The organism is Muriicola sp. SD30, assembly GCF_041205185.1.
Taxonomy (GTDB): Bacteria; Bacteroidota; Bacteroidia; order Flavobacteriales; family Flavobacteriaceae; genus Muriicola.
Window position 1 is genome coordinate 1,025,481 of record NZ_JBGEWB010000001.1, and the last position, 115,343, is coordinate 1,140,823.

99 protein-coding genes and 3 tRNA genes (1 of these 102 only partly in view) are annotated in these 115,343 nt (G+C 40.7%); 35 read left to right on the forward strand and 67 right to left on the reverse strand.

Features of this window, described 5'->3' with window-relative positions; translation table 11 throughout:
* The 6 genes from AB8P51_RS04555 to AB8P51_RS04580 form a co-directional block, all read left to right on the forward strand.
* Positions 1-64: the 3' portion of a 4Fe-4S dicluster domain-containing protein gene (locus tag AB8P51_RS04555; RefSeq protein ID WP_369747570.1), read on the forward strand. The gene continues 1,265 nt to the left of window position 1, outside the view; the window shows 64 of its 1,329 coding nt (coding positions 1,266-1,329); its start codon lies beyond the left edge, outside the window; the stop codon is at positions 62-64.
* A gap of 24 nt (positions 65-88) precedes the next feature.
* A complete protein-coding gene (locus AB8P51_RS04560) occupies positions 89-868 on the forward strand; it encodes a (Fe-S)-binding protein (RefSeq protein ID WP_369747571.1) in 780 nt (259 codons plus the stop codon).
* A gap of 64 nt (positions 869-932) precedes the next feature.
* On the forward strand, positions 933-1,415 hold the full coding sequence (locus AB8P51_RS04565) for an ABC transporter ATPase (RefSeq protein WP_369747572.1): 483 nt from the start codon (positions 933-935) through the stop codon (positions 1,413-1,415).
* A gap of 86 nt (positions 1,416-1,501) precedes the next feature.
* Positions 1,502-4,417, forward strand: a complete 2,916-nt coding sequence (locus AB8P51_RS04570; RefSeq protein WP_369747573.1) for a glycoside hydrolase family 3 N-terminal domain-containing protein — start codon at positions 1,502-1,504, stop codon at positions 4,415-4,417.
* Between the two features lie 28 nt (positions 4,418-4,445).
* The gene (gene bshA / locus AB8P51_RS04575) at positions 4,446-5,591 is read left to right on the forward strand and encodes an N-acetyl-alpha-D-glucosaminyl L-malate synthase BshA (RefSeq protein WP_369747574.1); all 1,146 of its coding nucleotides are present in this window, start codon (positions 4,446-4,448) and stop codon (positions 5,589-5,591) included.
* A gap of 219 nt (positions 5,592-5,810) precedes the next feature.
* Entirely contained in the window at positions 5,811-6,989 is a 1,179-nt protein-coding gene (locus AB8P51_RS04580) for an OmpA family protein (protein WP_369747575.1), read from the forward strand.
* Positions 6,990-7,015: 26 nt separating this feature from the next.
* On the opposite strand, the gene AB8P51_RS04585 is transcribed toward AB8P51_RS04580, so the two are convergent.
* The 20 genes from AB8P51_RS04585 to AB8P51_RS04680 form a co-directional block, all read right to left on the reverse strand.
* Entirely contained in the window at positions 7,016-8,272 is a 1,257-nt protein-coding gene (locus AB8P51_RS04585; protein ID WP_369747576.1) for a sulfate adenylyltransferase subunit 1, read from the reverse strand.
* Positions 8,273-8,284: 12 nt separating this feature from the next.
* Complete coding sequence (gene cysD, locus AB8P51_RS04590; protein ID WP_369747577.1) at positions 8,285-9,190, reverse strand: sulfate adenylyltransferase subunit CysD; 906 nt, start codon at positions 9,188-9,190, stop codon at positions 8,285-8,287.
* Positions 9,183-9,785: an adenylyl-sulfate kinase gene (cysC, locus tag AB8P51_RS04595; RefSeq protein ID WP_369747578.1), complete on the reverse strand. Its 603-nt coding sequence runs from the start codon at positions 9,783-9,785 to the stop codon at positions 9,183-9,185. Before cysC ends, cysD begins: the two co-directional genes overlap by 8 nt.
* Positions 9,782-10,198, reverse strand: coding sequence for a DUF2061 domain-containing protein (locus AB8P51_RS04600; RefSeq protein WP_369747579.1), 417 nt, complete (start codon positions 10,196-10,198; stop codon positions 9,782-9,784). Before AB8P51_RS04600 ends, cysC begins: the two co-directional genes overlap by 4 nt.
* Entirely contained in the window at positions 10,198-11,001 is an 804-nt protein-coding gene (gene cysQ / locus AB8P51_RS04605; RefSeq protein WP_369747580.1) for a 3'(2'),5'-bisphosphate nucleotidase CysQ, read from the reverse strand. Before cysQ ends, AB8P51_RS04600 begins: the two co-directional genes overlap by 1 nt.
* A 74-nt stretch (positions 11,002-11,075) precedes the next feature.
* Entirely contained in the window at positions 11,076-11,729 is a 654-nt protein-coding gene (locus tag AB8P51_RS04610; protein ID WP_369747581.1) for an acetyltransferase, read from the reverse strand.
* A 108-nt stretch (positions 11,730-11,837) separates the two neighbouring features.
* On the reverse strand, positions 11,838-12,053 hold the full coding sequence (locus AB8P51_RS04615; protein WP_369747582.1) for an acyl carrier protein: 216 nt from the start codon (positions 12,051-12,053) through the stop codon (positions 11,838-11,840).
* A 3-nt stretch (positions 12,054-12,056) separates the two neighbouring features.
* The gene (locus AB8P51_RS04620) at positions 12,057-13,013 is read right to left on the reverse strand and encodes a 3-oxoacyl-ACP synthase III family protein (protein WP_369747583.1); all 957 of its coding nucleotides are present in this window, start codon (positions 13,011-13,013) and stop codon (positions 12,057-12,059) included.
* 110 nt (positions 13,014-13,123) lie between these two features.
* Entirely contained in the window at positions 13,124-13,357 is a 234-nt protein-coding gene (locus AB8P51_RS04625) for an acyl carrier protein (protein ID WP_369747584.1), read from the reverse strand.
* Positions 13,358-13,399: 42 nt separating this feature from the next.
* Positions 13,400-14,920, reverse strand: coding sequence for an amino acid adenylation domain-containing protein (locus AB8P51_RS04630; RefSeq protein WP_369747585.1), 1,521 nt, complete (start codon positions 14,918-14,920; stop codon positions 13,400-13,402).
* Positions 14,921-15,014: 94 nt separating this feature from the next.
* The gene (locus AB8P51_RS04635; RefSeq protein ID WP_369747586.1) at positions 15,015-15,500 is read right to left on the reverse strand and encodes a hypothetical protein; all 486 of its coding nucleotides are present in this window, start codon (positions 15,498-15,500) and stop codon (positions 15,015-15,017) included.
* A 60-nt stretch (positions 15,501-15,560) separates the two neighbouring features.
* Entirely contained in the window at positions 15,561-16,046 is a 486-nt protein-coding gene (locus AB8P51_RS04640) for a hypothetical protein (protein ID WP_369747587.1), read from the reverse strand.
* A gap of 587 nt (positions 16,047-16,633) precedes the next feature.
* On the reverse strand, positions 16,634-17,242 hold the full coding sequence (locus tag AB8P51_RS04645; RefSeq protein WP_369747700.1) for a sugar transferase: 609 nt from the start codon (positions 17,240-17,242) through the stop codon (positions 16,634-16,636).
* Between the two features lie 134 nt (positions 17,243-17,376).
* Positions 17,377-18,576: a glycosyltransferase family 4 protein gene (locus AB8P51_RS04650; protein ID WP_369747588.1), complete on the reverse strand. Its 1,200-nt coding sequence runs from the start codon at positions 18,574-18,576 to the stop codon at positions 17,377-17,379.
* A gap of 108 nt (positions 18,577-18,684) precedes the next feature.
* Positions 18,685-19,719 carry a GNAT family N-acetyltransferase gene (locus AB8P51_RS04655; RefSeq protein WP_369747589.1) on the reverse strand — a complete coding sequence of 345 codons (1,035 nt, stop codon included), beginning with the start codon at positions 19,717-19,719 and terminating at the stop codon, positions 18,685-18,687.
* Positions 19,720-19,764: 45 nt separating this feature from the next.
* The gene (gene wecC / locus AB8P51_RS04660; RefSeq protein WP_369747590.1) at positions 19,765-20,976 is read right to left on the reverse strand and encodes a UDP-N-acetyl-D-mannosamine dehydrogenase; all 1,212 of its coding nucleotides are present in this window, start codon (positions 20,974-20,976) and stop codon (positions 19,765-19,767) included.
* Between the two features lie 3 nt (positions 20,977-20,979).
* The gene (wecB, locus tag AB8P51_RS04665) at positions 20,980-22,095 is read right to left on the reverse strand and encodes a non-hydrolyzing UDP-N-acetylglucosamine 2-epimerase (protein ID WP_369747591.1); all 1,116 of its coding nucleotides are present in this window, start codon (positions 22,093-22,095) and stop codon (positions 20,980-20,982) included.
* 62 nt (positions 22,096-22,157) lie between these two features.
* On the reverse strand, positions 22,158-23,405 hold the full coding sequence (locus tag AB8P51_RS04670; protein WP_369747592.1) for a glycosyltransferase family 4 protein: 1,248 nt from the start codon (positions 23,403-23,405) through the stop codon (positions 22,158-22,160).
* Positions 23,402-25,186 (reverse strand): alginate lyase family protein, encoded by a 1,785-nt coding sequence (locus AB8P51_RS04675; RefSeq protein ID WP_369747593.1) that lies wholly within the window; start codon positions 25,184-25,186, stop codon positions 23,402-23,404. The genes AB8P51_RS04670 and AB8P51_RS04675 overlap by 4 nt, the downstream gene beginning before the upstream one ends.
* 446 nt (positions 25,187-25,632) lie before the next feature.
* Positions 25,633-26,814: a glycosyltransferase family 1 protein gene (locus tag AB8P51_RS04680; protein ID WP_369747594.1), complete on the reverse strand. Its 1,182-nt coding sequence runs from the start codon at positions 26,812-26,814 to the stop codon at positions 25,633-25,635.
* A gap of 388 nt (positions 26,815-27,202) precedes the next feature.
* Here AB8P51_RS04680 and AB8P51_RS04685 point away from each other — a divergent pair, with 388 nt between their 5' ends.
* The 4 genes from AB8P51_RS04685 (at position 27,203) to AB8P51_RS04700 (ending at position 33,407) form a co-directional block, all read left to right on the forward strand.
* Positions 27,203-28,390 (forward strand): O-antigen ligase family protein, encoded by a 1,188-nt coding sequence (locus tag AB8P51_RS04685; protein WP_369747595.1) that lies wholly within the window; start codon positions 27,203-27,205, stop codon positions 28,388-28,390.
* Positions 28,387-29,517, forward strand: a complete 1,131-nt coding sequence (locus AB8P51_RS04690; RefSeq protein ID WP_369747596.1) for a glycosyltransferase family 4 protein — start codon at positions 28,387-28,389, stop codon at positions 29,515-29,517. The genes AB8P51_RS04685 and AB8P51_RS04690 overlap by 4 nt, the downstream gene beginning before the upstream one ends.
* A gap of 37 nt (positions 29,518-29,554) precedes the next feature.
* Positions 29,555-31,015, forward strand: coding sequence for a lipopolysaccharide biosynthesis protein (locus tag AB8P51_RS04695; protein WP_369747597.1), 1,461 nt, complete (start codon positions 29,555-29,557; stop codon positions 31,013-31,015).
* Between the two features lie 940 nt (positions 31,016-31,955).
* Complete coding sequence (locus AB8P51_RS04700; protein ID WP_369747598.1) at positions 31,956-33,407, forward strand: heparin lyase I family protein; 1,452 nt, start codon at positions 31,956-31,958, stop codon at positions 33,405-33,407.
* Positions 33,408-33,489: 82 nt separating this feature from the next.
* Here AB8P51_RS04700 and AB8P51_RS04705 read toward each other — a convergent pair whose 3' ends face one another.
* The 6 genes from AB8P51_RS04705 to AB8P51_RS04730 form a co-directional block, all read right to left on the reverse strand.
* On the reverse strand, positions 33,490-34,764 hold the full coding sequence (locus AB8P51_RS04705) for a nucleotide sugar dehydrogenase (protein ID WP_369747599.1): 1,275 nt from the start codon (positions 34,762-34,764) through the stop codon (positions 33,490-33,492).
* Between the two features lie 10 nt (positions 34,765-34,774).
* Positions 34,775-36,109 carry a UDP-glucose/GDP-mannose dehydrogenase family protein gene (locus AB8P51_RS04710; protein ID WP_369747600.1) on the reverse strand — a complete coding sequence of 445 codons (1,335 nt, stop codon included), beginning with the start codon at positions 36,107-36,109 and terminating at the stop codon, positions 34,775-34,777.
* Between the two features lie 7 nt (positions 36,110-36,116).
* Positions 36,117-37,115 (reverse strand): SDR family oxidoreductase, encoded by a 999-nt coding sequence (locus AB8P51_RS04715; RefSeq protein ID WP_369747601.1) that lies wholly within the window; start codon positions 37,113-37,115, stop codon positions 36,117-36,119.
* A 285-nt stretch (positions 37,116-37,400) separates the two neighbouring features.
* Positions 37,401-38,303 (reverse strand): hypothetical protein, encoded by a 903-nt coding sequence (locus AB8P51_RS04720; protein WP_369747602.1) that lies wholly within the window; start codon positions 38,301-38,303, stop codon positions 37,401-37,403.
* 3 nt (positions 38,304-38,306) lie between these two features.
* Positions 38,307-39,755, reverse strand: coding sequence for an MBOAT family protein (locus tag AB8P51_RS04725; RefSeq protein WP_369747603.1), 1,449 nt, complete (start codon positions 39,753-39,755; stop codon positions 38,307-38,309).
* Between the two features lie 340 nt (positions 39,756-40,095).
* Positions 40,096-41,121 (reverse strand): NAD-dependent epimerase, encoded by a 1,026-nt coding sequence (locus AB8P51_RS04730; RefSeq protein WP_369747604.1) that lies wholly within the window; start codon positions 41,119-41,121, stop codon positions 40,096-40,098.
* A gap of 770 nt (positions 41,122-41,891) precedes the next feature.
* Between AB8P51_RS04730 and AB8P51_RS04735 the strand changes: the two genes are divergently transcribed.
* From AB8P51_RS04735 to AB8P51_RS04750, 4 genes are read left to right on the forward strand one after another with little or no spacing between them, the layout of a single operon-like run.
* On the forward strand, positions 41,892-42,977 hold the full coding sequence (locus tag AB8P51_RS04735) for an aminotransferase class I/II-fold pyridoxal phosphate-dependent enzyme (protein WP_369747701.1): 1,086 nt from the start codon (positions 41,892-41,894) through the stop codon (positions 42,975-42,977).
* On the forward strand, positions 42,977-44,929 hold the full coding sequence (locus AB8P51_RS04740; RefSeq protein ID WP_369747605.1) for a polysaccharide biosynthesis protein: 1,953 nt from the start codon (positions 42,977-42,979) through the stop codon (positions 44,927-44,929). The genes AB8P51_RS04735 and AB8P51_RS04740 overlap by 1 nt, the downstream gene beginning before the upstream one ends.
* A gap of 26 nt (positions 44,930-44,955) precedes the next feature.
* On the forward strand, positions 44,956-45,732 hold the full coding sequence (locus AB8P51_RS04745) for a polysaccharide biosynthesis/export family protein (RefSeq protein ID WP_369747606.1): 777 nt from the start codon (positions 44,956-44,958) through the stop codon (positions 45,730-45,732).
* Positions 45,733-45,754: 22 nt separating this feature from the next.
* Positions 45,755-48,154 carry a GumC family protein gene (locus AB8P51_RS04750; protein ID WP_369747607.1) on the forward strand — a complete coding sequence of 800 codons (2,400 nt, stop codon included), beginning with the start codon at positions 45,755-45,757 and terminating at the stop codon, positions 48,152-48,154.
* Between the two features lie 13 nt (positions 48,155-48,167).
* Here AB8P51_RS04750 and AB8P51_RS04755 read toward each other — a convergent pair whose 3' ends face one another.
* The 3 genes from AB8P51_RS04755 to mnmE form a co-directional block, all read right to left on the reverse strand.
* Positions 48,168-48,908 (reverse strand): tyrosine-protein phosphatase, encoded by a 741-nt coding sequence (locus AB8P51_RS04755; protein ID WP_369747608.1) that lies wholly within the window; start codon positions 48,906-48,908, stop codon positions 48,168-48,170.
* Between the two features lie 120 nt (positions 48,909-49,028).
* The gene (ppdK, locus tag AB8P51_RS04760; RefSeq protein ID WP_369747609.1) at positions 49,029-51,758 is read right to left on the reverse strand and encodes a pyruvate, phosphate dikinase; all 2,730 of its coding nucleotides are present in this window, start codon (positions 51,756-51,758) and stop codon (positions 49,029-49,031) included.
* Positions 51,759-51,903: 145 nt separating this feature from the next.
* Positions 51,904-53,301, reverse strand: a complete 1,398-nt coding sequence (gene mnmE / locus AB8P51_RS04765) for a tRNA uridine-5-carboxymethylaminomethyl(34) synthesis GTPase MnmE (RefSeq protein WP_369747610.1) — start codon at positions 53,299-53,301, stop codon at positions 51,904-51,906.
* A gap of 110 nt (positions 53,302-53,411) precedes the next feature.
* On the opposite strand from mnmE, the gene AB8P51_RS04770 reads away from it, so the two are divergent.
* A complete protein-coding gene (locus tag AB8P51_RS04770; protein ID WP_369747611.1) occupies positions 53,412-53,774 on the forward strand; it encodes a DUF4870 domain-containing protein in 363 nt (120 codons plus the stop codon).
* A gap of 74 nt (positions 53,775-53,848) precedes the next feature.
* Here the strand turns inward: AB8P51_RS04770 and AB8P51_RS04775 are convergent, their stop codons facing one another.
* The 9 genes from AB8P51_RS04775 to AB8P51_RS04815 form a co-directional block, all read right to left on the reverse strand.
* Positions 53,849-55,603 carry a hypothetical protein gene (locus AB8P51_RS04775; protein ID WP_369747612.1) on the reverse strand — a complete coding sequence of 585 codons (1,755 nt, stop codon included), beginning with the start codon at positions 55,601-55,603 and terminating at the stop codon, positions 53,849-53,851.
* Positions 55,604-55,858: 255 nt separating this feature from the next.
* Positions 55,859-56,860 carry a GNAT family N-acetyltransferase gene (locus AB8P51_RS04780; protein ID WP_369747613.1) on the reverse strand — a complete coding sequence of 334 codons (1,002 nt, stop codon included), beginning with the start codon at positions 56,858-56,860 and terminating at the stop codon, positions 55,859-55,861.
* A 72-nt stretch (positions 56,861-56,932) separates the two neighbouring features.
* Complete coding sequence (locus AB8P51_RS04785; RefSeq protein WP_369747614.1) at positions 56,933-57,859, reverse strand: GNAT family N-acetyltransferase; 927 nt, start codon at positions 57,857-57,859, stop codon at positions 56,933-56,935.
* A gap of 109 nt (positions 57,860-57,968) precedes the next feature.
* Entirely contained in the window at positions 57,969-59,042 is a 1,074-nt protein-coding gene (locus AB8P51_RS04790) for a hypothetical protein (RefSeq protein ID WP_369747615.1), read from the reverse strand.
* Between the two features lie 250 nt (positions 59,043-59,292).
* On the reverse strand, positions 59,293-60,411 hold the full coding sequence (gene dnaN, locus AB8P51_RS04795) for a DNA polymerase III subunit beta (RefSeq protein WP_369747616.1): 1,119 nt from the start codon (positions 60,409-60,411) through the stop codon (positions 59,293-59,295).
* A 167-nt stretch (positions 60,412-60,578) separates the two neighbouring features.
* Complete coding sequence (gene gldG, locus AB8P51_RS04800) at positions 60,579-62,243, reverse strand: gliding motility-associated ABC transporter substrate-binding protein GldG (RefSeq protein WP_369747617.1); 1,665 nt, start codon at positions 62,241-62,243, stop codon at positions 60,579-60,581.
* A gap of 4 nt (positions 62,244-62,247) precedes the next feature.
* The gene (gene gldF / locus AB8P51_RS04805; protein WP_369747618.1) at positions 62,248-62,976 is read right to left on the reverse strand and encodes a gliding motility-associated ABC transporter permease subunit GldF; all 729 of its coding nucleotides are present in this window, start codon (positions 62,974-62,976) and stop codon (positions 62,248-62,250) included.
* A 5-nt stretch (positions 62,977-62,981) separates the two neighbouring features.
* Entirely contained in the window at positions 62,982-63,278 is a 297-nt protein-coding gene (locus AB8P51_RS04810) for a putative quinol monooxygenase (protein ID WP_369747619.1), read from the reverse strand.
* Entirely contained in the window at positions 63,279-64,109 is an 831-nt protein-coding gene (locus AB8P51_RS04815; protein ID WP_369747620.1) for an S-adenosyl-l-methionine hydroxide adenosyltransferase family protein, read from the reverse strand. It abuts the gene before it with no gap.
* 126 nt (positions 64,110-64,235) lie between these two features.
* Between AB8P51_RS04815 and AB8P51_RS04820 the strand changes: the two genes are divergently transcribed.
* Positions 64,236-65,189: a PhoH family protein gene (locus tag AB8P51_RS04820; protein WP_369747621.1), complete on the forward strand. Its 954-nt coding sequence runs from the start codon at positions 64,236-64,238 to the stop codon at positions 65,187-65,189.
* A gap of 8 nt (positions 65,190-65,197) precedes the next feature.
* On the forward strand, positions 65,198-66,157 hold the full coding sequence (locus tag AB8P51_RS04825; protein ID WP_369747622.1) for a phosphoribosylaminoimidazolesuccinocarboxamide synthase: 960 nt from the start codon (positions 65,198-65,200) through the stop codon (positions 66,155-66,157).
* Positions 66,158-66,256: 99 nt separating this feature from the next.
* Here AB8P51_RS04825 and AB8P51_RS04830 read toward each other — a convergent pair.
* Positions 66,257-66,330: transfer RNA gene (locus AB8P51_RS04830), tRNA-Met, on the reverse strand.
* Positions 66,331-66,466: 136 nt separating this feature from the next.
* Between AB8P51_RS04830 and AB8P51_RS04835 the strand changes: the two genes are divergently transcribed.
* Entirely contained in the window at positions 66,467-66,850 is a 384-nt protein-coding gene (locus tag AB8P51_RS04835; RefSeq protein ID WP_369747623.1) for an START-like domain-containing protein, read from the forward strand.
* Between the two features lie 53 nt (positions 66,851-66,903).
* Positions 66,904-67,749: an aminotransferase class IV gene (locus AB8P51_RS04840; RefSeq protein WP_369747624.1), complete on the forward strand. Its 846-nt coding sequence runs from the start codon at positions 66,904-66,906 to the stop codon at positions 67,747-67,749.
* On the opposite strand, the gene AB8P51_RS04845 is transcribed toward AB8P51_RS04840, so the two are convergent.
* The 5 genes from AB8P51_RS04845 to AB8P51_RS04865 form a co-directional block, all read right to left on the reverse strand.
* A complete protein-coding gene (locus AB8P51_RS04845) occupies positions 67,742-68,302 on the reverse strand; it encodes a YqgE/AlgH family protein (protein WP_369747625.1) in 561 nt (186 codons plus the stop codon). The genes AB8P51_RS04840 and AB8P51_RS04845 overlap by 8 nt on opposite strands.
* Positions 68,303-68,417: 115 nt before the next feature.
* A complete protein-coding gene (locus tag AB8P51_RS04850; RefSeq protein WP_369747626.1) occupies positions 68,418-68,690 on the reverse strand; it encodes an HU family DNA-binding protein in 273 nt (90 codons plus the stop codon).
* Between the two features lie 175 nt (positions 68,691-68,865).
* The gene (gene fmt / locus AB8P51_RS04855) at positions 68,866-69,813 is read right to left on the reverse strand and encodes a methionyl-tRNA formyltransferase (protein WP_369747627.1); all 948 of its coding nucleotides are present in this window, start codon (positions 69,811-69,813) and stop codon (positions 68,866-68,868) included.
* On the reverse strand, positions 69,810-71,711 hold the full coding sequence (locus tag AB8P51_RS04860) for an ATP-dependent DNA helicase RecQ (RefSeq protein WP_369747628.1): 1,902 nt from the start codon (positions 71,709-71,711) through the stop codon (positions 69,810-69,812). Before AB8P51_RS04860 ends, fmt begins: the two co-directional genes overlap by 4 nt.
* On the reverse strand, positions 71,708-72,271 hold the full coding sequence (locus tag AB8P51_RS04865; protein WP_369747629.1) for an AAA family ATPase: 564 nt from the start codon (positions 72,269-72,271) through the stop codon (positions 71,708-71,710). The genes AB8P51_RS04860 and AB8P51_RS04865 overlap by 4 nt, the downstream gene beginning before the upstream one ends.
* A gap of 88 nt (positions 72,272-72,359) precedes the next feature.
* On the opposite strand from AB8P51_RS04865, the gene AB8P51_RS04870 reads away from it, so the two are divergent.
* The 4 genes from AB8P51_RS04870 to AB8P51_RS04885 all read left to right on the forward strand — a co-directional run bounded on the left by AB8P51_RS04870 (position 72,360) and on the right by AB8P51_RS04885 (position 75,030).
* Positions 72,360-72,647 carry a DUF493 family protein gene (locus AB8P51_RS04870; RefSeq protein WP_369747630.1) on the forward strand — a complete coding sequence of 96 codons (288 nt, stop codon included), beginning with the start codon at positions 72,360-72,362 and terminating at the stop codon, positions 72,645-72,647.
* Positions 72,648-72,731: 84 nt separating this feature from the next.
* Positions 72,732-73,385: a DUF4290 domain-containing protein gene (locus tag AB8P51_RS04875; RefSeq protein WP_369747631.1), complete on the forward strand. Its 654-nt coding sequence runs from the start codon at positions 72,732-72,734 to the stop codon at positions 73,383-73,385.
* 14 nt (positions 73,386-73,399) lie between these two features.
* The gene (gene murA / locus AB8P51_RS04880; RefSeq protein ID WP_369747632.1) at positions 73,400-74,707 is read left to right on the forward strand and encodes a UDP-N-acetylglucosamine 1-carboxyvinyltransferase; all 1,308 of its coding nucleotides are present in this window, start codon (positions 73,400-73,402) and stop codon (positions 74,705-74,707) included.
* On the forward strand, positions 74,707-75,030 hold the full coding sequence (locus tag AB8P51_RS04885; RefSeq protein ID WP_369747633.1) for a GNAT family N-acetyltransferase: 324 nt from the start codon (positions 74,707-74,709) through the stop codon (positions 75,028-75,030). Before murA ends, AB8P51_RS04885 begins: the two co-directional genes overlap by 1 nt.
* Here the strand turns inward: AB8P51_RS04885 and AB8P51_RS04890 are convergent.
* From AB8P51_RS04890 to AB8P51_RS04935, 10 genes are all read right to left on the reverse strand, one after another.
* The gene (locus tag AB8P51_RS04890; protein WP_369747634.1) at positions 75,027-75,434 is read right to left on the reverse strand and encodes a hypothetical protein; all 408 of its coding nucleotides are present in this window, start codon (positions 75,432-75,434) and stop codon (positions 75,027-75,029) included. The two genes, AB8P51_RS04885 and AB8P51_RS04890, sit on opposite strands and share 4 nt — an antisense overlap.
* A gap of 5 nt (positions 75,435-75,439) precedes the next feature.
* A complete protein-coding gene (locus AB8P51_RS04895; protein WP_369747635.1) occupies positions 75,440-76,441 on the reverse strand; it encodes a pirin family protein in 1,002 nt (333 codons plus the stop codon).
* Between the two features lie 85 nt (positions 76,442-76,526).
* Positions 76,527-76,970, reverse strand: coding sequence for a VOC family protein (locus AB8P51_RS04900; RefSeq protein WP_369747636.1), 444 nt, complete (start codon positions 76,968-76,970; stop codon positions 76,527-76,529).
* Positions 76,971-76,989: 19 nt separating this feature from the next.
* The gene (locus tag AB8P51_RS04905) at positions 76,990-77,913 is read right to left on the reverse strand and encodes a TolB family protein (RefSeq protein ID WP_369747637.1); all 924 of its coding nucleotides are present in this window, start codon (positions 77,911-77,913) and stop codon (positions 76,990-76,992) included.
* Positions 77,914-77,954: 41 nt separating this feature from the next.
* Positions 77,955-78,395, reverse strand: coding sequence for a (4Fe-4S)-binding protein (locus AB8P51_RS04910; RefSeq protein WP_369747638.1), 441 nt, complete (start codon positions 78,393-78,395; stop codon positions 77,955-77,957).
* 3 nt (positions 78,396-78,398) lie between these two features.
* Positions 78,399-78,572, reverse strand: coding sequence for a Lacal_2735 family protein (locus tag AB8P51_RS04915; RefSeq protein WP_369747639.1), 174 nt, complete (start codon positions 78,570-78,572; stop codon positions 78,399-78,401).
* 11 nt (positions 78,573-78,583) lie between these two features.
* Positions 78,584-80,011, reverse strand: a complete 1,428-nt coding sequence (locus tag AB8P51_RS04920; protein ID WP_369747640.1) for an amidohydrolase — start codon at positions 80,009-80,011, stop codon at positions 78,584-78,586.
* Positions 80,012-80,154: 143 nt separating this feature from the next.
* The gene (locus tag AB8P51_RS04925; protein ID WP_369747641.1) at positions 80,155-81,459 is read right to left on the reverse strand and encodes a deoxyribodipyrimidine photo-lyase; all 1,305 of its coding nucleotides are present in this window, start codon (positions 81,457-81,459) and stop codon (positions 80,155-80,157) included.
* Positions 81,460-82,155: an SDR family NAD(P)-dependent oxidoreductase gene (locus tag AB8P51_RS04930; protein ID WP_369747642.1), complete on the reverse strand. Its 696-nt coding sequence runs from the start codon at positions 82,153-82,155 to the stop codon at positions 81,460-81,462.
* 2 nt (positions 82,156-82,157) lie between these two features.
* Entirely contained in the window at positions 82,158-82,649 is a 492-nt protein-coding gene (locus AB8P51_RS04935; RefSeq protein WP_369747643.1) for a cell division inhibitor, read from the reverse strand.
* 204 nt (positions 82,650-82,853) lie between these two features.
* Between AB8P51_RS04935 and AB8P51_RS04940 the strand changes: the two genes are divergently transcribed.
* On the forward strand, positions 82,854-83,696 hold the full coding sequence (locus tag AB8P51_RS04940; protein WP_369747644.1) for a DUF2911 domain-containing protein: 843 nt from the start codon (positions 82,854-82,856) through the stop codon (positions 83,694-83,696).
* 50 nt (positions 83,697-83,746) lie between these two features.
* On the opposite strand, the gene AB8P51_RS04945 is transcribed toward AB8P51_RS04940, so the two are convergent.
* The 7 genes from AB8P51_RS04945 to AB8P51_RS04975 all read right to left on the reverse strand — a co-directional run bounded on the left by AB8P51_RS04945 (position 83,747) and on the right by AB8P51_RS04975 (position 91,578).
* A complete protein-coding gene (locus tag AB8P51_RS04945) occupies positions 83,747-85,453 on the reverse strand; it encodes a sodium:solute symporter (protein ID WP_369747645.1) in 1,707 nt (568 codons plus the stop codon).
* A gap of 104 nt (positions 85,454-85,557) precedes the next feature.
* Positions 85,558-88,095, reverse strand: a complete 2,538-nt coding sequence (locus AB8P51_RS04950) for a PIG-L family deacetylase (protein WP_369747646.1) — start codon at positions 88,093-88,095, stop codon at positions 85,558-85,560.
* 78 nt (positions 88,096-88,173) lie between these two features.
* The gene (locus AB8P51_RS04955) at positions 88,174-88,719 is read right to left on the reverse strand and encodes a mechanosensitive ion channel domain-containing protein (protein WP_369747647.1); all 546 of its coding nucleotides are present in this window, start codon (positions 88,717-88,719) and stop codon (positions 88,174-88,176) included.
* 5 nt (positions 88,720-88,724) lie between these two features.
* Positions 88,725-89,675 carry a septum formation inhibitor Maf gene (locus AB8P51_RS04960; RefSeq protein WP_369747648.1) on the reverse strand — a complete coding sequence of 317 codons (951 nt, stop codon included), beginning with the start codon at positions 89,673-89,675 and terminating at the stop codon, positions 88,725-88,727.
* A gap of 35 nt (positions 89,676-89,710) precedes the next feature.
* Positions 89,711-90,310, reverse strand: a complete 600-nt coding sequence (locus AB8P51_RS04965; protein WP_369747649.1) for a Maf family nucleotide pyrophosphatase — start codon at positions 90,308-90,310, stop codon at positions 89,711-89,713.
* Entirely contained in the window at positions 90,303-90,830 is a 528-nt protein-coding gene (locus AB8P51_RS04970; protein ID WP_369747650.1) for a KdsC family phosphatase, read from the reverse strand. Before AB8P51_RS04970 ends, AB8P51_RS04965 begins: the two co-directional genes overlap by 8 nt.
* Complete coding sequence (locus AB8P51_RS04975) at positions 90,814-91,578, reverse strand: Rossmann-like and DUF2520 domain-containing protein (protein WP_369747651.1); 765 nt, start codon at positions 91,576-91,578, stop codon at positions 90,814-90,816. Before AB8P51_RS04975 ends, AB8P51_RS04970 begins: the two co-directional genes overlap by 17 nt.
* A gap of 141 nt (positions 91,579-91,719) precedes the next feature.
* On the opposite strand from AB8P51_RS04975, the gene ccsA reads away from it, so the two are divergent.
* From ccsA to bshB1, 5 genes are all read left to right on the forward strand, one after another.
* A complete protein-coding gene (gene ccsA / locus AB8P51_RS04980; RefSeq protein ID WP_369747652.1) occupies positions 91,720-94,899 on the forward strand; it encodes a cytochrome c biogenesis protein CcsA in 3,180 nt (1,059 codons plus the stop codon).
* Positions 94,900-95,002: 103 nt separating this feature from the next.
* Complete coding sequence (locus AB8P51_RS04985) at positions 95,003-95,557, forward strand: hypothetical protein (RefSeq protein WP_369747653.1); 555 nt, start codon at positions 95,003-95,005, stop codon at positions 95,555-95,557.
* Between the two features lie 238 nt (positions 95,558-95,795).
* Positions 95,796-97,205: an MATE family efflux transporter gene (locus tag AB8P51_RS04990; protein ID WP_369747654.1), complete on the forward strand. Its 1,410-nt coding sequence runs from the start codon at positions 95,796-95,798 to the stop codon at positions 97,203-97,205.
* Positions 97,206-97,242: 37 nt separating this feature from the next.
* Positions 97,243-98,421, forward strand: a complete 1,179-nt coding sequence (locus AB8P51_RS04995) for a PLP-dependent aspartate aminotransferase family protein (protein WP_369747655.1) — start codon at positions 97,243-97,245, stop codon at positions 98,419-98,421.
* A 21-nt stretch (positions 98,422-98,442) separates the two neighbouring features.
* The gene (gene bshB1, locus AB8P51_RS05000) at positions 98,443-99,165 is read left to right on the forward strand and encodes a bacillithiol biosynthesis deacetylase BshB1 (protein WP_369747656.1); all 723 of its coding nucleotides are present in this window, start codon (positions 98,443-98,445) and stop codon (positions 99,163-99,165) included.
* On the opposite strand, the gene AB8P51_RS05005 is transcribed toward bshB1, so the two are convergent.
* Positions 99,162-101,222, reverse strand: coding sequence for an ATP-binding protein (locus AB8P51_RS05005; RefSeq protein ID WP_369747657.1), 2,061 nt, complete (start codon positions 101,220-101,222; stop codon positions 99,162-99,164). The two genes, bshB1 and AB8P51_RS05005, sit on opposite strands and share 4 nt — an antisense overlap.
* Before the next feature lie 276 nt (positions 101,223-101,498).
* Between AB8P51_RS05005 and AB8P51_RS05010 the strand changes: the two genes are divergently transcribed.
* Positions 101,499-101,574: transfer RNA gene (locus AB8P51_RS05010), tRNA-His, on the forward strand.
* An 87-nt stretch (positions 101,575-101,661) separates the two neighbouring features.
* Here the strand turns inward: AB8P51_RS05010 and AB8P51_RS05015 are convergent.
* Entirely contained in the window at positions 101,662-103,221 is a 1,560-nt protein-coding gene (locus AB8P51_RS05015) for a M28 family peptidase (protein ID WP_369747658.1), read from the reverse strand.
* A gap of 204 nt (positions 103,222-103,425) precedes the next feature.
* On the opposite strand from AB8P51_RS05015, the gene AB8P51_RS05020 reads away from it, so the two are divergent.
* From AB8P51_RS05020 to AB8P51_RS05030, 3 genes are read left to right on the forward strand one after another with little or no spacing between them, the layout of a single operon-like run.
* On the forward strand, positions 103,426-104,322 hold the full coding sequence (locus AB8P51_RS05020) for a dihydrodipicolinate synthase family protein (RefSeq protein WP_369747659.1): 897 nt from the start codon (positions 103,426-103,428) through the stop codon (positions 104,320-104,322).
* 28 nt (positions 104,323-104,350) lie between these two features.
* Entirely contained in the window at positions 104,351-105,934 is a 1,584-nt protein-coding gene (locus AB8P51_RS05025; protein ID WP_369747660.1) for an aldehyde dehydrogenase (NADP(+)), read from the forward strand.
* 6 nt (positions 105,935-105,940) lie between these two features.
* Complete coding sequence (locus tag AB8P51_RS05030) at positions 105,941-106,948, forward strand: 4-hydroxyproline epimerase (RefSeq protein WP_369747661.1); 1,008 nt, start codon at positions 105,941-105,943, stop codon at positions 106,946-106,948.
* A 10-nt stretch (positions 106,949-106,958) separates the two neighbouring features.
* On the opposite strand, the gene AB8P51_RS05035 is transcribed toward AB8P51_RS05030, so the two are convergent.
* Positions 106,959-109,160 (reverse strand): molybdopterin cofactor-binding domain-containing protein, encoded by a 2,202-nt coding sequence (locus AB8P51_RS05035; protein WP_369747662.1) that lies wholly within the window; start codon positions 109,158-109,160, stop codon positions 106,959-106,961.
* 18 nt (positions 109,161-109,178) lie between these two features.
* Positions 109,179-109,643 (reverse strand): (2Fe-2S)-binding protein, encoded by a 465-nt coding sequence (locus AB8P51_RS05040; RefSeq protein ID WP_369747663.1) that lies wholly within the window; start codon positions 109,641-109,643, stop codon positions 109,179-109,181.
* Positions 109,644-109,868: 225 nt separating this feature from the next.
* On the opposite strand from AB8P51_RS05040, the gene AB8P51_RS05045 reads away from it, so the two are divergent.
* A tRNA-Ser gene (locus AB8P51_RS05045) sits at positions 109,869-109,953 on the forward strand.
* Between the two features lie 906 nt (positions 109,954-110,859).
* Here the strand turns inward: AB8P51_RS05045 and AB8P51_RS05050 are convergent.
* Both AB8P51_RS05050 and AB8P51_RS05055 read right to left on the reverse strand, forming a co-directional pair.
* Positions 110,860-112,215 (reverse strand): BspA family leucine-rich repeat surface protein, encoded by a 1,356-nt coding sequence (locus AB8P51_RS05050; protein ID WP_369747664.1) that lies wholly within the window; start codon positions 112,213-112,215, stop codon positions 110,860-110,862.
* Positions 112,216-112,220: 5 nt separating this feature from the next.
* A complete protein-coding gene (locus tag AB8P51_RS05055; RefSeq protein ID WP_369747665.1) occupies positions 112,221-113,048 on the reverse strand; it encodes a BspA family leucine-rich repeat surface protein in 828 nt (275 codons plus the stop codon).
* A gap of 362 nt (positions 113,049-113,410) precedes the next feature.
* On the opposite strand from AB8P51_RS05055, the gene AB8P51_RS05060 reads away from it, so the two are divergent.
* Complete coding sequence (locus AB8P51_RS05060) at positions 113,411-114,694, forward strand: cell envelope biogenesis protein OmpA (protein ID WP_369747666.1); 1,284 nt, start codon at positions 113,411-113,413, stop codon at positions 114,692-114,694.
* The last annotated feature ends 649 nt before the right edge of the window (positions 114,695-115,343 follow it).

The window sequence follows — 115,343 nt, forward strand, 5'->3', positions numbered from 1 at the left end:
TAATGGAGCTCCCTGGCCTTTTAATCAGATGGACCGACTTAACTGGGCCAATGAGTCCAAATAGAAGTAAACGAATAAGCAGAATACTATGAATGTACCCACTATGGCATCGCTGTTTGCAGAAGGAAAACAACCAGAGGTTTTATTCTGGGTGGGTTGTGCAGGTAGTTTTGATGACAGAGCCAAAAAGATCACCAAGGCCTTTGTAAAACTTCTTAATAAGGCGGGCGTATCCTTTGCAGTTCTTGGAACTGAGGAAAGTTGTTCCGGGGATCCTGCTAAAAGGGCCGGAAATGAATTTTTGTTCCAGATGCAGGCAGTTACCAATATAGAGATCATGAATGGCTATGGGGTTAAAAAGGTCGTCACTGCCTGCCCGCACTGTTTTAACACCCTGAAAAATGAATACCCCGGATTAGGGGGGACATATGATGTAGTTCATCACACCCAGTTTTTAAAGCAACTGGTTGAAGAAGGCAGGATTGGACTGAAGGGTGGAACATATAAGGGCAAGCGAATAACGTATCATGACCCGTGCTATTTGGGCAGGGCCAATGATGTTTATGAAGCTCCAAGGGAGCTGATTCGAAAATTGGATGCCGAACTGGTGGAAATGAAAAGCTGCCGTCAGCGCGGACTATGTTGTGGAGCCGGTGGGGCTCAGATGTTTAAAGAGGCAGAGAAGGGGGATAAGGAAGTAAATATCGAACGTACAGAACAGGCCCTGGAAACCCAGCCCGAAATCATCGCTGCGGCTTGTCCTTTTTGTAACACCATGATGACCGATGGGGTAAAGAATAAAGAGAAAGAGGCGTCAATTGCAGTAATGGATATCGCAGAATTAATGTCGAATGCCGAAGATCTTTGATCGTTCTGATTTTTGGAACGATTTTAGAGAAGGATTATGAAAGAATTAAAACAGTAAGTGAGTCATGTTAGTACCGTTTAACGAACTACCCGAAACATCCAGGATATGGATATACCAGGGAAACAGGAATTTCTCTGAAGAGGAATTAGGGGAAATCAACAATCTTCTTCCCCAGTTTCTGACCCAGTGGACTGCCCATGGAGCTTCTCTCCGTGCCGGGTACGAGATTAAGTACAAGCGGTTCATTATCATAGGGCTGGATCAATCCCTGTCATCTGCCTCAGGTTGTTCGATAGATGCTTCTGTACACTTTATCCAAGGACTGGAAAAAAGATTCGGCCTTGAGCTCCTCGATCGAATGAATGTCTCTTTTAAACAGGGAGATTTCATCACTTATAAATCAATGTCCGACTTTAAGAAAATGGCGAAAGCCCGCTCCATTACCAAGGATACGATTGTCTTCAATAACCTGGTAGCCAACAAACAGGAATATTTAGAGCACTGGGAAGTACCTGCCTCTGATAGTTGGCACAGCAGGTTTATCTAATCTATTCACCACAATTTCAGAGTGTTATCTCACTGTTTTACAATAATCCCTGTCGATTTTAGTTAGAATCAATGATCAGATTGCATATGCGGATAAAAAATTACTTTCTCTTGCTCTTTCTACTTTCAGCCTTTTTTGGCCAGTCTCAACAAAACCCGTTGCAGGCAAGAGATAGCGTTGCCCAAATAAAATGGGTAAACGACACCTATGAAGGAATGACACTGGAGGAGAAAATAGGTCAGCTCTTTATGGTTCTTGTGGCATCAGATCAGGACAAGGCGTCTACTGATAAGATAAAAACACTGATTGAAGAAGATCACCTGGGTGGGATCATCTTTTCAACTGGCGGACCAATGAGGCAGGCTAAACTTACCAATGAGTACCAGGCCCTGTCTAAAGTGCCTCTATTGATAGGAATGGATGCAGAATGGGGATTGGCAATGCGACTCGATTCAACCTTTGCGTACCCATGGAATATGACACTTGGGGCAATAAAAGATTCTAATGTTATAGAGGAAGTAGGATTCAGGATCGGGAGTCATGCTAAACGCCTCGGGGTTCATTTCAATTTTGCCCCTGATGTAGATATAAACATCAACCCCAGAAACCCGATTATCGGGAATCGCTCATTTGGGGAAGACCGTGAGAATGTAGCCCGGAAAGGAGCTGCTTTTGTTCGTGGGATGAGCAGAGCTGGGGTGCTGTCGAGCGGGAAACATTTCCCCGGTCATGGTGATACTGCTGTGGATTCACATAAGGATCTGCCTGTAATTCCTTTCGAAAGGGAGCGACTCGATAGTATTGAGATGTATCCCTATAAAGAATTAATCAAAGCAGGGGTTTCTGGAGTGATGGTAGCCCACCTCAATGTACCTGCTTTAGAGCCTGATGAAAAACGCCCTTCTTCCCTTTCCTCGAGTATAATCTCAGGCACTCTTAAGAATGAACTGGGATTCAAAGGACTTGTGCTTACCGATGCCCTGAATATGAAAGGTGTGACCGATTTTGCCGGGGATACCAATGCTGAATTACAGGCTTTTCTTGCGGGAAATGATATTCTGCTCATGCCCAAGGATATAAAGGCAGCCAGGGTTGCCATTACAGAGGCTTATAAGCAAGGAATAATTAAGGAAACAAGGTTGTCTGCCTCGGTAAAGAAGATTCTGATGGCCAAGTATAAGGTGGGTTTAAACACCTATCAGGAAATAGACACCAATAATTTATACAAGGATCTCAATACTATTGAAGACTATTTGTTGTACGAAAAAGCAATTGAAAATGCGATAACACTGGTAAAGAACGAGGTGTCATTGCTCCCTGTAAAAAATCTGGAAAATAAAAAGATTGCTTATGTAGCCATGGGAGATGATTCTGGTGAACAATTCCATAAGGCATTGCAGCAGTACACGGAGGTCACAAAAGTAGTGGGGAAGGATATAGGTACGCTCAAAAAAAATCTTGAGGGTTACAATGTAGTGATCGTCGGTTTTCACAAAAGCAATGACAGTCCCTGGAAGCCTTATAAATTCTCGGAAAAGGAGCTTTACTGGCTGGCTGAATTGGGGAGATCGAGGAGTTTCAATCTTGTCCTTTCAGTTTTTACCAAGCCTTATGCCCTTTTAGATCTGGTTAATTACAATGATATAGACGCTCTTGTTCTCGGGTACCAAAACAGCGAGATCGCCCAGGAGAAGACTGCTGAGGTAATTTTCGGGGCCATTCCTGCTAAAGGTGTTTTGCCGGTCTCTCTGAGTTCAGAATATTCTGCCGGACATGGTATTTTAAGCAAATCTCTTGGTCGTTTGGGGTATAGTATTCCGGAGCGAGTGGGTATTAATGGAACTTTGTTATCTGAAGTAGACACTTTGGTGAAAAATGGGATCGATTCTCTGATGTATCCCGGGGCCCAGGTGCTTGTTGCGCGGAAAGGAAAGGTGATATACAATAGGAATTTTGGTAAGCCCACTTATGATTCCGTCGATTCGATAACCTCAGATCATTTATACGACTTGGCGTCTCTTACCAAGATACTGGCTACTCTGCCGGTTGTCATGGCAATGGAAGAGGAGGGGAAGATCTCATTAAACGATACTTTTGGTGAGCTGATTCAAGCCTATGATACAACAGACCTGAAAAATGTTACGGTGTTAAAAGCACTGAGTCATTATGGTCGCCTGCCATCCTGGATTGCATTCTACCTGTCAACGCTTGACAAGAACAGGAAACCATCCAGCGAATTTTATCGATCGCGTCCGGGCCCCGGATACTCTATAGAAGTGACCAAAAATCTTTATCTCAGCGATGCCTATCAGGATTCTATTTACAATCGTATAGGCCGTCAGTCGCTTAAATCGAATCGATACCGCTATAGTGATGTAGCCTACTATGTGATGAAGAAATATATAGAAGATACCTACAAGCAGTCCCTCGACAAACTGGCAAATGAAAAGTACTATGCACCACTGGGGACCAACAATACCGGCTACAGGCCTCTGGATTACTTTGATAAGGATCGAATTGTACCTTCGGAAATTGATAATTATTATCGCTATCAGACGGTACAGGGCTTTGTCCATGATATGGGTGCAGCTATGCAGGGCGGAGTAGGGGGTCACGCAGGTCTGTTCAGTAATGCCAACGATGTTGCCAAGATTATGCAGATGTACCTGCAGGGGGGATATTACGGGGGAGATCGTTTTTTAGATTCGAGGACCATTGAAAAATTCAACAAGTGTTACTTCTGCCAGGAAAATGTGCGCAGGGGTGTTGGGTTTGACAAGCCTCAGCTTGAGGAGTATGGGCCTACCTGTGGCTGTGTATCAAGGAAGAGTTTTGGACATAGTGGCTTTACCGGCACTTATACCTGGGCTGATCCGGAAGAAGAGATCATCTATGTCTTTTTATCAAACAGGACCTTCCCTACCTCCTCTAACAACCTGCTCATCAAATCAGAACTCCGTACCCGGATTCAGCAGGCGATTTATGATTCTATTATAAAATAGAAAAGGAATTTAAATGTAATTTTACGATATGAAGATCGCCATTGTTTGCTATCCTACCTTTGGTGGGAGTGGAGTAGTTGCTACAGAATTGGGTATAGCCCTTGCCAACAGAGGTCATGAGATCCACTTTGTGACCTACCGCCAGCCTGTACGACTTGAATTACTGGGGAATAACATTCATTTCCACGAAGTACACGTACCGGAATATCCTTTATTTCATTATCAGCCCTATGAACTGGCACTATCCAGCAAGCTGGTGGATACCATCAAATTACATGGCATAGAATTACTACATGTACACTACGCTATCCCACATGCCTATGCAGGATATATGGCAAAGAAAATACTGGAAGAGGAAGGCATTTATATTCCCATGATCACCACGTTGCACGGGACAGATATTACCCTGGTGGGAAATCATCCCTTCTACAAACCTGCGGTGACCTTCAGCATTAATAAATCTGAAGTGGTGACCAGTGTATCTGCCGATTTGAGGCAGAAGACGCTCGACTTCTTTGAAATAGACAAGGAGATTGAGGTGATTCCCAATTTTATAGATAAACGTAAATACAATGCTGAATTTACGGACTGCCAACGTTCCCTGATGGCCAATGAGGATGAGAAGATCATTACCCATATCAGTAATTTCAGAAAGGTTAAGCATATCCCCGATGTGATTAAGATATTTTACGGTATACAAAAGGAAATGCCGGCGAAACTGATCATGGTAGGGGAAGGCCCTGAAAAGGAAAAAGCAGAGTTGCTATGCGACGAACTGGGCATAAACAACAAGGTAGTGTTCCTGGGCCAGAGTTCAGAGATAGATAGGATTCTGTGTTTCTCTGATTTGTTCCTGCTACCCTCTAAGTCGGAGAGCTTTGGACTGGCGGCATTAGAGGCAATGATCAATAAGGTCCCTGTGATCTCCAGCAATACCGGTGGTATTCCGGAAGTCAATATTCATGGGGTTACCGGCTTCTTAAGTGATGTGGGCGATGTGGATGATATGACACAAAATGCATTGTATATCTTAAAAGATTCAAATACATTAGAAACCTTTAAGCGAAATGCTTACAAGGAAGCTTTAAAGTTCGATCTTCAGCATGTGCTCCCCCTTTATGAGAATCTTTATGAGAACGCTTATAAGGAGTATTATAAGAGTGTGATGGGGTAAACCAACTACTCAGATTAATTCATTAACCATTAAATAGACACCTCCTTATCTTGGAACCAGGTAGTTTATCGAGTGGTCTTCTATTATTGTAAATATTACCCTCTTCCGGACATCACCAGGATACCAATCGTCGAAATTTTAGGTAGCTAAGGGAAGAATATAGCCTTCCTGGGGCCTGGATTGTAATTTTGTGATACAAAGATCCCAAATCTTCAACCTATGAAATTGCTCAGGGCTATTACTTTTCTTGTCTTAATTGGTTGTTTCCAACTTTATTCCCAGGACAGTATTGTATTAACTCCAAAGGACAGTGTTATTGAAAGTTCGTGGATGATGGGAATAGGCTGGAACTTCATAGACGATTCCGGAGATGCATTCAATGATTTTACCACAATTAGGGACCAGTGGAACGGGGTCGCTTTTCCATCACGTCTCAATATTGGCCGTTATTGGCAAAGTGGTCTGGGCCTGGAATTGATCGGGACTTATAACAACTATAAGGAAGGGAATACTATCGACGGGGTAACGATCACGGAGGATATCCCTTACTGGGGTATAGATACCCGACTCAGTTATGACCTCAATAAGTTGGTTGGGGAAACTGGATTCTTTGATCCCTATGTTGGTGTCGGACTGGGATATTCTGATGCGAACAACCTGGGACGAGGTACTTACAATGCGATTATAGGCTTTAGAACGTGGTTTACAGATCGCTGGGGGCTCGACTTTAGTTCGAGCGGGAAATGGTCGTTTGGAAATGAAGCATCAAATCATATCCAGCATGCCGTGGGTGTGGTTTATCAGTTTAACATAAAGAAGGGACTATCAGAAAAAGGGGAAGAAAAGCTTGCTTTGTTGCAGGAAATGGAAAAAGAGCAGCAAAGGCTTCAGGATTCCCTTCTGGCAGCCAGAAAGGCCGAGGAGGAGACCAGGCTTCTGGCAGAACGGATGGAAAAAGAGAAGGAAGAAGCCCGACTGGCAGCATTGGAAAAAGCGAAGAAAGATCGTTTAAACAACGTGCAGCAAGTCCTGGACAGCCTGGGAGCGGTGTATTTTGCGTTTGATTCGTCTTATTTAAATGAATACTCAAGGAAGACACTGGATGGGGTAGCGAGCCTTATGGCCCAGTATCCGGAATACACCTTTGAAATCCATGCTTTTACCGACTCCCGTGGTCCTGACAACTACAATCAATGGTTATCTGAGCGCAGGGCACAACGAACTACAGACTATCTGGTAAAACAGGGAATCTCAGAAAGCAGATTGACGGCCATTGGCCATGGGGAATCCCTTTTGACCAACAGCTGTTCTGACGGGGTGAAATGTACACGGGAAGAACACCAGCAGAACAGGCTGTCTGAAGTCACTGTAATCAGGGTATTCTCAACACAAGACTAAAAATAAAGAGTAGGATATCGTTTCAACTAAATCACCATCCCGGCAGCAACGGTCTCATTGGTCTGATCATCAATTAGAATTAGGCTCCCCGTAAATCGGTTGTCTTTATAAGGGTCGACGAGCAAGGGTTTGGTAGTCCTGAGTTTAACCTTGCTGATATCATTCATTTTAAGCTCCTTGACTTCCTTGATCCGCTCCATGGTGTTGATATCATATTTATACATCACCTCCCTGATCATCGCTTTTTGTTCATTTGAGGTATGCATCAGGGTATATTTGGCCCTAGGTTGGGAGGGACGATTATTTAACCAGCACAACATTACCTCTACATCCTGAGAAGAATCAGGTGTATTATTTGAACGAACGATCATATCACCTCTGCCCACATCAATATCGTCTTCTAATTCAATAGCAATAGACATAGGGGCAAAAGCCTCCTCCAATTCTCCATTCGGACCTGTGATTGACTTAACTCTTGACGAAAATCCGGAAGGAAGAACCGTCACTTTGTCTCCTTTTCGGTAAAATCCACTGGAGATTCTACCCGCATAGCCCCTGTAATCAATAAATCCCTCCCGCTGAGGCCTGAGCACGGTCTGAACCGGGAAGCGGGCATCTACCTTGTTCATATCACTACTGATATGCATGGTCTCCAAGGTGTGGAGTAGTGGTGCATCCTGGTACCAGGGCATATTCTCTGATCGATTCACCACATTGTCTCCCAAAAGAGCACTTATAGGGATAAACCTTATATCTCTGATCAATAGTTTTGCAGCAAATTCTACAAATTGGTCTACAATCTTATTAAAAACATCTTCTGAAAAGTCGACCAGATCCATCTTGTTGATACAGACAATAACATGAGGAATATGCAATAGGGACGCAATAAAGGCATGCCTTTTAGTTTGTTCTATCACGCCGTGTCTCGCGTCTACCAGAATGATGGTTGCATTGGCCGTTGAGGCACCTGTAACCATATTTCGGGTGTATTGTACATGGCCGGGGGTGTCAGCTATGATGAATTTTCGTTTCGGGGTGGTGAAGTAACGGTAGGCTACATCAATAGTGATCCCTTGCTCCCTTTCATCCCTTAATCCGTCCGTAAAAAGGGCCAGGTCTACTCCGTCGTGTCCTTTTTTGCGACTCGTATTCTCTATGGCTTCCAGCTGGTCTTCGAAGATCGACTTGGAGTCGTATAACAATCGGCCTATAAGGGTGCTTTTCCCGTCATCCACGCTACCGGCAGTAGAAAATCGCAGTAATTCGTTTCGCTCTATTTCCATCAATTCCTGATATTAAAAGTACCCAAGTTTTTTTCTGTCTTCCATCGCATTTTCGGACCGTTTGTCATCCGTTCGGTTTCCACGTTCTGTTTGTCTCATAGCAGACACTTCCTGTACAATTTTCTCCAGCGTATCTGCCTCTGATTCTATGCCACCGGTGATAGTGATATCGCCCAGGGTTCTGAACCTTATTTTTTTGGTAACGACTTCTTCCTGTTCGTCCAGGACTAAGAATTCTGAATTTGGGATCCAGGAGTTGTTTCTCCAGACTACTTCCCTTTCATGCGCGAGATAGAGGGAAGGGATTTCTATTTTTTCACGTAAAATATAATTCCATACATCCATTTCCGTCCAATTACTTATTGGAAAGACCCTGAAATGCTCGCCTTCAAAATGTTTTCCGTTAAAAAGGTTCCATAATTCAGGGCGTTGGTTTTTGGGATCCCATTGTCCAAAGTCGTCCCTATGGGAAAAAAAGCGCTCTTTTGCTCTGGCTTTCTCCTCATCTCGTCTTCCACCCCCAATGGCACAGTCTACTTTATTAGATTCAATAGCATCGAGTAAGGTGGTAATTTGAAGCGCATTGCGAGTGGCACTTCTACCTTTTTCCTCTGACACCCTTCCCTGATCGATGGATTCCTGTACAGATCCGACTATAAGTTGTACCCCAAGATCATTAATAAGCTGATCCCTAAAATTGATGGTCTCAGGAAAATTATGGCCGGTATCCACGTGCATTAAGGAGAACGGAATTTTACTGGGATAAAATGCCTTTTTGGCTAAATGTGTGCAAAGTATGGAGTCTTTTCCACCCGAAAAAAGGATCACCGGATTTTGAAATTGGGCCCATACTTCTCTTAGTATGAATATAGCCTCGGATTCTAATTCGTCCAGGTAGCTTAAATAATACTTACTCATTGCTTCTGGGTTTTAGTTTTGGTTGGATCTTTTTATAGATCATTTCTACAGCTTCGGCCACTGAGTTATTTTCTGTCACCATAACATCTGCATTGGTAGGACTTTCATAGGGGGCTGAAATTCCCGTCATATTCTTTATCTCACCTTTACGGGCTTTTTTGTAAAGACCTTTCACATCGCGTGCTTCGCACTCCTCCAAAGAGGTATTTACGAAGACCTCTATAAAGGTATCAACTCCGACGATATTTCTGATTCGGTTTCTGTCTTTTTCATAAGGTGCCACAAAAGCAGCTAAAACTACCAGTCCGGCATCGACAAAGAGTTTTCCAATTTCCGCTATGCGCCTGATGTTTTCAGATCGGTCTTCCGGACTAAAACTCAGATCCTGATTGATGCCACTTCTAATATTATCCCCATCCAGGGAATAGGTATGGATATTTTGGGTATGCAATTTTTGTTCCAGGGCATTGGCGATGGTAGATTTACCAGATCCAGATAAGCCGGTAAATAGGATCATAAAGGAACCATGGCCATTTTTTTTTCTGCGATCTGCCATGGTAATTTTATAGTTGTGTTTCGTGATATTTTTTTTCATTCCTTTTTAACTCCCCTCTTTTCTAATCCAAAATTAATACGATACCAGCTTCGTTCATGAAAATAGTATAAAATCATTTTAGTGACCACTTCTGCTACCCCTATTTTTAGCCCGGTTAAAGGATTACCCGATATAAACCAGGAAAGTAGAAAGGTATCCAGGGTTCCAATAATTCTCCAGGTGATGGTTTTAAACAGATGTCTTTTTTTACTGTTCTTGACCCCTGTATTAAACCAGATCCGTTCGTGGAAATAGTACAGAATCATTTTTGTGATCACTTCAGCCCCACCAATTTTAAGTCCGGTTAAAGGATTCCCCGTAATGATCCAGGCAAGTACTATGGTGTCTAGCGTACCAACGATGCGCCAGGTGATGGTTTTGGCCAGGTGCCTTTTATAGGAGGAGGTGGCCATCAGGGAGCGACCAGAAAATATGGGTTGAGAAGGTTTTCCTTATTATAACACAATTCGCTCTGGGTGTCCTGTGCAGTAACTTTTAATCCCACTGCAGTACAGATAGCATGGCCCGCTGCTGTATCCCATTCCATAGTAGGTGCATAACGCGGATAAACATCAGCCTTCCCTTCGGCGACCAGGCAGAATTTTAAAGAACTTCCTTTAGAGACCACTTCCACTTCCCTTCCTTTCTTTTTTAAGCCTTCCACATAGTCCAGGGTATCCTGGTTCATATGGGATCGACTTCCGACCACTCTAACTATTGAACCTGTATTTAATGCAGGTTTAATACGATCTTTTTCAGAAAAGAGCTGATCTGGTAGGGAGTGATCTTCAGCGATAAGTGTTTTGAAGGCTGCTTTTTGATTCACATCTGCATAGTATAATTCCCGTGTTGCAGGGACATAAATGACCCCCAGTATGGGTTTCCCTTTACGGATCAGGGCAATGTTTACGGTAAATTCCCCATTCCGTTTTATAAACTCTTTGGTTCCGTCTAGCGGGTCTACCATCCAGCAGGTTGCCCAGGATTTTCGGGTGGTGTAATCCATCTGTTTGTTTTCCTCGCTGATGATGGGGTAGGGGGTGTCCTTAAGGAATTCGTTGATGACGGCGTTGGAGGCGAGATCGGCTTCGGTAAGTGGGGATTTATCCTTCTTAATCTTAGTGTTAAAATCTGGAAGGTCGTAAACGTTTAGTATAGATAAACCGGCCTTTAATGAAGAAATAATGGGAATAATTAATGGATCATTCAGATTCATTTTGAAGTTTATTCGGTTGATGGAGCACGTTACCTTGATGTATTAAAAAGCGCAGTACTTATTTAATTAAAGGATTACATTTTAGGGATAGCCATTACCTTTTCCTTAAAACGATAGAAAACTGTAGTGTCATCTTTAATGTTTTTATCCACCAACATTCCTGCTTGTACAACATTATTATTGCCAATTTCTATACCTGGAATCACCGTAGACCTCAATCCAAAATAATTATTGTTCCCCACTTTCACTGATCCGGCAAGTCCTGCTATGGATAAAAAATTATTGTCACCTACAATACAATCGTGGCTAATGAAACAGTAAGAGGTCAGAAAATTATAATTACCAATAGTGGCGTATTTTTCAAGAATACAAAAAGGAAAAACAATATTACCAATACCTATATCTAAATTCTCTGGCATCACCACACTATGGTGAATAAAACTCCCAACGATAATATTCTTCTGTTTGATTATATCGATTAATTTTTTTCTGGAATCCATGCTTCCGACGGCGATCAACAACTCTTCCCCATCAGTTTGGGAGTAGGTATGAATATTTCCTAAATGAGGTGCCTGGAAGTTATATTTTTTCCAATTTTCCTTGGAATCGTCCAAATATCCTTTAATGTTGATTTGGTCTTCCGGTCCCACTTTGGAGTTGTGATCTTCAATATAAAAGGTCACTTCTGCACCGGCTCCTCCGGCTCCAAGTATAATTACATTTCTCATAAATTGGTTTTTAATAAATTATAAGCGGCTTTGAGCTAATTTACAACAAAGCAACCTCAGAAGTGATTTAATTATTTTAAGCAGGAATTTAGAAGGACCTCTGCTCCTCTATTTTTTTCCTTGAATAAGACTTTTTAGCCCCTCAATAGTTTTAGAGTCATTGATTTCCTGTGCTGACAGAGGTACATTATATTCCGAGTCACTAAGTGCAATAATTGATAAAACAGCTAATGAGTCCCAGGCATCGAAAGATTCAAGTTCATCAGTTAGTTCAACAGAATCCACTTCTAGTATTTCTGCCATAGAGGATTGAAAATTGTCCATAGTCTAATTTTTAAATTCGATTGTATTACAAAAGTCTAAATTGCCCATCTTTATAAGTAGAGATGCCCAGCTCAAACCTGCTCCAAACCCTGCTAAACAAAGTAAAAAGGAATCTGTCAACAATTTTTCACCAAGATTATGAGTAATATTCGTTGGAATGGTAACACCACTGGCATTACCAAAATTTTCGACTACATTATTTGGCATTTTGTCATAGGGGATTCCTATTTTATCTGCTAGTTTTTTTAACATAAACTTATTCGGTTGGTGAAACATATAATAGTCTATATCATCTTTTTCTTTTTTTGCTTTGACCAAAAGGTTTTCAACCATGGGAGGGACCTCTTTTTGAACAAAATTAAATACATCGTCACCTTTCATAACTAAATGGTCTAAGGCCCTGGAGTTTCCACTATCGTCTGTTTCTAATTTTGCAGTTTTTGCGGTTGAAGGCATTCTAAAGCCACCGGCAGGAATGATAAGGGCATCGGCGCCCTTTCCGTCAACATGCACAGATCCATAGATTACACTATCCGAAGAATCGTTTTCGACGATCGTTATTGACGCAGCATCACCTGTCAGCGGTCTACTCCCGCGATCTTTGAGAGATACCTTATAACTCATGGTTTCAGCATTCAGTACTACTACTTTATTTACCTCCTCCTGATCCAACAACATAAAAGCCTGATTAAGGCCTATAGGATAACCTGAACAAGCCTGACTAATATCCATGCATACCATGTCCTGCTTTAAATCCAGTTTACCTTGAATAATGTGGCTTGTGGAAGGAACAAAATGATCAGGTGACTGCGTGACTAAGATAATGGCATCTATTTCATCTTTTTTTAAATAATTATTGTCAAAAAGGTAATTCAACCCAAAAACACATAGGTCAGAGGCTGTGGTCCCTTCTTTGACAACCCTGCGTTTGCCATAACCCATGATTAATTTTAGTTTCATGGATTGCCCTCTCGAGAAATCATAATTGTCGATCTCATCGTCAAAATTGACTTCATTTTCCGGTAAAACCGTAAGGATACCGGTAATTTTCTTATTGTGAAACTTTAGGTTCATTTTGTGACACCATTTTTGATTAGTAAATGATATATGCTATCGACATCGGAAAAATTTTCAGGTAAAATCTCCGTTCCGTCAATTGAAATTCCAAATTCTTCATCCAAAGAAGCAACTAAACTCACTATATCAAATGAATCTAACATCCCTTCTCCAATAAAGTCAGTAGAATTTTCAAAGTCAAATTCAGGTCTGATCTCCGAGAGTATTTCTAATATTTTATCCTTCAACTTAAATCTTTTTTTTAACAAGATACTTCCAAACGAAGAATATCAGGTATTATTTATTTTTTTATTGAGTAAAGCTCTATCAATCTTACCAGTTGTTGATTTAGGTAAGATATCCATTTTAATATATTTTGATGGAATCATATGTTTCGATAACACTTTTGAGAGCTTTAGTCTGAAATCTTTAACCGGTATTTCTTTTTCAGATTCATAGATCAGAACAATTTCATTTTTTGCTTTGTCAAAGAATACCCCAGCATTGATCGTATCAAATACACTCAAAATATGATGTTCTATCTCCCCCAAATCTATTCTGTAACCGGATAATTTTATTTGAAAGTCCTTCCTTCCTATATAGATGTACTCACCTTTTTCATTTAAGTAAACGATATCCCCGGTTCTGTATATTCTTTCAGGAACAGCCTTGTTTAAAGGATTTTGTACAAAAACCGCATTAGTTTTTTCTAAGTTGTTCCAATAACCAAGGGCAAGGGAAGATCCTCGAACGCATAATTCACCTTTTTCTCCAACTTGACAAAGTTCATCTTTTTCATTTAAAACCAATATATCGGTGTTCCTGCAAGGCTTCCCAATGGGCAAAGACTCATCTTCATCTACGGTATCGCTAACAATATGGTAGACACATGTGCCTGTAATTTCAGTAGGACCATACATGTTTCCATAAATAACATTTTTATTTAAATTCTTTATCCAATAATTTAAATGTTTAGGTGGCATCACTTCCCCACCGTAAAGAACTTTTTTTACCGTAGGAATTTTTATAGAAGTAAACAGCTTGAGATTTGCTACATTGACGTATACCGATGGCACCCAGAAAATAAAATTTATCTGGTTCTCATTGATATATTCCAGCAAAGTAGCAGGAAAAATAAATTTCTGTTCAGGAATCAAATACAGGGTGGCACCTTTGAAAATCATCAGATATATATCCAGGGTGGACATATCAAATATAAAAGGGGTCTGATTTCCGACTTTTTCATTCTCAGTAATGTCAAAGGTGTCAACCACCCAATTGATGTAATCAATAATTGACAAATGAGATATGACCACACCTTTGGGCACACCTGTTGATCCTGAGGTGTGCAAAATATATGCAGGATCGGTATCAATGCATTTGATATAATTGAATTTTTCGTCTACATCCTCCCCCTTCTCCAATTCATCGAGGTTGATTATTGGAAAATCTAAATTAAGTTCTTTTAACTGGGTGATGTACTTATCATTTGTGATTATGCATGCTGGATGTAATGCCCTTAAAATTGTTTCAATTCTAGGAAGTGGGTTCTTTGTGTCTAGCGGTGTATAACAATTTCCACTGTAAAGGGTCCCAATAAAGGAAGCTAGGGTTTCATTCGCTTTAGGCAGGTAAATTGCAACCGGTTTGTTGATAGCATTGGTCTCTTTCGTTATGTGGGTTGCAATACGTTTAGCTTTTTGCCTTAATTGATCAAATGTAATTTGAGAAGTATTGTCAACGATTGCTATTTTATCGGGGAATAAGTCAACCGTATTTTCGAAATACTCAATTAAATTAATCTTTATCATATCAGAAAACTATTTTCAAATAAAGCTTTAGTAAGAACCTATAGCCATCAATTTCTTAGAAAAAGTTTTATAAAACTTTTGAGCATACTAAGCTCTACAACTTTCCTAAAAACTTATCCGGGATAGGAAGTTCCGGGGTTTCCCTAGCCCAAAATAAGTTCAGAATCCACCATCTATCTTCATCAAAGAGCAATTGAAAACTATTAATACCTCTGGCGTGTGCTTTATTCTCAGCCATTTCCTCTTTACTATTGAAAGATTGATAGGTGCTAAATACCTGTGCAATATTTCCAAAGGCGTGAACTTCTTTGTGGGCTTCATTTTCGTAAAATGCAGACTTTCTTCCTGAATCCAACCATTTTCCAGTGGTATTAATATAATCGTCAACGGTTAGAAACTGTGGTCTCAATACTCCATCTGTAAGGGACTTCTCATATCGAATTAACCTCCCATCAGGGTGAAATAAAAATTTATAAAGCTCCCAATCCCTAGGCTCCCCCTGTTCTCCTCCCAGGATGATATAATTTGTGTCGATTATACTATCTATCGACTCTACACTTTTTAAATATCTGTCTTCCATTATTGATTTTAAATTTAGCTACCTGTGATATACTAATTAATATTTTTTATGCCTGAGCCATTAAACCAGACCTAGGAACTCATTCGGAATTGGAAACTCTTCTGTTTCACGATACCAAAACAAATTGATAATCCACCATCTGTCTTGATAGTATGCCATTTGTATGCTGTGGACATTTCTGACGTAGGGATTATCATTTTCCATATCCTCTTTGCTTCCAAAAGACTCACATGTGCTCCAAACATGAGCTATAGGACCAAATACTTTTTTTATTTTATGAATTTCCCTTTCGTAGAAGCCTGTTTTTTTAATCTTCTCCATATACTTTCCTATTGAAGATGTGAAATCATAGGGAGACATATATTGAGGTCGGAATTCGCCATCTGTGAAATCCTCTTCATACCGAATCATTTTGCTGTTCGGATGATATAAAAAGCGATATAATTCCCAATTCCTCGGTTCGCCTGATTCACCTGCTAGACACTCATATAAGGTGTCTATGGTACCATCAATAGTTTTTACTTTTTCCAAATATTCTCTTTCCATAATTGAATCATTTATTTATAGTGGTAGTTATTATTAAGTGATACTATTTGAAAACGTTTAACTAAGTATATCAGCGCTTACATTGACTATCCTAGAGTATGCCTGACAAAAAAACAAATTCATTTTGACTTTCGTTGATTTTTAAGATAAAAACCATGAAATATCGACCATTACTTATTATTTCTGAACCAGACCATTTTTCAAAAGGTGTAATATTTAAATTTTAATTAGAAAATACATTTTTTATAACTAATTCATCTTTAACCTATTTACTTAGAATGTCAATTGAAATGTAAGGTCAATTTAGTTCGAGCAAGTAATGATAAGAATGAACCGACGGTATTTTATTGTACAATAATCGTTGAAAAATCACGGAAGGTCTTGTGGATTAGTATTCAAATCTTTCATCATTTTTGAAGTGTTTTTAAGAATCAATCTCGAAGGAATTCCAAGATTTAAAAACCATCAATGCGATGTGAAGTCTTTTTGAAAAACAGATTAAACATCAAATATTTTATCAGCTTCTGATATGCTCATCTTGATAAAATAATAAAATTTGGCCGGCTAATAATTATAATTCTTATGTGTTATTCCAGATTTCCCTGCCATTGTTTATACGGATCTGCTCCGACCATATCAATGTCATCTGATTTAAATACTTTGAATACAGTTTTTATTAGGATTTTAATATCAGTGGTAAAGCTAATATGATTAACATACCATACATCATAAACAAACTTTTCTTCCATTGAAAGAACGTTCCGCCCATTAACTTGTGCCCAACCAGTAATGCCCGGCTTAACTAAATGACGCTTTGCTTGTTCCTTATTATATAACGGAAGATAGTCAATTAATAATGGTCTCGGCCCAACGATGGACATGTCGCCTATCAGAACATTGACCAATTGTAGTAGTTCGTCAAGGGAATATTTTCGAACAAATTGCCCGACTTTGGTGACACGTTGTGCAGCTGGTAGAAGTTCGCCCTTTTCATCTTTCTTGTCATTCATCGTTTTAAATTTGATGATGGTAAATATTTTCTCATTTTTCCCGGGTCTTTTTTGAAAGAAAAATGGCTTGCCATTGTTGGCAAACATTAGCAGTAGGATTAATGTACCTAAAATTGGTGATAGGAGTATTAGGGCTATTAAAGAGGACAAAAAGTCTCCTCCCCTTTTTATATAAGATTCGTACATTGAAGTGGACGCCATAACTTTTATTCTTTATTTAAAAAGTTTAAAATTCATATTTGTGGCAATTATACAGTTTTCGTTTATAGGATTAAACTATCCTCGTTTAATTGTCAAAATATATAGTTCAGTTTAATTTTTCATTTTGATATACTTTCTATTGTATTAACAATCTCTTCGCATAGAATAGATTTATCAAATTTAGTTTCGGCTAGTTTCCTTGAATTTTTACCCATCTGAATACATTTTTCCGGATTCTCCTTAAGGAAAAGAATCTGTTGTACTAAATCTTCTGATTTTTCGGGATTCGCAAACAACCCACAATTATTATTAGTAACCAGACCTTTAATCCATCCGGGAGTATTTGTAATAACCGGTTTACCCGCAGAAAATGAATCAAAAAGTTTGTTGGGTGAATGAGTTTCGAAAACAGGAATATTGGAATAGGTAACTAAGGAAACATCACAAATATTTACAATTTCGGAAAGTTCTTTCATTGGAAGGCCTTCTAAAAAACAAACATTTTTTAAACCCATGCTCTTACATTTTTCTTCCAGAGAAGTCCTTAAAGCTCCACGGCCTATCAAAATAAATTCAATATTTTGATCATTTTTTAAAAGCTCAATGGCATTGATGATGTAATTCAAACCGTTAGCTATACCCATAGCACCAAAATATATTACCTTAAAAGAATCTTTCTTTAGTCCGTACTTATCTCCGATATTAAAATCAGGCGGGCGATTACCAAAATTGTCTATTTTGGACATATTTGGGATCATTGATATTTTACTTGACGGTATGTTCCGTTTCATAACACCTTCCACTATGCCCGGTGATAGAGCAATGATGTGCAAAGCATTCTTATAGATGGTTTTCTCAAACCAAATCGCGATTTTTTTAACCAACTTATTATTCAGGGCTCCCATTTGAATGGGCACTTCGGGCCAAAGGTTCCGAACCTCAAAGAAGTAAGGAATCTTTTTAAATTTTTTTAGGAGTAATGCAGGAAAACCTATTGTGAGAGGAACTGAAGAGGCAAAAACCAGGTCTACATTTTTTTCTTGAAATGCCACTCTAGCGGATCTGAACATAAAAATGATAAAGGCTAATAACCTTCTAAAGACACTCATTTTTTGATCATATGGTACTTTTATGTATATGACATCTATGCCATCAACATGTACACGCTCAATGCCTTTTTGAATTTCTCCCAAGGGATCTGAACATAACATGGTTACTTTATGACCCTTAGCGATCAAACTTTGACTAATCCAATAGGAGCGAGTAGCGCCATATTGTTTTGGGGTTTTGAAATACTGGTGGATGTAGAGAATCTTCATAATTTGGTTTATGGTTGGTTGATATACTTCAAGCCTAAATTTAATCAGAATAACTCACAAAAGTCAAATGCATAGCCAGTTCCTTGTTTTCAAAAAGAATTAGCTGGTTCAAAACCTCTTAAATCTGTAGCCGGGAAAAAATGATGAATCATACTTTGAGTTAGCAATAACATTTCTTTGAGACACCAGCTCATCGTATTTTTTTTGATTGATTATATATTTCCAAACCTTGAATGGTAGAGTATGATTAGAAAATCCTGATTTAAAATAAAATAACGAATCTTCTTTAGCACCAACTCCACCTCCGAGATTAAAGAATTTATATTTCTCCTGCGTTCCTTTAATCCTCATATCATCAATTAGTAATTTAAGAGGATTAGAATTTAAAAATGAATTATTGGTACCGGAAAGATGATATTGTATAATACCTTCTTTTTTCAAAAACATAGCTCCTCCGGCAACTTCATCCGTTTTTCTGCTTATGGCAAGTAAAATTTCAGTTTCGAATTGAGAACTCTTTATCAATTCATTAAAATATGTTTTTGAAAAAAAGTATTCCTTTTTTGCATTTACTCGATTCATTGTCTGGTAATACGCTTCAATAAAAGAATCTATTTCGCTAGGAGTCGAAGCTTTTTTAACCAGGTAAATGTTTCGAAATTTATTGACATAGGTTCGTAGTCTTCTGTGATAGCCCTTGATTTGTTCATCGATTGATTCTTTGATATCTATAAACAATATATTGCCGATTGTCTCTATGGCACCTAATTGATGCAGAAAAATATCCTGAGATGGAATAAATGGGTTTAATCTTAGAAAAACTGTTAAAAGATTTAGTTCAATAAAACATGCCCTTAACTCTTTCTGAAATAATTTCAGGTCAAAATATTCAAAGGCTTCACTGGCAATAGGTCCGCCATAACCGTAGACTGAAGTTGCGTCTTTGTATTTTGAGAATTCTATATCTCTGATAAGTAATGGTAGAAGAATTGAATTACCTTTTTCAGTATAGTGAATTAATATAGGTTCCTCCCCTTCAACTAAGGTAGCATGATGATAGTCATAGGTATGATAGGAATCTGAATATTGGCAACTATTTACAAGTTCGTTCCAAGTATCTTTTTCTCGAATAACTTCTATCATATAACGAACTAACCTAGTCTTTAACAATTAAAGTAAAACCCATAATTATTTTAACGCACCACAAAAATCTAATACAACTTTATTTTTCAGGTTTGAGAGTTCTTTAAACTCGTTATGAGCAACTAGTAAGGCGATAATATCAGCCTCTTTAATGGCTTCTTTAAGACCAGTGATCTTAAATATGTTGTGATCTTCAATATTAGGTTCTACAATATAGTATTCTTCATTGTTGGAAGCTTGCAGTACTCGCTGTACAATATATTTGGCGGGAGACTCTCTAAGATCATCAATATTCGGTTTAAATGCCAATCCTAGTAATGCAATTCTCGGTTTTCTCCCATTACGTAATTCAAATTCTAGCTTTGATGAAATAATTTTTTCAGCACACCAGAAGGATTTATAATTATTTACCTCTCTTGCTTTTCCGATTATCCTGGATTCCATTGGATAATCCGCCACGATGAAATAAGGATCGACTGCGATACAGTGACCTCCAACTCCACAACCGGGCTGTAATATGTTAACCCTTGGATGTTTGTTCGCTAAGCTGATTAGTTCCCAAACATTAATATTTGCTTTATCACAGATCAGAGATAGTTCATTTGCAAAAGCGATCTGCACATCTCGAGATGAGTTCTCAACTAATTTGCACATTTCTGCTGTCCGAGCATTTGTTTCATGTAATTCACCAGTTACATATTCTCTATAAAACTCTACAGCTTTTTTTGTACTTCTATCATCGATTCCTCCAATAACACGATCATTATTAACGAGTTCATACATCACGTTACCCGGTAATACGCGTTCCGGGCAATAGGCTATGAATAACTCCCCTTCTAAGTCGGGTCTTTTTTCGTATATAAGGGCCATCATTTTTTCGGTGGTACCCACTGGCGAAGTAGATTCAATTATGTAGGTATCGCCTTTCTTCAATAAAGGCATAAGATTTTTTGTGGCTGACTCTACAAATGATATGTCGGGTTCATTCTTATCTTTGAATGGAGTTGGTACTACAATAAGATATGTGTTTGCCGATACAGCTGTCGTACTTGCATTTAAAAAACCATTTTTAACAGCTTTTGAAACTACATCTCCTAAATCTGGCTCTACTATATGAATTTTCCCCTCGTTGATTGTCTTTACAACATCCGGATTAATATCCACTCCGTGGACGTAGGTCCCTTTTTGGGCAACTAAGGCCGCTGTTGGCAAACCTATATACCCTAGTCCAACTATAACTACTTCTGGATTTTTCATCAATTAAAGTTCTTTAATGTATTCTATAATTCTTTTGCACGCCTGCCCATCACCATAGGGATTGTGTAACATGCTCATGTTTGAATATTTCTCCTTATTCTTTAGTAAGTCGTTGGCTTCACCAATTATCTTGTCCTTATCAGTTCCCACAAGTATTACTGTGCCAGCGTCAACGGCCTCTGGCCTTTCTGTTGTATCTCTCATTACTAGGACTGGTTTTCCTAAGCTAGGAGCTTCTTCCTGAACACCTCCACTGTCTGTAATAATTAGATATGATTTATCCATTAACCAAACAAAGGCCGGGTAACTCAAGGGATCAATTAAAGAGATGTTTGCGATACCGCCTAATATTTCCTTAACCGGTTTTTGTACTTTGGGATTTAAGTGAACGGGATATATAATCTGTACATCCTTATTATTTGAGGCAATATTTTTAAGCGCTTCACAAATGCGGATAAAGCCTTCTCCGTGATTTTCACGTCTATGGCCGGTAACTAATATTATTCTGTCACTTTGTATTATTTGTTTCAGGTTTAAAATTTCCGGATCCTCAAGTTTATTTACTTTTTCTATGCTTGATAAAAGTGCATCAATTACCGTATTGCCGGTGATACAAATGTTTTCTTTTTTAATATTTTCCTTTACGAGATTATTGAAAGACTTCTGGGTAGGGGCGAAATGATAATCGGCCAAATGACCTGTCAGGGTCCTGTTAATTTCTTCAGGAAATGGTGCCTGTTTATTGTAGGTCCGTAAACCTGCTTCGATGTGACATATTTTTGCGCCGGAGTAAAAAGCAGCAATACTAGCTCCCATTGTTGTGGTAGTATCTCCATGCACAAACACATAATCGGGATTGAAGTCTTCCAAAACAGGTTGTAAGGAAGTAATTATATTCGCCGTAAGACCATAAAGATTTTGTCCGGGACGCATTAAATTCAAATCGTACTGAGGGGTAATATCAAAAAACTCCAGAACCTGATCTAACATCTCTCTATGCTGAGCAGTCACACAAACTTTTGTTGTGAAGTCGTTCTCATTGTACAATGCCTTAACCAGAGGAGCCATTTTAATTGCTTCAGGTCGGGTACCAAAAATGACTAATAGTTTCTTTTTCATGACAGGTTTGTTAGGTTATTTTAAATTAGGAATTTGTCTGTTAAGGTTTTTTAAACACTGTATTATTTACGAGCTACTTTTTTAATTTCATTCAAATACTTAAGTGCCAATTTATGTCTGTCAAAATGTTCTTTTGCATGATTATACCCATTTAAACCTTGTTCAATGATATTGTGGTCTCCCCTGAGGTAACCCCGGATTTTTTCTGCTATATCATCAGCATTTTCGGGTTCTGCAAAAACACCACATTGAGCATCCTCGATCAGTTTTCTGGAAACACCATCAATTGCCAAAAGAATAGGCTTTTTACAGGACATATAGTCAAATGTTTTGTTTGAATAAATGGTCTTAAAGGTATCAACCCTCTTTAATACGGAAGTTCCAAGATCGGACGCTAATACATATTGGAAAGCTTTGTTTTTCGGTACAGAGTCTACGAAGCGTACATTTTGTAAATTCCTTGATTTTACCTCCTTAATCAATGAATCTTTGGTCATTCCACCGCCTATTAATTGAATTAAAACATTAGTATCTTGTAATTTTTCGGCTGTATCTATTAGCTGTATAAGATGATTTGCTATACCATGTGCCCCAATATATGTTATGACAAATTTATCATCAATTCCTTCTTCTTTTCTAAATTTTTTAGCGTCAAAATTTTCCGCTACTTCTTCTGCCAGAGAAAAATCAGCTGCGTTTGGTATATAAATAATCTTTTCGGCAGGTATATTCTTATTATTTATAAGTTTTTCCCTGAACGCAGGCGTCAAAACATTGACCAATTTTGCTTTTTTGTAAATCGACTTTTCAAACCAGTATGAAAATTTGATCAGCCATGGATTGCTAATCACACCAGTATCTATAGCAGACTCGGGCCAAAGATCCCTTACTTCAAATATTAAGGGTAATCGCTTAAATACGGCTAAAACATATGCAGAAATGCCTACAAATAAAGGCGGGGAGGATACCAGGAGTACATCGTACTTCCCCTTAACTTTGAATAAACCTGCCCAAATACTTGAAAAAACAAATGTAAAATAGGCCCATAACCTTCCTGCGAAATTTACGTGATAAGCAGAAGAAACATGGCAGCGAAAAACATCGATATTTTTATAGTAATCCTTCTCATGAAAGACATATTTTCCTTTTCCTTCATAATCTGGATCATTTCTATTTGCAAAGATGGAATAACCTGCTATTACAGTTACTTCATGACCTTCATCCGACCATGTTTTTGCCATTTCATTAAAACGTGCTCCACCCGCCTGATTTTTGCCTAAAAAATACTGATGGATTAAAAGAATTTTCATACTTGCTTTATTTTTAATGTAGTTTTAAATCCAGTTTTTGAAAAATAAGTATATCTAATGGAGGGTTCAATTTCTCCATAATAATTAGAACACCATTTTTCCTCTACTTTAGGATTTAAAATATTGCCTGATCCATCTATACAGCTGATATTGATTTGATCAATTGTTTTTGGATTAAAATGCCAATATAGTTGAGATACATAATCATCTGCATTTTTTATTGTATCAGTGACCACCCATTTATTTATCTTCTTTGCCTTTACCACTTTTCTGTTGTGAATAATTTTATTCCCAAGTTCAGGAAAACCTGTGAATTGGCCATCGAATTCGAAACTGTTTCCTTTTTCAGTTAATGTTGCTTTCGCTTTTTTATTCCAATAATTCCAAATGAACCTGCTTCCCTTCAACATTTGATTTTTGTTATCAACTGAAACTGTATTGTGTCCAAAAGAATAGCCAAAAAATCCATCGTACTTTTTTTCTGTATTATTATATAAATAAGATCCGAGGTCCCATATATAATTGTTGCCATCTACCCATATATCTAAATGTAAATTATCTGCATGTCCAGGTCTGTCCTTGTATTTGGCACACTTTACTAAAGTTTTTGAAGAACCATCATTTATAACATAATGACCACCAAATGGATATGACGCTAACACGTCTGGTTCAAAAGGTACTATTTTGCAATTATTAATGCCGTACCACAACTGACTTTCACTATGTTCCGAAACTTCATTATTTAAAACAGCACTTAAATCGTTAATTTGGGAAGTATAAACTCGATAGTCGTCATCTGTAAGTTTAAAGAAAAGTGCCCCATCATTTGCTCCATAATTTGGTAATTTTCCACTTGTTTGATCTTGACATGTTCTTAGATAGTTTAACGATTTTCCGGCTCTATCATATACGGTTGAATTAAATGGGTCTTTATGGAGTTCTGCCAGTTTAATGCCCCAGGTAAGCAATTGGATTGCAACGCGATGGTAATTCATAGAGAATTGGAGGAATGTTCCATCTTCATATATCTGGTAAGCGATCTCTTCCTGAAACCACTTTTTACCTTTTTCTGACCATTTTTTGGTATTAGGCAAAAACGGAAATAGTAGCCCTCCTAAAAAGAGCATCAGTGTTTCGGTAAGCGCGTGATTATTTCTTACCGCAATCCTGGAGAAGTTAATATTATTATATACATGATGTAACTGCCAATAGATGGCATTCATTATAGATTTAAACCTATCTTCCGTTAATTCATTGGAATTCCTGTAATAGTATAAGGCAAAGGTCCAATTAAGAATCCTTATGCTTATTTCTTGACTGCATTTATAATTTGGCCCCAGATTTATTGGGTTATGATCTAAAAAGGAGTCGATCTCCCCAAACACCATCTTGGAACAATCCTCGTCAAAATGATAGTCATACCTAATAATGTCGTATAGGAATGAAAAACGAGCTTTCTCCCAGACATATTTAATATCGCCGGCTTCCTTTGAAAGGTCCACTATTTTAGACCAGTGTTTTAAGGAATATTTATATCCTGTCACTGGATTTGTGATCCAATCGAAGTCTTTACCTATGTGGTATTTGGATTTACTAAAAAACGTATAAGTATGATTCCTTATTTCCTCAATGGATTGCTCAATTTCAGAACTTGGATTTTTTGGAATTCTTAGGGACTCTTTTGATTTAAAGAAAAATTCAGGTGCCCTTAAGCGCCATTCCTCCAAAGTAATAGCTGATTCTACAAATTCCGGTTTAGCTGGAAATTTGTAATTAAGCATCCCCAATTTTCTGCGAATCTCGTAGGATAATCGAAATAGGGTATAGCGCATACCCATATTTCTAATGGTATTAAATATGTTAAGAATGTTCAAAGTCTTGGAAATACCTAACGAGGTTTATTATTTGGTCTATCAATTTAACCACAAACTTAATTCGGATATAATTAATAACTCAAGAAATCAGATGATAGTTTAAAGAATATAGATGAACTAATGCATTTAATCTTCAAAACTATTATTTAAATTATGAATGGATAAAGGCATAGTGTTGTAAGAATAATATTTATAATTTATAAAACGATTAAAGATTTGTTGCTAGAAAACAATGATAATGCACTCCGGAAAATTTGAAAGTTAAATAGAATGTTGAAGAAATGAGATGTTTTTTAAAATTGACCAGAGTCCTATGTAACGCAATGGTCTATAGCCATTAAAAAGAAAAAAATCTACTCATTATTAAGGAGAATAGTATTTATTAACTTAGCCTGGTATTCGGCATTATATTTTTCCCTTATGATTTTATTGCAATTACTTCTCATTATTTCTTCTGGCGTGTCCTTATTTTCAATAATCCATTGCTTCGTCTTTAAAGCCAGATCAGAAATGGAATTTCTTTTAAAAAGCATACCGTTGATGCCGGGCTCAATAGCTTCATATTCAGGCATTTGATAATTGAAATCATCATGAGATAGTACAGGAGTGCCATTGCCTAAGGCAGACATTGCCGTCAATCCCACTTCACCTGGGGACACACAAAGGCTACTGATAGTAAACAATAGTTCAAGTTCTTCATTCTTAAAACAAGCCCCATAAAAATGGCAATAATTCGTAAGGTTAAGGTTTTGAGCTAAGCTTTCCAAGTCTTTACGGGCCTCGCCATCTCCTACGAAGAGAACATTAACTTTGAAGTCTTCTTGGGCTAAAATATGAACCGCTTCGAGGATTTGATTTAATTTTTTGACATATGTAAGCCGGCCTACGAATATCAAAATGGGTAAATTCGGATACTTAAATAGCTGCTTTTTGGTGTGGTTCCGTATTTCATTACTGATCTCATTTTTTTTAATCAGATCATCAATGCTTCCAGTTGAGTTGTAAATGACATGTAGCTTTTTTTCTGGAAAGCCATTGCTTGCCATTACTTCCTTAGCTTTATGACCATACAATAGGACCCCGTCGCTTAATCCATAAAAAACCTTTCTAAGCCTCCATTTCCAATCCTTTTTTGTGGTTATCACGCCATGGGTCCACATATATACTTTTTTACCCGTAATCTTAAGATAAAGGGTCGCGAACCATGTAGAGAGGTAGTAAGCATTCGCCAGGAAAATAACATCATCAAACTTCTCTTTACGTAAATGCCTCAATAATCCCGATTGCCAAAGAATGGCTTCCTTGTAGAGCCAATTATTTTTTACAAATTTCCAACGAAGACCTCCATCCTCTAAATTTTTGTTGGCTATACCAGGGTCTATTTTTTTAATATCGTTTCCCGAATTGGGGTCTGAAATCAGAGTGTATCGAATAGTAGTAGATTTCGAAAGTTCCCGTAAGACCGGCAATCTATAATGGGCAAAATAGGGATATATTATCGCTACATTTTTTACAGGTTTATCCAAATGATTCATGATTAGGCGTTACTTCTTGTAATATTAAAGACCAATCCTATTTCAATAGATAAAAGGTCTGTTGTAGAAACTCCTAGACCAAAAAGGAGCTCTGTATTATAAGGCTTATGAATTGCATTCTCCCAGAATGGATAGAAAACTATTTGCTCTTGATTTAAATTGTCAAATTTCATTAGAGGTTTCTAAGAGCTTATTATCCAAAAAGTAATCATAACTTTTTTTCTTGAGTACTAAGATCAAAAATATATTGCTTATTTGAATAAGTAGCATAGAAGGGATTTAAAGATTCAATTATTCGTTAAAAACTGGTTTTTCATCTATTAAGTCACTTTGCTACTTAATTTTTAATTTAATTTGCTCTCCGAAGCAAGATGCCCTGAGATAAATTATGCTAAAGCCATTAAATATAATAAATGATTACTGTTTATATTTACTGGTATTTTCCGTAACTTTTGAGAAATGGGATCCTTTTCAATTAGTAGGGACAATTTCGGTTACTTTTATTACAACGATCCTATATTTGGCAAGCTGGGTTCCGTTGATTGGCAGGAATTTTCGCTTTGCACCTTTTAAGAGATTCGTAATTCCTCTCTTATTATTAATTGTAGTTGGATTTATTTGTTCTGCTCTAAACTCTGAATACGTTACCGAACTCAAATATGCTTACAACTATAGAACACTTCTTTTAATAGTGTTAATGACATTTATTGCAGCTCATCTATATTGTAAGCCAAAAACTTCACCTATAGTTTTAAACACCTATGTAGCTAGTATGCTATTGGTTTTTTTATTGGTTTCACTTGGCAACGGTGTCACCTTTGAGAATGGCAGATTATTGTTGTTTGGAGAGAATCCTAATATTATGGGAGCAAAGGCTTCTTTAGCTTTCTTAATTGCTATTTCAAAGTTAATAAATAAGTTTTCAATTAAAAGATTCATAATAATAATTGCAATTTGTATCCCCTTTATTAGCTTAGTCGCCACGTCTGCTTCGCGTGGAGCTTTTGTATCTATGTTTTTGGGACTAACCGTACTTCTCTATTTTCGAGAGATATCGGCTTTCAAAAAATGGGCACTAATTGTTTTTGCAGCACTTGCCTCAGGTATGCTGATAACTTATTTATTAGAAACAAATCCACTTATGGCAGAACGCTTTTTAGCAACAGTTGAAAAGGGTGAGACAGGAAGAAATGTATTATGGGATGCGGCATTTAACATAATTCAGGATAATATTATCATTGGTTCTGGGTTTGAAGGGGTCAGGCCCAGAATGTTTGCTTATTCAGGGATCAATTTGAATCCTCATAACATCTTTCTCTATATATTCATAGCTTGTGGCCTTCCTGGGATAATATTGTTTCTGATTTTTTTATACCGGTTGACCAAACTATTATTAGCTCACTTTAAGCAGGTAGGAGATTCCTTAAATCTTGTAATTTTCGTAATTGTCATCTTTAATATGTCTAAGCAAGGAGGAAGTATAGGAAAAATTTTATTCTGGTTCTTTTTTGCAGTTTTAATAGGATCAACGGCTCAAATAATGTCCAGTGATAAACAAGAAAAACTAGCTCAATGAAAATATTAGTAGTATCCGGTAATTATCCATCCTTAAAAACGCCATCAAGGGGTGTGTTTGTTTACAATTTGATTCAGCAATTTGCTAAGTTGGGTCATACCGTGAACATAATATCTCCTCAGGGTCTTATATCTAATATTTATTTTAATAAGAATAAGGAATACGGGGAAGAACTAGGAACAGTTTACAGGCCAAAATTTTTAAATGCATCCCAGAAATTTATTTTTGGATTTAACACCTACAGAATAGGCGAACTAGGTCAAATTAAAGCGGTAAGGAGAATCGTAAAGAAACATAAGATTGAATTTGATGTAGTGTATGCCCATTTTTTGGCCAGTGCTTTTATTGCGGTCGAGGCCTTATCAGAATATAATAAACCCATATATGCGGCCATTGGAGAGTATAATAATTTAGAGGTAAGAAAGGCTTTTTATTCAAGCGCCTACTTCAGCTCTATTTTGGGAAAAATAAATGGTTTTATAGCCGTTTCTCCTCAAATAAGAGATAGGCTTATTAAATATGGGGTTAAAGAAAATAAGATAATAATCAAGCCAAATGCTGTAAACTTGGATATCTTTTATCCTAGGGACAAACTAAAAATGAGAAGTAAATATGGCCTCCCAAAAGATAAAATATTAGCAATATTTGTTGGCAGGTTCATTGAAAATAAAGGTCCTAAAATGCTGTTAAATGCCACCCAAAATTTGGAAGGATTAGGTCTTATCTTTGTAGGTGGTGGTCCACAAATCCTTGAAGGAAATAATGTCGTATTTAAAGATAGTGTCATATCTGAAAAAGTTCCAGAATTACTATCCGCAGCAGATTTATTTGTTTTGCCAACTTGGCATGAGGGCTCTTGTAATGCAATCGTTGAGGCAATGGCATGTGGATTGCCAATAGTTTCATCAGACATTCCTGAGATACACTTTCAATGCGATCCTTCTTTTTCTATTTTGGTAAATCCCTTGGATATAAAAGCAATAGAAAGTGCTATAAAATCGGTCGTCAATAATGAGGGCAGAAGAGGGGAAATGTCCAAGAACGCCTTGGAATACTCAAAGAATTTTGAAATCAGTGAAAGAGCAATTGGTATACTGAATTTCATTCAAGGTAAGTTAGAAGAATAAAGTAAACCGACAGACCTTGCAAAATTAATATGACTGTATGATGAGCCTTGGCGATAAAATTAAGCATGCAGGTAAGTGGCAGTCAGTTTCAGTCCTTTCCCTAAATGTTTTAAAGATCCTTTACTTTTCCATCATGACCAGGCTTTTACTTAAAGAAGACTATGGTCTTATGGCTATTATTTATGCAATAATAGGCATTGGGAATATTTTTGTACTGGGTGGTATGGGTTCTGCATTGATACAACGAAAGGAAATAAATAATAAACATGCAAATGGTGCCTTGCAAACCAGCCTTTTTATAGGTATCCTCCTATACACTGTTTTATATATTACGGCTCCGCTTATTGCTTCGGCATATAATGACCTTAGGTTAGATAATCTCATTAAAGTATCTTCCTTAAACCTCATATTACTTGCGCTGAGCCATATTTCAATCAATTTGCTTTTTAAATATTACTCCTTTAAAAATGTTGCGATAGTCAATATTATCTCAAATATAATTGGTTATGGTACCGGAGTTTATTTAGCTATGGATGGTAATGGAGTATGGTCTCTTGTTTTTGCAACTCTTATTACCTCCTTATTAAGCTCAATAGCTTTGTTTTATATGGCTCCAATGAAAATAAGCTTGAAGATTCATTATAAAGAAGCCCGTCAGTTGTTTAGTTTTGGTTTTGGTATAGTGTTGTTGACGATTGCTAGTTTTTTATCGAGAAATGGGCTGAATTTGATATTTGGAAAATTCTTTACACAAGATATGCTTGGTGTCTATGAAAGAGCCTCTAGAGTAAAGGAAATACCCAGTGAATTTCTTGCACAGATTATGAACCAAGTTATGTTTCCTGTGATGTCCGAAATCCAGGATGAGAATGAAAGATTGATTAAAATATACAAATTTGGGTTAGGGTTTAGTAACTCGATTATGATTCCCGCAACGGTTTTTTTAGTTTTTTTTTCAGCGGAAATTGTACAAATTCTAATGGGGGCAAATTGGCCAGAAGCTGTTTTACCTCTACAAATTATGTTTCTCATTCTAACCTTCAGTAATGCCGGAAAAACGACCGATGAAGTCATTAAGGCCAAAGGTCTTGTTTATAAAAATGTAACTCGCAAATACATTTTTACGGTTATCATCTTAGTACTTTCTGGTGCTTTGGGTTATTTCTACGGAATCAATGGTGCAGCCATTGGAATTGTTGTAAGCCATTTTATAAACTATTTAATGATGATGGTTTTGGTAAAAAACGTTTTTAAGGGAACTATTGGCGAATATTTTTATCAGCCCCTGGTGGCAGGATTAAGACTGGGACTGTATCTAGGTATATTGATTTTTGCATATAAATATTTGTTTAATTTATTGGGTAAAACTGATGTCACCATGTTTATTGTATTTACGATAGGTTTGTTGATATTATGTGCTGGTTTCTTGAAGTTTAATCCTTCTGTATTTGGGCAATATTTAGGTTTGGCAATTAGAAATACATTGAACAAAGGGTAATATTCCTATTTTAAGAATAAAAAGATTGTAAATATTTTGAATTTTATTTAAGAAGGAACAAACACGAATAAGTAGATGGGTTAGATGCTCAAAAATCAGAGTTCATAATAGATCGTTTCACATCTTCCTGATTGAGTAGTCACGCCACAGAAGTCGAAAGAACTTCGTTTATACACAATAACTATGTTTACTCCTTTACGTATAACGCACTTAGGTTTTTTTATAAATAGTGTTATAAAACCTATAGTAAAACTTCTGAAAATAAAGAATGTAGATTATTTCCTGCAATTCTTGCTTCATAACAGTTGGTCAAAATCTACAATTCATCAGAATGCCTATAATCTGTAGTTTGGATTTCCTAATGGTAATTAGTCTATAGGAAAGACCTAAGAACTATCTTACTTCAATAATGTATGATAGTTTCAAATTAACAATTACTCAGATTTATAACCTACTCTCTCGAGACTTTTTGCTAAAATCATATTATTCCGTCTGGGACACTCCGGGTGCAACTTTCGTTTGCCCCAAATTTCCAATAGTTTTTGTAATATGGAATACCTATAAAAATTTCAAACTCTATAAATTATCATTGACCAGGAATGATATCTCCTTTTCTGCCCATCAGATTTGATTAGCCCCTCCTAAAATCTTAACTGTTTGTTAAAAAACAGTGTAGTTCATCGAATACTTGAAACGGTGAAATCCAAATACTACACTTGCAACGTTAAATAATCAGTGTCAAAAAGGTATTACATCGAAAAAAGGATAAGTTTTGACGATGATTGTTGAAATTTAAATAATTTTAGCGAACCCAAATTTGATTATAATAGGAACTTAATTTATTTATCACATGAAATTTTATCCCCAAAGTCCCCGAGTATTGTTGAGCTTAATTTGCAGTGTACTATTCTTTACTTCTTGTAGTAAGGATTCAGATCTATTGCTCGATACCGTTCTCATAGATCAAGAAATAGAATCAATAGACGATCCTGGTAGTGATGGTTCTGACGGAAGTACAGGACAGGACGGAAGTGCAACAACATTTCCAACTGCTAGAAGTGGTGATGTTTTATTTCTAAATGAAACATTTCAAAACGGGGATAATTGGACTTTAAGAAATGGATCCACTGCAACAGGCGGTATTTTAACCGTCATAGCTGGTAATTCTGAACCAGGTGGAGGAGGTTCTATTACTAATACTGAGGACAACTGGTCTGCCGAGCTTTACAACCTTTTGTCAAACCGTGTTTTTGAGGCAAGACGTTTCAGGTTAACCTTTGATGCAAGACAAACAGTCGGTACAGGACAACTCCAAATAGGTCTAAGATATAATGAAATGGCAACGCCCAACATCACGGGAAGCTTTGAAACATATACTTATGAATTCGACGGCTCACTTGAAAACAATAAAGGCAATGATTTGGTTTTTGGAGGCCGCACGGCAGGTGACACTTGGGAGATACAAAACCTGGTATTAGAAGATATAGGCAATACAAGCGTTAACGCAGAATCGGGATTACCGGGGCCTGTATACTTGTTTACTGACTTTGAAAATGGCACATACCCCTATCAGCAATGGGGGCCCAATGGCTCTCCCGAACCCGAACAAAATCAGTGGGAAATAGACAATGGAACCCCAAGGACAACAGATCATCCCGATTCTCCACTAAAGGCTGGGCGTAATGGTACTGGAAGAGCTTTATGGTTAGGCAATTATAACAGTCCAAATGGTACTGAATATAATAGGAATCAGGTAGGTAAAGACGTCGCTCATCCTTTCGGGGAGTGGTGGTGCGGTTTTTCCTTTTACATACAAAACCCAACTGGTAACAGTAGGCTTTTTTATCAGGCCCGACTTTTGGCCCCCGGTGGGAGTTCAACGGTTAATGCCCTTTCACTTCGTGAAGCGTCAAACGGCACTCAACTGTATTGGAGTCTAGCTGACGATGTAACTAGGGTTGACCAAACCTCAGAGAGTTTAGGAACTTGGAACGGAGCCGGGACAGGGACTTCCTCTGTTTCCTTCGATTATAACCCTCGACAATGGTATGATGTAGTAATACACTTTAAAGGGGCGTTTGGTGCTGATTATACTGGTCCAGACACTCAAGAACTTGGCAGAAATCATTTTGGTTATGACCCAAGGAGTGATGGTTTTATAGAAATATGGGTAAATGGTCAAAAAATTGTAGACCAAACAGGCACAACACTTTACAGGTATGAACGCAGAGGTGGTGAAATAAGGTTAGGAATAACGCCTGTGTTTGGGCCTTATTGGAGTGATGCTTTAATGCCTATTCCAGAAGGAACAAATTATGACATCTTCTTTGATAACATTAAAATGTGGAACGGCCCAGATGGAACTTATCAAGACGTTGACCCGAGTAATTAAGTAAATAATATTTCAGTATAAATAAAATAAAAATCCTGACAAATTTGTCAGGATTTTTATTGTTTTATTATTCTAAAGATTATTAAAGTCTGGCATCTACACGCTCTTTCAAAGCTCCTTTAACATCGTAAAGAATTCCCTTTTCTTTTAGCAGCTCCCTTAACCTCAATTGTAAATATTCTTTATGAGCCACTGCAAGGACTACGGCATCAAAAGGACCCTCAGGTAAATCCCGGGTGGTTGTTAAACCATATTCTTCTTTAACTTCTTTTGGGGAGGCCCAGGGATCATAAATGGTCATATCTGTTCCGTAACTTATTAAGTCTTTAATTAAGTCTACAGCTTTGGTATTTCTAACATCCGGACAGTTTTCCTTAAAGGTTATCCCCAGCACAAGAATCTTAGACCCTTTTACTTTAATGTCCTTTTGCACCATAAGTTTTATTACCTCAGAGGCCACATATTTCCCCATTCCGTCATTCATCCTTCTACCAGTTAAGATGATTTCAGGATGATAGCCATATTGCTGCGCCTTTTGTGCAAGATAATAAGGATCCACTCCAATGCAGTGTCCCCCCACCAGGCCGGGTTTAAAGGGCAGGAAATTCCATTTGGTACCAGCCGCTTCCAGCACTGCGTGGGTGTCTATTCCCATGAGATTAAAGATCTTGGCCAGCTCATTGACAAAGGCAATGTTGATGTCGCGCTGAGAATTTTCAATCACCTTGGCTGCCTCTGCCACCTTTATTGAAGGAGCCATATGAGTGCCTGCGGTAATTACAGAGGCATATAGAGCGTCCACCTTTTTGGCTACTTCAGGCGTGGAGCCCGAGGTCACCTTCAGAATCTTTTCCACAGTATGTTCTTTATCTCCGGGATTAATGCGTTCGGGGGAATACCCGGTGAAAAAATCTTTATTGAATTTAAGCCCGCTATGCTGTTCGAGTACTGGCACACATTCCTCCTCGGTCACCCCTGGGTACACGGTAGATTCATAGATCACGATATCTCCCTTTTTTAACACCTTACCTACGGTCTCACTTGATTTGTACAAGGGTGTCAGAATAGGCCTGTTGGTTTTATCTACCGGCGTGGGTACGGTAATCACATAGTAGTTGCAGTCCCTGAGATCCTCCGGCTGATCTGAGCAATAAAGTCCGATTTCCATCTTGGGGGATTGTTTTAAGACTTTGGCCAGGGTCTCGTTCTCTACTTCCAGAGTGGCATCCACCCCTGATTGCAATTCCTCCACCCTGGATTTGTTGATGTCAAACCCTATTACTGGATATTTGGTGGCAAAAAGTCTGGCCAGAGGCAGTCCTACATACCCTAAACCTATTACTGCTATTTTAGTCATCTAAGTCTTTTTAGTCGGTTTTTTTACCGATCTGATAATATGTAAATCCAATCCTCTTTAAGGATTCGGAATTGTATTGATTTCTTCCGTCAAAGATTAGGGGCTGTTTCAACCGCGCTTTCAGTTCCATAAAGTCAGGAGCTCTGAATTCCTTCCATTCCGTAAGCAGTATCATCGCATCGGCTTTATGCAGCGTATCGTACTTGGAGGAATGGTAGGTGATGCCCGGTACATCCTTAAGGTAGAAATGTTCAGCTTCTTCCATGGCTTTGGGGTCATAGGCCTGAATTTTTGCACCCCTTTTCACCAATTCTTTGATGATATAAATCGATGGTGCCTCCCGCATGTCATCCGTCTGAGGTTTAAAAGCCAACCCCCAGATAGCGAACTTTTTACCCTTTAGATCTTCCCCGAAGTGCTTGATAACTTTCTGAGAGATCACAAGTTTTTGCCGATCATTCACTGCCTCTACAGAGCCAATCAGCTCGGCTTCATATCCGTGCTCCGCAGCGGTACGGTGCAAGGCCCTGACGTCTTTGGGGAAACAGGACCCACCATAGCCGCTACCCGGATAGATGAAGCTATACCCTATCCTGCTGTCTGAACCGATCCCTATGCGCACCTTATTGACATCAGCTCCCACCAGTTCGCATATATTGGCCACTTCGTTCATAAAGGAGATCTTCGTGGCCAGCATGGCATTGGCCACGTATTTGGTCATCTCCGCTGAGCGAACATCCATGGTGATAAGCCTGTCCATGCTGCTCCTGAAAAAAGGGGCGTACAAAGACCTCATTACAGCTGTTGATTCCTCGTGGTCCGATCCCACAACTACCCGGTCCGGTTTCATAAAATCATTGATGGCATCTCCTTCCTTAAGGAATTCCGGGTTGGAAACCACATGAAAATCGAGGTCGACATTCCTGTCTGCGAGAGCTCTGGAGATCGTTTCCCTTACCTTGTCTGCTGTCCCGACCGGAACAGTGGATTTATCGACGATGATCAGGGGATGTTGCATATGAGTGCCAATCTCCTTGGCCACTTGCAGGACGTACTGTAGGTCTGCAGAGCCGTCTTCCCCCATGGGAGTACCCACTGCGATAAAAGCGATCTGGGTTTTTTCGAGGGACGCTTTTAGATCCGTGCTGAAGGAAAGGGTTTTGTTCTCGGTGTTCCGCTTAACCATGGCTTCCAATCCAGGTTCGTAGATCGGGATGATCCCTTCCTTTAATTTTTCGATCTTCCCGGAATCAATATCCACACAGGTTACCATGTTTCCCATTTCTGCGAAACAGGTCCCACTCACTAAACCTACGTACCCGGTGCCTATAACCGTCAATTTCATCTATATTCTATTTTAGATTCTTCCAATACCATTTTACAGCTTCCTGCAATCCGGATTGCATATCAAATTTGGGATCATAACCCAACAGTTTCTTCGCTTTTTCTATGGAAGCCAGAGAATGGGGGACATCTCCTTCACGTTTAGGACCATATTCAGGGTCTACGTTTCCAATAGCAGGGTCAAACCTAGACAAGTACTTTTTCAATAAGACCACCAATTCATTGAGATTGGTCCGTTCCCCGAAAGCGACATTATAAACCGTATTGATTGCATTTTTATCTTTGGTGAGTACGGCCCGAATATTCATTTCAATGACATTATCAACATATGTAAAATCCCTGGAAAACGACCCATCGCCATTGATAATGGGTGATTGATGCTTCATTAGTTGCATTACAAACTTGGGAATAACAGCAGCATACGCCCCATTGGGGTCCTGACGCCTTCCAAATACATTAAAATACCGCAGGCCGATTGTTTCGATACCATAAGTTTTGCTAAAAATTTCAGCATATAGTTCGTTTACATATTTCGTGATAGCATAAGGCGACAAGGGCTTACCGATAACATCTTCCACTTTGGGCAGGCTTTTAGAGTCTCCATAGGTCGAAGAACTAGCAGCGTACACAAAACGCTTAACACCAGCATCCCTTGCAGCTAAAAGCATATTGAGAAACCCCCCAACATTTACTTCGTTACTAGTAATAGGATCTTTAATTGACCGAGGTACTGAACCTAGAGCTGCCTGGTGTAAAACATAATCTACTCCTTCACATGCCTGGAGACAATCATCAATGTTTCGAATATCACCTTCAAGTAATTCGAAGTTTGAGTTGGGAAGTAAATCTTTAATATTATCTTTTTTCCCAGTAGCAAAGTTATCCAGGCAACGAACCCTATTTCCGTTATTAAGTAATACTTCACAAAGGTTGGAACCTATGAATCCAGCTCCCCCGGTGACTAAGAACAAATGATCGGGTTTAAGATTAAATCCTTGTATGGTCATAATTAAAATTGGAGCGTAAATTACATCAAAACGAAAGGAAAAACCTACTTAAATATTCCAAATCTCATTATTTGTCGATTAAGTGCAATAGGAATTATAAACAACAATGCAGGATCCACTAATCAGACCAGTCCGCCTCGTTTCTTTTTCAGTTAAATCTTCACTTTTTTAAATATTGGATAAAGATCTAAAATAAATGACAGAAGAGTTGATTTCTGTGCAAAGTGAAAACAAATTCGATCTGGAAGAATTCTATGATAAATGAAAAAGTTTTGGGGTGATTCTTTAGTTGTATTCAATCGATTCTGTGTTCGGTCCACATATCTTATTGATGAATAAATCCTGTACCAATTCTTCGGTGAACTTTCTTGCCCCGGATTCATTTAGGTGGTCAGCACCAATCCAGTCTTCTTTCGAATCAAAAATTTTCCCGAATACGATCGTGTTATAATCTATCAGAAAACCATTTTTGCTTTCTTTATTTAAAATTTTACAATTGAATTTTTTCGGATGTCGTTCATCTTTGAAACCGGGCATTTCTACAAAAAATACTTGAATGTTGTGATAAGAGCACAATTCAATAAATTCATTAAGCACCTCATTATTCTTATAGAAATCAAGATTAAGTTCATTGTCGTCTCTTAATGAAGTATTATCCGCAACCTTCTTTTTGAACTTCAATTGCCCTTTCAAAAGAAAGGCCTCTCTATGTGGTTTTGATATTAACTTTTTTAGATTATCTACTAGCATCCATTTAAACTTAATCATCGGTAAATCATAAATTCCATAGACTTTGTTTTCTGAGGTAAAATCAACAGCAGGATGTATTTTCTTATCCTTTTTCATAAATGAAGTATACGATGCGTGACCAACGATTACATATTTAGGTTTATAAGAGTATGCCGTTAGATACTCTTTCAATTGAATTAGGCTAGTAGATATTGAGGAGCCGCCCAAAGCGAGATTGTAAGAAGAGAGATTCTTTTTAGACATATAGTCTGTGTCAACACCATCCATGGCCAGGCTATTCCCAAGAATAAGAACATCAAAGCGCGGATTCTCCAAATTCAATGCCTCTATCCTTTTGGCGAAATTCCAATCAACTTTTTGAATTATAAATAAATAGCAAAAATTTAGAGCTAGAAACAAAAATGAAAAAACAGCAGATTTCAGTATAAATTTATACATACTTCAAAATTGAAAATAAATGAATTCTTGATCGCTACCTCCAAGTAAAATAATAATAGTGAATAGCACTAAATATGTTATCCACCTAACCCCCTTATATTTACTCCTCCCTAGTGATTCTATGGCGTATTGGTTTTTTCTTCCTATCCATTCCTGAATTATAAAATAAAATAGTAGAACAAATAGAATTAAGAGTTCAAATGGATCATTAATTGTTGGTTTCGAAAATAAACTACCCGAAAAAACCTCTTTGATGATCTGAAAAGCATGTCCGATATTGTCGGATCTGAAAAATATCCAGGCAAACATTGTCAATCCAAATGTTTTGAGGATAGCTAATGTCTCTCTTAAGCTGGGTAATACATTATTGAGTGCAACGATCTCCAGATGGTTTCTATTATTATTTGATAAAAGAAGAGGCAAAAAATAGATTGCATTTAAAAGGCCCCAAATAATGAAAGTCCAATTCGCACCATGCCAAAATCCACTCACCACAAAAATTATGAATACATTCCTAACTTTTAACGATGTATTGCCTCTGCTACCTCCAAGAGGTATATATAAATAATCTCTAAACCATGTAGAAAGTGAAATGTGCCAACGTCTCCAAAATTCTGCAATATCTCGTGAGAAATAGGGATATGAAAAGTTTCTCATTAAATCGAAGCCAAATAATCTGGCTACACCAATTGCAATATCAGAGTAACCGGAAAAATCCCCATATATCTGAAAGGAGAATAAGAAGACACCTAATAGTAGATCACTTCCATTGAGGGTTGCTGAATTTTCGAAGATTTGGTTGACATATACCGCACAATTATCCGCTATGACAACCTTTTTGAATAATCCCCATAATATTTGCCGCATTCCATCAGCGGCCAGAGAATAATTAAAATCTCTTTTGCCATAAAATTGAGGAAGCAAATGTTTGGCTCGTTCAATAGGACCCGCCACCAACTGTGGAAAGAAACTCACAAAGGCTGCAAAAGAGATAAAATCATTAGTAGGAGCTAATTTCCTTTTGTATACATCTATGGTATAACTCATTGTTTGGAAGGTATAAAAACTGATCCCTACTGGAAGTACTATATTTAAGGAAGAACTCTGGATTTCCCACCCAAAAAATGAGAATGCGGAGACGAAATTTTCTTGAAAAAAATTGAAATACTTAAAGAAGCCTAAAAAGCCAAGGTTTACAAGAATGCTTGTCCATAGAAGAATTTTTCTTTTGGTTAGATTCGTTTCATTATTTAATTTAAGGCCCACCAGGTAATCTACCACGGTGCTAAAAACTATCAAAGACAAAAATCTCCAATCCCACCATCCATAGAATATGTAGCTTGCGATAACTATAAGCAAGTTTTGAAGCTTCAAGTTCTTTTTTGTCACAAACCAATAGAGTACAAATACTATTGGCAGAAAAATGGCAAAATCAATAGAATTAAATAACATGATTATTTATTGCTAGTTGGTCTTTAAATACACGTGTGCCCGGCATGTTGATTCCGTATAGATTTGGAAAGATCACGGATAGCACACTACCGAGTCCTAAAATTAGCATTATCTAGTCATTATTGAGATTGGGCTGGTTGTTTTTCATGAAGTTTCTAATTTTTGGTTGGACTCAAAGATGCGTTAACTTCTATCAATAATCTGAGAAAATGTACAAATAACTTTTTTAATCGATAAAAGGTATTTGATGTGGCCATTGATAAATAGACATTCTTGTAGATCCTTTTCTTAACGGAAATTTCAAGAATGAGGATATTCAAGCGAAAGTGTCTTCCCGAATTTATTTATTATAATATTCTTGGTACCAGTCCACAAATAGTTTTACGCCCTTTTGGATTGTAGTATCCGGTTGGTATCCGAAATCTCTTATCAGGTCATCCACATTCGCCCAGGTTTTTTCCACATCTCCAGGTTGCATAGGAAGCATTTCTTTTTCGGCCTTGATCTGAAGCGTATCCTCGATAGCCGCGATAAAATCCATTAAATTAACCGACTGATTATTCCCTATATTGTATAACTTATAGAGATCCCCTTTTTCCAGACGCAGGCTAACATCTTCTTCTACTACTCTTACAACACCTTCCGTGATATCATCTATATAAGTAAAATCCCGTTCCAGTAGGCCATAGTTAAAGACCTTTATTGGGTTGCCCTTTAAAATAGCCTCAGTAAATAGGAACATGGCCATATCTGGCCTGCCCCAAGGGCCATAGACCGTGAAAAATCGCAAACCAGTTGTAGAAAAACCGAAGAGATGGCTATAAGTATGAGCCATAAGCTCATTGCTTTTTTTGGTAGCTGCGTACAGACTAACCGGCTGATCTACTCTGTCAGTGGTCTCGAAGGGTATTTTTGAATTTTGGCCATAAACACTCGAACTACTGGCGTAGATCAAATGTTTGATTTTAAAATGCCTGCAATTTTCAAGAATGTTTAAAAACCCTACTACATTACTTTCAATGTAAGCCTGAGGATTTTCTATACTGTAACGAACACCGGCCTGGGCAGCCAGATTGCAGACAACATCAAATTTTTCCTTTTCGAAAAGTGCAGAAAGTTCCTCCTGATTCTCAAGATTTAACCTTATGAATGAAAAATTATTTATGGATTGACTGCTGGAAAGTAAATTGAATTTTTCGGCACTGTCTTTTGAAATACCCAGTTCTTTAAGCCTGGCATATTTTAAGAGGGGATCGTAGTAATCATTTATATTGTCTAGGCCAATAACTTTATGCCCCTTAACTGCAAGTAATTTGGCTACAAAAAAACCGATAAAACCGGCTGCACCGGTTACTAAAATTTTCATGCGATTAGAGATTAACACTTTATCAAAAATCCGATAATTATTTGATCAATTAATAAAAATAGGACGATGTTGTATAAACATAGGTTAAAGTGTCCCAAAAAAAAGTGATTGTAAATAGATTGTTCATTTATAAGTGTCATATTTAATTTGTGCAGGATACATATCTCGGGAGATCTAATCGGTAATTAACACTCCTGCTTTCAAATTTTTAATTAGGGAAAACGGTTTATTAAACCGATTTAATCCAAAGTCCTATACTATTTTATTTAAAGCTTCACAAAGCTATTTAGTGATTTGAAAAGAAAGGATAAGTAAATAATTTCAGGATAATTAAGAATTTTTGACATCTGAAGATCCTTTTAATGATAACAAATTGAACTAGTTTCCGAAATATCATTTTTCTTCTGTGAATTTTATAATTAGCGTGTCAATTTAATTGGATATGACCCATATCATTGGGTTGGTTATATTTTATTATTAGTTATTAGGAAATATTTTGGTTATTTTAATATCCCCAAATATGGATGCTAACCGACTTTTTGTGGAATTGACCGAATTATTTAGCAGTAATTATGTGTCTGAGATTTTTAAGAGTAATTTTATTCTTTCCTGTGTTTTAGAGTAAGGAGAAGACAAATTGTTGGTAACTATATAGAGTAAACAAAAGAATTCAGGATTATCCAACATAGATTTGAATTTAAAACCATTTGACCAAAACCAAACCTGTGAAAACAGTAATACAAAATAAAATTTGGCTTTCATCTCCCCATATGGGCGGGAAAGAGCAAGAGTTTATCAATGAAGCATTCGAAACGAATTGGATCGCTCCTTTAGGTCCGAATGTTCAGGGCTTTGAAAAAGATCTGGCTGTTTATTTGGGCAATGACGCTCACGTTGCGGCGCTGAGTTCAGGTACCGGAGCATTGCATTTGGCTTTGCAATTGGTTGGGGTTTCCCCGGGAGATGAGGTGATCTGCCAGAGTTTTACCTTTTCTGCATCTGCTAATCCTATTACTTACCTAGGGGCCTCCCCCGTATTTGTTGACAGCGAAAAAAAAACCTGGAATATATGTCCGGTTTTGTTGGAAGAAGCAATTCTGAATGGTATTTCTAGAGGGAAGAAACCGAAAGCCATTGTTCCAGTTCACCTGTACGGTATGCCTTATCAGGTAAATGAGGTGAATGCGGTGGCACAAAAATACAATATACCCATTGTTGAAGACAGTGCTGAGGCTTTGGGAAGCACCTATAATGGTATAGCTTGTGGTACTTTTGGAGATGTGGCAATATTATCTTTCAATGGAAACAAGATCATTACAACTTCGGGAGGTGGAGCATTGGTGTCAAAAGAAAAAAAGCTGAAAGAAAAAGCTGTTTTTTTAGCAACTCAAGCGAGGGACGACGCCCCCCACTATCAACATTCCGAAATTGGTTTTAATTATAGAATGAGTAATGTCTTAGCCGGAATTGGCAGGGGCCAGATGGAGGTGCTGAATGATCGCGTTCGTGCACGTAGAGCTAATTTTCAATTTTACAAAGAGGAATTATCTCAATTAGAAAGTATTGAGTTTCTCGACGAACCGGAGGGATTTTATTCCAATCGATGGCTTACGTGTATTTTGTGTACATCCTATGAGGCACGTGAGCAAATACGGTTAGCCTTACTTCAGGAAAATATAGAATCAAGACCCTTGTGGAAACCGATGCATATGCAACCTGTTTTTAAGGATGAACTATCCTTTGTAAATGGAATAAGTGAAGATCTATTTACAAGAGGGTTATGTCTGCCCAGTGGTTCTAATTTAAGTACCGAAGATCTTCTAAGAATAACAGATATTATAAAAGGAACCGTCTAATGTTACGAAAATACTTTAGTAGTACAGTTCAGCGTTATGCCTCCAAATGGGTAGTATTGATTATTGACCTAATCACGATTTCTATTGCCTTTGTGTTGTCATACTTTGTAAGGTTCAATTTCACTTTGAATTTTGATTTCGAAAAGCTTGGTATACAGGTGCCCTTAATAATACTTATTTCATTAGTGGCATTCTTAATTACCGGTTCTTATAAAGGAGTGATCAGACATACAGGGGTGCGTGATGTATATAATATTTTTAATGCCGTTTGTTTGTCGAGCATTATAGCCATATTCATAGTCCTTTTAAATAGGCAATTTGTCGTTCTTGAAGACTTTACAATCCCTCTTTCAATCATAGTTATTAATAGTTTTATAGCCTTTGTATCTCTTACTGCCAGCAGATATGTTTTTAAGAGTTTGCATTACAACCTGGTTCATAAATTAAATTCAAACAATAAAAACGTTTTAATTTATGGTGCCGGAGAGTCAGGCATATTAACACATCATGCACTTTCTAATCACTCGAGAAATATGGCAAACGTAGTTGGCTATATAGATAGTGATAAGCAAAAAATTGGCAAAAAGATCAATGGCATAAAGGTTTACGGACCTCAATCTTTAAACGAGGAATTTATCAGAATAAAAGAAATTTCTGAGGTAATTTTTTCGATTCATAACATAGAGCCAAAAACACTTAGATCAAAAGTTGAAGGGTTGGTAGATTTTCCTGTTATAGTAAAAATGGTGCCACCTGTAGAGGATTGGATCAACGGGGAATTAAAGGTATCTCAGATCAAAAAAATTCAGATAGAGGATCTGTTAAATCGATCCCCCATCTTAATCAAAAATTCAAGGATTTCTGAAGAGCTTAATGATAAAGTAATATTGGTAACCGGCGGGGCTGGTTCCATCGGCAGTGAATTGGTTCGTCAAATCACTCGATATCATTATAAATCCTTGATTATAGTTGATCTTGCAGAATCGGCATTATATGATTTGCAACAAGAATTAAAGCAATCAAAGATATTTAATTTTAAACCTCTTGTTGCAGATATCCGGGACAAGAACAGGATGAATGAAATATTCAATGATTTTAAACCTGATATTGTATTTCATGCCGCGGCCTATAAGCATGTGCCCTTAATGGAGGAAAATCCATATCCTGCTATCAAAACAAATATCGCCGGAACTAAGGTAATTGCAGACCTTTCAATTCAATATGGAACACAAAAATTTGTACTTGTATCTACAGATAAGGCGGTGAACCCTACAAATGTGATGGGGGCTACAAAGCGCATTGCAGAAATGTATATTAGCTGTAGACAGCAGGAAGGTGTAACGAAATTCATTACCACTCGTTTCGGGAATGTCTTAGGCTCAAACGGATCGGTAATTCCCCTATTTAAAAAGCAAATAGAAAAAGGAGGACCTTTAACAGTAACACATGAAGACATTACTCGTTTTTTTATGACTATCCCTGAGGCATCCCAGCTTGTATTGGAGGCAGGGGCGATGGGAAGTGGAGGAGAACTTTTTATCTTTGATATGGGAGAGTCAGTAAAAATAATGGATTTGGCCAAGAATATGATCAAACTTTCAGGACTGCGTTACCCGGAAGACATTGATATTCAAGTAACAGGTCTGCGACCCGGAGAAAAATTATATGAAGAATTACTGGCGAATGGAGAAAATACTTTACCGACTTATAATAAAAAAATTATGATAAGTAAGGTTCGCGATTTTGATTATACTGAGGTAAGAGCCAAGATAGACGAATTGTGTGTTACTAATATGTTTTTTTCCGGCAACACGGTGAAGTTAATGAAGCAAATAGTTCCTGAATATATTTCGAACAATTCTAAGTTTAGCGAATTAGACTCAAAAGAATTGAAATCCAATCTCGAAGAGACAATAATTGAGAGAAGAGAAAAGAATACGATTTTACCATAAATCAACCATTTATCAAAATTTAATTAATGTTCAACAAGATTCCGTTATTAGGCCAAATACTTTTTTTAACACTTTTTACGTGCTTTTTACTTTCATCATGTGCTTCGCGCCGTGATGTTGTATATTTCCAGGATACGGGTGAGTTTGAAACGATGTTGGTCAACAACAAGGCTGCTACAAAATTTAAGGTGGATGACCTGGTTTCTATTCATGTATCTTCTCTGGATCCGGAGGCTAGTGTTCCTTTTAATTTATTCAGGGGCGCATCAGAACGTGGTTTTAGCGCGGAACAAGTAGATTATTTGGTAGACCAGGATGGAATGATCGATTTTCCGGTAATAGGGAAACTCAAAATCGAGGGTCTTTCACCTGATGAATTGAGAAGTTTACTCCGAGAAAGGCTGTCAGAGTATTTGAAAGATCCTATAATAAATATTAGGTTAACTAATTTTACCGTTACCATTTTGGGTCAGGTAAACAGGCCCGGTACTTATCCTGTGGTTGGGGAACAAATATCAATTTTAGAAGCGCTCGGACTTGCAGGAGATCTGACCTTAAGAGGAGTGCGTGAAAATGTTCTGGTAATTAGGGATTTTAACGGAACTAAAGTATATACTAGAATTGATCTGACTTCTAAGGATATGACCAAATCTCCGGTCTACTATCTCACCCAGAATGATGTAGTCTACATAGAACCAAATAGAACGGGAATTAAGGAAACTTCGGTAGGCCCCTCTACAACTATAACCATAACAATTATTTCAACATTGATAACATCCGGGGTATTGTTGTTAACAAGATAAATAATTAGATTAATTGATATCAATGAAACCCTCTTATTCTGGTAGACCTACTAATGAGTCAGATTACTCGGAGTTATTAAAACCCTATCTCACCCGCTGGAAATGGTTTGTAGCAGGTATTATTCTTGCGGTAATACTTGCCCTTTTATATATCCGATATACAACTCCTCAGTATGCTGTAAAGGGAAAGATACAGATCCTTGAAAACCAAAGTGCCGGCTCGGAACTAGGAGCCTTTTCTGATCTCGAGATGTTTACTGCAGGGAATACCAAGGTTGAGGATGAGATCGAGCTCCTGAATTCACGAACTAACATGATCGAAGTGGCTAGGCAATTGGGAATTAATATTAGAATTTTTTCCCTTGGCAAAATCCACGATTCGGAACTTTATGGAAAGGCAGCACCCTTTAAGGTCAATTTCTTAATCCCTGATACTTTGGTCTATACGTCTAAGGCTGAATTTTTGGTAAAAGTAACCTCAGAATCTACCTTTACCTTTCAGGAAATAAAAGGACAAGAGGTCGGACCTGCTAACAGTTATAGTTTTGGAGGGAAGGTATCCTCATCGATCGGGGATTTGGTTATGATCCCCAATAATGGCGATATGGCTGCACAAAGGGGTCGTGAATTTAAGGTGATCTTAGCGCCCCTGATTTCAGTCGCTCAGAAATACAAGGATAAAATTATAATAACTGTCAATAACGAATTTACTAATGTAATAACCATTTCTCTTAATGATGCTGTAGAGCAAAAAGCAAAGGATATCGTCAATGGCTTAATAGATACTTACAATGGGAATGCGATAGAAGATAAAAGGCTGATCGCAGATAGGACCTCAGCGTTTATAAATGACCGTATAAATGAGATCTACGGGGACCTCTCTTCAGTAGATCAGTCTGCACAGGAATTCAAGGCGGGGAGGGGTATTGCGGATGTGGCTTCACAGACCAGTAGCAATATCAACATAAGTGCTCAAAGTCAGCAGGAATTACAAAATGTGCAGTTTCAGCTAAATTCAGCGGCATCAATGAAGGATATCATTGACAATATGCAGGGGTATGAAATACTTCCTTCCAACATAGGATTAAATGATCCTACAATTGCAAGCACAACTGCTCTGTTTAATCAATTGGTGAGTGAAAGGAATAGGCTACTCCGAAGTTCTAATGAAAAAAACCCGGTCATTGTAAGCCTGGATGAACAATTAAATGGGTTGAGAAAGAGCTTGCAATCCAGTTTAAATAGTATGACCAATACACTGGACATGCAGGTCAGCAATTTGAGCAGCAGGCTTTCTGCCGTTAATGCCAGGATTTATGCGACGCCTGGAAATGAAAGAGCTTTACGGGATATTACGCGCCAACAACAAACCACAGAGGCCCTTTATCTCTATTTATTGCAGAAACGAGAAGAGTCTCAGATCACCTTTGCATCTGCTTCACCAAAGTCAAAAATAATCGATAGAGCTTATGGTGTGAGCGAATTCCCGGTATCCCCAAAAAAACCAATTATTCTGCTGGCTAGCCTTATCTTGGGTATACTAATTCCATTTTCTTTAGTTTACTTGCTGCAGTTGTTAGATAACAAGGTACATAATAAGATTCTTCTAGAGAAGTACGTAGGGGATATTCCGGTACTGGCCGAATTACCCAAGATCTCTAAAAAGGAAAATTCTCTGGTGCGCACAGGGGAAAGGACGGTACTGGCAGAATCACTGAGGATCCTCAGGACTAACATCGATTACATGATCAAATCGAAAAAGAGATCCAAAGGCAAAGGGAATATCATATATGTTACTTCTTCGGTGCCCGGGGAAGGAAAAACGCTGGTTTCAGCCAATCTTGCCATGATCTTTGCAAAGGCAAATAAAAAAGTATTACTGATCGGTGCAGATATAAGGAATCCAAGGATCTATGAGTTTTATTCAGGAAAAAATGTGGATCGTCTCGGTAAGCCCAAAAGGGAAAATGGAAGCATCGGTCTTACAGATTACTTGGTGGATGAAAAAATAAGTATTGATGAGATTATCTCTCCTATGTTGGCCCATGACCAGACGGTAGATGTTATTTATTCTGGAAAAGTACCGCCTAATCCGGCTGAACTATTAATGAATGACAAGATGAAAGAATTGCTGGCTATTGTACCGGCTGACTATGACTATGTAATTGTAGATACGGCTCCGCTCATGGTAGTCTCTGACACACTGCTTATCAGTGAATATGCGGATCAAATTCTATACGTGGTTCGTGCCGGAGTTACGGAATTAAAAGTACTCGACTTTCCTTTAAAACTTCATGCAGAAGGAAAATTAAACGGGTTATCATTCATTGTTAACGGAGTAAAGGAATCAAATCTGGGCTATGGTGGTAAATACGGCTATGGCTATGGGGAGAAAACTAAAAAATGGTGGAAATTTGCCTAGGAAATTATTTGAATTAATAAAACTCCCTTATCGTATTTTGAACAATGGGCACTATCTTATCATAAACTTTTTCTGATACGGTAATTTCTTTTAAGCTCTTTAATTGATTGATCGTGTGAACATCCGATCCCACGAAATCGATCTTGTTCTTTTCTAATAGTTGGAAAGCAAATTTTTGTATATCACTGCCGTAGTAATCACTTAAGGACAACAGATTTAGCTGAAACAGCACATTTTTTCTCTTGTACTCCTTTAAGACCTTCCTTTTTGAATGAAGATAGCGATATCGCTCAGGATGGGCTAGTATTGGAAAAAATCCTGCAGAAGTTATTTTTTCAATAGCACTGTCAAAATTAAGTGAGGCTTGCAGATACGACATCTCTACTAGGAGGTAATTGAATTTAAGAGGCATGATTTCCTTATTCTCAAAAAGGTTTTCAAAGGATGCATCAATCATATGTTCTGCCGCTGCTTCTATTGTGATATTCTCCTTACCCTGCATCAACAACTCCGATTTTAGTATTCCCAGGGCATTGCCAATAGTTGTTGGTGTGTTTGGGTAGTAGTCGGCCATAATATGAGGAGTAGCTATAAACTTTGTCACTCCAAAGGACTCAAATTCTCGGATCATGACTATAGAGTCTCCCACGGTTTTTGCTCCATCATCAATACCCGGCAGAAGGTGATTGTGAATGTCTACGAACCCCTTTAACGCATCTACTAAAAATCGTTTCTTATTAAAAATATGGAACATTGCCAATTTAAATTCTCGTGCAAAAATAGGCTTTCTTCACCAACTAAGAATATTAAAAAAAATGGACACCTATATACACTAATAGGTGTCCAATTGGAAATCTTTAAGCTTGTTGATAAGCTATTTTTCCTCCATAATAGCCGCCTGAGCAGCAGCCACCCTGGCTATAGGTACCCTGAAAGGCGAACAGCTTACATAATTCATTCCGGCACGGTGACAGAACTCTACTGAACTGGGTTCCCCCCCGTGTTCCCCGCAGATTCCTACCTTTAAGTGAGGCTTGCTTTTCCTTCCGCGTTCTGTTCCCATAAGTACTAATTGCCCTACACCTTCCTGATCCATCACTTCAAAAGGATCCTCCTTTAAAATTCCTTTCTCCAGGTAGATGGGAAGGAATTTGCTCGCATCATCCCGGGAATACCCATAAGTCATTTGTGTAAGGTCATTGGTGCCGAAAGAAAAGAAATCGGCATGTTCGGCGATCTTATCCGCCATCAGGGCTGCCCGGGGGATCTCGATCATAGTCCCTACGGAATAATTGATCTTGGTTTTCCGTCTGGCAAAGATAGCCTCTGCGGTTTCCCGGATTACTTTTTCCTGTTCTACAAACTCGTTTACGGTTCCCACCAGTGGTACCATGATCTCAGGATGTACATCAATACCCTTTTCTTTTACATTTAGTGCGGCCTCTATAATGGCCCTTGTCTGCATTTCGGTGATCTCAGGATACGTATTTCCCAATCGGCATCCTCTATGCCCCAGCATGGGGTTAAATTCTTCCAGGGCCGCTACTTTACTTTTCACCGCATCAAGCGAAATATGGAGGTCCTCTGCCAATTCTTTTTGTGTAGCGAGCTGATGAGGTACAAATTCATGCAGTGGTGGGTCGAGCAACCTTATAGTTACAGGAAGGCCTTGCATGGCTTCAAAAATACCTTCAAAATCGCTGCGTTGCATGGGTAATAGTTCACGTAGTGCATGTTTTCTCCCTTTTACGGTCGTCGCAAGGATCATTTCACGCATAGCCTTGATCCTGTCCACCTCAAAGAACATATGTTCTGTACGGGTAAGTCCAATCCCCTGAGCTCCAAAATTACGGGCTACGAGGGCATCTTTAGGAGTATCAGCATTTGTCCGAACCTTCATTCGGGTATACTTATCAGAAAGATCCATCAACTCCCCGAATTCCCCGCTGAGTTCAGGTTGTCTTGTCGCAACTTTCCCTTCTATAATATTCCCGGTAGAACCATTGAGGGAGATCCAGTCGCCATCGTGGAATTCTTTTCCATCAACCGTTAGGGTTCTTTTTTTGTAATTGATCTTAAGAGCTCCTGCACCGGAGATACAGCATTTCCCCATCCCGCGCGCCACAACGGCCGCATGGGAGGTCATTCCCCCTCTGGCGGTAAGGATTCCTCTTGCAAGATCCATGCCTTCCAGGTCTTCAGGGGAAGTTTCTGTACGTACCAGGATCGTATTTTTATATTTCTTTGCCTCTTCGGCAAAAAATACGATTTGCCCTGTAGCTGCACCGGGTGAAGCAGGTAAACCCTGGGCTATGATCTCTGCATCCAATAGTGCATTAGGATCGAAAACAGGGTGGAGGAGTTCGTCGAGTTTGGCCGGGTCGATTCTAAGCAAAGCTTCTTTTTCGTCAATTACACCTTCTTCCAACAGATCCATTGTAATCTTAACCATAGCTGCCCCTGTACGCTTTCCATTTCGGGTTTGCAGGATCCAAAGTTTACCCTGCTGTATGGTAAATTCCATATCCTGCATGTCGCGGTAATGGTCTTCCAGTGTTTTCTGATACCCATCTAATTCCTGATAGATCTCCGGCATTAATTCTTCCAGAGAGGGGTAGTCGGTCTTTCTGTCCTCCTCGGAGATTTGAGCCAGTTTTGCCCAACGTTCAGATCCCAGTCTGGTGATCTGCTGAGGTGTACGCACTCCTGCAACCACATCCTCGCCCTGGGCGTTGATAAGGTATTCCCCGTTAAACACATTTTCGCCGGTTCCTGCATCGCGCGTAAAACATACCCCCGTCCCCGAATCGAGGCCCATATTACCAAATACCATGGCCTGTACATTTACTGCAGTACCCCAATCGGCAGGATAACTATGGATTTTCCGATAATACTGGGCGCGTTTTCCGTTCCAACTGTCAAAAACAGCCATTACAGCACCCCACAGCTGATCCCAGGGGTCTGTCGGAAAGTTTTTCCCGGTTTTTTTCTTTACAACATCCTTAAAGTCGTACACGAGGTCCTGCAAATCCTGGATAGTAAAATCAGTGTCGAGCTTTATATGTCTTTTCTCCTTTAAGTTGTCAATGATTTCTTCGAAGGGATCTTCATCTTCCTTGGACTCTGGTTTCATTCCCATTACAACACCTCCGTACATCTGTATAAAACGGCGATAGGAATCCCAGGCAAACCGTTCATTCCCGGTCTTTTTGACAATGCCTTCAACGGCGTCATCATTTAAGCCTAAATTCAGTACGGTATCCATCATCCCCGGCATGGAGACCCTGGCACCAGAGCGCACAGAGAGTAACAGAGGATCATCATCATCTCCGAATTTTGCTCCCATGGTCTCTTCAATTTCCTGTACCGCTTTTTCAACTTCGGATTTGATCAGGGATATAACCTTTTTCCGGCCCAGTTCATTGTATTCGGTGCAAACTTCTGTGGTGATAGTAAATCCCGGAGGAACCGGAATTCCAATACGACTCATTTCAGCCAGGTTGGCGCCCTTGCCCCCAAGTAAGTTTTTCATTGCACTCTTCCCATCGGCTTTTTTATTCCCAAACCTGTATACACGAGTCTTGATTTCTGTGGTCGTTTCCATGACAGCTACTTTATTTTAAAGGATTTAAATTAGGATTGAAAGTACTGCCAGTATGCCGGTATTAATATGATATAAATCATATATTGCCTATATGTAATCTTTGTTACATATAAGATATTCAGGGTTTTACAAAAAATAAAAGACCTTATTTTCCGATGCAGAAATTCGCGAAAATATTCCCCAGCAGGTCGTCCGAAGTTATTTCCCCGGTGATCTCGCCAAAATGGTAAAGGGCCTGACGGATATCCACTGCCAACAGATCGCCTGATATTCCTTCTTCTAACCCAGTCTGTACTTTATGAATTTCTTCACGGGCTTTTATCAGAGAATTATAATGGCGGGTATTTGTCACGACTGTATCTCCGGAATTCAGTGCTCCTGTATTTACAAGTTTTAACAGACTGGCCTTGAGTTCTTCCATCCCGGTATTCTCCTTTGCTGAGATAAATAGGGCTTGAGGTAATTCTTTTTTGATGTCATTCAGCGGATCATCAGGAATTCCGTCAATCTTGTTGACAAGCAGTATCAAATTTTTATTAGGATACTCAGAAGTAATGTTGTTTAATTGTTCCTTGACCGGAGCTGTTTTTTCGGGATTGTTCTGTATTGCTGTTGCATCTACAAGATAAATCACCACCCGGGCTTTCCCGATATTTTCCATTGTTTTCCTGATCCCGATCGATTCCACAACATCCTCGGTCTCCCTGATCCCAGCCGTATCTATAAAGCGAAACCCAATCCCCTCGATCACCAGTTCATCTTCTACAGTATCCCTGGTGGTCCCTGGGATGGGGCTAACAATAGCTCGTTCTTCATTGAGCAGGGCATTGAGGAGGGTCGACTTCCCCACGTTGGGTTCCCCCACAATGGCAATTGGGATTCCATTTTTAATAACATTCCCCAGGGCAAAAGAGTCGATCAGGTGTTTTAAAACAGTATCAATTTTATGCAAAAGTTCAGAAAACTGTTTTTTATCAGCAAACTCTACATCCTCCTCCGAAAAATCCAGCTCTAGTTCGATAAGGGAGGCAAAATTTAGCAGCTCTTCCCTCAGTTTTGCGATCTCATTGCTGAATCCTCCTCTCATCTGTTGCAAGGCGAGCTCATGTGAAGCGGCGTTTTCTGAGGCGATAAGGTCGGCCACGGCCTCGGCCTGACTCAGATCCAGTTTGCCATTAAGAAAGGCCCTGAGGGTAAATTCGCCTGCCTCGGCCATTCGGCATCCTCTTCGCAAAAATAGCTGGATGATCTCTTGTTGGATATAGGGCGAACCGTGGCAGGAAATTTCAACCACATTTTCTCCTGTATATGAATTAGGACCTTTAAAAACAGTAACCAGAACCTGGTCAATAGTTCGTGAGCCTTCAATGATGTATCCGAGGTGTACGGTATGACTTTTTACTTTGGTTAATAGCTTTGAACTACCCGATTTGAAAATATCTGCCGTTTTGACAATGGCGTCATTCCCCGATACGCGTATAACGGCAATAGCTCCTGTTCCGGGAGCTGTGGCCAAGGCAACTATGGTATCTGTAGGGAGCATAGATAATTTTGATGCAAAAATAAGGAAAAGGATTTTGGAGGACGCAGAGCAAAGCTTGTAACAATTACATAAAATTTACGTCCTATAAAGTACAATCAAAAGAAGAAATCATGGAAGTCATCAATCAATCAGCACTACGGGAAGACAGGCAACTGCTTGTCATTACACATTTAACGCAACTTTTATCATATATCATTGGTTTTGGCGGACTCATAACCCCACTGATCATATGGTTAACGTCAAAGGATAAGGTAGAGGGTATGGATGTACACGGGAAAGCCATACTGAATTTTCAACTGAGTTTAATACTATATTTTATCCTGAGTATCCCCGCCATTCTGCTATTAGGTCTGGGAATTCTGGGAATCATAGGAGTAGTCATTCTGGGGTTTGTTATGCCTATAGTAAATGCAGTACGGGCAGGCAATGGGGAAGAACCCAGTTATTTTATGACGATAGGTTTTATAAACTAGAGTTAGCAAACTCTCTTGTAAAAATAAAATAGGCATCCAATTGGATGCCTATTTTATTTTAAGCCTGTTTAGAATTATAAAGGACAAAGGTCTCCACCATTTCTACTGGTCCCTTCAAGAATCTCGAAGTTGCCAATGACCAATCCGGGCCCTATCGGTTGTGAACAACTTGTATGGATATCTGTAATCTCCTCTCCATTCACGTAAATGGTGATTTCTGTACCGAGCGTTCCTTTTTTATCGTTACCATAAATTTCAAACGTTCCGTCTGCAGAAACATTCCCGTTAAAGACATTACCTTCTTTTTTTGTCTTTACTTTGATTACATCGTCGATACTACCACTATACTGGAACTTTAAATAGTCCACTTTCCCATCACATTCGCAATCTTCATCGTCATCATCGTCGTCATCGTCATCATCGTCGTCGTCGTCATCGTCGTCGTCATCATCATCATCATCACTGTCATCATTATCTGAAGGATCCAATGGACACAATTCACCACCATTTCTGCTGGCACCTCCAACTACCGTGAAGTCCCCAAAGGAAAGTCCGGGACCAATAGGTTGTGAGCAGCTTGTGTGGATCTTGGTGTTTTTAGAACCGTCAGTATAAATTATGATTTCAGTTCCCAGGGTACCTTTTTTGTCAAATCCACTTAGGGTAAAGGGTGCGCCGGCTTCAACATAGGCATTGAAGATCTCAGTTTTTCCTTTTTTATCGGTGACCAAGATTTGTGCACCTGGTCCATCATTTTGCAAATCCAATCTGGTAACCTTTCCATCGCAGTCGCCGCAATCATCGCCACCTCCTGGTGGAGGATCTAACGGACATAGGGCGCCTCCATTTCGGCTCGCACCTGCTACCACAAGAAAATCACCAAAGGTGAGCCCAGGCCCAATGGGCTGTGAGCAACTGGTGTGAATCTTAGTATTTACTTCACCATTAACTTCTATAGTAATTTCTGTTCCCAGGGTGTTCTTTTTGTCAACACCCACAAAGGAAAACTCCTGTCCCGGTTGAACTATTCCATCGAAAACAACTACATCATCCTTTTTTTGTGTGACAACAATATGGGCATCTGTTTGGTCACCATTGTATTTCAAGGTTAATTCAGTTACCTTTCCATCACAGGGAGAACATTCTTCCCCTTCTATTAAAATTGGAATAATCAAGGGCTGAATACCTGTGGGGCGCAATATAATACCAACAAATTCATTGCATCCGGGAATAAATCCATCTCCATTGGCGAGGGCCAGGTCAACTAATTCATTGGCCCTAACAGCACTCCATTCCCCTAATCCGCAATCGGCACAAGCCTCTGACGGATCACGGAGATCATCTACCAATTTCCAAATTGCAAATTGAAGGTCTCCATAAGTATAAATTTCGGCACTAACCGGACTTTCAGATCCTACAATCTCTTGATTTAACAACCAGTTTACGGTATCAAAATTCTCAGGATATTCAAAGGCATCTGCTGGTAAGGAAGAGGTGCTTAAAAATACATCAACATTGTCATAGCATTGCGTAGCGGCAATACTAAGATCATCATCTATACACCATGCTTCATGACTTCCAGCCAAAAATCCTTCTGCAATATCTACATTTAAATAAGAATCCGGACCCTGCCCAGTGGTACAAAAAGAAATAGTTTCTGGCAGTGATGCTTCAATAATTTCAAGTGAATTAGTACAGGAAGGATTTTCTGATTCTGTTGAGCTTTTATGAAAAACTCCGTCTAATTGTTGACTATCCTTATTTAGTTCTTCTATCTGGCAGGAAAACATTAGTAGGACTACTCCTAGTAAAAGGTAAATCTTTTTCATTTTGTGGGATTTAAATGTTGGATATATAATTAAAATGGAAGATAAGAATTCCTAATTTTCATTATACCAACACTTTAGGTCAATTCGATAAAGTGCAAATAATAAATGATAAATGGTAAGGGAAAACGAAAATTAAGGGAAATATCTCAGTCATAAACACATCCCGAATTTTCAAGACTCTTCTGATAAATTAAATACAATTGGTTTCAATTGTTTCATTCTTTTCGCCTTGTGAACTTAAATATGGGTTTTTCCTTAATTCAGATATCGGTATTTAAATTTGTGATAGATTGTGTCTAATTTAAGGGACCTAAAAATTTCTTTAACTTTAAATACTACCATAAGCGTATTTGCTAGTGCAGTACTGACAAAACTCTTTTTATTATAGACAATGTGGTATTCAAAAATATATGAGAGATTACTCCATCTTTTTTTGTAATCGAAATGGCCTTTTGAAAAATCATAAAAATCAATATTGTTGGCAAAACACCATTCGAGACTCAGGTAGGTGGTATAGTGACCTATTTTATAGTCACTGTAGTCAATATCAAAGACTGGATAAGCAAGTAATAACGAATCAGGTGTCAGGTAATTGATGTGTATGGAAACGGGTTTCTGATCGGCATAAAGGATGAATATCATTGCTTTTTTTTCTCTGACAAGTTCAAGAATAACTTCATTCAAATATTCCCAATAGAGGGGTTTTAATAGGTGATATGTTTCTTTTTTAGATTCAAAACGTTTTACAAGTAATTCTCGAAAACAAATTAAAACTTCATTGTATTTGTTTATGTCAACATCATTCCCGGTTAAAACTTCACTGGTGATTTCAAAGTGATTTTTAAGCTTGAGGAAAGACTTTTTAAAATTCCTTTTACTCTTCGAGCGAAAACGATAATTCAAGTATTCGGAAGCGCTGTTAAAAGGATTCAATTCTATGGCGTAGGCGTCATACTGTCTTATTTTTTTTAAGCCGAATGTAGAAGTTTCAATGAAACCAGTTTTATGGTACGAAGGCACATCGTATATCAGATAGACTGCATTTTTGAAGAGACTCAAATCTTCTGAGGGCTGAAAAACATAAAACATCCCCTGGGATATTCTTTTACCAACATTAACATAAACACCAAATCGCATTTTAATAAATGTAATATTGGAAAACTCAGAAAAAGTAAAGGTTGCACCGCTATAATTGAAATGCTTGTTCCAGGTTGAAACAAATTTTGGGCAATTAAACGGGTTATTTTCTATAGCCATTTAGGACAGTCACATATTTTAAAGACTAAATTAGTTTTAATGTGGATAAGACCACTGCATTCGATCCGGATTTCACGATGATATACCAAATTCTATCCACCTTCCTGCATAGGTTTTTGAAGGTCTCTTCAATCTCCTCTGTTTTAGCATAACCAAATAATATTTAACATAAAGAAACAGACCTAAGCAAGAACTTATAAAACGTTTTAATATACTATTTTCCGGATAGACTATATGGGTCCTATATTTGAATACAGCATTGGAAAATTTGATCTTATAATCAAAACTTCCCCAACCCAAATCTATCAATTGATAGTCGTTTATAAAACACCATTCTATCTGCTTTACAAACATTTGCTTCCCTAGACTATAAGAAAAGAAATCCTTGTTGAAGGAGATAATTGCAGCAACAAAGATATTTTGGTAATGATAGTTAAGAGAAATACAAATAGGAACACCGTTATTAAAATGGGCAAAAATAGAAGCCTTTTTTTCCAGAATCATTTGGTAAGCAGATTTCTCATATTGCTCCCACTTTTGCAGAGCACTATGCTTATGAGCTCTTCCTTTGAATCGCTCCTGTATGTATTCCTTTAACGTTTGCATTAGTGTATTGTATGTAGGAAGGTCAATTGATCCATAATACGTATTAAAGGTTATTTGATAATCTCTTTCCAAACGTTGTATATCTTGTCTCAGGTTCTTATATGGTTTTTTACCCAATTGCTTACGAAGGAAAATATTGGAATCTCCATGATTCGGTAAATGAATTGCAAAACCCATCCAAAAAGAACGTTCTACACAGCTGTAACCTTTTTTAAGATCTTTTTTTGTGTAATTCAGGTATGGCGGAATCAACAAAACAACACCAACAGAGGAAGTATTGGTTTCTTTTTCACTTTGATCAATCTCTTCCTGATCCCTTGTTTTTCGAACGTAATAAGGAGGGAGATCTCTGTTTTCGTAATAAGTGTAGTGAAAATTATAGGTAGTGAACATTGGTTAATGGAGAGAAATGATAGAGATTATTACGCTCGATGTTAAAATTAATAAAATAAAAAGGGCGAAAATATTTTCGCCCTTTAATATTAATATTTGATTTTAATTTCTAGTTATCAGAATATTCAAAATACATTGCCCAATTACTGCCTGGGAAACTACAGCCATCAGCCCAGATCGTTTCATCACAAGGAGAACATTCTAATGGGTAGGGTATGATAAGAGGTTGTATACCCGCTTTGTTCACAATAACACCCATAACCTGACCGCACTCTGGCTCAAAACCTTCACCGGCTTCTGCCATGGCAAGGATTTCATCAACACATGCGTTAGAATACGCTCCCAGGCCGGCGATACTACCAGTTGTAATGTCATCTAACAGTTTCCATATTGCCAGCTGTAGATCACCATAGGTATAAACACCGCCCGCAGTACAGGGCTGCCCTACGATAGACTGATTCAACAAATAATTAACCTTGTCAAAATTCTCAGGATATTCAAATGTTCCATCCGGCAGACTGCCTGTGCTTGAATATACATCTGCACCATCATAGCAGGTATTAATTTCTATACCCTTATCATTATCGACGCACCATGCTTCAAAGTCACCAGCCAGAGGACCTTCCGGAATAGAAATATTTAAATATGAGTTCGGACCTTGAACAGTGGTACAAAAATCTGCGGTTTCTGGTAAATTATCTACAATAGCCTCCACAGAATTGGTTGCACATACGACCACTCCATGCACAGCCAGCCATGGTCCGGTATTAGCTACTGTAACCGTATAGTTCTGATTACATTCAACCACGTCATTTACATAGTCGAAATTTCCAATTTTTGGATTTCCACTTTTGGTCATTGGAAAATAATCGGGAAGTGTTGCGACATCAACATGGGCTTCAGTTAAGCAGTAGCCTTCTTCAGTAATGTTGTAAGTGATTACATAATCTTCGCCAACTTCTTCTACAGATACGGTTCCTACAACCATATTCTGGCCAGCGATTAGGTCGCGTTCCGAACCAGAGCAGCCGTCCATTTCAAAAGTCAAACTTGATGCTGAAACATTTCCTTTTTTAGAAGCTTTCCCATCGACGGATGTTAATTCCTGTCCATCGAATTGCTCCACCTCACAGGAAACCACAAGCAAGGAAGCAATAAACATAAATGAGAGTAGTTTTTTCATAATAATTTTAGTTTTAATTTTTAAGTTGGTTATTCTTTTTTCAGATGTTCTCGTTTCTAATTAGGATCTCAATTTAGAGGGGAAGGTCTTAGTGGAAACAGCACTAACAAAAATATGTTAAAAAGGAGAAATATACTTAACTCTGCCGACTTACTCGACTAACAGTCAAAAATTTAGACGAAAGAATCTTCCTAAATGGGAAAGGTGAGTTATCAACCAAAAACAGCCGTTAATCACGCAAGATTCTGGATCAATTATTCAGCATCACCGGCATCACAAGCATGGTGACCTCTTCCCCTTCATCCAGACCATCTACAGGGGTGAGTATCCCGGCTCTGTTGGGAAGGCTTAGTTCCAGGGCTACCTCCTCTGAGGAAAGATTCCCCAGCATTTCCACGAGGAAACGGGAATTAAACCCGATCTGCATGTCATCGCCATGATAAGAGCAGGTGAGGCGTTCCTCGGCCTTATTGCTGTAGTCGATATCCTCTGCGCTTATATTCAGTTCGGCCCCGGCGATGCGCAACCTGATCTGGTGTGTAGTCCTGTTAGAGAAAATGGAAACCCTGCGTACTGAGCTCAGGAAATGGTTCCTGGCAATAGTGAGTTTGTTGGGGTTTTCTTTGGGGATAACTGCCTCGTAATTGGGGTATTTCCCATCGATGAGTCGGCAGATCAATTCAATGTTATCAAAACTGAATTTCGCATTACTGTCATTGTATTCCACCTTTACCTGTTCTTCGCTTCCGGAGAGGATGCCTTTTAACAGGTTTAATGGTTTTTTAGGCATGATAAATTCGGCCACCTCAGAGGCCTTCACATCATTCCGCCTATATTTTACAAGCTTATGAGCATCTGTGGCCACAAAGGTCAGGTGTTCTGAGGAAAACTGGAAGAACACCCCACTCATTACAGGTCTCAGATCGTCGTTGCCTGCTGCAAAGATGGTTTTAGTGATCGCCGTAGCCAGGATATCTCCCATAATCGAAGTTGAACTGGGACTACCTAATTCTACTGCTTTGGGAAATTCAGCACCATCAGCATACGCAAGGGCGTATTTACCGTAATTAGAACTAATCTCTACCGTATTATTATCTTCAACAACAAAGGTCAGGGGTTGTTCAGGGAAGGTCTTTAAAGTATCCAGTAGCAGCCTGGCAGGAACAGCAATGGTTCCCTCGTTATCCGATTCTACCTCCAGCACCGCACTCATCGTAGTTTCCAGGTCCGATGCAGAAACTGTTAGCTCTCGCTTTTTTAATTCAAAGAGAAAATTATCCAGAATGGGGAGTGTATTGCTGCTATTGATCACTCCACCCAATACCTGTAGTTGTTTTAAAAGATATGTACTTGAAACAATGAATTTCACAAGCTTAGTTTTTTAGTTGTTTAAGAGGTCTGACTTATTTGATATCACTTTAAAAAAGACAAGAATCGACAGATTCCGATAGGCCATATTTACGACTAAATCACAATATAAGAGCCTAAACAAATATATCCCAATTGAATTTTTCCGTAAAACTTACTTATCAACAGCTATCTTCCAAATTGCCTCTTTCTCCAGATCGAAAAAAGCAGAGAAACCAGGAGTACATAAAGCAAGGGAACACCAATGTTTATAAGCTGCCAGCGACTTTTATACGTTACGATTTTTTCCCCGTCCAGCATCGGAATGAGAACAGTCCGATTGCGAATGTTTATAAGTCCTGTATCATCCAGCAGATAATTAAAGACATTAATGAGGAATTCCTTGTTTCCGTAATAATTATTTGTCCATTTATCATAACCCAATTCCAGTGGCCTGCCATTTCTCAATTGATTGCCTATAAGATCCCCATCTGAAATGACAATCATTTTATTGTCAATTCCCTTTTCGCTTTCACCTTCAAGTTTTAGCGGTTTAACCCGGTTGGCATAGGCCGAATTTAATTTCCCTTCAATCAAAACTGCAAGAGGGTACTTTCCTTCCGTGTATTTTTCCCTGTCAGGTGGTGAATTCAGAAGATCAAAACTTATCAGCCTCGGTGTTGTCAGCCTCCGGGATAAGGGTGAACTTTTTGCTAAAATCGATTTTTGATATTCATTCTCAAGGATGTCTATTGTACTCGTAAACTGCAACCTCAGGGCTTCGATATTCGCATTGACCGGGTGATCATTGGCCGTAAATACCATAGGATGATATACCCAGGGCAGCGGATTGTATTCGGAAGAATTGCCTTCCCCGCTTGCCAGAACGATTTGTGTACAATAGAGGTCATCTACCAAATCTGAGTTAAGCCTTACACCGTATTTAAAAAAGAAATCCTTCAGATTCAGGTCGCGTGGCATTGCCATGGCCTTCCCCTCTTCGTTAAAGAGACTGTCGAGTTCCATGGCCACAGGATCAACCAACCACAATGAACGCCCTCCATTTACAATGTACTGGTCTAAAACATATTTTTCTTCCTCACTAAATGCTTCTGTGGGTTTGGCAATCAAAGCGAGGTCATAGGTGTTTAATTGATCGAAGACCCCCTGAGGATTCCCCTCAACCGAATCAAGTGTGATGGCCCCTATATTGTAGTACTCCCTTATGGAGGTTAGTATATCGGCTAGATATCGGTCGTCCAGTTCGCCATTCCCTTTGATAACGGCAATTCGTTTTTTATCAGTAATCACAAGTTTTGAAAAAGCATCTGCAAAGGCATATTCCAGGTTTTGTACCGAATTGTTTACCCTGTCCTCAACATTTGTTCCCAGTTTGTTTTTTAAGAGGGGAACTTTTACTGTACGATCCCTGTAGGTCACCATTGCCCAGGGGAACACGAGTTCCTGAGATACCTTGCCTTCTGATTCCGTAGTTACACTGGCAGGGGTAAGGCCTATACGCTGCAATTGTTCAATGGTAGCTTCTGCCAGGGCAGGGTCTGCCAGGGGGTCTTCAAATGCGTATTTTATCTTGTTATTCTTATCAGAAAAATTTTCAAGGAGTTGTTCGGTTTCCAGCTTCAGCCGCTGGAATTCTGACGGGAGATCGCCTTCCAGTAGCACATCGACAATGACGGGAGAATCAAATTTTGCAATAACTTCCTTACTAGCCCTGGACAGGGTAAACCTTTTGTCTTCCGTTAGGTCAATCCTCACAAACAAGAAGGATGATACCAGATTCAGCAGGATGAATATGCCAAGGCCAATTCCTATATGTACAAGGTTCTTTTTCATATGCCTATGCACGCTGTTTGAGTCGGGTTACTGTGAGGTAGGAAAATAAAATCGAGATCGAAATAAAGTAAATCACATCCCGGGAATCGATGATACCTCTGCCAATTCGTTCATAATGTGCTTTCATTCCTATATTTTCAATAAAAAGAGATAAGCCTCCATCGGAGATCAAGCCGGCGATCGACTCGAATCCGAGATATGCAAACAAGCATAAGACAATGGCGAGGAGAAACGCAACGATCTGATTTTCAGACAAGGTTGAGGTAAACAAACCAATGCTTGTATAAGCCAAGAGCAACAAGAGCATGCCAAAGTAAGATCCCATAATCAGACCCAGGTCGTAATTTCCCGCTTCTGTGCCCAGGGAAGAAATACTCCAAACGTATATTAAGGTGGGTATCAGGGCCATCACGGCCAGGATAAAAATACCAAGAAACTTTCCGGCTACTAAGTTCCCGGGACTCAGGGGTTTCATCAAAAGCAACTCTAGCGTCCCTAACTTTTTTTCTTCCGAAAAGCTCTTCATACTCAAGGCGGGAATCAGGATGAGAAAAATATAGGGTGAGAGCATAAAGAAGGCCGACAGATCGGCAAAACCATAGTCAAATACATTATAAGGGCCTTTAAATACCCACAGGAACAGGCCATTGAGGAGCAGGAATAAACCCAGTGCCAAAGGTCCGGTAGCCGTGGTAAAAAAGGACATAATTTCTCTTTTGAAGATAGCAAGCATACGAATCAGTTTAAGCTGTGGATTTTCTGAACACTCCAGGCCGTCGGTTTGTCAGCAAATAACTCCCTTGTCTTACCCCAAACTTCTTTAAAGAAGTCGGAGTTCCTGTAAGCCTCCAGATACTCTTCACCTTCCCACTGGCTATAGGTAAAGAAGATTGATGGCTCGTGTGTATCCTGATAAAGCTCAAGCAGGGAACAGCCTTCAAAACTCCTTATTTTATCTTTAGTCTTGTCAAAAATGCGCTCAAAACTACTAATATTTTCCTTTTTGAATTCGAGCTTTACAATTCGTACGATCATCTATTTAAAATTTATGGTTACCGTATCCCGGTAGTCAAGTCCAAGCAGGGAAGAGGCACTGCCAACGGTATTAGGATCACTTTTATAAATGGCCAGTTCAATATAATCTGCAGAATTAAATAGGGCTAACAGGTCACCGGGTCCTTTGCGCTGATTTTTATCGAGTTCAAAGTCGATAATATCACTGTAATTATTCTCTATCCTGCTGATCTTTTTATTTCTTGCCAGTAGCTCAAAATCCCGACCTTTCCTGTAAGCTTCAAAAAGGCTTTTTTGAATATTGGTTACCACATTCCCGTAATTATCAATGTAGATCACACCGCCTGCAATAGTATTCCCGTTGTTCGTGATTCTTGGGGAAAAGTCCTTTAGTTGCCTGAGGTCATCGAATTTTTTTCCCACAACCTCCAAAGTGCCTCCCCTGGCAATATGGCAGGCTACTTTTACAAAAACCTCGAGCACGGGAAAAGCTCCCGGTTGAGGGTTAGGAATCTTTAATTCTACTACCTTGTCTGGTTTGATCTCGGCGGTGATAAGGCTACTGACCCCATTATTTGCAAGGATAAAGTAGTGCCCGTCAACATAGACAGCGAGATGTTGATTTTCGGCAGTGCATTCTGCATCAACTCCCACTATATGAATGGTGCCTTTAGGGAAGGCCTTATATGAATTTTTCAGGATATAAGCACATTCCTGTATGTTGAATGGGCTAATGGCATGCGAAATATCAACAATTTTTGCGTCTTCCAGCTCGGTGTATATCGTTCCTTTTATGGCACCTACAAAATGGTCTTTATATCCAAAATCGGTAGTTAGGGTAATGATCGCCATGAAGCAATGTTGATATTTTTTTGGGTCTTCAAACCGTTTTATTCTTAAGTTTGTACGTCAAAATTAATCAAAAAAACAGCGTTGCGAAATTTATATTCACCCCATTACAAATAAGAACAAACTTCCTTGAACGAACTCACGCTAGAACTCACAGATATTAGTCCAAGAGAATTTTTTGGACAACAGAACGAACATATTGACCTGCTTAAGAAATATTTTCCCAAACTAAAGATCGTAGCCCGAGGGAGCAAGATCAAGGTTTACGGGGATGATCAGTTACTCGATGAATTTGATAAGCGATTTCATATGTTGACGGCTCATTTTGCTAAGTACAACAAGTTGGATGAGAATGTGATCGAGAGGGTGCTCACCAGCAACGGAAAGGATGAACTATCGGCTCCGGCTGACAGTAATGATATCCTGGTCCATGGAGTAAGTGGCAGGTATATCAAGGCTCAGACCGTAAATCAGCGCCGTCTGGTAGATGCAATGTCCAAAAATGACATGGTCTTTGCAATTGGTCCTGCAGGAACCGGTAAGACCTATACGGGTGTGGCCCTGGCGGTTCGCGCTCTGAAGAACAAGGAGGTAAAAAGGATTATCCTCACTCGCCCGGCAGTGGAAGCAGGGGAGAACCTGGGCTTTTTACCCGGTGACCTTAAGGAAAAGCTCGATCCTTACATGCAACCTCTATACGACGCTTTGCGCGATATGATCCCTTCAGAAAAACTGGCCCATTACATAGAAAACGGAACCATCCAGATCGCGCCAATGGCGTTTATGAGGGGGAGAACGCTAGACCATGCTTTTGTCATTCTCGATGAAGCTCAGAACACTACTCATGCCCAGATGAAGATGTTTCTGACCAGGATGGGGAAAAATGCCAAGTTCCTGCTAACTGGTGATCCGGGACAAATCGATCTTCCGCGAAGGGTGATTTCAGGATTAAAGGAAGCCTTGTTAATCCTTAAAAATGTCCAGGGTATCCAGATGATCTACCTCGATGACAAAGACGTGATCCGTCATAAACTGGTAAAAAAGGTCATCGATGCGTATAAGAATATTGAACATCAGAATTGAGAATACCTATGAGTAACAATACCATCGTCAGTACCAACTTTAGCTTTCCGGGACAAAAAAATGTTTACAAAGGCAAAGTAAGGGAGGTATATACCCTGGGAAACGATACTCTGGTGATGATTGCTACAGACAGACTCTCAGCTTTTGATGTGGTCATGCCCAAAGGTATTCCTTACAAAGGGCAAATCCTTAACCAGATCGCGACGAAAATGATGGCGGCCACAGCCGATATTGTACCCAACTGGCTTCTTGCCACCCCAGACCCTAATGTAGCGGTAGGTTATGCCTGTGATCCTTTTAAGGTAGAGATGGTGATCCGCGGATATTTATCGGGCCATGCCGCCAGGGAGTACAAGAGTGGAAAACGATTGATATGTGGTGTTCCCATGCCTGAAGGGATGAAGGAGAATGACCGTTTCCCCGAGCCCATTATCACCCCTGCCACAAAAGCGGAAAAGGGAAATCACGACGAGGACATTTCCAGGGAAGATATACTAAGGCGTGGTTTTGTCTCTGAAGCAGACTATGAGATCCTTGAAAAATACACCAGGGCATTATTTCAACGAGGTAGCGAAATAGCCGCTAAAAGGGGATTGATCCTGGTTGACACCAAATACGAGTTCGGAAAGCGTAAAGATGGAACAATTGTCCTAATTGACGAGATCCATACGCCCGACTCTTCGCGTTATTTTTATGCCGATGGCTATCAGCAACGGCAGGATAACAATGAATCCCAAAAGCAATTATCAAAAGAATTTGTCAGGCAGTGGCTTATACAGCATGGGTTCCAGGGACTGGAAGGGCAGGAAGTGCCTGAAATGACTGATGAATACATCACTTCAGTTTCGGAGCGCTATATAGAATTGTATGAAAATATCACAGGAGAAGAATTTGAGGCAGCAGATATTTCAGATATCTCAAAGCGGATTGAAGAAAATGTACTTAATTACCTCAGTGAAAAGTCTTAATGCCGATTTAGGCAGGGGGCTTTTAGTCAGTATTTGTTCTTAGGATAACCCACTACTTTAGAAAATAAAAAAAAGACCACGTTATCGTGGTCTTTTCAGTAGCGAGAGGGAGACTTGAACTCCCGACCTCAGGGTTATGAATCCTGCGCTCTAACCGCCTGAGCTACCTCGCCATCGGTTTTGTAAGCGGCTGCAAATATAAAGTTTAATTTTGGCTACATCAAAATTAGGGTCTCAAAAAATAATTATGGGAGAATATTTTTTTATCATATAGAAATATATATATTGTCCGCAAGAAAATACCCCCAAATGTCTGATAAAACAAAGTTTGAGTTAGAATTCGTAATACAGTCTTCACCACAATTGCTTTTTCAGTATCTCTCTACTCCCTCAGGGCTTTCAGAATGGTTTGCTGATAATGTCAATTCCAGAGGGGAACGCTTTAGTTTTATCTGGGATGGTTCTGAAGAAGAGGCAAAACTCCTGAAAAAGAAAAGTGATGAGTTTATTCGCTTTGCCTGGGAGCACGTGGAGGACGACGCCTATTTTGAGATGAGGATCATAGTAGATGAGATCACTAGTGATGTTTCCCTATTTATTACTGATTTCGCCGAGGAGGATGAGATCGATGAAGCAAAAATGTTATGGGAAAATCAAATAGCCGACCTTAAACAGGTATTAGGATCTAAATAATAATTCATAAGAGAAGCACTATCTTTGGCCTTGAAATTTTCAAGGCTTTTTTTATGATCAATTATGAAGGTGATTTGCTGGAGGATGATTCTTTATATCTCAATGTTCAAAACAGAGGATTTTCCCATGCAGATGCGCTGACAGAAACAATACGCATACTTCCCGGAAAGATCTGTTTTTGGGAAGAACACTATCTCAGGCTGATGGCTTCCATGCGGATTCTCCGGATGGAAATTCCCATGAATTTCACCATGGAGTTCCTTGAGGAGGAAATATTTAAGACCATTGAAGCATCTCAGCTTTCAGACAAAGCCATATTGGGTGAGTTATACGTTTTCGTATCCGCGTCAGCAGATCAGGTGCAGGCGAAGAGACAGGTGAGCTATATTATCAGTTTAAAGGAACACACCACGCCTTTTTATCTGCATCCGGATACAGAATATAAATTGGACCTCTACAAGGATTTTTATGTACAGGCAGGAATGCTTTCGGGTTTGTCTTCTGTAAATAAAATATTGAATACGATCGGGCGAGTTTACGCTTCAGAAAATGGCTATGAAGATTGCATTTTGCTCAATGATGAAAAAAACGTAGTGCAAACCCTGAAAGGAAATCTATTCCTGATAAATGGGAAGGCAATTAAAACTCCGCCCTTATCAGATGGATGTAAAAATGGAGTGATCAGAAAGAAAATCATCGAACTTGTTCGCAAAACTCCTGAATATGAGCTAAATGAGGCTTCCATCTCTCCTTTTGAATTGCAAAAGGCCGATGAACTGTTTGTTTCCAATATTGCGGAAGGAATTCAATCTATTACCCATTATAGAAAAGCGACGTATAAGACGGAGGTCGCAAAAAATATTTTGGGGAAGCTCAATGCTGTTGCCCGACTTAGTTAAGGCTGGGGTTTTCAGGGGCGTTTGACCAAAGGAGATAATCTCCGCCCAATTCCATCATTTTTTCTTTCCAGAAGGAATTTGCCGACTTCTCAATGATCTGACTCTCGTAGTGATTCTTTACTACAATCCATGATTTTGAAACCAGTTCCTGGTCGAGTTGCAGCGAAGACCATCCTGAATAACCCAGGAAAAATCGAATATCCTTAGGGGTAATAATCCCTTTGTTGATCAGGCTTATAGTAGTTTCAAAATCACCACCCCAGAATATCCCGTCGGAAATCTCTACACTGTCGTTGATCAGATGGGGGACTTTGTGTATAAAATACAGGTTGTCCTGCTCGACAGGCCCACCATTAAAAACGGGAAAGGGGACCATGATTTCACTGATCAGTTCGCTAATATCGTAATCCAGGGGTTTGTTGAGGATAAAACCGACAGAGCCTTCTTCATTGTGTTCGGCGATCAGTACTACAGATCTGTTGAAGGAAACATCCCCTGTCAATGAAGGCTCGGCAATTAAAAGCTTTCCTTTCTTAGGTTTTAAACTTGTCATTTTAGGAAGTTCCTTTTTTCTAAAATAGAATAAAACTGTCTAACTACAAAAAATGGTAGAATAAAAAAAGCACCTCGGTTATGAGGTGCTTTAAATATATTGTACAGAACAAAAATTAGTTAACAGCGCTGCTCAAATCAGAACCAGCCTTGAATTTAACTACATTTTTTGCCTTAATTTGGATTGTTTTTCCAGTAGAAGGGTTTCTTCCTTCTCTAGCACTTCTTCTAGATACTGACCATGATCCGAATCCAACCAAAGAAACTCTGTTACCTTTTTTAAGAGATTTTTCAACATTTCCTAAAAAGGATTCCAAAGATTTTTTAGCGGCTGCTTTTGTGATGCCAGCGTCAGCTGCCATAGCATCGATTAATTCTGTTTTGTTCATAATTTAAATAAATTAATTGTTGTTAAACATTTTAAAGCTCCAACAAATTTATACGGATTTGCCGTTAACGCAAGTAAAATCAAGGGAAATCGAGGTTTTTGTTAATAACTTCAAGGGTTTGTTGATAAAGTGGTAATTTTTTAGCGGATTCTTTCAGCCCAATAATAACGGGACTTCAGACAACATGTGCATTATCTTCTAATTTTAGTCCGTTTAAGACTTCTCGGGCACTCATTTTTCGCTTCCCAGGTAATTGTATCTCTTCCATATCTATAAAACCATCACTGACTGCTATTCTTATCCTTGATTTTTCGTTCAGGACCTTCCCGGGCTGATATGTATGATTTTCCTTAATGTAATTGGCAGAATACACCTTTATGTATAATTCTTCCTCCCCATTGACTAGAATAGTCCAGGCAGCAGGGTAGGGGCTCAGGCCACGAATATGATCGTATATTACTTTAAAAGACTGGTTCCACTGGATCCGTGAATTTTCCCTGGTTAGTTTAGGGGCAGCATGAGGTGTCTTGAGATCTTTCTGATTATAGGTTTCTACATTATTTTCTGCAATCAATCTTACGGTTGATACGACGAGATCGGCCCCTATGTGCATCAACCGATCATGGAGGGAACCCGCGTTGTCAGTTTCTTTAATCTCGCATTCCGCTTGCTGGATGATGGCTCCTGTATCAATTTTTTCGTCTATAAAAAATGTCGTCACCCCCGTTTTTGTCTCGCCGTTTATGATGGCCCAATTAATCGGTGCCGCCCCACGATAATCGGGTAGTAGGGAAGCATGCAGGTTTAAAGTGCCGTATTCGGGCATGGCCCATACAGCTTTTGGCAACATCCTGAAAGCTACAACAACCTGTAAATTGGCCTTCAAGGATCGAAGTTCATCAAGGAAATCCGAAGCCTTCAAATTGGTGGGCTGTATTAGTTTTAGCCCTTGCTCAACCGCATATTTCTTAACTGCCGATTGCCTGAGGCTGCGTCCTCTGCCTGCAGGCCTGTCTGGAGAAGTGATCACACCTACCACTGTGTAGTTGTTTTCTATCAGGGCCGCTAATGAAGTCACTGCAAAATCAGGGGTTCCCATAAATACAATTAGCAATTTCCTCATTTCGTCAATATATATTCATTCTTATTGGTTAAAACAATCTTTCCCTCTTCCATAAGGTAGCGCAATTCTTTTAAAACTAATTCCTTATCCCGGCCAAGGGTATTAATCAGATTTTGTGGCGACAAAGCCCTTTTTTGAATTAAATCCAGAATATCCCTGTCGAGTTCTTTAATTTCCTGATCTGTCACAGATGTATGACTAAGACAAACATCGCAGGCGCCGCAATCCCGGAAGTTTTCCTCTCCGAAATAGGACAACAGCTGAACCGACCTGCATACGGTGTCATTTTTTACATAGGCAAGCACTGCCCGGACATTCTCTATTTTAACCCTGTTGAGCTCCTTAATCTTATGCGCAAATGAATTAATGGTCCGTTCATCTTCTCTGGGGACGAGGAAGGTGATGCGCATATCCTGTTGTTCGTTCTGAAATAATAGAATACCATCCTTCTCTGCTTTTTTGAGAACGGATAATACCTCTTCTTCTCTTACAGCGGATTTTTTGGCAATCAGGGTTGTATTAATTTTGGTTTCAAATTCAAATACACCACCATATGTTCTAAGGAGGGTTTGAATTACCTTAACGCTTTTTGGATTAATATCCAGATAAGTAAAAATAGCAGCTTTGGTTGCCGTAAACTGAACAGAGGTCTTTTGAGAAAAATGCTGTGATAGGGCTATAACTGAATTCTGGTCGAGTAGCCGAAGTCCGTTATAGGCCAGGGAGGGATTTAAGCCATAGGTCTCACAGAAATGATTAAAATTAAACGGAAAATCACGGGCCTCCTCAGTTCCATAAGCAATTTGGAAGTAATTGTTCAGTTTATTGTACAATAGCTTGATAAAGGCAACATCAGGGAGCACTGCAACAAATTGTTTTACAAGACGATTTTCATCTTCCGGATTTACTAAAAGGACTGCCTCTGCAGGATTTCCGTCTCGCCCGGCTCTGCCGGCCTCCTGAAAGTAACTTTCAATGCTTTCGGGTAATTCAAAATGGATCACTTTCCTTACATCCGCCTTGTCTATGCCCATCCCGAAGGCACTGGTGGCAACCATCACTTTTATTTTATCCTGCTTCCATGCCCTTAATTTATCGTCTTTTTCATTGCGTGTCATTCCCCCGTGAAAAGGACTGGCACTGACGCCATGTTCTGAAAGTAGTCGGGTAAGCTCTTGGGTTTTACGCCTACTCCGAACATAGACAATTGCCGATGGTGAATCCTTTTTACACAGTTGTACGAGTTGCTGGTTCTTGTTTTCCTGTTTTTCTACCCTGTAGATCAGATTGGGTCGTGAAAACGAATCTTTAACCACAAAAGGAGCGGGCATTTTCAGGTAATCTGTAATATCTGCAGCCACTTTTGAGGTGGCAGTAGCCGTTAGAGCAATACAAGGTACCTGTGGGTGCATTTCTCGAAGAATAGAACACTGAATGTATGCCGGCCTGAAGTCAATACCCCATTGCGAGATACAATGGGCCTCGTCTATTGCAAACAGGCCCGGATCCATCTGCCCGATCCTTTCCTGCACCAGAGGTTGTTGCAATCGCTCAGGTGACAGATAAAGGAATTGATACCCCCCATACAGGCAATTATCCAATAAGGTTATTGTTTCTTCAAAGGAAATACCTCCAGTAAGTGCAATTGCCTTAATTCCTTTATCCCGTAAACTGCTTACCTGGTCCCGGATTAAGGCTACAAGGGGTGAGACTACAATACAAATGCCCTCCAGCATCAGGCCAGGGATCTGATAACAGACAGATTTACCGCCTCCTGTGGGAAGCAAAGCCAGGACATCTTCCCCATTAAGCACTGAGGAGATAATTTTTTCCTGAGATCCCCTGAAAGAATCATGACCCCAGTAGTTTAAGAGGATTTCAGAAGGTGAATTTTTCACGAGGCAGGAATCACATTATTAATAATAAAATTAGCTCTTTCCTCTATACTTCCAATAGGGACTTCCAGGGAAGTGTATTGAAATTCTGAATACATATTTAATAACTCTTCATGTATTTCCATCGCCTGATCAAAAGTCTCAAGGCGCTCATCATCTCTGGTATAAATTGCCTCCCAGGGGGGTAATACCACCAGTTGATCATACCTGTGATCTTTGCAATACCTTATAAATTCTTCAGGGTAGGACTGATTGAAATATCTCATATAGGCCAGTACATCTGGGAGGCCTCTGTCATAAAACACCACTTTATGCTCTAATTCTTCCCCTGCCTTGAAGTGGGATAGCCTTGCTTCCAGAATATGTTGGTTAAAGAGGAAGGGGTCATCTACAAATGTCAGGGGATTAGAATGCAAAGCTTCAGCATCAGTTGACTGCTTTGCCTTTGTCGTAAAATTTCTTATCACTTCGTGGAAGCAGTAATAACCCTGTTGTTCCAGCAGGCTTATTACTGACGTCTTTCCGGTACCCGGCCCTCCTGTTATTACAATTCGTTTTGGCATGATCTCCCCATCTTCCCAACAAAAGTAAACAATACTCTTATGGCGGTAAAATATGATGATTCCCTTTATATTTGCAAAAAGAAATTGCATGAATAACGATAGCTCCGATGAATTTTACAAGCGGTTAAAGGATGAACTTCTCCGTACAAGTACCTGGCCTTCGGATTATTTGTATAAGTTTATTGTCCCTACCGACGATGATAAGATTAAAGCTATTGAACGTATTTTCGACAATACCGGTGCGGTTATCGAATCCAGAAAATCGAGTAAGGGAAAGTATACGAGCCTGTCGGTTACTGTAAATCTCGCTGATCCTGATGCAGTGATTAAATATTACAGGGAAGTAGCCAAGGTAGAGGGTGTTATCTCCCTTTAAGATAGGTAATCTGCCATAATTTTAGTAATTTGCCATCGATTTAGAATTACTTCCAAGCTTGTTCACCAATTAAAATACAGCACTTTGAATTCCGTAGAAACTTTAGAATATAATACAGAACGTCCATACCTGATAATTCCGGAATACGGGCGTCATTTTCAGAAAATGGTTGATTATGCCATGTCTATAAAAGACAGGGAAGAAAGAAATAAGGTAGCCCAATCGATTATTTCCGTGATGGGAAACCTTCAACCACACCTCAGGGATGTACCTGATTTTCAGCATAAGTTGTGGGATCAGCTGTTCATCATGTCCGATTTTAAACTCGACGTGGACTCTCCATTCCCGATTACGAGTCAGGAATTGCTACAGGCCCGCCCAGAACCTCTCGAATATCCCCAGAACCATCCTAAGTACCGATTTTACGGAAATAATATAAAAAGGATGATCGATGTTGCTATTCAGTGGGAGAAGGGAGACAAGCGCGCTGGCCTTGAATACGCAATTGCCAACCATATGAAAAAGTGCTACCTGAACTGGAATAAGGATACAGTTGATGACAAAGTCATTTTTAAGCATTTATACGAGTTAAGCGACGGACAAATCGATCTTGCATCAGACGGGGCGAATCTCACCGAAAGCGTGCAATTCCTAAAACAGAGAGTTACAAAAAGCAGCAGGTCCAGCGGATCCAATAAAAAAGGACAACGCGGTAACAGAGGTAAGAAGCGCTACTAATTTCTGCTTAATTCATGGGGACATTTAAAATAGAAGGCGGACACAAACTACACGGTAGTATTACGCCACAGGGGGCTAAAAATGAAGCACTTCAGATCTTATGCGCCGTACTACTCACACCTGAAGAAGTTACAATCAACAATATACCGGACATAGTTGATGTCAATAAACTTATTGCACTCCTGGAAGACCTGGGAGTAAAAATTCAGAAGAAAGGAAAAGGATCTTATTCTTTTAAGGCCGATGATGTTAACCTGGATTACCTGCTTTCAGACCAGTTTAAGCAGGACGGCAGGGGCCTTAGGGGCTCTATAATGCTGGTTGGACCATTACTCGCCAGATTTGGCCAGGGATATATCCCAAAACCCGGAGGAGATAAAATAGGGCGAAGACGCCTCGACACCCATTTTGAAGGCTTTATCAAACTTGGGGCTAAATTCAGATACAATAAAGAAGAACACTTTTATGGCGTTGAAGCCAAAAAACTGAGGGGGACCTACATGCTCCTCGACGAAGCTTCTGTAACAGGTACTGCCAATATCGTAATGGCCTCAGCACTTGCCGAAGGAAAAACTACAATTTACAACGCAGCCTGTGAACCCTATCTTCAGCAACTTTGCAAGATGTTGAACAGGATGGGCGCAAAGATCAGCGGAATAGGTTCCAATTTGCTTGTTATCGAAGGCGTAGATGCTCTGAAAGGTACCAGTCATACCATGTTGCCCGATATGATTGAAATCGGTAGTTGGATCGGCCTTGCTGCGATGACGAAGAGTGAACTCACCATTAAAGGCGTTAGCTGGGAAAATCTGGGCCAGATCCCTACAGCCTTTAGTAAACTGGGTATTACCATTGAGAAAAAAGGAGATGATATTTTTATCCCTGCCCATACGAACGGATATAAGATCCATAATTATATTGACGGTTCCATCTTAACTGTAGCCGATGCTCCCTGGCCCGGTTTAACTCCTGATTTACTCAGTATTATCCTTGTAGTTGCCACTCAGGCCAAAGGAGAAGTACTCATCCACCAGAAAATGTTTGAAAGTCGTTTGTTCTTTGTCGACAAACTCATAGATATGGGTGCAAAGATTATTTTATGTGACCCGCATCGGGCTACGGTGATCGGTCACGACTTTAAATCGACCCTTAAAGCCACAACTATGGTTTCTCCTGATATAAGGGCTGGCGTTTCCCTACTTATAGCTGCCCTTTCGGCCAAGGGAACCTCCACTATTCACAATATTGAACAAATTGACAGGGGATATGAGGATATAGATACCCGACTTAGGGCTATCGGGGCCCATATTACCAGAGTTTGATGAGTACTTCTTACAATAATCTTCCACTTGTTCTTAACACGGTAGGGAATCAGAAGCGATTTGAACTACAACTTCCCGAAGGTGTGGCCTATGTTGAATATATGCAAAACAAGCAGGGGGTTATCTATCTAACTCATACAGAAGTTCCCGTACATCTTGAAGGAAAGGGAGTGGGGAGTGCATTGCTGAAAAAAGTATTTGCACATATCCGAAATCTCGGTGTGAAGCTGGCACCTTTATGCCCCTTCGTGGCTTCTTACCTCAAGAGGCATCCGGATGAAGTAAAGAGTATGCTGGCTCCGGGATTTTTTATAGGAGATTAAACGGATACTGTAAAGTAATTCCATAAAAACAAGGCCGTCCAAATTGCGGTTCTCAGCCAATTCAGATTCGCTAATTCGACCAAAGTATTACGGGAAAACTCAGTTGCCGAAATGGCTTTATGCCTGGGAACAAAAATGGTAAAGGTGAGCAACCAGACCAACAGTACCAGGACAAAGCCGGATACACTGTACATCGTTTTTTCCTGCTGCAAAAGAGAGCCGTAAAGCATGAGTTGACCCAACATCATGGGAATTACCAGCAGGGATATCCTAGGGGTATATTTTTTGTGCCATTGAATAAGTGCTTCTTCCGAATAATAAATAAAACCCGGATACACTATGAGCTGTACCATCCAGATAAGGACCATCAACCCAAAATCCAAGAAAAGACGAATCGTTTCCAATTAAACTATTTTTCAACCAGGGTTCCATCAGGATATTTGGCAAACCTGCCTTTTTCCCTGTCATGCACCTGGTCTGGATGTGGCCAGGGCCAGCCACCAAATTGGGTAAGCCTGTACTCCTGCATCGCCTGCTGAATCTCCTGGTCGGTATTCATTACAAAAGGGCCGTATTTGGCAACAGGCTCATCAATGGGTCTGCCCTGTAATAGTAAAAAATGAGCTGCTTCCAAACCATTATTGGTTACTTCTACCTCTTTGGAATTTAAGCCGATACCATTTTCTGGTTTTATTCGGGTGCTGTCTATAACACAGGAATCACCTTCATAAAAATACAGGGTGCGATTTACATTATCAGGGATTTCAGGAAATGTAAAACTTGCACCGGGTTCGAGGTGCAGATTCCATATAGCTACATGATTTTCTTCCCTGGCCGCCCATGAATCGGGAGCTGGTAAGGGTGCATTCTTTCCCTGGTGTGAACCGGTAATAAGGCGGACTGATACTCCTTCCATGGTCACTTCCGGAATTTCTTCGTGCCATAGCATTTTAAAATGGGGATCCACCATCTTGTTTTCTTTTGGAAGATTCAGCCAAATCTGAAAAAGTTCCAGAGGGTTGTCTCTATCTTCCCGGAGTAAGGGAAACATCTCGGAATGTTGTACTCCTCTGCCTGCGGTCATCCATTGAACATCGCCCTGGCCAAAACGACCTGCGGCTCCGAGGGAATCGGAATGATCGCAAAATCCTTTATTTACAATGGTAATGGTCTCAAAACCCCGATGGGGGTGATATGGAAAACCAGGCACCGTATGTCCGTGGTACATTCGCCACCCCTGAGCATTGAGGGTAAAATCATTCCCAAGATTTCGCCCTTCAAGGGATGCGGCCGGACCCATATGTTCGTTTCCTTTTGGATAATGATCGAGGTGATACACGCAAAATAAAAAGGGATCTTCAGTTTCCCAGGGAAACCCCAGGGGTTTAATAAAACGGATAGAGTTGGCCATAGACTTTAATTTACTTTCAAAAATAATGATTACCCTAGAGGCTATGTCTTATAGATATGTTAATGGAAATGTCATGCACAAGAGCTTAGCTATTGGCATTATTGATCTCTACCCAGTTACCTTCCGGGTCGAGGAGATAAATTTGACGAACCCCATCCCCCCGTACGGAAACAGCACCTTTGGTACCTTCCCAATCCCAATAGGAAACATTAGTGTCTTTCAGGTATGCAATGAATTCGTCGAGATTGGAGATAGAGAGACACAGATGTTCACTTTTAGATCTGTTTTTTTCCACTTTATCTTTTTTTATGAGGTGTAACTGTGCAGTCCCGTCAATACTAAACCATCTGAAGCCTGCGGCGTTGGATGGGTGGGGGATGTCTTGTAAGCCCAGAATATTGGCGTAAAAATTGCCGGTTTCTTCAAGGTCTGTTACAACCATGGAATAATGATCTATTCGGTACGAAAACGACTGAGAATGACCTACCAGGGGTATACAGAGCAAGGCCAGCATAATAATATATTTCATTTTTTATTCGGTTTTTTTGTTATTTCTGTGTTCCTGTCTCTTCATAGGAAACAAAGGCAAACCTATTACTATCAGGTGCCCAGGAAGGCACATTGATAGTGCCCTGACCTCCTGTAAAGCTGCAGAGGGTAGATATCTCTCTACTCTGTATATCGTATAGTCGGAGAGCTACCTTTTTCAATGCGGGGTGGGCCTGACCCTGATCTTCGAGATAGGAGAGGAAGACGAGATATTTTTCATCTGGGGAAGGGTGGGGGAACCAATTAGAATAGGCATCTTCAGTAAGCTGTTCTTTCCCGGTCCCATCCGGTTTCATCCTCCAGAGTTCCATGCTTCCGGAGCGAAAGGAATTGTAATAGATAAAATTGCCATCCGGACTGTACTCTGGCCCGTCATCGAGTCCCGGATCATTGGTTAGTCTGGTTTCTTTCCCGCCATCAGTTCCTATGCTGTAGATATCATAATCGCCTTCTCTGTGCGCCGTGTAGACCATTGATTTTCCGTCCGGAGACCAGCCGTGCCAATAGGAAGGGAATTCTGTTGTAACCAGTTGGGGTGTGCCTCCTTCAATAGGGAGGGTGTAAATCCGGGAGGTCCCGTATTTGGCACCTTCAATTAAATCGTTATTGCTGATGGCAATGATCATACCATCCGGAGAAATGCCGTGGTCGTTGTTACATTGTTTTGCGTTTCCTGTATCAATGACTTCCCTTCGCTTTCCGTCGAGATAAATCCGGTAAAGCATGCCCTCCTGGTTGATAATGAAAAACGTTCCGTCCCTGCTCCAGTTAGGAGCTTCGAAATGGGCATTTTCCTCCAGGATGAGTTCTCGTTTCCCTGTGGTCAGATCATACGTCTCAAGTCTGGAAATCACTGAATGGGTTTGTGTATGTCCTAGAAAGGATAGTGATAATAGCAGATAAAATAGCTGTACTTTATTCATTACATCTTATTCATGGCTATCACAATACCCCGTTCGGTGTCTTAACTATCTTCAAAATCTATACCCTTGTGACTTCCATCACAGAAAGGTTTGTTATCTGAAGCTCCACAGCGACAAAATGCGGTAGTCCTTTTCTTAGTTTCTTTCGATCCATCTACCATGGTGATTTCCAATTCCCCGTGCACCATCAAAGGTCCGTTGGGCGTTACTTCAACTTTCTGACTCATATTATGTTTTTTATTTTCAGGTTTATGTTTTTCATTTTTAATGCGATATGACAATGCCCCTGACGGACATCGGTCGATTTGCGACTGCAAAGCCTCTACCGAGGCGTTTTGTGGGTTGATCCAAGGTTTATCATCGGGTTTGTATACCTCGGGTAAGGTTTTGACACATACGGCTGCATGAATGCACTTCTGGGGTTTCCAGATTACTGTAATCCCTTCATTCTGATATTCCTTGACGATTTCTTTACTGGCCATCTTTTATTTTTTCTGTATCAAATTATCTATTTTCTTTTGTATCTCCTCTGCTTCCGCGTATTTGGCATCTCCGGCACTTCGATTTACTTTAGACAGATCAAAGGCTTCTTTCATAACAGTTTTATACTGCGCCTGCAATTTTTCAACAGGGCTTTTCTTTTTAAATAATCCGAACATAGCTTTATTTTTTATTTATTTCCAATTGGAGGCGGTCCTTCCGGAACCATAGGTTCGTACACCTCTTCTCCTTTACGTTCTTTGTACTCCGACTTTATTTTTTCCACCAATTTTGGGCTTTCAAAAAGATCGGCCATTGTCATCCCTAGGGCCTTGGCGGCATGGACCATTCCTTTATGCCCTATACTCATTCCTCCACATGCAACAACGGCCCATGAATGCCAGGGCGTATCCTTCGGCGCTACGGTTACACTGAGATTAATATTGGGAACATTCCAGCTAACATCACCCACATCCGTGGAGCCTCCTCCCGGGTTTTCCTTGGTTACCTCCAGGGGTGATATATCACTATCCATGCCCAGCTGTGGTTTTCCGGTTTCCTGCTGTATGCGCCTTCCGAATTCCGTTTCTTCGTCCGTATAGGTGATAGGACCCAGTAATTCGAGGTTTTTTTGCATCACTGCGCCTCCGGCCCGATTTACCAATACTTCGTAGATCCCGGAAATGAGCGAGATCTTGTAGTCTACGTTGGCCATGATAGCAGCCCCTTCGGCCATCGCCTTTACTCTTTCATAAACGGGCATCATTCCGCTTCTTTTTGTATCGCGAACACGCACCCAGAGTCGGGAATAATCGGGAACTACGTTGACCACCTGGCCGCCATCCTGAATATGGTAATGTATCCTTACTGTTGGTTTGATGTGTTCTCGGTAGTAATTTATTCCTGTAGTGTAGAGTTCAAGTGCATCTGAAGCACTTCGTCCATTCCAGGGATCCGCAGAAGCATGTGCGGCCTGTCCGAAAAATTCGACCTTAAAATCGATCAGGGCCAGTGTACTTTGAACATCAGCTTCAGTCTTAGCACTGGGGTGCCAGCTTAGGTTGACATCAACATCGTCCCACAACCCTTCTTTCACCATCCATATTTTGCCAAAAAATTTCTCTTCAGCCGGTGTACCAAAAAACTTTACCGTACCCTTGAGTTTCCCTGTTTCAATTAATTCCTTTACCGCTATAGCTGCTCCCAGGCTCGCTGTCCCAAAGAGGTTATGGCCACACCCGTGTCCGGCGGCACCTTCTTCCAGTGGGGACTTGGTTGGCTGGGCCTTCTGGGAGATACCCGGCAGGGCATCAAATTCTCCAAGTACGCTTATTACCGGCCTTCCCGAACCGTAAGTGGCAACAAAGGCAGTAGGCATTCCTGCAACACCTCTTTCCACAGAAAAACCATTCGCCTGGGCGTAATCTGCAAGGATCATTGAAGAATCGTCCTCTTCAAAGGCAGTTTCGGCCTGGGCCCATATCGAATCACTAATTTGAATAAGCCGGCTCTCGTGCTTTTCAATGCTGTTAATAATGGCTTTTTTACTTGTGTTTATTTTTTGACCTTGCATGGAGAGTAGGAGGAAAAAAAAGCAAAGTGTAAAACAGTATTTCATGGTTATCTGGACTTATGGTTATTATTATTTTTTATGAATCAGAGACATAGCGGATTATGAAGCTTTACTATACATTGCCTCGGTCTTTAAATATAGTAAAAAGGACAGAACCATATAAGAGGAAATTCCTTTGATCAATATTCTCAGGAAAGGGCTGATTTATAGGTCTCCAGACAACGTTCCCTGGCTTCCTTATGATCGACCATCTTAGGGACATACTCATCTGTATCGACCTCAGGAACCCATTGCTTTATGTATTTCTGATCTTTATCAAATTTATCGATTTGGGTCATGGGATTAAAAATCCTGAAGTAAGGTGCGGCGTCTACACCGCTACCTGCTGCCCATTGCCAGTTACCCACATTGCTGCTGAGTTCATAATCGAGCAGTTTTTCCGCAAAATAGGCTTCCCCCCACCGCCAGTCGATCAGCAGATGTTTACAGAGAAAGCTCGCTACCAGCATTCGCACCCTGTTGTGCATATACCCTGTGGCGTTTAATTGTCGCATTCCTGCGTCCACCAGGGCGTAACCTGTCTGGCCATTTTTCCATTTTTTAAACTCCTCTTCCTTATTTCGCCAGGGGATGCGGTCATATTTTTTCTTAAAGGCTTCATTAGTTGTTCTTGGAAAATGCCAGAGAATCTGCATAAAAAACTCGCGCCAGATAAGCTCATTCAGGAAGGTCTCGTTAGGTTCAGCTTTGGCCTTTCTCACCATTTCCCTAATAGAGACTGTTCCGAATCTCAGGTGTGGTCCTAGGTGTGAAGTACCGTCTTTGGCTGGGAAATTTCTGGTTTTTTCATAGTCCTGAATCAGAGAAGAGGTTACATCGTATTCAGGCACTTTGATATCAGACTCCTTAAATCCCATATCCTGAAGAGAGAGAAAGGGTAATTCTTTATTTTGGTAGAAGTTTTGTCCCTGGAGATCTTCTTTGTCATCCTGAAGAGGTTTTACTTCTTTAAAGTGTTCCTTCCATGTCTTCATAAACGGCGTGTACACTACATAGGGATCACCGTCATCTTTGACTACTTCATCCTTTTCAAAAATTACCTGATCCTTAAAAGTGTGAAATTCAATATCGACAGACGTTAGATAATCCTTTATTTTTCCATCGCGTTCTTTAGCATAAGGTTCGTAATCCCGATTGCAGTAGACCCCATTGAGATCAAAGTCCTTATTCAGTTTTTTAAAGACATCTAAGGGCTCATCGTAATAAAATGCGAGGGAAGATTTAAAGTCGCTTTGCAAGCGTTCCCTGAGGCTGTTTAATCTGTCGTGAATAAAATTTAGGCGAGCGTCGTCTTTCGGTAATTCCCCGAGTATTTGAGGATCAAAGATAAAAATCGGAAGTACAGGAACGTCGCCCTTTAGGGCTTGAATTAAACCTGTGTTATCTTCCAATCTCAGATCTCTTCTAAACCAAAATACCGCTACTTTTTCCATTTATGAAATATTTAAAGATGACATTCCACCATCCACACCCAATATCTGACCGGTCATCCATCCGCTGTCTTCTTTAAGGAGGAAGGCTGCCATTTTAGCAATGTCCTCAGCCGTTCCAACCCGTTTAAGTGGGTGTCGTTCCGCCATCATCTCTTTTTTTCTGTCGTTGCTGAGTAACCTTGAGGCCAAAGGAGTGTCAACAAGCGAAGGAGCGATGACATTCACCCTTACCTTGGGGGTATTCTCGGCAGCGAGGGCTTTTGCAAAGCCTTCAATAGCCCCCTTGGCAGCAGCAACACTGGTATGAAATGGCATTCCCATCCCCACAGCAACAGTACTAAAGAAAACCATGGAGGAACCTTCTGCCATTTTTGACATCACTTGTTTAACCACCTTCACAAGACTGAAAAAATTAATCTCCATATCTTCTCTGAAAGTATCCAGTCCCATCATTTTGAGTGGTTTGAGATTTATACTCCCCGGACAATATACAAAACCGTCGAGGGTTTCAGGTAATTTGTTCAGATCGAGTTCATCCTTGGTCACGTCGAAAGTTATATGGGTAACATTGAGGGATGACAAATCATCTGCTGTTCTCGATGCGACAAAGACCGAGTGAGTATCCTGCAGAAGTTTAACAAGTTCAAGTCCAATTCCGTGTGATCCTCCAATCAGGAGTATATTTTTTGAATTCATAGTTATATATTTTCTATTTTAAATTGTTTCTCAATACCTGGCAAACTGCCAAATCTGGATGTTAGTTGTTCCTCGCGATACTTAAAAATAGAGATAAGTTGCTTCTTTACGATAAGGGGTTGAGTCATCTTTCCAAGGATTCCAAGGGGAAGCTTATAATCAATAATGTCTTCCATTTCTATACCGCCCTCCACTTCATTGATAAAATGTTTGTGATGCCAGAGGGAGTAGGGGCCAAATCGCTGTTCGTCAACAAAATAGGAACCTTCTTTTACATGCGTGATTTCGGTAACCCAGCGGGTAGAAAATCCCGGGAAGGGACGTACCCTGTATTGGATAATTTGTCCCGGAAACATAGGCCTGTCTGCGCCTGACAGTATTTCAAACCCCATTTTTGCGGGAGTAATTTTGCTGAGGTTGGCCGGATTCGAAAGGAAGTCCCATGCAGTTTTCCTGCTAATGGGGAAGGCCTGTTTGGCCGATAGTCTGTACATGTCTGTTTATCAATTTGTTCAAAGTTAAGGTCATTTTTGTTTAATAAAAAGAAATAATTGTTAAACAAATAGTAAAATTAGGACCTTGAAATCACTTTTTCGAGAAATTTTTAAAACATAATTGAGGTCCTTATAGAAAGGCTTTTTTAAGATTTTATATCTTATTTATGCGTAAATTTGAGAGAACCAAAACCTAGTGAAAAAATGAAGAAAATAATTTATTTCGCCTTAGCATTTGCGGTATGTACCCCTATGCTGGCACAAATCCAATCACCTCAACCTAGTCCGGCGGCCAAGATCGAGCAGCAGGTAGGTCTAACCGAAGTAACTGTAGAGTATTCAAGACCCTCGATGAGAGGAAGAACTATTATGGGCAACCTGGTGCCTTTTGGCAAAATGTGGAGAACAGGAGCCAATCAAAATACCATGATTAGTTTCAGTACAGATGCCACTATTGCCGGCAGCACATTAAAGGCTGGTAAATATGCCGTCTTTACCAAACCCGGAGAGTCTTCCTGGGATGTTTATTTTTACACCGACACCAATAATTGGGGAACTCCTCAGGAATGGGATGAAAGTAAAGTTGCTGCCAAGTATACGGCGGAAGTCATGACCATGGAGATGCCTGTAGAAACCTTTACGATCACCATTGACGACCTTCATAACAACGGAGCTACCTTAGGAATGCTATGGGAAAACACCTATGTTGGAGTGCCATTTACTGTACCTTCCAAGGAGATGACCATGAAAAGTATTGAATCTGTGATGGCCGGACCATCTGGTAACGATTATTTTGCTGCAGCTTCCTATTATTATCAGGAAGGAGAGGACCTTGAACAAGCCAAAAAGTGGGTAGACAAGGCCGTATCCATGAACGATAACGCCTTTTGGATGATGCGCTTACAGTCGTTGATCTATGCAAAAATGGGCGACAAGAAAGGCGCTATTGAAGCTGCAAAAAAATCTCTTGCCGTTGCCAAAGCTGCCAAGAATGCCGACTACGTAAAATTGAACGAAGATTCCTTAAAAGAATGGGGAGCCATGTAAAGGAATTAAATAAAGTCTAATTGAAAAACCCTTGCACTGCAGGGGTTTTTTTATGTCTCTAAAGGAGGGTTTCGCAAAATCCTGTCAAAGCCTTCCAGGGCCATGGCGAGGAGGATTACGAGGGTGCAACCAAAGGCATTGAGCCACAGGTATGACATCCAATCTCCACGTAAGCCCACAATAACAACGATCTGAGTGATAATAGCTGCCACAAACACGGCATTTCCTTTTACAAATTTAAAGAAGAAGGCAAGGAGGAAGATCCCGAGAATGTTTCCATAAAAAACAGAACCTATAATATTTACCAACTGAATAAGGTTGTCAAACAAGTCGGCCACTCCGGCAATACAAATTGCAATTATACCCCACATCAGGGTGAAGCCTTTGGATACCTTTACGTAGTGTTTCTGAGTAAACTCTTGCTTCCTGTTGCGTTTATAAAGATCAATGGCAGTAATCGTTCCCAGGGCATTTAATTCTGAAGCGGTAGAAGACATGGCTGCAGACAGGATGACAGCCAGTAATAGTCCTATAAGGCCTTTAGGAAGGTTATTGAGTATAAAGTGAATAAAAACATAGTCCTTATCATTGGTCTGTACCAGGTTATCGGCCTGTTCTATGAGAAGTTTAGCCCTTTCCCGGTTTACTCTTTCTTTCTGATTGACCTCCAGAATTTGTTGTTTAGCCTCTACCGTTGCTGCGTATTCCTTTAATTTAAGGGCTGCATAGAATTTATCCTGGGCCATCAATTTTTCTGTTTCAATCTCCTTGTGTCGATCCTCTAATTCCTGATAGTCCTCGGCAAATTCTGAGTTCTCTACCGCAATTCGGGCAGCAGGATTAAAATTAATTGGAGAGGGGTTGTATTGATAAAAAACAAAAACCATTACCCCCACAAGCAGAATAAAAAACTGCATGGGAATCTTGAAAATGCCGTTGAAAATTAAACCGAGCTGACTCTCCCTGACCGACTTTCCTGAAAGATACCGTTGCACCTGACTCTGGTCGGTACCGAAATAGGCCAGGGCAAGGAAAAAACCACCGGTAATACCGCTCCAGAAGGTGTATCTGCTTGAGGTGTTCAGATCAAAATCGAGGATATTTAATTTCTCGCTAGCCCCGGCAATTTTCAGCGCATTACTGAATGTCAATTCAGGGGGTAGTGCTCCCAGTATAAAAAAGAATGCAATGAACATACCCGTCATGATAATGATCATCTGCTGCTTCTGAGTTACACTAACCGCTTTGGTACCTCCTGATACTGTGTAAATAATGACCAGAATACCAATGATGATATTTAAGGTAAGGAGGTCCCATCCAAGAACCGCTGAAAGGATGATTGATGGGGCATATATGGTAATTCCTGCTGCCAGGCCACGTTGAATAAGGAATAAAATAGCAGCCAGGGAACGCGTTTTAAGGTCGAATCGCCTTTCGAGGAATTCGTAGGCAGTATATACTTTGAGTTTATGGTAGAGAGGCACAAAGACTACACATATCACTATCATGGCGAGGGGCAGGCCAAAATAAAACTGAACAAAGCCCATCCCGTCATGGAATGCCTGACCGGGGGTTGAAAGAAAAGTAATCGCACTAGCCTGGGTAGCCATTACGGATAAACCTATCGTCCACCACCTTGCCTGATTTCCGCCAAGCACATAGTCGCTTACGTTTTTACTGCCTTTAGTTTTCCATACCCCGTAGATTACAATAAATAACAAGGTTCCGGAGAGTACAAACCAGTCTAAATTCCCCATAAATCAGGCGTTAGAAATCATAATGAAATAAAAGGTAAGGATATAAAGGGCATTGAGGATGATCACCAGGGAATATTCTCTTTTCCATTTTTTAACTTCGTCCATTACTTACCTTTTACAGGAGTTTGATTTTGCACCTTAGCCTTATTCTGGGACAGCATATTGGCGAATAGTTTATAGGCTCCGGAGACGCCTGCTGGTAACTCCCTAAAAAAGCTGAGGCCGGTATAAATGTACGTTCCTTTTCCATAGGAGGCAATCAAAAGACTTCCTTCTTTTTCAGTTTCGCCCTGATCTGCCATAGCGAGCACAGGAGTGAATGCATCATCCCATTGATCCGGGAAATAAAGTCCGCGCTCCTGTATCCAGCCATTGAAGTCCTTTTCTGTGATGGTATTTGGAAAGGTCATAAGTGGATGCTCAGGTTCGAGGATCTTTACAGGGGCATCTTCATCTGTGACCCTGTCCCTGGAAACATGAATGGGGTAGGGGGCCAGATTATCAAACTTGAGTCCACTTCGCCCCGAAGTATTGTATTGTACGATCAGGTTGCCCCCTTCCTTAACGTAGTCGAGCAACGCATCCTGTTTAAATCTCATATCGTCCACAACGTTGTAAGCCCTTATTCCTACAACAATGGCATCAAAAGGTGAAAGTGAGCCTTTTTGAATATCCTCAGGGGAAATTGTATGGACCGTATATCCTATTTGTTCCAGACTTTGGGGGATATCGTCTCCTGCACCCATTATATATCCTATATTCTGGCCTGTTTTTTTGATATCCAGACGAACTACCTTGGTTTCCGAAGGGAGCAAAACAGTCTGAGTAGGGATGTGGTCATAAGCGATCGTTATCAATTCCTTGCCCAGGATCTCGTTATTAATGGTTAGAACAGGAGCAATAATTCCTTCACTTTCATTAGCGGGAGGGGTAATCACAAACCGAAAGATCTTTTCCTCTCCGTCCTTGTCTAAATGTACCGGTATTTGCTGCCGGTCTGCCATCCATCCATCGGGAATATTCAGGCTTAAATTTCCTTGCACATTGTCCTTTAAAGCCTTTACAGAAACCGATATTTCTTTCGGGGCAGCATCGGCAAAGATTAAAACCTTATCCGGGATAGAGGCTGAAGCCGCAGGAAGAATGTTAAAAGGACTATAGAGCTCTCCTTTATCGGGCCTGGAATATCGATAGATTAACGGTCTGTCAATATCTAAGGTGACACCTTCAATTTCCAGGGTAAAACGGGCTGTGAAAGCAGGGAGCGTTTCCGGTTTACCGACTAAAGCGAAATCATCTATTTTGTACATCCCCAGACTGCCTTTTTGCCTTAGCCAATAGGGACCTGAGTACCTCATATTAGCAGGCACCTCAAGACGTATATTGTAAATTTTTCGAATGTTATTTCTGAGGACTTCTCCTGGTTCTAGACTTGTATTTCCACTGAGAGAAATCGATTTTAATAGTATTGAAGTATCACTTCTATTGATCGCCTCAACATTAACATTTTCAACATTATTTGGATTTGAATAAGCTGATTCAGAAGAAGCTTCCAGGTAGAGGCCGGTCACACTTACGATAAGGTCTTTTAGTTCTTCTGTTTTTATTTTTTTCCAGTGTTCATCCTTTATCTTTAGTAGTAGATTATAGGCGGTGAGGAGGTCAGCTAAATGGGTTGAAGGATCCTTAAAATTAAAATTCTCCTCTACCCTGGAAAGTATTTCGCCTATGGCTTCTCCACCTTCGACCCGAGACCAGGAAGTATCTATCCCTTCAAAGAGATTGGTAGGGTCCTTAACAGGCATATCTCCTTTGAGCAATTCAATGTACTCCTGTTCTTCTCCTCTTGAAGTTAACCGGCCAAAGCCCTGACATAGGTGCTGACTACTGGCAATGGAGGCAATTTCGTTGTTAGACATCCCTAAAACAGGGTAATAAACTCCGGTATTAAGTTCAATCAATCTGGATTTATCAGCTTTTTCAAAATTTTCCTGACTCCCGTAAAACCACCAGGAGGTATTAAAGAATAACCTTTTGGGATTCCAGGGTTCCAGTTTGCCAAGTTGATCAGCATAAGCTTTAGGGTCGCCTGCAAGATCGAATGCTTCAACGCTGAGAATAGCCGAGGAGGTATGGTGCCCGTGAGTTGATCCCGGCGTACGGTGATCAAATCGATTGATGATCACATCGGGTTTAAACTGTCGAATCAGATGAACCACGTCACCTAAAACGATTTCCTTATCCCATAATCTCAGGGTTTCGTCGGGATGTTTTGAGTAACCAAAGTCATTGGCTCTGGTAAAGAATTGTCTTCCTCCGTCTACCCTTCGAGCGGCCAGAAGCTCCTGGGTGCGTAACACTCCGAGTAGTTCCCGCAATTCGGGTCCGATCAGATTTTGGCCACCATCGCCTCGTGTAACGGAGAGATAGGCAGTACGTGCATGTACCTCATTGGAGAGATATGAAATCAGGCGGGTATTCTCATCATCCGGATGCGCAGCAATATACATGGCAGAACCAAGAAAATTGAGTTTTTGCAGGTTGTGGAATATGTCTGTTGAGGAAGGTCTGTCTGGTGCCTGGCCGTAATTTAATACTGAAACCAGCAGGAAACAAAGAAGCATTCTCAGTCGGATACGCATGTTTGGTCGAATTGCTTGTTGTTCAAAGATAGAAAGATATACAGGCTGTAAAAGGGTTTTTAGAACTTCTTTAACAGCTTAAATGGCATCGCTGCCATCATTATCAATATCCTCATCGGCAATTACACACACGGCTTTCTGCAGCATCAGGTTGTTCGGATAGGTGAGTAATTCCCCGTTTTCTCTTCTTAAATGAATGTGGTAGGCTTTAATATCTTCGATAAGGTAGGTTCCTGAGGACTCGAGGTCCTTATCCATAATCTGGATTCGATCTCCAATTTTAAAGGGAAACGAGAAGAATAGAATGATCCCTGCTGTGACATTGCTGAGGATAGACCACTGGGCAAATAAGGCCACACCGATAACGGCAAAAACTGAGGATAGAATCAACCCAAGTTCTTTGATATTCACTCCCCATATCAGGATGAGAGCAAGAGCTGCAAGAACCCAATAACCAAAGGAAATATACTTACTTACAAGTCGTATCCTGGCTTCGTTAAGGTCACTGATGCTACCAACTTTTCGCACCGCCTTATAGGTTATGAACCTGAGAATAAGGACCACCACCAGGGTGATCAATGAAGCTAACAGCTCATTTTTATAACTCAAAAGTAAATCCTCCATATATCTTAAATTCCCAAAGTATCGCGCAAAGATACATCCTCAATTCCATTTCTTTGCCAATACGGAGTTTTTATAGACTTAATTTTAGTGGCCTTTGTTGTTAGCATTTTAGCTGATGAACCGAAACCACTGGGATAAGTTTCTGTCCAGCTTTCAATACTATATGGGAAAGCTGTTGTGAAGGATATTTTCAATTCCCTTTTTAATTCCGGGTATGAGAGTGTGTAAACGGAAATTTCGAGGTTTTGCTCAAGGCTTGCCTCCGCACTGTAAGCTTTTACAGGTTGGTGCATCAGTCTCAGGTAATCAAGGGAAGGGATTACTTTAAGCTTCCCTGTGGGAAGGTTATTGGGCTGAATACGTAACTTGGTCCAGAACTCATTTTCCAAATGGGTTTTCGCGAACTGCAGGCTTTGATCACCTTCAGATTCAAAATAAGAGAAAGATTCCACTTCAAATTTTTCGCGATTGTTCAGCTGGGCAAATACCTGCCCACACCATTCCTGAATAGAGGACGTAACTTTGATGGCATGCTGGTTATCGGCCACAGGGTAAAAGGTACTGCTCATAATAGAATACGGATAGATGCCGGTGAGAAACTTTTTTGTGAAATTCAATTTGAGCACAGGAATATTGGAAGGGGAACTCTGATCGGCTTTCACTTGTTTTCCCGGGGCAAAAGGCTCTGTCACGTAAATCAGGACAGCTTCCCCGTCTCTAATCTCACCGTATCGGGCCTGCTGGAGTTTGTATGAGGTAATCTCGGCTTCTCCGGCATACCAAAATTGTTTAAAATCTTTAGATAAAGGTTTTGGCTTATTATTTTCAGGAATAGATCCAGTAGCCACTCCCGTGGTCTGAACAGCTATATTTTTATGGTTTTCTGTACACGATCCCAGAAGGACCAGAAAAAAAAACCCTGAAACGATATTATAAAATTTAGTTTGAAGTACCATTCTTACAATTTTTTTGCAAAAGTACCCAAAGCTGGTCAGGAGGCCATATCCATTAACGTTTTGTAAACTAAATGAGTTGGTAGTCCCACCACATTGGAGTAGGACCCCCTGATTTCCTCTATGGCAATATTTCCCAGCCATTCCTGTATTCCATAAGCTCCTGCCTTATCTAAGGGTTTAAATGCAGAAATATAATACTGAATCTCGTCCTCCTCTAATTTCCTGAAGAGAACCTCGGTGGTGCAACTAATAATTTTTTGTTTTTCATGAGTGGTAATGCATACACTGGTGATTACCTCATGCCAGTCATAGGAAAGCTGGCGAAGCATTTGCGTAGCTTCAGCTGAATCCGCGGGTTTTGCCAGAGACACTCCCTTATGCCAGACTACGGTATCAGCTGTGATCAGGATTTCATTTTTCTTCAGGTTCTGTCTGAGGTTGCTTGATTTTAATTGTGCGAGGTACTCCGAAATATCCCCGGCCTTTAAATGTTGAGGATAGGTTTCTTCCACCTTGTTGTGTACCTGTTCAAAGGACACTCCTATGTCACTGAGTAGTTCCTGTCTTCTTGGAGATCCAGAAGCCAGCAGTACCCTGAAGGATTCCAGCTTCTTGCTAAGTGGATTATCAATCATTTGCTGCACTGAAATTTTTGAACCAGTCGCCCCTTGCTTTAAGCACTTGCTCAACCACGTCACGAACACAGCCTTCCCCACCATATTTATGGGATATATATTTACAGATGGCCTTAACCTCAGGAGCTGCATTTTGTGGGGCGCAGGCAAGCTTTACCTGTTGCATCGCGGGAATGTCCGGAATATCATCTCCCATGTACAAGACATGTTCGGGAAGGATGTGGTTGTTTTCTAGGTATTCTTCCAGAATTTCAACTTTATTATGAGCTCCCAGATTTATATCTTTAACCCCCAGGCCTTTAAGCCGCTGTCTTACCCCTTCGTTTGTTCCTCCTGTTATGATACAAATGTTATACTCTTTTTGAATGGCCGTTTTAATGGCATAACCATCCTGTATATTCATTGTCCTTAGCAGGTCTCCTTCGGAGGTGATCAGAACCCTGCCATCGGTAAGGACTCCATCCACATCGAAAACAAAGGTGGTAATCTGACTCAGGTAGGTTTTATAACTCTTTTCCATAGGTTGTCTGAATTGATTCACTTAGGGTTTTATAAATTTTTTGAAGACTGCTTTCTTTCAGCATTTCTAAATGTTCATCGATGGTTTCCTGATCTCCCCTCCTGGCCGGTCCTGTTTGGGCTTCATAGGGAGACAGGTTCATAATTTTATTACAACTTTCTCTTATTAGGGGCCTTAACAGATCGAAAGGCACTCCCTGATCTTTGCATATTTCAGAGGCCAGGTAAAACATATGATTGCTAAAATTATTTGCAACAACGGCAGCAAGGTGCAATTGTCTGCGTTCTTCTGAATTGAGACGTTCTACCCGGTTTGAAATGCAATAGGCCAGTTTTTCTAATAGCGAATAATCCTCCTTAATGCTAGCCTCAACGCAGAGGGGGATTTCCTGTATTTTTTCAGGAATGCTTCCACTCAGGGACTGCAAAGGATAAAGAACACCCCTGCGCAGCTCTGTCGGAAGTGCTTCTATGCTTACACTGCCTGCTGTATGAACGAGCATACCCTTCTTGATGTCTAATTGGTGAGCAACTTCGCTAATCGCGCCGTCGTTAATGGCAAGAATATATACATCAGCCTCTATCAGCTTTTCAAATTTACTGCTGACAGGGGTAGATTTTCCAAAATATTCCAGGGCCTGCTTATTTCTTCCCACCACCTGCACTATATTCACAGAGGGGTGTACGTTGAGAACATCAAACAGGAATCTGCTTATATTCCCCGTTCCGATTAAGATGACTTTAAGCATATCCAAAAGTACAATTTTTGAGAAGGATTGACTTTGTAAAGAATTAACAATATTGTTTAACTTTTTATAGCTTTTACGGCCCGCTTAAAAGGCAAAAAGGCCGTATTTTTGCGGCTGATATCGGGTAAAAGGATACAATAGATGATTGAGACACTAAAAAAGATCCTGTTTTCAACCCGCCTGATGGCGGTATTATTTCTTGTTTTTGCTGCTGCCATGGCCATTGGCACCTTTGTGGAGAGTATGTATAGCACTGAAACGGCAAAAATCTGGATCTATAACGCAAAGTGGTTTGAAGTGATCATGATATTTTTTGTGATCAATTTCCTTGGAAATATGTTCCGCTACCGCCTGCTTCAATGGAAGAAGTGGCCCGTTCTGATGTTACACCTGTCATGGATTCTGATCATTATCGGAGCAGGTGTTACCCGATATATAGGCTATGAAGGCATGATGCCTATCCGTGAAGGAAATTCCGAAAATGTTTTTTATTCTGATAAAGTATATCTCACCGTCCTTGTCGATGGTGAAATGGATGGAGAACTTAGACGAAAGCCACTTCAGGACGACCTGATCGTAACACCTGAAGCAATACAGTCGACCCTCCCCTGGAAGGAAGATTTTAACGGGCAGGAATTCAAGATCAGCTACGCAGGATTTATCCAGGGCGCCAAAAGGGGCCTGATCCTGGATGAAAATGGCTCGAATTTCCTAAAAATTGTCGAGGCTGGGGATGGGAACAGACATGAACATTATCTGGCTGATGGAGAAATTGCCAATATCCATAACATTCTATTTGCGCTTAATAAAGAGACCGAAGGAGCGATCAATATTTTTACCGACGGGGGAGAGTATCGTATAAAATCTTCTTTTGAAGGAAGTTTTATGCGAATGGCCGATCAGTTAGAAGGCACCCTTACAATAGACAGTCTGCAGACCCTGCAGCTGAGGTCTTTGTATTCGATAGGTTCCATGCAATTCGTAATCCCCGAGCCCGTTGTTAAAGGGTCTTACGGGGTTGTCCCCCTTTCGGAAGAAGAAAAATCCCCGAATTCCCAGGATGCCCTGATCCTCGACATTAGCACGAATGGGGAAACAGTACGAAAAGAAGTATTGGGCGGAAAAGGCAGTAGTAGTTATATGGAGAAATTTACCCTTGGGGGGCTCGATTTTACCCTGGGCTATGGTTCAAAGGTCTACGAACTGCCATTTAGTATTACCCTTAACGATTTTATTGCAGAGAAATACCCCGGGACAGAAAAGGCATATGCCTCTTTTATGAGTAAGATCACGGTGGAAGATGATCGTCCGTTCGACTATGACATTTACATGAACCATGTGCTCGACCATGAGGGATATCGTTTTTTCCAGGCGAGTTTTGATCCGGATGAGAAAGGAACCGTACTTTCTGTAAATCACGACCGGATGGGTACTTGGATTACCTATACTGGTTATTTCCTTCTCTACCTCGGCCTCATGGGGATCATGTTTTTTGGAAAGACGAGGTTTAAAGACCTGGCTAATTCCCTGGAAAAACTCAGAAAGAAGAAGGCAGCCATTGCTGGTGTAATGTTTTTTGCCCTGAGTATCCCCCTGGGAGCACAAGAGGAACAGGCTGCTGCCGATCACACTCACAATATGGGGCCCACAGAGGCTCAGCTCGACTCTTTGTTCACTTCTACGGTAATTGCCGAAGAACATGCAGCTAAATTCGGGAAGCTAATCATCCAGGATGAAGGTGGCCGGATGAAACCTATCAACACCTTTGCTTCTGAATTGCTGCGTAAGCTCAGTTTGAAGGACTCTTACAGGAATCTTAATGCCGATCAGGTCTTTTTGTCCATGATGTTGAATCCGGCACTCTGGTACAATACGGATTTTATCGCCCTGGATAAAAAAGCCCAAAACGATAGCATTCGTAAAATCATTGGGGTACCGAAAGGCCAGAAATACATAAAAGCTACCGATTTTTTTGATTCCCAGGGGAGGAATAAACTTGGACCCTACCTCCAGGAGGCTTTTGCCACAAATACGCCGAATAAATTCCAGCAGGATTTTAAAGATGCGTATTTCCGACTGAGTTTACTGGATCGTGCACTCAGCGGAGAGATACTGAAAATTTTCCCCTTGCTGAACGATGAAAACAACAAATGGATCTCAGCCATGGAATATCGCAGCGGACAGTTTCAGGTAAGTGATTCACTATACGCAAATTTTATACAGAATGCAGTTCCGTACTACCTGATTTCCTTAAGAGAAGCAAAGCAAACAGGGGATTTTTCAGAAGCAGACAAAATCCTCAAAGCTTTCTCACAAAATCAAAAGAACCACGGCTCAGAAATACTCCCTTCAGCTAACAGGATTGAAGCCGAGGTCATCTATAATAAACTAGACATCTTTAACAGGCTGTATAAATATTACGCCCTGGTGGGAATTCTGATGTTTCTTGTTCTGGTGCTGCGCATCTTTAAAGACCGTGAAATCTGGCGTATTGCAACCTATTTTTTTAAAGGGGTAATCATATTGTTTTTTATCTGGCACACGGCCGGACTCATTATGAGATGGTATATCTCGGGACATGCGCCCTGGAGTGATGCCTATGAAAGTATATTATATGTGTCCTGGGCCACTCTGGCCATGGGCTTATCCCTTGGAAGGAAGAGCGATATGACCATTGCTGCTGCTACCTTTGTGACCTCCATGCTACTTTGGATCGCACATCAAAGCTGGGTAGATCCTTCGATTGCCAACCTGGTACCGGTACTCGACAGTTACTGGCTGATGATCCACGTAGCCGTCATCGTAGGTAGCTATGGACCCTTAACAGTGGGGATGATCCTCGGTGTAGTCTCTCTTCTTCTTATCATCCTTACCAATAAAAAGAATAAGGTAAAGATGGAGCACACCCTTAAGGAACTCACCATCATCAATGAACTTACTCTTACGGTGGGAGTCATCATGCTAACAATCGGAAATTTCCTTGGCGGACAATGGGCCAATGAGAGTTGGGGTCGCTACTGGGGCTGGGACCCGAAGGAAACCTGGGCACTGATCTCCATTTTGGTATACGCCTTTGTTATCCACACCAGGCTGGTACCAGGTTTACGAGGGAGGTGGCTTTTTAACTTCCTGAGCATCATTGCTTTTGCCAGTATTATGATGACCTATTTCGGCGTGAATTTCTACCTTGTTGGGCTGCATAGCTATGCAAGCGGTGCCCAGGTAATCACCCCTGCATTTATCTGGTATACTGTAGTAGGTGTATTTGTGCTGGGCGGAGTGAGTTATTGGCGGTATCAGGTGAATTACGCAAAGCCCTAAGCTTCATATTTAAAGTTATATTCAGCAGTAAAACTCCCTTTATCCGGATTTTTATTCCCTGTTCTTTTTTTTACATTTATTCTTTAAATCTTGGGCCTAGGGAATGGGAAGAATAAAATTTAATTGGAATCTGGAGAAGATACTTGGTATTTCCGCTATGAGCATCAGCTTTATAACACTCATCATATTTATTTATCAAACTAACCTGATGAGTAAACAGAATTACTTGTCTATTCTTCCATATGTTCAGGTTTCAACTTCAAATAATCCTTCCGATAACAGTTTTGCCTTGCGCCTCTTAAACCATGGAGTAGGGCCTGCAATTATTGAATCCGTTACAATGATTTACGATGGAAAGACTACAGATCTCACCGACCATAACAATGAGATTTTACCCTACTTGATTTCCCTGGATCCCTCTTTAGACAGTATTCAAAATTATTCATTGGCAACTCTGAATAAGGGAATGGCTATTCCGGCCAATTCTGTGTACTCTTTTCTGGAAGTGAAAAACTCAAAGAAGGAGTACAATTTGATTACCGCTGCATTGTTTAGATTGGAAGAGGAGGGTCTAGATTATGAAATCGTTTACCGTTCTATTCAAAATGAACGCTGGATGGTCAATAATACCTCTGACGGGCCTGTAAAACTCGACTAGATCAGCATAATATCGATAGGGTAGCAGGTTGAAATACAAGACTTTAAGATACACATATTTAACTTTCAAGGCAGTTCAATTTTTCTGCTTCAAAAAAAATATGCATCTTTAGACTATTATGAAGTTATAGAAATTATGTTTCGCTCCGATGTCCCCTCAGTCATTTTTATGATTTGATTCATCCTGTATACTATGATGTACAGACAGCAGATTCTTCAACACACATAATTTCTTATCGATGTCATCTACACAAAAAATTACATTCAGAAAACTATACCGTTATTTTCTGGTAGCGGTTACAGGCAAGGAAACCGAGTTTACTTCTGGTAGCATACGGAAGGCCATATTTATGTTGTCTATTCCTATGATCCTTGAAATGATGATGGAATCCATTTTTGCCATTGTCGATATTGCCTACGTATCACAGGTAAGTGTCAATGCCGTAGCGACCATCGGCCTTACCGAATCTGTTGTTACCCTTGTTTATGCCCTGGCTATAGGTTTAAGTATGGCGGCTACGGCCGTGGTAGCCCGGAGAATAGGGGAGAAGGATCAGGAAGGGGCTGCCCGGGCTGCCGTTCAGGCTATTTTCCTTGGAATTTTTATCGCTGTGATCATTGGTGTTTTTGGCCTGATGTATTCCAGGGAAATCCTTTCCCTAATGGGAGGTTCTCCCGACCTAATCGCCGAAGGCCATGGATATACAAAGTACCTTCTGGGAGGTAATATTACTATTGTCCTGCTTTTTTTGATCAACGCTATTTTCAGGGGGGCAGGGGATGCTTCCATCGCCATGTGGACCCTTATCCTGTCTAATGGTCTCAATATCATCCTGGATCCCATTTTCATTTTTGGACTGGGACCCATTCCGGAATACGGGGTGATGGGTGCTGCCATCGCCACTAACATAGGGCGGGGAAGTGCGGTGATCTTTCAGCTTTACATCCTCTTCAAAGGAGGGAGTCAGATCAGGATTGCAGTGTCTAACATCGTCCTGAGGTTTAAGATTATGCTCAATTTGATAAGCGTTTCCCTTGGCGGGATTGCTCAATTCCTGATCGGAACTTCAAGCTGGGTATTTCTGATGAGGCTAATGGCCGAATTCGGGAGTGAAGCCCTGGCAGGTTATACTATTGCGATCAGGGTAATGATGTTCACCTTTATGCCGGCCTGGGGAATGAGCAATGCGGCTGCGACCCTTGTAGGGCAAAACCTGGGGGCAAAAAAGCCCGACAGGGCTGAAAAATCGGTATGGATTACCGGGAAATACAATGCCATTTTTATGTTTTTAATTTCCCTGGTTTACCTGTTATTTGCCAATTCTATCATAGGGTTATTTACCGACGTCCCTACGGTAATTGAAAACGGCGCACTTTGTCTGCAGGTCGTCGCAGCGGGCTATGTATTTTATGCTTATGGCATGGTGGTCACCCAGGCTTTTAACGGAGCAGGGGACACCCGGACACCTACCAAGATCAATTTTATCGCTTTCTGGCTGATACAATTGCCCTTTGCTTATCTGGTTTCCCTCTATCTCGATTGGGGGGTGATGGGAGTTTTCCTGGCGATCACCCTGGCCGAAGTACTGCTCTCTGTAATGGCGGTGATCTGGTTTAGAAAAGGGTACTGGAAGCAGACTGTGGTTTAAGTGAAATTTGTACCTTTAAACGATCAATACTCTTGATATGACAACTAAGAAAAAAGGCCTGAATACGATCTGTACCCACGCAGGCGAATTAAAGGATACCGCCTTTAAAGGAGCTGTTTCCCCTTTGTATATGAGTACATCCTACGCCTTTGAGGATGTGGAAATAAAAAGGTACCCAAGATACTTCAATACGCCTAATCAGGTAGCATTGTCAAAAAAAATTGCAGCTCTCGAACACGCTGAAGAAGCCATGATATTCGGCAGTGGGATGGCCGCAATCAGTACCGCCATCCTGGCTTTTTTAAAGGCAGGGGATCATATCATCCTTCAACGTATGCTTTATGGGGGTACTTATCACCTGATCACCGAGCAGTTCGAAAAATTTGGCATCGATTACAGCTTTATAGACGGATCGGATCCCGCTGCTTTTGAACAGGCAATAACCCCAGCCACCAGGGTGGTTTATATAGAGACTCCTTCAAATCCCTTGCTGACCATTACCGATATAAAGGCATTTGCGGAGATTGCCCGGAAGCATAATATCGTTTCAATGATTGACAACACTTTTGCGAGTCCGGTTAACCAGAATCCAATCGACTTTGGTATTGATGTGGTCATCCACAGTGCCACCAAATATATGGGAGGCCATTCGGATATTCTTGCAGGCGCTGTTGCTTCTTCTTCAGAAAATATGGAGCGTATCTTCCAGCTGGCTAAAAACCTGGGAGGTAGTCTTAGTGATTATACAGTGTGGCTACTCGAACGCAGTATTAAAACCATGGGATTACGCGTAAAGGCTCAAAACGAAAATGCCCAGAAACTAGCCGAATTTCTCAACGCACACCCGGATATTGACCAGGTATATTATCCCGGCTTATCCACTCATCCAGACCACGCCATTGCTAGGTCGCAGATGCACGGTTTTGGCGGAATGATGTCTTTCGAATTAAAGAATGATATAAATGCTTCCCATTTTCAGAAGTCGCTCAAATTAATTAAATCCTCAATGAGCCTGGCCGGGGTTGAAAGTACAGTGCTTTCCCCAACCCAAACCTCCCATGCATTGTTATCGGAAGAAGAACGTCAAAAACAGGGTATCAGGGACGGACTTATCAGATTCTCGGTAGGAATAGAAGAAACAGACGATCTGATAGCCGACTTAGAACAGGCCATTCAAACCGCAAAGAAGCAGCAGGAAACTGTCACTTCACATTAATTTTCCAAAGATCAAGGTTTTATGAAATTAGATATTTTAGTTTTTGGTGCCCATCCGGATGATGCCGAGCTGGGCGCGGGGGGAACTATAGCCAAAGAGATAGCCCTGGGTAAAAAGGTGGGCATTATCGATCTCACAAGGGGTGAGCTCGGAACCCGTGGCTCTGCTGAAATCAGGGACAGGGAAGCGGCAGCATCTGCGAAAATTCTCGGCCTGAGTGTACGGGAGAATATGGAATTTGCAGATGGGTTTTTTCCTAACGACCAGAAACACCAGCTGGCCCTGATCAGGAAGATCAGAACCTATCAACCCGACATTGTCCTGTGCAACGCAATTGAAGATCGCCATATTGACCATGCCAGAGGCAGTGAGCTGGTGAGCAATGCCTGTTTCCTCAGCGGGTTGGTAAAAATAGATACGATGGCAGAAGGAGATGACAAATGGCAGGACCCATGGCGTCCAAAACAGGTATATCACTATATACAGTGGAAAAACCTCGAACCGGATTTTGTTGTAGACATCACTGGTTTTATGGATAAAAAGATGGAATCAATAATGGCGTACAGCTCACAGTTTTACGACCCGGATAGTAAAGAACCCAGTACTCCCATTAGCAGCAAGAATTTTACAGATAGTGTAACCTACCGGGCCAGAGATATGGGGCGGATTGTTGGAGTAGAATATGCTGAAGGATTTACGACAGAACGCTTTGTAGGGGTGAACAGCCTGAGTGATATTTTCTAGCTGGCCTGACTGTATTTGTCTTCGGCCTTAGGAAGCGTAAAATAGAAGGTACTTCCTTTTCTCAGGGCACTTTCAGCCCATATAGTTCCTCCGTTTTTCTCAACCATCTCCTTGCAGAGGGAGAGGCCCAGACCTGTTCCTTTTTCGTTATTGGTTCCGTAGGTGGTAATATTGGAATTCTTCTTGAATAGTTTTTCAACGGTTACCTTATCCATTCCTACCCCGGTATCCCTAACAGAAATTTCCCATTTATCGTTTTTCTCCTGGGCCTTGATGGTGATCATCCCATTTTCAGGGGTAAATTTAAGTGCATTGCTGATCAGGTTACGAACAACGATGTCTATCTGATTACTGTCAGACCAGATCAATGTGTTGCCATTGAGTTCACTGACAATTTTTATTGATTTGGATTTGGCGAGTTCAGAAAGCAGATTGATATTTTCATCCACAAGGGTTTCCAGAGAGAACACAGCGGCCTTTGTCGTAGAACCATTCATTTGTGAATTCCCCCAGGACAAGAGGTTATTTAAGGTAAAATAAATATGATCGACGTCATTTTTAAGTTTGGGAATAAATTGAAAGAATTCCGATTTATTCATCTCTCCGTCAGTAAACATTTGCAGCAGCCCCTGTAATGCACCTATAGGACCCCGCAGGTCGTGACCTATGATAGAAAATAACTTAGTCTTTGTCTCATTACTATCGGTGAGGGCAGCCTCATGGGCTTCCAGTTTTTCCTTCTTCGCTTTTAATTCGGTATTTAATCTTTTCTGAATTTTCTCAGCTCTTTTAATAAAGAAAGTGATAATAGAAAAGATTATCAGGACAATAATACCGGCATAAATAAGACCCCGCTGTTTGGCAAGAGCCTTTTGATTCGCTTCAATAAGCGTTTGTTTCTGCTGGTCGTATTCTGCCCTGGTTTTGAGCATGGTTAAACTCTTCTTGTTTTCATTCCGATGGAGGGTATCGCTGAGTTCCTGGTAGATTTCATGGAATGCCAGCGCCTTCCTGTAATCATTATTGTTTTTGTTTATGTTGTAAAGCGTTTTTGCACACTTTTGTGTTCCTTCCAGGAATTTTATGCGATTGGAAATTTCATAGGCCTCCATCGCATAGTTCTGTGCAAGGCTATCTTTCCCCTGGCCCATATATGCTTCAGCCATGCCGTTGAAAAGATCGATTTTTCCCCTGTCATCGTCCAGGTCTTCATGGAGCAACTCTCCCTGGTGATACCAGTACAGGGCCCATTGGTACTTTTGCTGCTTTAGGTAGACTTTACCCTTAATTTCATAGGCATAGGCAAGCCAGTCCATCACTTCGTTATCTTCAAAGATGGCAATACTCCTGTTCACATTGAACATGGCGTAGTCTAATTTTCCCATCTCGGCATAGAGGGAAGCCAGATTACTCATGGTCTGTGCTGAATTCACATCATCCCCGATCTGATCATTGAGCTTTTTTACTTTATCGTAGAATATCTGTGCCTGGTCATAGTCTTTTTGAGATGCATATAAGCCGGCAATATTCTCATTCATAATCGATAGCATCTCCAGTTCTCCCTCTTCTTCGGCTATTTCAATTCCCTGCAGATAATTATTAAGGGATTTTGCAAAGTCACCTTTAAAGGCGTATTCCGAGGCGAGGTTATTTATGATTCGAAGCGCTAGCTCGCAGGCTTCAATATTTTTGGCAAGGATCAGGGCTTTGGTATAATTATTAATAGCGGCAACCCGCTCTCCTTTGCCTGAATAATAATCCCCTAATCCCAGGTATGATTCGCTCTGACCTTTGACGTATTCGGCTTTTTGACTGTGAACAAGGGCTTGTTTGGAAATAGTGAGCAGGCTATCAGTCTTGTAATAGCGAAAATTCTTTCCTAATTTATTGAGGAGATTGATATACACCGTATCGGTGACCTGAAAACCCTGCTTCGCCTTTAAGTTTTGAATTTCTGATAGCAGGCTTTTTGTGTCTTCCTGGGCAAATCCTGTCAGACTGAACAGAATAGCCAGCAACAGGAGACATACCTTTCTGGCAAGTATGTTCTGAAGCATAAAAATTGAAGACGCAAAATGGCGCATACCTATTAATTATATCAAGCAATAAAAATAAGCTGGAAGGCAGGCCGGTTCTAAAATTTGTTGTGAAATGCCCGATTTTGTGTGTTATATCGATATTTTAAGACTTTTGATCCCGAAAAAGGTCTAATTGCACCGAAATCTGAAGTGGAGAAATTAGCTGGGTTAGCCTTAGGATTTTATTTTAAAATATCAATTGTTTTATTTTGATGCAATAGGCAAAAAAAATTACCTTTGCCACCGCTTAGTTACGGTGGTTGTAGCTCAGTTGGTTAGAGCGCTGGATTGTGGTTCCAGAGGTCGCCGGTTCGAGCCCGGTCTTCCACCCAAAAGCAAAAGAGTCCTGCTGTTAAAGGCAGGACTTTTTTATTTGTGATCAGAAACAGTAGACTGGCTTTAGTCTATAATGATTTTCTTATTTGGACATTTTGTCAACCGCAACCCTTTCATTTCTGTTCGCAACGGCCCAGGCAGTGTGGAAGACTAACCTAGTACGGTTGGTGAGTAGATCATAATTGATCTTATCGGGCGTGTCTCCCGGGCGATGGTAGTCCGCATGCGTTCCGTTGAAATAGAAAATTATCGGAATGTTGTTTTTGGCAAAATTATAATGGTCACTTCTGTAATAAAAGCGGTTGGGGTCATTCTCATCATTGTAGGTATAATCCAGGGCGATGTTTGTATATTTTTCATTGATCGCTTCTGAGAGCTGATGCAGGTCTGAACTGAGTTTGTCGGACCCGATGAGATAAACATAATTGCGATCTCCCTCTCTATTGGGATCTATTCGCCCAATCATATCAATATTGAGGTTGGCAACCGTTTGCTCTAACGGAAAAACCGGGTCGTAATCGGTATAATATCTGGAACCAAGCAGTCCTTTTTCTTCCCCGGTTACATGGAGGAAAACAACGGATCGCTTAGGACGCTGTCCGGCCTCAACGGCCGTCTGAAAGGCTTCTGCAATTTCTAGCAGGGCTACAGAACCCGATCCATCATCATCTGCACCATTGTTGATGCTTCCGTCTTTCGAAACCCCGATATGATCCAGATGAGAGGAAATAACAAGATACTCGTCAGGCTTTTCAGAACCTTTTATATAGGCCACCACGTTCTCTGTAGAGATGGGTTCATTGCTGCTTTCAAGAGCAGCAACCAAATCTGTTTCCTGTACAAAGGTCCCTTTGAGGTCTTTTAACTTTGGAAAAATTGCTGTAGCTATTCCATCATTGACAAGTATTAAGGCCGGATTATCTGCGTCGGTTTTAAAGCCTAACCTGCCTCTGTCATTGCTTTTCATACGCTTGTAGTATCGCTCATATCGTTGAAAGTTATCAGAATCCACATACAATATCGCTTTAACACCCCTGGCTTTAGCTGCTTTCAGTCTTTTGTCAGGACCTTCAGACATATTACCCCAGGAGGATTTTTTATCAGACCCCGTAAGGACGTAGGTCCCATCTTCGTTTACAGGTTCCCCTGCTTTTAGTAATACTACTTTTCCCCGAACATCCAAACCAGTATAATCTGAATATTCTGGCTCATCAATCCCGAAGCCTGCGTAAACAACTTCCTTAAATTCACCTTCCAGGGGGGTGAAGGTGATAAAATCCTCTCCAAGGGAATATTCCTTTCCATTGATCGACATGGAGCCATCCGGTAATTTTGCCATTTCCAGGGGTACGATTTGGAAATAGTCCCCGTCTGCCTTTGCCGCCGGGATATCGAGGTCCATATAGTGCTGTCTGAGGTAATTCACCGCTTTTTTCTGTCCGGGAGTACCAGTTTCCCTTCCTTCGAATTCATCTGAGGCATAGGTATACAAATGCTCCTTGAGTTCACTTTCGGTGATGGTGGCAGCATATACCACAGGATCAGAGGAGGTTGTTGTTGAATCCTTAGAAGTTGTTGTTTTACTTGTGGAATTACATCCGGCCATCAGAAAGAGGCCGGCAAGAGAAAGATATTTTATCATGATGATTTTTTGAAAGTCGCCCAAAAATAAGTAAAACATTCTTAAATCAGAGATAAATGAATCATAAAACTATTCATGGAATCATGGATGTTAGTTGCTGATTTTCAATCGGTTTTATTCGACTTTTAAAAGTAATTTATCTCCCATCAGGGGTTTGTGTTTACAAAGAAAGAAATGTACTTTGCAAGTCTTAATTTTTATCATATGAAAGTTCAATGGGAAGGGGTAATGCCCGCCGTTACTACTAAGTTTTCCGAGCAAGACACTTTAGATCTGGATATGTTCCTGAAGAATATTAAAGCCCAGATTAGTGCCGGAGTAAGTGGTATTATCCTCGGGGGAACTCTTGGGGAGGCAAGTACCCTGGAGGAAGACGAAAAAGAAGTCCTGGTTAAGGCAACAGTTGAAGAGGTTTCGGGAAGAATCCCAGTTATTATGAATATCGCTGAACAGTCGACCCGCGGAGCCCTAAAGGCAGTCAGAAATGCAGAAAAGTACGGGGCTAACGGACTTATGGTGTTGCCTCCTATGCGTTACAAGGCCAATGCAACGGAAACAGTAACCTATTTCTCCGAGATTGCAAAGAGTACATCCCTGCCGATCATGATCTACAATAATCCGGTGGATTATGGAATAGAAGTAAGCATTCCCATGTTTGAAGAATTAATTAGCTTTTCCAATATTCAGGCCGTAAAAGAATCTACCCGGGATATCACTAATGTAACCCGACTCAGGAATAGGTTTGGCGATCGACTAAGTATCCTTTGCGGGGTAGATACCCTGGCTTTGGAAAGCCTTTTAGCCGGCGCAGACGGATGGGTGGCCGGACTTGTTTGCGCCTTCCCCAGGGAAACTGTTTCCATTTACAAATGGGCTAAAGAAGGGAAACTCAAAGAAGCACTTGACCTCTATCGATGGTTTATGCCATTGTTAGAATTGGATATCAATCCTCAATTAGTGCAGAACATCAAAATGGCTGAGGTAGCTACAGGCCTGGGAACCGAATATGTAAGAGCTCCCCGACTTCCGTTGGAGGGAGAAGAAAGGAAACGGGTTCAGGGGATCATTGACGCTGCTATGGCAAGCAGACCTGCCCTTTAAAATAAATTTCATTGTAATTCAACGCTATATGCAAGACGGAAAGAACATCATAGGATACGACCGAACCCGACGAGGTTCTGTCACTTTCAGGACTATAAACCCCATTCTCAACACCGAGAATGACACCATTTTCTATGAAGCCACCCCGGAGGAAGTAGAACAGGCTGTTACCCTTGCACATCAAGCGACCCACTTTTTTGGAGAAACGACCCATAAGGAAAGGGCAGAATTTCTCAGGGCAATTGCCGATGAGATCATGGCCCTGGGCGATGAGCTTATCACTGTGTATTGTTCGGAAACAGGATTGCCTGAAGGAAGGGCAAAAGGGGAACGGGGCCGAACCGTTAATCAATTAAAACTCTATGCCGGACTTCTCGATGATGGATCGTACGTAGAAGCAAGTATTGATACGGCCAAGCCCGACAGAAAACCAATACCGAAAGAAGATCTTCGCAAAATGATGTTCCCTTTGGGTCCTGTTGCTGTGTTTGGCGCCAGCAATTTTCCTCTGGCCTATTCCTCCGCAGGGGGTGACACAGCCAGTGCACTAGCCGCAGGCTGCCCGGTGATCGTTAAAGGTCACCCCATGCACGCCGGAACAGGGAATATGGTATCCTCTGCCATTGTTTCCGCTGCTAGGAAAAGTGCCATGCCCGAGGGGGTGTTTTCACATCTTAACAGTAAGGGACATGCCGTTGGAGAGTCCCTGGTAAAACATCCACTGATAAAAGCTGTGGGATTTACCGGGAGTCATGGAGGAGGACGCGCTCTGTTTAATATGGCTGCTGAACGAAAAGAACCTATCCCTGTGTTTGCCGAAATGGGCAGTGTAAATCCCGTAGTACTGCTTCCTGAAATCCTGAAAGAGGAAAAGGAAAAATGGGCAAAAACACTTGCAGGCTCAGTGACACTTGGGAGCGGGCAATTCTGCACCAACCCGGGGATCATGATGGGGATTAAAGGATCTGAGCTGGATCAGTTTTCAGAAATACTGGCAAATGAAATCATGGAAATTACTCCAACAAGTATGCTTCACCCTGATATAGCTGAAAAGTATGACGAAGGAAAGAAGATGATGAGGGCGCAGGATGGAACCGAAGTTGTAGCCGAGTGGGGAGAGCAAACCCAATCGAATACAGGAAGACAGACCATTTTAAAAGTAAAGGCTTCACAATTCAGGGAAAACCCCAAACTCCACCAGGAAGTGTTCGGGCCCTTTTCACTCCTGGTGGAATGTGTAAACATTGAAGATTTGGAGCGTTCCGTAGCCCTGATTGAAGGACAGCTTACCGCATCCATAATCGGCACAGCTGATGAACTCAAAGGATATGATTTTCTGATAGGTCAGTTACGAGACCGGGTAGGCCGACTCATCTTTAACGGGGTTCCAACGGGCGTTGAAGTTTGTGCTTCCATGCAACACGGAGGCCCCTATCCGTCAACAACTGACAGTCGGTTTACAGCGGTGGGCGAAGATGCTATTAAGCGCTGGTTACGACCCGTATGCTTTCAAAACTGTCCTGACGCATTGCTACCGGTGGCCTTGCAAAACGCTAATCCGCTCAACCTTCTCAGAAGGGTAGATGGATCCCTTACCCATGCTAAAATTTAAAAGCTCTTGGCACGCAGCACTTTTTACTGTTTAGACGGACATACCTGCGGAAATCCTGTGCGGTTGGTCGTAAAAGGTGGGCCTGCCCTCCAAGGGAAGTCTATGAGCGAAAAGCGGCAGCATTTCCTAAGGGAATTCGACCGGATTAGGAAAGGCCTGATGTTCGAACCCAGAGGTCACGACATGATGAGCGGCAGTATACTCTATCCCCCGGCAGATCCTGAGAACGATTTTGGGGTGTTGTTTATTGAAACTAGTGGATGCCTGCCCATGTGCGGGCACGGGGCCATCGGCACCATTACCATGGCCATAGAGGAGAAAGTGATCCTGCCTAAAAATCCGGGAATAGTCCGGATGGAGACACCGGCCGGCCTTGTACAGGCAACATATTCCATGGAAGGGGGGAAGGTGAGCTGGGTGAAACTAAAAAATGTGCCTTCTTATCTCGCAGCTGAAAATTTGGAAATTGAATGTTCTGTCCTGGGCAGGCTGAAATTTGATGTAGCCTACGGAGGTAACTTTTACGCCATCATCGATCCGCAGAAAAACTTTTCTGGCCTTGAGCATTTCACTGCCTCTCAGCTGGTGCAGTTAAGTCCGGAAATCCGGGCCAGGATCAACAAAAAATATCCCGATCAATTCATCCATCCAGAGGATTCCACTATAAGGGATGTAAGTCACCTGATGTGGACAGGTGTACCATTGTCCTCAGAATCAAGCGGTAGGAATGCTGTTTTTTATGGTGATAAGGCTATAGACCGATCACCCTGTGGCACCGGAACTTCAGCGAGGCTGGCGCAATGGGATGCCCAGGGAAGGATAAAAGAAGGTCAGGATTTTATCCATGAGAGTATTATTGGTTCTGCCTTTACGGCCACTATTGAAGGAACAGGCCGGGTAGGGGAGTATCCGGCTATTATTCCGGGAATAAAAGGATGGGCCAGATTAACCGGATATAACAGGATCACCCTCGATGAGGATGATCCGTTTGTTTGTGGTTTTCAGGTAATCTGATTAATCAATATCAGCCCAGTACTCTCCGTTCCATTCCCATAAACGGCTGATCATAGTGTCGAACCCCCGTAGCTTTGTACATGGCATTGGCCAGTGCACCTATTGCCGGAGGCAGTCCGGGTTCACCGAGTCCTGTGGGAGCGATTTCGTTTTCCACAAAGAAGACCTCGATTTCCCTTGGTGCCTGTGAGTGTCGGATAAGTTTATAGGTGTCGAAATTCATTTCCTTAGGAGCTCCGTTTTCGAAGGTAAGCTGACTGTACATGGCATGTCCGACGCCATCAACCACCCCACCCTGAATCATATTCACAGCCCCATCTTTGTTGACTACAATTCCGCAGTCTACGGCGCACCATACTTTCTGGACCACGGGATTACCGTTTTCCATGATCATATCGAATACTTCGGCTACATAGGTTGAATGACAATAATAGGCGGCTACTCCACGGTGTACGCCTGGCATTGGCGTTCCCCAATCTGACTTTTCTTTTACCAGTTTGAGAACACCTGCATAGCGTTCTGCTTCGTAATCGTGTTCTGCACCAACCGGATCATTGATGGCACGATCAAAAAGTTCGAGTCTGAAATCGATAGGATCCTTTCCGGCCAATTCAGCCACTTCATCGAGGAAGGACTGTTCGGCTCCTGCCGTAAAATTAGACCTTGGTGCACGCCATGCCCCGGTAGTCACATTGGTGGGTGCAGCTATTTTTTCAGCAGAATAGTTTTCTACAGTACCAGCCGGGAACCGATTTGGGAATACGGGCCCATCAGGTAAACCTGCCCCTTTCACAGCGAAAGCGATCAGCTTATTGTTTTCGTCCAGTCCGGCCTTGTAAACCGATTTATAGGTAGGTCGGTAGGTCCCCTGGGTCATATCATCCTCACGGGAATAGACCAGTTGAACCGGACCTCCAATTTTTTTAGAAATGGCAGCAGCTTCCAGGCCGAAGTGAACATAAAGGCGTCTTCCAAATCCTCCTCCGATTCGCGTCATGTTCACGGTGATATTTTCGATCGGCATATTAAGTAATTTGGCGACTGAACCTTCAAGGGCTTCCGGGGTTTGTGTGGGGCCGATTAGTTCAGCGGCATCTGCCGTGACATTGGCAAAGAAATTCATCGGCTCAAGAGTATTATGAGCGATAAATGGCGCAGTATAGGTTCGTTCTATCACCTTTGCTGCCCGCCTGAAAGCGGCTTCGGGATTTCCATCCCTGCGTTTTTCCTGTACCTCACCAGAAGCCAGGGCTTTATCGAGGCGTTCCCTGTGTTTGGCTGAACTTTCCAATTCTCCTGTGGTCTCCCAATTTACTCTCAGGGCTTTTTTAGCCTCCATCAGAGGCCAGGTTTTATCACCCACAATGGCGATCAGCTGATGAAAGCCTTTTTCGTCGAACATTCCGGGTTCGTCAACAGAAATATCTATCACAAAGGCGTCATCAACTCCGTTCATACCTTTGATCTCGTCTTTATTGAAATCACCTACTTTCATTCCGAAGGCGGGCGGATGAGCGATCATGGCCAGTTTCATTCCATCTCTGTGGAAATCATAGCCAAACAGAGGTTCTCCAGTAACGATCTTTTTGCCGTCCACGTTTTTCTGGCTGGTACCTATAAGTTTAAAGTCTTTTATCTCCTTGAGTTCTACTTCTTCTGGTATTTCAATGCCTACAGCTTTGGAGGCAATATTTCCGTAGGATACGGAGCGCTCACCTTCTTTTTCTTTGATCATCCCTTCACTTGCGGTAAGGTCCGCTACTTCAACACCCCATTCTTTAGCAGCTGCCTCCAGGAGCATACGTCTTCCGGTAGCACCGGCCATTCTGAGAGCATTCCAGCTCAGTCGGATGGAAAGGCTTCCTCCTGCAAACTGGTTCTGATAGAAACCGGTATTGAGCGGAGCCTGTTCCACGACGACGTGTTCCCAGGGCACATCGAGTTCTTCTGCTACAATCATAGGCATGGAGGTACGGACATTCTGCCCGATCTCAGGATTGGGGGAGTAGATGGTTACCAGTCCGGTATCCCCGATTTTTATATACCCATTGATCTCATACCATTCTTCAGGGATGGGCAGGCCTTGTGCCAGTTCGGGGGAATTCGGTTTGCAGGCATTGAGCCAGCTAAAGCCGATCAGCATTCCACCTCCCGCGGCGGCAGATACTTTTATAAATGAACGTCTGTTGTATTGTGTTTTTATCTTGGACATGACTTTTTGTATTTAGGATCAGGCAGTTTCTGAATTTGCAGCGGTTTTAATCGCCTGTTTAATTCGCACATAGGTGCCGCAGCGGCAGATATTCCCATCCATGGCAGCATCAATATCCTGATCGCTGGGATTGGGATTGTTTTTTAGCAGGGCGGCAGCAGACATGATCTGTCCGGCCTGGCAGTACCCGCATTGGGGCACATCGTGTTCAAGCCATGCTTGTTGTACGGGATGGTCTGCATTTTCAGACAAACCTTCGATGGTAGTAATGGATTGATTTCCAACCACGGCCACCGGCAGCTGGCATGAGCGCACGGCAGCATCACCCAGATGGATGGTACAGGAACCGCACTGAGCAATTCCACAGCCGTATTTAGTTCCGACCAGCTTGAGATGGTCTCTTAGTACCCAGAGTATAGGGGTTTTTGGATCCACGTCGACTTCTACCTGTTCTCCGTTGATCTTTAAGGAATAATTAGCCATAATAGTATTGTAAGGAGTTGATCTGTTGAAGTTACGGAATTATTCGATTTTTTCCATTTTTTTATGAGGCCAAAACTTCTGGAGTTATTAACAGGATTGGGATGAAAAGCAAAAGATGAATCCATCTATATAAACCAAGAGCAAAATTTACAGATATAGGGGGATTCAAAACATGAAAAATTTCTTCTGATAACAAAAAAAGCTTCCTATATTTGCAGCCGCTAAGGAGGAATGGCAGAGTGGTCGAATGCGGCAGTCTTGAAAACTGTTGAGGGTCACACCTCCGGGGGTTCGAATCCCTCTTCCTCCGCAAAAGAAAACCCGCAACAGATGTTGCGGGTTTTTTATTTCCTGAAGGCTCTGAAGCTTGCTTCAGCAAGGCGAAAGGGAATAAAAAAGCAACCAAGCGCAGCTTGGTCAGGGTTTTTATGCTTGCCCCGGATTTCCTTTATAGGGATCAACGCAGTTAATCCCAGAAGCTTGCTTCAGCAAGGTGAAAGGAAATAAAAAAGCAACCAAGCGCAGCTTGGTCAGGGTTTTTATGCTTGCCCCGAATTTCTTTATAGGGATCAACGCAATTAATCTCCCAAACCACTTTTTATAGCATTCCTACTTCTTGAGATTTTTCTTGAAAGTGCTGTACAATCGGAGTCGACATCTGTAATCAATCAACAGCTTGTCGAAAAAGAAATTTCACGATTTGATAGTCAGATATTTTGAAAACGATTTTCTATTTACAATCTATATTGAAATCCTGATTGTATTGTGCACTAGGCTGGATTAATTTATGATTGGGGTGGGGTTTGGACCCCCCGGTTATTCCAATGCCACAAATTACCTGTGCTTAGCGGTTTAATTCCCTACAGTTGAAAACTATTGGGAGCCATGGGCTGTAAAATTGAAGTGGATATCTTTAATCAATAAACTGTTAGCCAAAACAAAAATTCATGATTATATAATATGATATTTAAAAAACGATTTTCTTAATACCATCTACTTTCTAATCCTGATTGTAATGTGCACTACGCAAGTTTAATTTATGATTGGGGTGGGGTTAGGAACCCCAAAAATTCAGGATTCATGAATTGGATGTCAGTTGGCAGTAAGTGGCCTCTTGTGACGAACAATTCCAACTATCGAGAATGCACAGCGGACAATTATTAATTGGATGAATACGATTGAAAGCTTACCTCTCAAAGGTCAGTAAAATGAATCCTTAATTAGGATCACAATTCGTAAAGTTAGGTTTTGGAAGCGTCCATTGTGGAGTGTTTATTCTAAACTCACTACAGTCTACTACATTATTTACATTCCAGCTACTCAGATCTTGGTTAAATTGTGTTTCATAAAACATGCGGGCCATATCCACAACATTGCTTACGTCCCATGAACTGATATCCTGATTGAACTGACTCAAGTAGAACATATCGGCCATGCCGGCAACGCCACTGACATTCCAGGAACCGATATCCTGATTAAAGGGTGTTTTATAGAACATACCATACATTCTAGAAACACTACTTACATCCCAATTCCCTATAGGTTGGTTAAATGATGATTCGTAGAACATTGCATACATATTTGCAACGTTACCTACATTCCACCTACTGATGTCATGGTTGAAAGGTGAGGAAGAAAACATCCCTTCCATACTAGTTACGTTACTAACGTCCCAATTCCCTATAGGACGGTTGAATTGTGATCGTAAAAACACCCAATTCATAGAAGTAACTCCACTCACATTCCAGGAACTAATATCCTGGTCAAAAGGCGAATCAGTAAACATAAAACTAATAGAAGTGACATTACTAACATCCCAGGAACTAATATCTTGATTAAAAGGTGTATTAATAAACATGTCGCTCATATCCGTCACATTGCTTACATCCCAGGAACCAATATCTTGATTGAAAGGTGTGCCAATAAACATTCCCTTCGTATTTGTGACATTACTCACATCCCAGGAGCTAATGTCCTGATTAAATGGGGTTATATAGAACATATAGGACATATCTAAAACATGGCTAACATCCCACGAACCAATGTCTTGATTGAATGTAGTTTCATAAAACATTGATTGCATGTCTGTGACATTGCTTACATCCCAATTCCCTAAAGGTTGATTGAAGGCGGATCCTCTAAACAACCCTTGCATATTAATAACGCTACTTACATCCCATGAGTTGATATTCTGATTGAATGGTGATTTCTGCCCAAATCGTGAATCATGGAACATATAAGACATGTCTGTTACATTACTAACATCCCATGAGCCGATGTTCTGATTGAATGGTTTATTAAGGAAGAGCAAGCTCATATCGGTAACTTTGCTCGTACAAACCCGGGTTACATCTTCCCCATCCTCTACCATCCTTCGTAACATGACTTCGTCTACAATAGTATATGTAGTACCATTGATCTTAAAGGTATCCCCTACCTTTCCCGAAGGATCGCATTTTATGGTTACACCATTCGGGTCTAGGTAGATGGGATTTACTTCGTCATCCCTGGAACAGCTTAGGATCAGAGACATGGTCAGCAAGAAGGGAAGTATTTTGAGAAATAGCTTCATTGGCATTAATTAGGATCACAATTCGTAAAGTTAGGTTTAGGAAGCGTCCAATTTGGTGTGTTATCGCTAAAAAGTTCACATTGGGTTACATTATTTACATTCCAGGAACTTATATCTTGATTAAATTGGGAATTCCTGAACATTTCATCCATATTATATACATTGCCAGTATCCCAGTCACTGATATCCTGGTTAAATTTTGAACTGGAAAACATTCCATACATATCTCTGACGCCTCTTACATTCCAGTCTTCAATGTTTTGATCGAATGTAGAAAACCAAAACATCCCAAACATATTGGTCACATTGCTCACATCCCAGGAGCTGATGTCCTGGTTGAATTGAGTGAAACTAAACATCTGATTCATATCCTCAACATTACGAACATCCCAGGCACTGATATCCTGGTTGAAAGGTGAAGCGGTGAACATACTACCCATATTGGTTACATTGGTTACATCCCAGGGGCTGATATCTTGATCGAAGAGAGAAGCCAAGAATAAAGTCTCCATATTAGTAACATTACTCACATCCCAGGAGCTAATGTCCTGGTTGAATTCGGTGTTGAAAAACAAATCACTCATATTGGTCACCTTGCTGGTGCAAACGGTAGTAACATCAGCACCCTGTGCTACCATTTCGCGTAATATGTCCTCATCCACAATGGTGTAAGTTACCCCATTAACTTCATAAGTGTCGCCCACATTTGCCGATGAATCACATTTAATTGTGATGCCATTAGTATCAAGGTAGATAAGGGCTACTTCGTTATCCCTTGTACAGCCCAATAACAGTAAGACAAATCCTATTATGTATATTTTTTGAAGTCTCATAGCAATTTTTGATCTAGTTAAGGATCAACTAATAAAGTTATTTCACACCTCAGTTCTAATCAATGATTTTTGTCATGATGGCGAGCTTTTTTTCGACATGATCTCAAGAAAATTATCGACAAAAGACACGATTTGAAGGATGAATTACAGGGTCGTAAACAACCGGTTCACCATATCGTTTCCAAAGCTATTCCCAGGTCGAAAATTTGATTCAACTCATCGAAACTGTGAAAAATTGTTAGGGCGACTTTACATTTTGAACCACTCATCGATATTTTGAAAAAAAAACCTGTGAAAAATTCATAATACATTCACAGTGACTCTTGCGAAATTTATCCTGATGAACCCCAATATCTTACCTTATGAAGAATTCTACTCTCAGTTTAAAATTAGTAGCGGCAGGTTTAATACTCCTGTTTTGTAATGCCACAACAGCACAGCAAAACAAGTTTATTTCCAAAGACCTGGCCCGAAAAATTGAAGCCGACAAGCGTATCGATGACTACCTCGAACTCTCAAGACTCGGTTATTCCGAAAAGGAGATTTTCCAGGATCTGGGAAATGCGAACCTCCTGGCCGGGAACTATGCCACAGCAGCCTTTTGGTATCAGAAACTGATCGACCTTAGTGGTAGTGAGAACATCTCGCCCAATTACCTCAAGCGGTATAAAGTAGCTATGCATAAGGCCGGAATTGCCGATTATGGCGATGAAGTGGCCCAGGCCGACTGGTATTCTGAGATTGAGGATGAGTACCGTGGAAATAAAAGTAAGAGCAATAATAGTTATGCTTCTACTTCTGTTAAAAGAGAAAGTAAGCCCACTTTTAAACCATTAAACCGTGCTGCTTCCTTGGAGGCACTTCACGAAATGGCCGGACTGCGGGAACAAATGTCAGACCAGCTGAAGGCCAATTCCCGGATACCCGGGAAGGGATTTACCCCGCCCATTACTGTATCTTCAGACGGGAGGACTGCCTTTTTCAGTAAGCCTATCTATATAAAGCCAGAGTATGGCCTGTTTTCTAAAAAGGAAGCAGTACATAAGATCTACAAGGCGGAAAACATCAACGGGCAATGGAGTAATGTACAGGAGATCAGTGTTACTCCCAAATACGCCTCAGCTATGCATCCAGCCATATCCCCTGATGGAAAACGTTTGTTCTTTGCCTCAGACATGCCAGGTACTTTTGGTAAATACGACATCTATGTTGCCGATATCCATAAGGACGGCAGCGTGGGAATTGCCAAAAATCTGGGAGAGAAGGTCAATACCCGTAAAAATGAAATGTACCCTAATCTTGTAGGAGGAAACCTATTGTTCTTTGCTTCCAACGGAAGAGAAGGCTTAGGCGGAATGGACCTCTTTGCGGTACAGGTAGGTACACGAAAAGTAGGGATGGCTGTCAACATTGGTGCTCCTTTTAACAGTAAGAGTGATGATTACGCCCTCAATGTAAATGCCGAAACGGGAATGGCCATTGTAATGTCTAACCGTGGAGGTCTTTCGGATGAAACCAGACAATTGGTGTTCTCTGTATCTGATGATCAAAAAGACTCGTCGACCCAAAAAAGGAAATATAACTTCCTTGAAGTACTGCCCAAAGATCCCAATAGTGTATACACTAATATCTATTACCAGGACTAAAACGCAATTTCCATATGTGCTTTGTTGAGAGTAATTCAAAGAAATATTAATCGGTCGGATATCATGGGGGGTTCATCTGCTTATTGCCGAATGTTTTCTATCCCCGAAAACAGCAAGCGTTTAAATGCTGTGTAACCCATAGGTTGAAAGCCAAGTTTGGATGCCAGGCAATGGTATAGCCCTGAGAACAGGTTGTACTGTGCATATCTGACCGATTTTCTTTGAATTCCAGCTTATAAAATTGTGAAAAACCAGTGTATTTTAGCCCCGATTCAGGGGCTAAAATTTTACTTATTTACTGCTGTTTTCACAAACCGCTTAGTCGGTTTTTTGGCATAATTCCGATGAAATACAGCATTTTCTTACATTTTATCGAAAAAATGTGCATTTCCTAGGACAAAAAGGGGGCAATCTGTAAATTTTCAATTCGAATACAATAGTACAACCCCAAATCTCAGTCCTATGGAAATGAACTCTACCTACAGAATTTCCGGAAGTAATCTTCCGATGATTCATTCACAATTCCGCCAGGGAAGACGAAATTTTTCCCGCTGTTTATCAGTAGCAGAATCAACACTTTTTATCGCTTGTTAAAGGGCCACTGAACTCACCATCATTCTATTACCTCTGACCTGATTACCAGTGTGAT

Bases quoted from the DNA above. Each gene is read 5' to 3' on its own strand.
- AB8P51_RS04560 (WP_369747571.1), top strand. From the start codon at position 89: ATGAATGTACCCACTATGGCATCGCTGTTTGCAGAAGGAAAACAACCA.
- AB8P51_RS04565 (WP_369747572.1), top strand. From the start codon at position 933: ATGTTAGTACCGTTTAACGAACTACCCGAAACATCCAGGATATGGATA.
- AB8P51_RS04570 (WP_369747573.1), top strand. From the start codon at position 1,502: ATGCGGATAAAAAATTACTTTCTCTTGCTCTTTCTACTTTCAGCCTTT.
- bshA (WP_369747574.1), top strand. From the start codon at position 4,446: ATGAAGATCGCCATTGTTTGCTATCCTACCTTTGGTGGGAGTGGAGTA.
- AB8P51_RS04580 (WP_369747575.1), top strand. From the start codon at position 5,811: ATGAAATTGCTCAGGGCTATTACTTTTCTTGTCTTAATTGGTTGTTTC.
- AB8P51_RS04585 (WP_369747576.1), bottom strand. From the start codon at position 8,272: ATGGAAATAGAGCGAAACGAATTACTGCGATTTTCTACTGCCGGTAGC.
- cysD (WP_369747577.1), bottom strand. From the start codon at position 9,190: ATGAGTAAGTATTATTTAAGCTACCTGGACGAATTAGAATCCGAGGCT.
- cysC (WP_369747578.1), bottom strand. From the start codon at position 9,785: ATGAAAAAAAATATCACGAAACACAACTATAAAATTACCATGGCAGAT.
- AB8P51_RS04600 (WP_369747579.1), bottom strand. From the start codon at position 10,198: ATGGCCACCTCCTCCTATAAAAGGCACCTGGCCAAAACCATCACCTGG.
- cysQ (WP_369747580.1), bottom strand. From the start codon at position 11,001: ATGAATCTGAATGATCCATTAATTATTCCCATTATTTCTTCATTAAAG.
- AB8P51_RS04610 (WP_369747581.1), bottom strand. From the start codon at position 11,729: ATGAGAAATGTAATTATACTTGGAGCCGGAGGAGCCGGTGCAGAAGTG.
- AB8P51_RS04615 (WP_369747582.1), bottom strand. From the start codon at position 12,053: ATGGACAATTTTCAATCCTCTATGGCAGAAATACTAGAAGTGGATTCT.
- AB8P51_RS04620 (WP_369747583.1), bottom strand. From the start codon at position 13,013: ATGAAACTAAAATTAATCATGGGTTATGGCAAACGCAGGGTTGTCAAA.
- AB8P51_RS04630 (WP_369747585.1), bottom strand. From the start codon at position 14,920: ATGATAAAGATTAATTTAATTGAGTATTTCGAAAATACGGTTGACTTA.
- AB8P51_RS04635 (WP_369747586.1), bottom strand. From the start codon at position 15,500: ATGGAAGACAGATATTTAAAAAGTGTAGAGTCGATAGATAGTATAATC.
- AB8P51_RS04640 (WP_369747587.1), bottom strand. From the start codon at position 16,046: ATGGAAAGAGAATATTTGGAAAAAGTAAAAACTATTGATGGTACCATA.
- AB8P51_RS04645 (WP_369747700.1), bottom strand. From the start codon at position 17,242: ATGTACGAATCTTATATAAAAAGGGGAGGAGACTTTTTGTCCTCTTTA.
- AB8P51_RS04650 (WP_369747588.1), bottom strand. From the start codon at position 18,576: ATGAAGATTCTCTACATCCACCAGTATTTCAAAACCCCAAAACAATAT.
- AB8P51_RS04655 (WP_369747589.1), bottom strand. From the start codon at position 19,719: ATGATAGAAGTTATTCGAGAAAAAGATACTTGGAACGAACTTGTAAAT.
- wecC (WP_369747590.1), bottom strand. From the start codon at position 20,976: ATGAAAAATCCAGAAGTAGTTATAGTTGGACTAGGGTATATAGGTTTG.
- wecB (WP_369747591.1), bottom strand. From the start codon at position 22,095: ATGAAAAAGAAACTATTAGTCATTTTTGGTACCCGACCTGAAGCAATT.
- AB8P51_RS04670 (WP_369747592.1), bottom strand. From the start codon at position 23,405: ATGAAAATTCTTTTAATCCATCAGTATTTTTTAGGCAAAAATCAGGCG.
- AB8P51_RS04675 (WP_369747593.1), bottom strand. From the start codon at position 25,186: ATGCTTAATTACAAATTTCCAGCTAAACCGGAATTTGTAGAATCAGCT.
- AB8P51_RS04680 (WP_369747594.1), bottom strand. From the start codon at position 26,814: ATGAATCATTTGGATAAACCTGTAAAAAATGTAGCGATAATATATCCC.
- AB8P51_RS04685 (WP_369747595.1), top strand. From the start codon at position 27,203: ATGCTAAAGCCATTAAATATAATAAATGATTACTGTTTATATTTACTG.
- AB8P51_RS04690 (WP_369747596.1), top strand. From the start codon at position 28,387: ATGAAAATATTAGTAGTATCCGGTAATTATCCATCCTTAAAAACGCCA.
- AB8P51_RS04695 (WP_369747597.1), top strand. From the start codon at position 29,555: ATGATGAGCCTTGGCGATAAAATTAAGCATGCAGGTAAGTGGCAGTCA.
- AB8P51_RS04705 (WP_369747599.1), bottom strand. From the start codon at position 34,764: ATGACTAAAATAGCAGTAATAGGTTTAGGGTATGTAGGACTGCCTCTG.
- AB8P51_RS04710 (WP_369747600.1), bottom strand. From the start codon at position 36,109: ATGAAATTGACGGTTATAGGCACCGGGTACGTAGGTTTAGTGAGTGGG.
- AB8P51_RS04715 (WP_369747601.1), bottom strand. From the start codon at position 37,115: ATGACCATACAAGGATTTAATCTTAAACCCGATCATTTGTTCTTAGTC.
- AB8P51_RS04720 (WP_369747602.1), bottom strand. From the start codon at position 38,303: ATGTATAAATTTATACTGAAATCTGCTGTTTTTTCATTTTTGTTTCTA.
- AB8P51_RS04725 (WP_369747603.1), bottom strand. From the start codon at position 39,755: ATGTTATTTAATTCTATTGATTTTGCCATTTTTCTGCCAATAGTATTT.
- AB8P51_RS04730 (WP_369747604.1), bottom strand. From the start codon at position 41,121: ATGAAAATTTTAGTAACCGGTGCAGCCGGTTTTATCGGTTTTTTTGTA.
- AB8P51_RS04735 (WP_369747701.1), top strand. From the start codon at position 41,892: ATGGGCGGGAAAGAGCAAGAGTTTATCAATGAAGCATTCGAAACGAAT.
- AB8P51_RS04740 (WP_369747605.1), top strand. From the start codon at position 42,977: ATGTTACGAAAATACTTTAGTAGTACAGTTCAGCGTTATGCCTCCAAA.
- AB8P51_RS04745 (WP_369747606.1), top strand. From the start codon at position 44,956: ATGTTCAACAAGATTCCGTTATTAGGCCAAATACTTTTTTTAACACTT.
- AB8P51_RS04750 (WP_369747607.1), top strand. From the start codon at position 45,755: ATGAAACCCTCTTATTCTGGTAGACCTACTAATGAGTCAGATTACTCG.
- AB8P51_RS04755 (WP_369747608.1), bottom strand. From the start codon at position 48,908: ATGTTCCATATTTTTAATAAGAAACGATTTTTAGTAGATGCGTTAAAG.
- ppdK (WP_369747609.1), bottom strand. From the start codon at position 51,758: ATGGAAACGACCACAGAAATCAAGACTCGTGTATACAGGTTTGGGAAT.
- mnmE (WP_369747610.1), bottom strand. From the start codon at position 53,301: ATGCTCCCTACAGATACCATAGTTGCCTTGGCCACAGCTCCCGGAACA.
- AB8P51_RS04770 (WP_369747611.1), top strand. From the start codon at position 53,412: ATGGAAGTCATCAATCAATCAGCACTACGGGAAGACAGGCAACTGCTT.
- AB8P51_RS04775 (WP_369747612.1), bottom strand. From the start codon at position 55,603: ATGAAAAAGATTTACCTTTTACTAGGAGTAGTCCTACTAATGTTTTCC.
- AB8P51_RS04780 (WP_369747613.1), bottom strand. From the start codon at position 56,860: ATGGCTATAGAAAATAACCCGTTTAATTGCCCAAAATTTGTTTCAACC.
- AB8P51_RS04785 (WP_369747614.1), bottom strand. From the start codon at position 57,859: ATGTTCACTACCTATAATTTTCACTACACTTATTACGAAAACAGAGAT.
- AB8P51_RS04790 (WP_369747615.1), bottom strand. From the start codon at position 59,042: ATGAAAAAACTACTCTCATTTATGTTTATTGCTTCCTTGCTTGTGGTT.
- gldG (WP_369747617.1), bottom strand. From the start codon at position 62,243: ATGAAAAAGAACCTTGTACATATAGGAATTGGCCTTGGCATATTCATC.
- gldF (WP_369747618.1), bottom strand. From the start codon at position 62,976: ATGCTTGCTATCTTCAAAAGAGAAATTATGTCCTTTTTTACCACGGCT.
- AB8P51_RS04810 (WP_369747619.1), bottom strand. From the start codon at position 63,278: ATGATCGTACGAATTGTAAAGCTCGAATTCAAAAAGGAAAATATTAGT.
- AB8P51_RS04815 (WP_369747620.1), bottom strand. From the start codon at position 64,109: ATGGCGATCATTACCCTAACTACCGATTTTGGATATAAAGACCATTTT.
- AB8P51_RS04825 (WP_369747622.1), top strand. From the start codon at position 65,198: ATGAGTAACAATACCATCGTCAGTACCAACTTTAGCTTTCCGGGACAA.
- AB8P51_RS04835 (WP_369747623.1), top strand. From the start codon at position 66,467: ATGTCTGATAAAACAAAGTTTGAGTTAGAATTCGTAATACAGTCTTCA.
- AB8P51_RS04840 (WP_369747624.1), top strand. From the start codon at position 66,904: ATGATCAATTATGAAGGTGATTTGCTGGAGGATGATTCTTTATATCTC.
- AB8P51_RS04845 (WP_369747625.1), bottom strand. From the start codon at position 68,302: ATGACAAGTTTAAAACCTAAGAAAGGAAAGCTTTTAATTGCCGAGCCT.
- AB8P51_RS04850 (WP_369747626.1), bottom strand. From the start codon at position 68,690: ATGAACAAAACAGAATTAATCGATGCTATGGCAGCTGACGCTGGCATC.
- fmt (WP_369747627.1), bottom strand. From the start codon at position 69,813: ATGAGGAAATTGCTAATTGTATTTATGGGAACCCCTGATTTTGCAGTG.
- AB8P51_RS04865 (WP_369747629.1), bottom strand. From the start codon at position 72,271: ATGCCAAAACGAATTGTAATAACAGGAGGGCCGGGTACCGGAAAGACG.
- AB8P51_RS04870 (WP_369747630.1), top strand. From the start codon at position 72,360: ATGAATAACGATAGCTCCGATGAATTTTACAAGCGGTTAAAGGATGAA.
- murA (WP_369747632.1), top strand. From the start codon at position 73,400: ATGGGGACATTTAAAATAGAAGGCGGACACAAACTACACGGTAGTATT.
- AB8P51_RS04885 (WP_369747633.1), top strand. From the start codon at position 74,707: ATGAGTACTTCTTACAATAATCTTCCACTTGTTCTTAACACGGTAGGG.
- AB8P51_RS04895 (WP_369747635.1), bottom strand. From the start codon at position 76,441: ATGGCCAACTCTATCCGTTTTATTAAACCCCTGGGGTTTCCCTGGGAA.
- AB8P51_RS04900 (WP_369747636.1), bottom strand. From the start codon at position 76,970: ATGAAATATATTATTATGCTGGCCTTGCTCTGTATACCCCTGGTAGGT.
- AB8P51_RS04905 (WP_369747637.1), bottom strand. From the start codon at position 77,913: ATGAATAAAGTACAGCTATTTTATCTGCTATTATCACTATCCTTTCTA.
- AB8P51_RS04910 (WP_369747638.1), bottom strand. From the start codon at position 78,395: ATGGCCAGTAAAGAAATCGTCAAGGAATATCAGAATGAAGGGATTACA.
- AB8P51_RS04915 (WP_369747639.1), bottom strand. From the start codon at position 78,572: ATGTTCGGATTATTTAAAAAGAAAAGCCCTGTTGAAAAATTGCAGGCG.
- AB8P51_RS04920 (WP_369747640.1), bottom strand. From the start codon at position 80,011: ATGAAATACTGTTTTACACTTTGCTTTTTTTTCCTCCTACTCTCCATG.
- AB8P51_RS04925 (WP_369747641.1), bottom strand. From the start codon at position 81,459: ATGGAAAAAGTAGCGGTATTTTGGTTTAGAAGAGATCTGAGATTGGAA.
- AB8P51_RS04930 (WP_369747642.1), bottom strand. From the start codon at position 82,155: ATGAATTCAAAAAATATACTCCTGATTGGAGGATCACACGGAATTGGA.
- AB8P51_RS04935 (WP_369747643.1), bottom strand. From the start codon at position 82,649: ATGTACAGACTATCGGCCAAACAGGCCTTCCCCATTAGCAGGAAAACT.
- AB8P51_RS04940 (WP_369747644.1), top strand. From the start codon at position 82,854: ATGAAGAAAATAATTTATTTCGCCTTAGCATTTGCGGTATGTACCCCT.
- AB8P51_RS04945 (WP_369747645.1), bottom strand. From the start codon at position 85,453: ATGGGGAATTTAGACTGGTTTGTACTCTCCGGAACCTTGTTATTTATT.
- AB8P51_RS04950 (WP_369747646.1), bottom strand. From the start codon at position 88,095: ATGCGTATCCGACTGAGAATGCTTCTTTGTTTCCTGCTGGTTTCAGTA.
- AB8P51_RS04955 (WP_369747647.1), bottom strand. From the start codon at position 88,719: ATGGAGGATTTACTTTTGAGTTATAAAAATGAGCTGTTAGCTTCATTG.
- AB8P51_RS04960 (WP_369747648.1), bottom strand. From the start codon at position 89,675: ATGGTACTTCAAACTAAATTTTATAATATCGTTTCAGGGTTTTTTTTT.
- AB8P51_RS04965 (WP_369747649.1), bottom strand. From the start codon at position 90,310: ATGATTGATAATCCACTTAGCAAGAAGCTGGAATCCTTCAGGGTACTG.
- AB8P51_RS04970 (WP_369747650.1), bottom strand. From the start codon at position 90,830: ATGGAAAAGAGTTATAAAACCTACCTGAGTCAGATTACCACCTTTGTT.
- AB8P51_RS04975 (WP_369747651.1), bottom strand. From the start codon at position 91,578: ATGCTTAAAGTCATCTTAATCGGAACGGGGAATATAAGCAGATTCCTG.
- ccsA (WP_369747652.1), top strand. From the start codon at position 91,720: ATGATTGAGACACTAAAAAAGATCCTGTTTTCAACCCGCCTGATGGCG.
- AB8P51_RS04985 (WP_369747653.1), top strand. From the start codon at position 95,003: ATGGGAAGAATAAAATTTAATTGGAATCTGGAGAAGATACTTGGTATT.
- AB8P51_RS04990 (WP_369747654.1), top strand. From the start codon at position 95,796: ATGTCATCTACACAAAAAATTACATTCAGAAAACTATACCGTTATTTT.
- AB8P51_RS04995 (WP_369747655.1), top strand. From the start codon at position 97,243: ATGACAACTAAGAAAAAAGGCCTGAATACGATCTGTACCCACGCAGGC.
- bshB1 (WP_369747656.1), top strand. From the start codon at position 98,443: ATGAAATTAGATATTTTAGTTTTTGGTGCCCATCCGGATGATGCCGAG.
- AB8P51_RS05005 (WP_369747657.1), bottom strand. From the start codon at position 101,222: ATGCTTCAGAACATACTTGCCAGAAAGGTATGTCTCCTGTTGCTGGCT.
- AB8P51_RS05015 (WP_369747658.1), bottom strand. From the start codon at position 103,221: ATGATAAAATATCTTTCTCTTGCCGGCCTCTTTCTGATGGCCGGATGT.
- AB8P51_RS05020 (WP_369747659.1), top strand. From the start codon at position 103,426: ATGAAAGTTCAATGGGAAGGGGTAATGCCCGCCGTTACTACTAAGTTT.
- AB8P51_RS05025 (WP_369747660.1), top strand. From the start codon at position 104,351: ATGCAAGACGGAAAGAACATCATAGGATACGACCGAACCCGACGAGGT.
- AB8P51_RS05035 (WP_369747662.1), bottom strand. From the start codon at position 109,160: ATGTCCAAGATAAAAACACAATACAACAGACGTTCATTTATAAAAGTA.
- AB8P51_RS05040 (WP_369747663.1), bottom strand. From the start codon at position 109,643: ATGGCTAATTATTCCTTAAAGATCAACGGAGAACAGGTAGAAGTCGAC.
- AB8P51_RS05050 (WP_369747664.1), bottom strand. From the start codon at position 112,215: ATGAAGCTATTTCTCAAAATACTTCCCTTCTTGCTGACCATGTCTCTG.
- AB8P51_RS05055 (WP_369747665.1), bottom strand. From the start codon at position 113,048: ATGAGACTTCAAAAAATATACATAATAGGATTTGTCTTACTGTTATTG.
- AB8P51_RS05060 (WP_369747666.1), top strand. From the start codon at position 113,411: ATGAAGAATTCTACTCTCAGTTTAAAATTAGTAGCGGCAGGTTTAATA.